Raw genomic sequence first — 115,078 nt, forward strand, 5'->3', positions numbered from 1 at the left:
TGGGTGTGACCATCGGCGGCCTTGAGTTGCCAGGGCCCGCTCTTCAGGCCCCGGTCGTAGCTGCCGCTGCCGGCGGTGGTCAGCCAGGGCCCCTGGCGCAGGTCATCGCGGTAGTCGCCCCGCTCCAGCACCGCGCCACCTTCGCGGCTTTCACTGGGGCCGTTGCGCAGGTCATGGAGGTAGGTGACGAAGCCGCCGTCTTCCAGGGCTTCGGAGTCGCTCAGCTTGATGTCCCAGCGTCCTTCCCGCAGGTCGTCGCGATACAGACCGGTCATGCCGTAGCCTTCGCTTTCATTGGACAGGCTCCATTGGCCCTGGCGCTTGCCGTCGACATAGGGCCCGTGGGACCAACTGTTGGACGGTCCGGCAAAGCCCCACTCGCCGTTGCGTTGGCCATGGGTGTAAGGCCCGCGAGAGGCGATGGCCCCGTTTTCGCTGTAGGCCACGGAGGGCCCGTCTTCGCTGCCGGTCAGGCGCGCGGGTTCGGTGTCCCAGGTCACGCGGCTGGCCTGGTAGTTGTAGAGCTGGCGCGGGCCGTCGACCAGGGCCGGGCTCTGGTCGCGCTGATAGGTGACGCTGAGAAAGCGCCCCTGTTTTTCGCCAAAGGTCTTTTTGTAGCTGTAGGCCTCGGCACCTGGCGAGGTATTGCCCAGGGGCTGGCCGTCCTGGCCGAAGTAACCCACCAGGGTCCCGGCGCTGTGGTCGAGCTGGTCGAACTCGGCAATGCCCGAATCTTCGTAGGAAACCCGGTAATTGAGCGGCGTGAGCTGGCTCAGGGCCTGGTTCACCGTGCGTGCGTCGAGTTTGCGCTGGCCCTGGGTAATGCGGTCCAGGGCTTTTTGCAGATTGCCCAGGCGGCTGTAGAGGTGGTCGTTGTCGTCATAACGGTAGGCGCGCAGGTGATAGTTGCCCTGCAGCTTGAACAGCACCAGGCGTGTCAGGTGCTGGTTATCCAGGGCGATGTTGAACACCGACTCGATCGAGGCCTTGCCGAAATCGTCCAGCAATTGCGCCTGGCTTTGCGCCTCATCGACCGCGTAATAGCCCCGCACTCCGGCAGGCGTCTTGATAAAGGCCAGGGTCGCCGAGCTTTCCGCCAGGCCGGTGATCAGCGGATGGGCCAGGGTCTTGCCTTCGTAGAAGGGCGCAGCCTGGGCCTGGCTCAAAGCCAGGCAAGCGATCAGGCCGAGCGCGCGTGTCCATTGCATACCATTCCTTCGTCAATGCGCCGCACCGAGGGTGCGCGAGGCGCGGATTATCCACCGAAGGGGCGAGCGAAGGAACAATCGCGGCCAATGGCCGGGCAATAAAAAAGGCCTCCCGAAGGAGGCCTCTTGGTTACGCCGCTTGCGCGGGCGTCACGGGATCAGCAGCTGTAGTACAGCTCGTATTCCAGTGGGTGCACGAAGGTACGAACCTTGATTTCTTCTTCGCTTTTCAGGGCGATGTAAGCGTCGATGAAGTCGTCGCTGAAAACGCCGCCTTTGGTCAGGAACGCACGACCTTTGTCCAGCTCTTCCAGGGCTTCTTTCAGGCTGCCGCAAACTTGTGGGATCTCTTTGGCCTCTTCAGGCGGCAGGTCATACAGGTTTTTGTCAGCAGCGTCGCCAGGGTGGATCTTGTTCTGGATGCCGTCCAGGCCAGCCATCAGCAGTGCAGCGAAGCCCAGGTACGGGTTGGCTGCTGGATCCGGGAAGCGGGCTTCGATACGGCGAGCGCGAGGGCTGGACACGTAAGGAATACGGATCGAAGCGGAACGGTTGCGAGCCGAGTAGGCCAGCATCACGGGTGCTTCGAAACCTGGGACCAGACGCTTGTAGGAGTTGGTCGACGGGTTGGTGAAGCCGTTCAGGGCCTTACCGTGCTTGATGATGCCGCCGATGAAGTACAGGGCGGTGTCGGACAGGCCGGCATAACCTTCGCCAGCGAAGGTGTTCTTGCCATCTTTGGCGATGGACAGGTGAACGTGCATACCCGAGCCGTTGTCGCCGTACAGAGGCTTAGGCATGAAGGTAGCGGTACGGCCGTAGGCATCAGCCACGTTGTGTACGCAGTACTTCAGGGTCTGAACTTCGTCAGCCTTGGCTACCAGGGTGTTGAACTTGACGCCGATTTCGTTCTGGCCGGCAGTCGCCACTTCGTGGTGGTGAACTTCGATGACCAGGCCCATTTCTTCCATGGCGTTGCACATGGAGGTACGGATTTCGTGGTCGTGGTCGAACGGAGGAACCGGGAAGTAGCCGCCCTTGATACCTGGACGGTGGCCACGGTTGCCGCCTTCCACGTCCTGGTCGGACATCCACGAACCTTGTTCGGAGAAGATTTTGAACATGGAACCGGAGATGTCGGACTTGAACTTCACTTCGTCGAAGATGAAGAACTCAGGCTCCGGGCCTACGAATACGGTGTCGCCGATACCGGTCGACTTCAGGTATTCCTCGGCACGCTTGGCGATGGCCCGTGGGTCACGGTCGTAGCCTTGCATGGTCGAAGGCTCGATCACGTCGCAGACCAGGATCAGGGTCGGCTCTTCGGTGAACGGGTCGAGTACGGCAGTGGTGTCGTCCGGCATCAGGATCATGTCGGAGGCTTCGATGCCTTTCCAGCCAGCAATGGAGGAGCCGTCGAACATTTTGCCTTCTTCGAAGAAGGCGTCATCCAGCGCGTCACGGGCCGGCATGGTCACGTGGTGCTGAGTGCCTTTGGTATCAGTGAAGCGCAGATCAATCCACTTGACGTCATGATCTTTGATGAGTTGAACCGACTTCGACATAGTGTCCTCCGGGTGGCTTCGGGCTAAGTAGTGGAATGCCCTTAGAATGTGGGTGATGCCGGCGCGAATACTCGACCAAGGCAACCTGCCTCACAAGGGAGCAAATTGCATGCCAGTGCCCCGACTTGGGTTTTCTGCCCCAAACTCACGCATATAAAGGTGCAATCCGCCGTTTTCGGGAAAATCGCGCACCGCAATGTGGCGCTGATAAATCAAAATGACCTGTTTTGGTGCATCGAAAACCATCTGTACATAAACTGGTTAAACCTTGAGCAATTTCCGCTATAATCCGCGCCCCCCTTTTTCGGCTGGCCCTGCGCGCGCTGTTTTCATGAAACTAATCGTTAAAGTTTTCCCGGAAATCACCATCAAGAGCCGCCCGGTACGGATGCGTTTCATCCGTCAGTTGGCGAAAAACATCCGTGCCGTGCTCCGCGATCTGGACCCGGCTGTGGTGGTCAATGGTGTCTGGGACAACCTCGAGCTTGAAACCGCGCTCACTGACCCCAAATCCTTGAAGGACATGACCGAGCGCCTGAGTTGCATGCCGGGCATCGCGCATTTCCTGCAGGTCGACGAGTACCCGCTGGGTGACTTCGACGACATCGTCGCCAAGTGCAAGCAGCACTTCGGCGAAGCCCTGGCGGGGAAGATTTTTTCCGTGCGCTGCAAGCGTGCCGGCAAGCATGAATTCACCTCCATGGAGGTCGAAAAATACGTCGGCAGCCAGCTGCGTCGTCAGTGCGGCGCCGCCGGAATCTCCCTGAAAGAGCCGGAAATCGAAGTTCGCATCGAAATTCGCGACCAACGGTTGTTTGTGATCCACAACCAGCACAACAGCATCGGCGGCTACCCCCTGGGCGCCCTGGAACAGACCCTGGTCCTGATGTCCGGCGGTTTCGATTCCACGGTGGCGGCGTACCAGATCATGCGCCGCGGGCTGATGAGTCATTTCTGCTTCTTCAACCTGGGCGGGCGTGCCCACGAATTGGGCGTGATGGAAGTCGCGCACTTTATCTGGAAGAAGTACGGCAGCTCCCAGCGCGTGCTGTTCGTCAGCGTGCCGTTCGAGGAAGTGCTGGGAGAAATTCTCGGCAAAGTCGATAACAGTCATATGGGCGTAGTATTGAAGCGTATGATGTTGCGCGCTGCGTCGAGAATCGCCGACCGCCTGGAGATCGATGCCCTGGTCACCGGTGAAGCGATTTCCCAGGTGTCGAGCCAGACGCTGCCGAACCTGTCCGTGATCGACTGCGTGACCGACAAGCTGGTGCTGCGCCCGCTGATCGCCAGCCACAAGCAGGACATCATCGACCTGGCGAATGAAATCGGCACCGCCGACTTCGCCAAGCACATGCCGGAATATTGCGGGGTCATCTCGGTGAACCCCAAGACCCACGCCAAGCGCCCGCGCGTGGAGCATGAAGAGAAAGAATTCGATATGGCGGTTCTGGAGCGTGCGCTCGAGAACGCCAAGCTGGTGCCGATCGATCGAGTGATCGACGAGTTGGGCCAGGATTTGCAGATCGAAGAAGTCAGCGAAGCGCTGGCCGGTCAGATCGTGATCGACATCCGTCACCCGGATGCTCAGGAAGATCAGCCGCTGGAGCTTGCTGGCATTGAGGTACAAGCGATGCCGTTTTATGCACTGAACGCTCGTTTCAAGGAACTGGACCCTACTCGCCAGTACCTGCTCTATTGCGACAAAGGCGTGATGAGTCGCCTGCATGCCCACCATTTGCTCAGTGAGGGACATGCCAATGTGCGCGTTTATCGACCGAGCTAAGTGCCCGGGGATGTTTGCCTGTGGCCTGCGTCACCGGCCCCCCGACGCCGCCGTCGAGCTGTAACGGCTTTACGGACGCAACGTTAATCGCTGCCACGACCTGTCAGCACACCGAATCCTCTGATCGAGATACACAAGTGATCGAAAATCTACGCAACATCGCCATCATTGCTCACGTTGACCACGGTAAAACCACCCTGGTAGACAAACTCTTGCGTCAATCCGGCACTCTGGAGCGCAACGAGCTCAACGACGAGCGCGTGATGGACTCCAACGACCAGGAGAAAGAGCGCGGTATTACCATTCTGGCGAAAAACACCGCCATCAACTGGAACGGCTACCACATCAACATCGTGGACACCCCGGGCCACGCCGACTTCGGCGGCGAAGTTGAACGTGTAATGTCGATGGTTGACTCCGTTCTGCTGCTGGTTGATGCCCAGGACGGCCCTATGCCGCAAACCCGTTTTGTGACCAAGAAGGCTTTCGAAGCCGGCCTGCGTCCAATCGTGGTAATCAACAAGGTTGACCGTCCAGGCGCGCGTCCGGACTGGGTTCTGGACCAGATCTTCGACCTGTTCGACAACCTGGGTGCTACCGAAGAACAGCTGGACTTCAAAGTGGTTTACGCCTCCGCCCTGAACGGTATTGCTGGTCTTGACCACACCGACATGGCTGAAGACATGACCCCGCTGTACCAGTCGATCGTCGACAACGTACCAGCACCAGCTGTTGACCGTGACGGTCCGTTCCAGATGCAAATCTCGGCTCTGGACTACAACAGCTTCCTGGGTGTTATCGGCGTTGGCCGTATCGCTCGTGGTCGCGTCAAGCCGAACACTCCGGTCGTGGCTATCGACGCCGACGGCAAGAAGCGCAACGGTCGTATCCTCAAGCTGATGGGTCACCACGGCCTGCACCGCATCGACGTTGAAGAAGCAGCTGCCGGCGACATCGTCTGCATCAGCGGCTTCGACCAGCTGTTCATCTCCGACACCCTGTGCGACCCAACCGCTGTTGAAGCGATGAAGCCGCTGACCGTTGACGAGCCAACCGTTTCCATGACCTTCCAGGTAAACGACTCGCCATTCTGCGGTAAAGAAGGCAAGTTCGTGACCAGCCGTAACATCAAGGAACGTCTGGACAAAGAGCTGCTCTACAACGTTGCTCTGCGCGTTGAAGAAGGCGACTCGGCTGACAAGTTCAAGGTCTCCGGCCGTGGTGAGCTGCACCTCTCGGTACTGATCGAAACCATGCGTCGCGAAGGCTTCGAAATGGGTGTTGGTCGTCCGGAAGTGATCATCCGCATGGTTGACGGCGTGAAGCACGAACCGTACGAAAACGTGACCATCGACCTGCCGGAAGAATCGCAAGGTTCGATCATGGAGCAGATCGGTATCCGTAAAGGCGACCTGACCAACATGGTTCCGGATGGCAAGGGCCGTGTGCGCCTTGAGTACAACATCCCGGCTCGTGGCCTGATCGGTTTCCGTAACGAGTTCCTGACCCTGACCTCCGGTGCAGGCATCCTGACCTCGATCTTCGACCGTTACGACGTGATGAAGTCCGGCGACATGTCCGGCCGTCAGAACGGCGTGCTGGTATCGGTTGCTACCGGTAAGGCGCTGACCTACTCGCTGGAAACCCTGCAGTCCCGTGGCAAGCTGTTCATCGAACACGGCCAGGACATCTATGAAGGTCAAATCGTTGGTCTGAACAGCCGCGACAACGACCTGGGTGTGAACCCAACCAAAGGCAAGAAGCTCGACAACATGCGTGCTTCGGGTAAAGACGAAACCATCGCTCTGGTTCCGCCTGTACGTTTCACTCTGGAGCAAGCTCTGGAATTCGTACAAGAAGACGAGCTGTGTGAAGTCACTCCTAAGTCCATCCGTCTTCGCAAGAAGATCCTGGGCGAAAGCGAGCGTACCCGCGCTGCCAAGAAAAGCAGTAACTAAGTCATTTAGTTAGCTGCAAAAAAACGCCCCCGACCGCAAGGTCGGGGGCGTTTTTGTTTGTCTGGGCTTTATGGCCTGGCAACGACCTTGTGGCGAGGGAGCTTGCTCCCGTTGGGCTGCGCAGCAGCCCTAAAGCAAATCGACCGATCTACCTGAAAGACCGCGCCAGCCTTATTGGGGGCGCTTCGCAAGCCAGCGGGAGCAAGCTCCCTCGCCACAGATAGGCTGTTTAAAACTTCTCGAGGGTGCGCAGCTTGGTTTCGCGCACCACTTCCTTGGGCTTGTAGGCGCAGTAGCCTGGGCGCGGCCCGATTTTCGGGTGGTTGCGACAGGTGTCGGGGCGCTTGTCATAAATAGTGCAGAAGCGGCTTTTACGATCCAGGTACAGGCAGTCGTCGTTGCTCATGCGTTGCAGGGTGAAGATCTCGGACTTGGCGTTGAAGCGCTCGACGATGCCTTCTTTCTGCAAACGCTTGGCGATGTTCTTCGGCGGATCGCCACGCTCGAACTCATCGACGATACCGATGCGGATCAGGTCCTTGATCTTCACCTCGACCGGCAGGGTGCAGCAGCTCGACACACAGCCGCCGCACATATGGCTCGAGTATTTCTGCCAGGTCTCGAGACGGTCGAGTTCCGCGGCGGCGATCAGTTGAGGCTTCATCAGGTTTCCAAGAGGGGGCTTTATCCGGGCGCGCGATCATACCGGGATTGGTGGTTTTTTGAACAATATTTTGCAGCTTTCAGCTCGAAGGCTGCTTTGGCGAATAAACGGGCACGGCCCCTGCATCTAATTAGCGCAAAGGTGAATGAGTTTAAAAACTGCCGAACCAGAGCGTCTACCGTCTGTCAGACCGTCTAGGCTCTAGCAACTCCTTCTATCTCGCCCGAGGTCGCATCGATGTCTCAGGAACCGCTTGTACGAGAAGCAGAGGTAGCCGCATTCCGCGATGCCGTCTTGACCAAACTCACCTACGCGGTGGGCAAGGACCCGGATCACGCTTTTGACCATGACTGGTTCGAAGCCATTGCCCTGGCGGCGCGTGATCATATGGTCGAACACTGGATGGACCACACCCGGCAGATCTACCGCAAGGGTCAGAAGCGGGTGTACTACCTGTCCCTGGAATTCCTTATCGGCCGCCTGCTGTATGACAGCCTGAGCAATCTGGGGCTGCTGGACGTGGCGCGTGATGCCCTCACCGAACTGGGCGTCGACCTGGAACGCATTCGCCTGCTGGAGCCGGATGCGGCCCTGGGCAACGGTGGCCTGGGGCGCCTGGCGGCGTGCTTCATGGAAAGCATGTCGACCCTGGGCATCGCCGGCCATGGCTACGGCATTCGTTATGAGCACGGGCTGTTCCGCCAGGCCATCGTCGATGGCTGGCAGCAGGAACAGACCGAGCACTGGCTGGATTTCGGCAACCCCTGGGAGTTCGAGCGTGCCGAGGTGATCTACCCGATCGGCTTTGGCGGCGGAGTCGAAACCCTGCTCGATGCCAGCGGCAAATCGATCCAGGTCTGGACCCCCAGTGAAACCGTGCGCGCGGTGGCCTATGACACGCCGGTAGTGGGCTGGCGCGGTGCCAGCGTGAATACCCTGCGCCTGTGGCGTGCGCGGGCGGTGGAAGACTTGCACCTGGAACGCTTCAACGCCGGCGACCACTTGGGCGCGGTGGCGGAGGTCGCCCGGGCAGAAAGCATCTCCCGTGTGCTGTACCCGGCCGACAGCACCGAAGCGGGGCAGGAACTGCGCCTGCGCCAGGAATATTTCTTTGTCTCGGCCTCGCTGCAAGACCTGCTGCGTCGCCACAAAAACATGCACGGCTCGGTGCTCAGCCTGGGCGAGCATGCGGCAATCCAGCTCAACGACACCCACCCCTCGATCGCCGTGGCCGAGCTGATGCGACAGCTGGTCGACCTGCACGACATCGCCTGGGATGCGGCCTGGCAAGTCACCGTGGAAACCCTGGCCTACACCAACCACACCTTGCTCCCCGAAGCCCTGGAAACCTGGCCGGTCGGCCTGATGGAACGCATGTTGCCGCGGCATATGCAGATCATTTACCTGATCAACGCCCAGCACATCGATTCGCTGCGGGCCAAGGGCATCCATGACTTCGACGTGCTGCGCGCGGTGTCGCTGATCGAGGAAGACAATGGCCGTCGGGTACGCATGGGCAACCTGGCGTTTCTCGGCTCCCACAGCGTCAACGGCGTGTCCGGGCTGCACACCCAACTGATGCGCAGCACGGTGTTTTCGGAGCTGCACAAGCTGTATCCGGAACGTATCAACAACAAGACCAACGGCATCACCTTCCGCCGCTGGCTGTACCAGGCCAATGCCCAACTGACGGCGATGATGGTCGAGGCGGTCGGCCCCGAGTTGCTGGACAACCCCGAAGAGCTGCTGCTGAAGCTGGAGCCCTTTGCCGAAAAACCCGGGTTCCGCAAACAGTTCGCCGAGCAGCGCCTGCACAGCAAGCGCGCCCTGGCGGCGATCATTCATGAGCGCCTGGGGATTTCGGTCAACCCGGCGGCCATGTTCGATGTGCAGGTCAAGCGCATCCACGAGTACAAGCGCCAGTTGCTCAACCTGCTGCACACCGTGGCGCTGTACCAGGCGATCCGCGCCGAGCCGGAAACCGACTGGGTGCCGCGGGTGAAGATCTTCGCCGGCAAGGCCGCCGCCAGTTATCACCAGGCCAAGCTGATCATCAAGCTGACCAACGACATCGCGCGCACGGTCAACAACGACCCCACCGTGCGTGGCCTGCTCAAGGTGGTATTCCTGCCCAACTACAACGTCAGCCTGGCGGAAAGCATCATCCCGGCGGCCGACCTCTCGGAGCAGATCTCCACTGCGGGCTTCGAGGCTTCGGGCACCAGCAACATGAAGTTCGGCCTGAACGGCGCGCTGACCATCGGCACCCTGGACGGCGCCAACGTCGAGATGTGCGAGCGCGTGGGCGCCGATCACATGTTTATCTTCGGCCTCACTGCTCAGCAGGTGGAAGCCCGCAAGCGTAACGGCGAGTTCAGCGCGGCGCCGGATATCGCCGCCTCCCACCGGCTCAACGATGTGTTGCAGGCCATCCGTGGCGGGGTGTTTTCGCCGGACGATCCGTCGCGCTACACCGGGCTTATCGATTCACTGATTGACTACGACCGCTTCCTGGTCTGTGCCGACTTCGATTCTTACTGGGCCGCTCAGGCCCGGGTCGAAGAGCGCTGGCACGATTCCAAGGAATGGTGGCGTTCGGCAGTGCTCAACAGTGCGCGGATGGGCTGGTTCTCTTCGGACCGAACCATTCGCGAGTACGCCACGGAAATCTGGAAGGCTCTGGAGTAACCGCTTTCAGAGAATTCTAGAAATGCGCACAAGGCCCAACGTTTGTTGGGCCTTGTCGATATACTGGGCGCCAGTTTTTTCTGCGGCTGCTGGCGGCAGGATCTGATTCGGTGCTTAGGGATATCGACCATGCAATGGATTTTCATGCTGATAGGGCTGGTGCTGGGCTGGGTGCTCGATGAGTCCTTCAGCGACGCACTGATCGGCGCGCTGCTGGGCCTGGGCATTGGCCTGGCGGTCCGGGTGGGTGGCCTGAGTGCCCAGGCCCGCGAGCTGCACCGCGAGCTGCAGCAGGCCAAAACCGCGCTGGCAGCCCTCGGCCAGCGTCTGTCCTCCCTTGAGCGCAGTGGCGTCAGCACGCCTGAGCCGGCCCCGGCCAGCGAAGCGCCCAGCGTCCACCCGGCGCCCACGCCGGAACCTGCGCTGCCGATTCTGCTGGCCCAGGCTGCAAAACCTCAGCCGCCACCGGTTGTCGAGCCTGCGCCCGGGGAATTGGTCTGGGAACTGCCGCCCACACTGCAACCGAGCCCGGCAACCACTCGCGAATTCAGCCAGGCCCCGCCGGCCGACGTTCTGCGCCAGGCGCAGCCTGCGCGCCAGCCGATAGCGCCAGCGGCCCCCGCCGAACCCTTGGAACCCAACCTGATCGAACGCGCCATCAGCGGCGCGCGCGCTTGGCTGTTTGGCGGCAACACTGTGCTGCGGGTGGGTGTGCTGCTGTTGTTCCTCGGCCTGGCCTTCCTGTTGCGCTATGCCACCGAAGGCATGGTGGTGCCGATTGAATTGCGTTACGCCGGGGTTGCCGCCAGCGCCCTGGGGTTGCTGGGCCTGGGCTGGTGGCTGCGGCTGCGCAACAGCAACTACGGGCTGATGCTGCAAGGCACGGGGATCGGCGTGCTGTACCTGACGGTCTTTGCGGCCATGCGCCTGCACCCGCTGCTCGACCCATCGGCAGCCCTGGGACTGTTGGTGGCGGTCACACTGTTCTCGGCGATCCTGGCTGTGACCCAGGATGCCCTGGGCCTGGCCGCCGCCGCTGCCCTGGGCGGCTTTGCCGCGCCGATCCTGACCTCCACCGGAGCCGGCAGCCACGTCGCTTTATTCAGCTACTTCGCCCTGCTCAATGCCGGGATCCTCGCCATCGCCTGGTTCAAGGCCTGGCGCCTGCTGAACCTGATCGGTTTTGTCGGCACCTTCGGCATCGGTTTCGCCTGGGGCCTGCGCTCCTACGAGCCGCAGCTGTTGTGGAGCACCGAGCCGTTCCTGGTGGTGTTCTTCCTGATGTACCTGGCGATCGGCCTGCTGTTCGCCCGGCGCACACTCATGGACCTGCCCGATGCGCCGCAAGACGCCAGCCGCGAGGCACTGCTGCGCTGGTCGGCGCGCAAGGGCGACTACGTCGACGGCAGCATGCTGTTCGGCCCGCCGCTGGTAGGCTTCGGCCTGCAGTTCGCGCTGGTGCAGCACCTGGAGTTCGGCGCGGCGTTCAGTGCCCTGGCGCTGGGCATCATCTATATGGGCCTGGCGCGAGTGCTGAGCGGCGGCCGCGCCTTGCTGCTGGGCGAGACCTGCCTGGCCCTGGGTGTGATTTTCGCCAGCCTGGCGATTCCCCTGGGCCTGGACGCACGCTGGACCAGCGCCGCCTGGGCGGTCGAAGGCGCGGGGATCTTCTGGCTCGGCTTGCGCCAGCAACGGCCATTGGCCCGGGCATTTGCCTTGTTGCTGCAACTGGGCGCGGCGGTGGCCTTCCTCGGCGAATTGCGCCCTGGCAGCAACAGCCTGCTGGATGGCGCGCCCCTGGGAGCGCTGTTGTTGGGTGCTGCGCTGCTGTTCAGCTTTTATCAACTGCGCAAGGCCCAACCGCAGCAGGTGTCGAGTTGGGAGCAAGGGTTGTTGTCGATTCTGGCCTGCCTGGGCTTGAGTTTCCTGTACCTGTTGGCGCCGTTGTTCTTCTTCACCCACGGCACCGCCATCGGTTGGGCCCTGGCCGGTTTGGCGACGCTGTTTGTCGGCCTGCGCCTGCAATCGCGGACCTTCCTGTTCACGGCCTTTGCCGTGCAGCTGTTGGGCGGTGCGTTGTTTCTGTTGCGTCTCCAGGGCGCCGAAGGCGATTCCACGGCAGTGTTCAGCGCCGGCTGGAATGGCCTGCTCAGCGCCTCGCTGATTGGCCTGGCGCTGATCGGCGGCATGTTGCTGGCTGCCCGGGACGACATGGTGCGCAACGATGTGCGCTTGCTGCGCGGGTTGTCGGTGGTGCTGCTGGCCGGCTTGATGATGATCAACCTGGCGGTGCTGTTTGTCCTGCCGTGGTCCATCGCCAGCGGGGTGTGGGCGGCCAGTGGCCTGTTGATCATCTGGCTGAGCCTGTATTTGCAGCAGCGCGCCAGTTTCGTTTTCGGTTTGCTGTTGCAGGTGATCGGCGGCAGCGCCTTCCTGCTGGCCGGTGCCGACTGGTTCGGCCCGCTGCTCAGCGAAGGCCTGCGGCCGTTGGCCAACGCTGACTTCTGCACGCCGATGGTGCTGGCCCTGGCCGCGCTGGTCGGCGCCTGGCGCCTGCAACGCGGCAGTCATGGCCCGGTGTTCGACGCCTTGAAGCTGGGACACCTGTCGGATCTGTTGCTGGCCTGGGGCGCCTGCTGGTGGAGTTTTGCCCTGGTCCGGGAAGTGCTGCGCTTTGCCCCTGTGCACCTGCAAGGCAGCCTGTTGCTGGCGATTGCCGCGCTCAGTGTGCTGCTCTGGGCCTGGCTGGCACTGCGCCTGAAGTGGGCCTCGCTGGGCCTGCTGTGCAGCCTGTTGATGCCGGTGGCTGCGCTGGTGCTGATCGCCTCCTGGCATTCGCGTTACCACCCGGCCGCGAGTGTTGGCTGGCTGGCCTGGACGCTGGTGTTCGCGGTGCATTTCTTCAGCCTGCGGCGCCTGGCGTCGATGCTGCCGGCGCGGCTGCAAAGCGCTGCCCATGTGCTCGGCTGCTGGTTGCTGATCGGCGTGCTGGCCCTGGAGCTGCGCTACGGCCTGCTGCTGTTGTCCGAGCAGTACAACGCCTGGCGCTGGTTGGGCTGGGCGATTCTGCCGAGCCTGTACCTGGTGCTGATGGCCGCGCCACGGGCCTGGCCATGGCCGGTGGCGGCCCATGCCCGCGAGTATCGGCTGTACGCGGCATTGCCCCTGGCGGTGTTGATGCTGGGCTGGTTCTGGCTGGCGAACATCGCCAGCGACGGCAGCGCCGAGCCTCTGCCGTACCTGCCATTGCTCAACCCGCTGGAACTGGGGCTGCTGTTTGCCTTGTTCGGGGTTTATATGTGGTCGCGCAGCGCGGTGGAGCAATGGGCGATCCGTGTCGACTACGCCGAGCGCGGCACCCAGGCCGTGGCGGGGATTTCGCTGTTCGCGTTCTTCACCGCACTGGTGATGCGTACCGCGCACCATTGGAGCGGGGTGCCGTACGAGCTCGATGCGTTGCTCGGCTCGATGCGGGTGCAGGCCGGGTTGTCCATCGTCTGGACCCTGATTGCCCTGGGGCTGATGATCGGCGGCCACCTGCGCCATCGCCGCGAGGTCTGGCTGGTGGGGGCGGGGTTGATCGCCCTGGTGGTCGCCAAGCTGTTCTTCGTCGAATTGAGCAACCGTGGCGGGCTGGCGCGGATCGTGTCGTTTATCGGCGTTGGGGTGTTGCTGCTGGTGGTCGGCTATTTCGCCCCGCTGCCGCCCAAGCGCGTCGAGGCAGAGCCGGATCAACCCCGGCCAGAGCCTGAAACCGAAGGAGTGTCGTCTTGAAGCAGAACCTGAACCTGGGGTGGCTGGGGGCACTGGGCCTATGTGTGGCGCTGTCGGCCACGGCCCAGGAAAAACCTGCGGACTTCAAGTCCCAGTTGCCGCTGAGCCTGAGTGGCGAGGGCCCCTGGTACCGCCTGGAACTGCCGCTGGCGGCGCAGCTCAATGCCAGCCAGAGCGATCTGGGTGATATCCGCGTGTTCAACGCTGCCGGCGAACCCCAGGCCTATGCCCTGGCCCGCGAACAGGCCGAAACCCGAGAACAGCGCAGCCTGACCGAGGTCAAGTGGTTCCCGCTTTACAGCTCGGCGGATGCCAGCGAAGCGGCGCCGAGCGTGCGCGTGCAGTCGAGCGCCAGCGGGACCCTGGTCGAGGTGCAGCCGTCCAGCCAGCTCGAGGCCGGTGAAGAGGTGCTGCGGGGGTGGTTGCTGGACGCCAGCGCGATCAAGGCGCCCTTGCAGCAACTGGTGCTCGACTGGACCAGCGAGCGCGATGGTTTCCAGCGTTTCAGCATCGAGGCCAGCGACGACCTGCAACATTGGCAGGCCTGGGGAGAGGGGCAGGTGGCGCGGCTGTCGTTTGCCGATGAGCGTATCGAGCAGCATGAAGTCGGCTTGCCCGGGCAGTCGGCGCGTTACCTGCGCCTGCTGTGGAGCGCCCCGCAATCGGCGCCGATCCTGACCTCGGCGCAACTGCAAAGCACCAGCACCAGCAGCCTGCCGTTGCCCCTGCTGTGGTCGCAGCCGCTGGCCGGCAGCAGCCCCAAGGCCGGGGAATACATCTGGCAGTTGCCGACGGGGTTGAATGTCGAGCGCCTGCAGGTCGAGCTGAGCCAGCCCAACAGCCTGGCACCGGTGACCCTGTACGGCCGCCGCGACAACAACCAACCCTGGCAGCCGCTGACCAGTGGCTTGCTCTATCGCCTGACCCAGAATGGCCAGGACGTGGTGCAGAACGATCTGCAACTGACCGGGCGTAACGTGCAGCAACTGAGGTTGACGGTGGACGAGCGCGGCGGTGGCCTGGGTGCCGAGGCCCCGGCCTTGAAGGTTGCCGTGCGTGCCACGCAACTGGTGTTCCTGGCCCGTGGCGCCGGCCCCTACACCCTGGCGCTGGGCAACCCCACGGTCGCAGCGGCGAACCTGCCATTGGCCACCCTGATCCCTGACTACAGCCCGCAACGCCTCAAGGCCCTGGGCCAGGCCCGGGTCGATGGCGCGCTGCAGCTGGCTGCGTCCACCGCCACCCCCTCGGTCGCCCCGCAAGCGAGCGGGCCGGACTGGAAGAAAATCGCCCTGTGGGCAGTCTTGCTGCTCGGGGTACTGGCCCTGGGCGCCATGGCCTTCAGCCTGTTGCGCAAACCCGCAGCGAAAACCTGATCGTCGCTGACATCACCGGCGGTGGCCAGGGCGCCTGCTCTTGCGCCACCGCCGATTGGCGGGGCCGCCGGGGATGTCAGTCATAAAGGCTGTTTTGTAGCTACGCTGAAAGCGGTCCATGAACTCTATTGGGCAGTTCCCTGTCTGACAGGAGGAAATGCGCCTCGACTCGCGTTAAACTGCGCGGGTTTTTAGTCCCCCATCCTCCGGAGCCTTCCATGTCCCGCGTTACCCTGAGTCGCTATTTGATTGAGCAGACCCGCAGCAACAACACTCCTGCCGATCTGCGCTTCCTGATCGAAGTGGTGGCGCGTGCTTGCAAGGAAATCAGCCACGCTGTCTCCAAAGGCGCCCTGGGCGGTGTTCTGGGCAGCATGGGCACCGAAAACGTACAGGGCGAAGTGCAGAAGAAGCTCGACGTGATCTCCAACGAGATCCTGCTCGAAGCCAACGAATGGGGCGGTCACCTGGCCGGCATGGCGTCCGAGGAAATGGACAATGCCTACCAGATTCCCGGCAAATACCCGAAAGGTGCCTACCTGCTGGTATTCGACCCATTGGACGGTTCGTCGAACATCGACATCAACGTCTCGGTCGGCACCATCTTCTCGGTACTGCGTTGCCCTAACGAGCACCTGAGCCAGAACGAAGCCCTGAGCGAAAAAGCCTTCCTGCAACCGGGCACCCAACAAGTGGCTGCCGGTTACGCGATCTACGGCCCGCAGACCATGCTGGTGCTGACCCTGGGCGACGGCGTCAAAGGTTTCACCCTGGACCGTGAAATGGGCAGCTTCGTCCTGACCCACGAAAACATGACCATCCCGGCATCGACCCAGGAATTTGCCATCAACATGTCCAACCAGCGTCACTGGGAAGCCCCGGTACAGCGCTACGTGAGCGAGTTGCTGGAAGGCGAGACCGGCCCGCTGAAGAAAGACTTCAACATGCGCTGGATCGCCGCGATGGTGGCCGACGTGCACCGCATCCTGACCCGTGGCGGTCTGTTCATGTACCCGCGTGATGCTCGCGACCCGTCCAAGCCAGGCAAATTGCGCCTGATGTACGAAGCCAACCCGATGTCGTTCCTGGTGGAACAGGCGGGCGGCGTTTCCACTGACGGTCACCAGCGTATCCTCGACATCCAGCCTGAAGGCCTGCACCAGCGTGTGGCGGTGTTCCTGGGTTCGAAGGAAGAAGTTGACCGCGTGACCGCGTACCACAAGGAATAACCCCATGGCCCAGCCCTGGCAGCCCCTGCTCGATTGGTGGTTCGGCTCAGCCGAAAAGCCGGCCGAGATTGTGGCGGACAAGGGCGGGCTGTGGTTCGGCAAGCGTGATAGCCAGGACCTTGAAGCGCGCGAGCGCTTCGGGGCCCAGGTCGAACAGGCACTGGCCGGCGGATTGACCGAATGGGCGCAAGGCCCACACGGTTGGCTGGCCCTGGTGTTGTTGCTCGATCAACTGCCACGGATGATCTTTCGCGAAACCCCCAAGGCCTTCAGCGGTGACCTGCGTGCGCAAGCACTGGTGGCCCAGGGCATCGCCGCGGATTTTGACCGGCAACTGCCGCCCATGCAGCGCTCGTTCATCTACCTGGTGTTCGAGCATTGCGAAAACCTGGCGGTGCAGAACGAAGGCGTATCGCGCTTTGCTGCGTTGCATGACCAACAGCCTGCGGAGGATCGTCCGGTATTTGCCGACCACCTGGATTACGCCGAACGGCACCAGAAGGTCATCGCCCGCTTTGGCCGCTTCCCTCACCGCAATGCCATCCTCGGCCGTGAATCCACCGCTGAAGAACTTACCTTCCTGAGCCAGCCTGGCTCGCGTTTTTAAGCTGCGTTCGACCCTGTCGTCGAGGTACACCCGTGTCAGTTGCGTGGGTATAGACCCAGCGCCCGAATGGCGGCTACAGGCTTTGTAGCCGCTGCCGAAGGCTGCGCTGGCCCCCACGACCGCTGACGTATTCCCGGATGCCCCCCAGCGGCTACGGACTCAGATCCGGAAACTACCCACCAACTGCTTCAGGCGTGCCGCCTGCTGTTCCAGGTCGGCGCAGGCGCGCAGGGTGGATTGCAGGTTTTCCACGCCTTCCTGGTTCAGGGTGTTGATCTCGGTGATATCGACATTGATCGACTCGACCACCGCGGTCTGCTCCTCGGTGGCGGTGGCCACCGACTGGTTCATGCCGTCGATCTCGCCGATGCGCTGGGTCACGCTGCCCAGGCGCTCGCCGGCCTGGTTGGCGATGCCCACGCTGCTTTCGCTCTCGCGCTGGCTTTCGGTCATGGTGCTCACCGCCTGGCGCGCGCCCACTTGCAGCTCCTCGATCATCTTCTGCACTTGCTGCGCCGAATCCTGGGTCCGGTGGGCCAGGTTGCGCACCTCATCGGCCACCACCGCAAATCCACGCCCGGCTTCACCGGCGCGGGCCGCTTCAATGGCCGCGTTCAGGGCCAGCAGGTTGGTTTGCTGGGAGATGCTGGTGATCACTTCGAGGATCTGCCCGATGTTCACCGTGTTGCTGTTCAGGGTTTCGATATTGCCGCAGGAGTCGCTGATCTTGGCCGACAGCTGGTGCATCGCGGCGATGGTCTGATCCACCACCTGTTGGCCTTCGGCGGCCAGGTTGCGCGCGTCGCTGGAATGCTGCGAGGCGAGGGCGGCGTTCTGGGCGATTTCCTGGGCCGCGGCCCCCAATTCGTTGATCGCTGCGGCCACGCTGCTGGTGCGCGAGGCCTGCTGGTCGGAGTTGAACATCGACGAGTTGGAGGCCGCGACCACTCGCAGCGCCACTTCATTGACCTGGCCGGTGGCCGAGGACACCTCGGTGATCGAGGTGTGGATGCGCTCGACAAACCGGTTGAACGACAGGCCCAGGGTGCCGAACTCATCGTGGCCGTGGATGCTCAGGCGCTTGGTCAGGTCGCCTTCGCCTTCGGCGATGTCATGCATGGCGCGGCCCATCAGGTGCAGCGGTTGCATCAGTACCCGGATCAGCATGCCGAGCAGGGCGATAATGATCACCACCGCGATAAACATGGCAATGATCGCCGAGGTGCGAAACTCGCTGAGCATGGCGAACGCGGTGTCCTGATCCAGCACCAGCGCCACGTACCAGTCGGCCGAGGGCACGCCGTTGACGTGGGTGAAGGAGATGAATTGGCGTTTGCCGTTCACGTCCACTTCTTTCAGGCCCGGGCTGATGCCGGGTGCGCCGTTGGGGTAGGCCTCGCCCAGGCTTTTGAGCACCAATTTGCTGTCCGGGTGGATCAGGATCTTGCCGTCGGCACTGACGATAAACGCGTGGCCATGGCCGCCGAAGTTCAGCGAGTTGATGATAGCGCTGACACTGGAGAGGTCGATGTCGGCGCCGGCCACGCCGATAAACTGGTTCTGGTGCTGCACCGGTGTGGCGACGGTGATCACCAGCTTGCCGGAGGACGCGGCGATGTACGGCTCGGTGACGATGGTCCGGCCGGCGCTGTTGGCCGCCTTGAACCAGCCCCGGGCGCGCGGGTCGTAGTCGGCGGCCCGGTTGCCGGCTGGCACCGAGAACATCACCCCGTCCTGGCCGCCAAAATAGCTGAGTTGGAAGTTGCTGGCGTAAGCCGGCAGGCCGACGCTGCGTTGCAGGCTGTCGCCACCGTTGCCATCCACGGCGATCTGCTGGGCCAGGGATTGCAGGAGCTGGATGCGGCTTTCGAGCCAGGTCTGAATGTTGCTGGTGGTCAGGCTGCCGAGTTCCTGCATGGAAGATTCGGTGCTGCTGCGCAGGGCTGCGCGCTGACGGTAGTCGTTGAACAGGATGAAACAGGCGAACGCCACGGCGACCACAAGGGCGGCGGCGAGCAGGATCTTGTGGCTGAACTTCATGTTTCTGGTCATTAAATGAACTACCGCGAGAGGCTGGTCAACGAGGGTGCGCTAATTTGCCACAGTGGAGGGCTTTTCGCTGCCTATATGTCGACTTGCCAGCGTCAAAACTGAAGCGAGTTTCGGCAAAGCCGACGAAATGCTTTCGGCTTTGGGAAAGTGCCTGATTTGTGACGCAAATCGTGTTTTTTGCCGGTAATAAATACCCGCCGTCATGGGGAACCAGATCGGGGTTTTCTCTTCTAAGCTTCTGGTTGGCAGCCATGCCTTCCCCCTTCCGTCCAGGAGTTCACCATGTCGCTGCGTTCCCTCGCTCTGTTGTCGTTCTGCGTGCTGCTGGCAGCCTGCAGCAAGGTCAATCAGGAAAACTATTCCAAGCTGTCGGCGGGCATGCCCAAGGCCGAGGTTGAAAACCTGCTCGGCAAACCGACCGATTGCTCCGGCGCCCTGGGCATGTCCAGCTGCACCTGGGGTGACAAGAACAGCTTTATCAGCGTGCAGTACGCCGGTGACAAAGTGCTGATGTTTTCCGGGCAAGGCCTGAAGTAAACCGGGGCCACGTGCCCGCGGGAGAAAAATAATGATGCGTTTGGTATTCACTCTTCTGGCCGGCCTGCTCTTGGCCGGCTGCGCCACGTCCCGGGACGATTCGCTGGCGCCCAAGACCGTTAGTCACGTCGACCTCAAGCGTTACCAAGGGACCTGGTACGAGCTGGCGCGACTGCCGATGTACTTCCAGCGCAATTGTGCGCAATCCGAAGCCCGTTACACCCTGTTGCCCGAAGGCAATGTGGCGGTGCTCAACCGCTGCCTGACGCCCGAGTGGAAGTGGGAAGAAGCGCGGGGCACGGCGACGCCGCAGGTACCGGGTAAAACCGACAAGCTGTGGGTCGAGTTCGACAACTGGTTTTCCCGGTTGCTACCCGGGGTCGCGAAGGGCGATTACTGGGTGCTTTACGTCAGCGACGACTACAAGACAGCCATTGTCGGCGACCCGAGCCGGCGTTACCTGTGGCTGCTGTCGCGCAAGCCGGAGGTCAGCGAGACGGTTCGTGAGGACTTGCTGAGCCGGGCACGCCAGCAGGGCTACGACACCACACGACTGATCTGGCGGGTGTCGGATTCGGTGATGGCGAAGAATTCCAAGTAACGCTGGGGGCGAGGGCGATTGGCAGGTGACTGTTGAATTGCCCGTTTGGCCTGAGTGGCCGCTGTGCGGCCAGGCGCGAGCAAGCTCCCGCGCCACAATGATCCCCCGCGCCGCAAGAGCGCGGGGCCGACCTCAGTTGAGCAGTTCGCGCAGGACCTGGGTGAAGGCGCGGTTGCTTTCTTCTTCCCCGGCATGGCGTCCGTTGCGCACCACCCACTGGCCGTTGACCAGCACATCGCGTACCTGACGATCGCCGCCGGCGAACAGCCAACGATTGAGAATGGCGTCGCCGTCGGCAGTGGCCAGGTACGGGTCGTTGCCGTCCAGCACCAGCCAGTCGGCACGCTTGCCCACTTCCAATGCCCCGATGGCTTGCCCTAGCGCCTCGGCGCCGCCATCCAGCGCGGCGTCATACAGGGTGCGCCCGACCATCGGCTGATCGGCGCCATACAAGCGGTTGCGCCGCTGGTCGCGCAGACGCTGGCCGTATTCCAGCCAGCGCAATTCCTCGACCACGCTCAGTGACACATGGCTGTCGGAACCGATGCCCACGCGCCCGCCCTGGGCCAGGAAGTCCACGGCAGGGAAGATCCCGTCCCCGAGGTTGGCTTCGGTGGTCAGGCACAGCCCGGCAATCGCCCGGCTCCTGGCCATCAGCGTGACTTCTTCCGGGTTGGCATGGGTGGCGTGGACCAGGCACCAGCGCTGATCGACCTCAGTGTTTTCATACAGCCATTGCAACGGCCGGCGCCCGCTCCAGGCCAGGCAGTCATCGACTTCCTTCTGCTGCTCGGCGATGTGGATATGCACCGGGCACTCTCGGTCGCTGGCGGCCAGGACCTCGCTGATTTGCTGCGGCGTGACCGCGCGCAAGGAGTGAAAGCACAATCCCAGTCGTTGCGCCGGCTGTGCGGCCAGCAGCGGTTGCAGGCGCGATTGCAGCTTGAGGTAGTTCTCGGTGCTGTTGATAAAGCGTCGCTGGCCTTCATTGGGTGCCTGGCCGCCGAAGCCCGAGTGGCTGTACAGCACGGGTAGCAGAGTCAGGCCGATGCCGGCAGAGCTGGCCGCCTGGCTGATACGCAGCGCCAGTTCGGCCGGGTCTGCATAGGGCTGGCCGGTGGTGTCGTGGTGCACGTAATGGAATTCGGCGACCGAGGTGTAGCCGGCCTTGAGCATTTCGATGTACAGCTGGCGCGCGATGACGTGCAGTTGCTCGGGGCTGATCTTGCCGACCAGGCGATACATCAGGTCGCGCCAGGTCCAGAAGCTGTCATTGGGGTTGCCGGCGACTTCCGCCAGGCCGGCCATCGCCCGCTGGAAGGCGTGGGAGTGCAGGTTGGGCATGCCTGGCAGCAGCGGGCCCTGGACCCGTTCGGCTCCTTGCGCATCGGCGTTGGCCTGGATGTGGGTCAGCAGGCCGTCGGCGCTGACCTCAAGACGTACATTGTTGGCCCATCCATTAGGCAGCAGCGCGCGTTCGGCAAAGAAGGCGGACATGGTTCAGCACCCCATCGTGTGTTATTTGTATATACATATACAGACGTTTGCCTGCTCGGTAAACTCCGGCAAGCTAGCCCCCTTTATTCACGAACAAGGATTCCCTGTGCCGATTCCGACTGCCAACTCCCCGCTGGCCGCCCACTTGGGCGATAGTCCGGCGCCCTTGTACGCCCGCGTCAAACAGATGATTACCCAGCAGATCGAGAGCGGAAACTGGCCGCCGCACTACCGCGTTCCGTCGGAAAGTGAACTGGTCAATCAGCTGGGTTTCAGCCGCATGACCATCAACCGTGCCCTGCGCGAAATGACTGCAGAGGGCATGCTGGTTCGGATGCAGGGCGTCGGCACCTTCGTCGCTGAACCCAAGAGCCAGTCGGCGCTGTTCGAAGTGCATAACATTGCCGACGAGATTGCCTCCCGTGGCCATCGCCACACCTGCAAGGTCATCACCTTGGGTGAAGAGGCCGCCGGCTCCGAACGCGCCGTGGCCCTGGACATGCGCGAAGGGCAGAAGGTGTTCCACTCGCTGATCGTGCATTTCGAAAACGATATTCCGGTACAAATCGAAGACCGCTTCGTCAACGCCCTGGTGGCGCCGGAGTACCTCAAGCAAGACTTCACCCTGCAAACCCCCTACGCCTACCTGAACCAGGTGGCCCCGCTGACCGAGGGCGAGCATGTGGTCGAGGCGATTCTGGCCGAGGCCGAGGAGTGCAGGCTGTTGCAGATCGAGCGCGGCGAGCCGTGCCTGCTGATCCGGCGCCGCACCTGGTCCGGTCGCCAGCCAGTGACCGCGGCGCGGTTGATCCACCCCGGCTCCCGTCATCGTCTGGAAGGACGCTTTCATAAATGACCCAGTTGAAACTTTTGCGCGCGACCGACTACCCGCGCATGCCGTGGAAGAACGGCGGTGGCAGTACCGAAGAAATCACCCGTGATGCCGGCGTTGGCCTGGAAGGGTTTGGCTGGCGCCTGTCGATTGCCGATATCGGTGAGTCCGGTGGTTTTTCCAGCTTTGCCGGCTACCAGCGGATCATCACCGTGCTGCAAGGCAGCGGCATGGCGCTGACGGTGGATGGCCACGAGACACGCCCGCTGCTGCCCCTCGACCCCTTCGCTTTCAGTGGCGCGAGCCAGGTGACCTGCAACCTGCTGGACGGTCCGATCCGCGACTTCAACCTGATCTACGCCGCCGACCGCTATAAAGCGCGCCTGCAATGGCTCGAAGGCGAGCAGCGTTTCTTCAGCCAGGCCAGCACCCTGCTGGTGTTCAGCGTGGCTGAGCAGTTGCAGGTCACGATCAATGACGGCGCGTTGCAGGAGCTGGGTTGCCACGATTGCCTGCAACTGGACGGCAATGTCTCATTGCTGGAGGTCGCCATCGGCGGCCGCTGCTGCGTAATCGAACTCACCCACCTCTAAAAACCGTAGCCCTGCAGCGCTACAGATTTTGTGGGATTGGCGTTTCCCAATCGCGCACCAGTTTGTTACCGAACGCCCCAGCGTGGCGCAAAACCACGCTTTGGTAACAGCCGTTACCACCCTCGAATAATCCCGCGAAAAAAATCACCTCTGCGCAAAGCCTTTATTTTCAAGGCGTGCACGCCTGCATCGAATTTTCTTCGGTAGTCGTTTCCCGAGTTGGCCGCTTGATTGCATATGCTTGTATGTACAAGTAAAGATGTGTGCGTAAGAGTGAGGTGATTTCCTCTTCGCGCCATTGCTGATTCGCTTGTAGCGCAACCCCTGCGCGCAGGCTCGCTGGCCCACTGCCTGGGTTGGTTTGGATTGATTGCTGAGGATTTTTTCCGTGACTGACAACAAACCTACGAAATACCGGAACGTCGAAATTCGCGCTGCCCGCGGCAACAAGCTGACCGCCAAGAGCTGGCTGACGGAAGCGCCGCTGCGGATGCTGATGAACAACCTCGATCCGGAAGTCGCCGAGAACCCTAAAGAGCTGGTGGTCTACGGCGGCATTGGTCGCGCCGCGCGCAACTGGGAGTGCTACGACAAGATCGTCGAGAGCCTGACCAACCTCAATGACGATGAAACCCTGCTGGTGCAGTCGGGCAAGCCGGTCGGCGTGTTCAAGACCCACAGCAACGCACCGCGCGTACTGATCGCCAACTCCAACCTGGTACCGCACTGGGCCAGTTGGGAGCACTTCAACGAACTGGATGCCAAGGGCCTGGCCATGTACGGCCAGATGACCGCCGGCAGCTGGATCTACATCGGCAGCCAGGGCATCGTCCAGGGCACCTACGAAACCTTCGTCGAAGCCGGTCGCCAGCACTACAACAGCAATCTGAAAGGCCGCTGGGTCCTCACCGCCGGCCTCGGCGGCATGGGTGGCGCCCAGCCGCTGGCCGCGACCCTGGCCGGTGCCTGCTCGCTGAACATCGAATGCCAGCAGGTCAGCATCGATTTCCGCCTCAATAGCCGCTACGTCGATGAACAAGCCCGCGACCTCGACGACGCCCTGGCCCGCATCGAGAAATACACCAAGGAAGGCAAGGCCATCTCCATTGCCCTGCTGGGTAACGCCGCGGAAATCCTCCCGGAACTGGTCAAGCGTGGCGTGCGCCCGGACATGGTCACCGACCAGACCAGCGCCCACGATCCGCTCAACGGTTACCTGCCAGCCGGCTGGACCTGGGACGAGTACCGCGCTCGCGCCAAGACCGAGCCGGCCGCCGTGGTCAAGGCTGCCAAGCAATCCATGGCGGTGCACGTCAAGGCCATGCTCGACTTCCAGAAGCAGGGCATTCCGACCTTCGACTACGGCAACAACATCCGGCAGATGGCTCAGGAAGAGGGTGTGGAAAACGCCTTCGACTTCCCGGGTTTCGTACCGGCATATATCCGTCCGCTGTTCTGCCGTGGCATCGGTCCGTTCCGTTGGGCCGCGCTGTCCGGCGACCCGCAGGACATCTACAAGACCGACGCCAAGGTCAAGGAACTGATCCCCGACGACGCCCATCTGCACAACTGGCTGGACATGGCCCGCGAGCGCATCAGCTTCCAGGGCCTGCCGGCGCGTATCTGCTGGGTCGGCCTGGGCCAGCGCGCCAAGCTCGGCCTGGCATTCAACGAAATGGTGCGCCGCGGTGAGCTGTCGGCGCCGATCGTGATCGGTCGCGACCACCTGGACTCCGGTTCGGTCGCCAGCCCGAACCGCGAAACCGAGTCGATGCAGGATGGTTCCGACGCCGTGTCCGACTGGCCACTGCTCAACGCCCTGCTCAACACCGCCAGTGGCGCGACCTGGGTCTCGCTGCACCACGGTGGCGGCGTCGGCATGGGCTTCTCCCAGCACTCGGGGATGGTCATCGTCTGCGACGGTACCGATGAGGCTGCCGAGCGTATCGCGCGCGTGCTTCACAACGACCCGGCCACCGGTGTCATGCGTCACGCCGACGCCGGCTATCAGATCGCCATCGACTGCGCCAAGGAGCAAGGCCTGAATCTGCCGATGATCACCGGCCAGTAAGCCGTATCGCGGGGGCCGGTTCACCGGCTCCCGCCGCTACAAAAAACGCTCCTGTCGGAGCAGCAAATCGTCTGCAGTGCCCATAGAGGTTCGACGTAAATGGCTTTATCGAATGATCGTGCAAGCAGTAAACCGTTGATCGAAAGGCGTTCGATCGACTACATCCCGGAAGCGGAAAGACACGGTCGTCTATTGAGTCAGTTCACCCTATGGCTGGGTGCCAACCTGCAAATCACTGCAATTGTCACCGGGGCCCTGGCCGTGGTGCTGGGCGGTGATGTGTTCTGGTCGCTGATCGGCCTGTTGCTTGGGCAATTGATCGGCGGCGGGGTCATGGCGCTGCACGCGGCGCAAGGGCCGCAACTGGGCCTGCCGCAGATGATCTCCAGCCGTGTGCAGTTCGGTGTCTACGGTGCGGTGATTCCCCTGGTGCTGGTGTGCCTGATGTACATCGGTTTCTCGGCCAGCGGTTCGTTGCTGGCGGGGCAAGCGGTGGCGCAACTGCTGCAGGTCCAGGACTGGGTCGGCATCGTGCTGTTTGCCGGCTCGATCATGGTCTTCACCATCTTCGGCTACCGGGTGATTCACGGCATTGGCCGGGTCGCCAGCGTGCTGGGGGTCGTGGCCTTCATCTACCTGTTCTACAAACTGCTGTCCGGCAACGACATTGGCGCGTTGCTGGGGAACAAGCATTTTTCTCTTTCGAGCTTTCTGTTGGCGGTGTCGTTGTCGGCATCCTGGCAGATCGCGTTTGGCCCTTATGTGGCCGACTACTCGCGTTATCTGCCGCGCAGCACTTCGGCGGTCAAGACCTTCTGGGCCGTGGGCCTGGGTTCGGTGATCGGCGCGCAGGCGGCGATGGTGTTCGGGGTGTTCGCGGCGGCCCTGGCCGGTTCGCAGTTCGCCCACCACGAGGTGTCGTTTATCGTCGGCCTGGGTGGCACCGGGATCGTTGCCGGCCTGCTGTATTTCGCCGTGGCCTTCGGCAAGGTGACAGTGACCACCCTCAACGCCTACGGCAGCTTCATGTCGATCGCCACCATCATCAGCGGCTTTCGTGGCAGCCGGCACATCGGCAGCGGCGTGCGCCTGCTGTACATCTTCATCATGGTCTCGATCGCGGCGTCCCTGGCACTGCTGGGCAAGGACTCGTTCCTCAAGGATTTCTCGGCGTTCATCCTGTTCCTGCTGGCGTTCTTCACGCCCTGGAGCGCGATCAACCTGGTGGACTTCTACTGCATCACCAAAGAGCGCTATGACATTCCCGCGCTCTCGGACCCCAATGCCCGGTACGGGCGCTGGAACCTCATGGGCATCAGCATTTACGTGTTTGGTGTGTTGATTCAGATGCCGTTCATCTCCACCCATTTCTACACCGGTCCGCTGGTGGCGAGCCTGGGGGACACCGATATCTCCTGGATCATCGGCCTGGTGGTGCCGGCAGCGCTGTATTACTTCGCCGCCAGGAAATGGCATGGCGCGGTACCCGATCGTCTGATCCTGCCGGTAGAGCAGGACGCGGTCACCGAACAAAAGCTGAGTGGGGCGGCCCGCGCAAGTGCGGTGTGAGCCTGATTGGACGTGGATAGGGCTGGATGCCTCTTGACTGCCGTATGCCAATTCATGATTAGGAGCGTCACACAATGAGCGTCAATAAGACCCTGCTGACCACTCTGCTTTCCATGGGCCTGCTGGCCAGTGCCGGTGCTGCCCAGGCCGCCGACTGGTGCGAATCCGGCAAACCGGTGAAGTTCGCCGGGCTGAACTGGGAAAGCGGCATGTTGCTGACCGACGTGCTGCAACTGGTGCTGGAAAAAGGCTACGACTGCAAGACCGATACCTTGCCCGGCAACTCCATCACCATGGAGAACGCCCTGGGCAGCAACGACATTCAAGTGTTCGCCGAGGAGTGGGTAGGCCGCAGCGAAGTCTGGAACAAGGCCGAGAAGGCCGGCAAGGTGGTGGGTGTCGGCGCCCCGGTGGTGGGTGCCGTCGAAGGCTGGTACGTGCCGCGCTACGTGATCGAGGGCGATGCCAAGCGCAAGCTGGAAGCCAAGGCGCCGGACCTGAAGAACATCGCCGACCTGGCCAAGTATTCAGCAGTGTTCAAGGACCAGGAAGAGCCTGCCAAAGGCCGTTTCTACAACTGCCCGGCCGGCTGGACCTGTGAGCTGGACAATAGCGAAATGCTCAAGAGCTACGGCCTGGAAAACAGCTACACCAACTTCCGCCCGGGCACCGGCCCGGCCCTGGATGCCGCTGTGCTGTCGAGCTACAAGCGTGGCGAGCCGATCCTGTTTTACTACTGGTCGCCGACGCCGCTGATGGGCCAGGTCGACCTGGTGAAGCTCGAGGAGAAACCCGGCGTGGATAAAAGCGTGACCATCAAGGTCGGCCTGTCCAAGGTGTTCCACGAGCAGGCGCCGGAGCTGGTCTCGGTGCTGGAGAAGGTCAACCTGCCGATCGATCTGCTGAACCAGAACCTGGCGCGGATGACCAAGGAACGCATCGAATCGCCGAAACTGGCGAAAATTTTTCTCAAGGAACATCCTGAAGTCTGGCATGCATGGGTAAGCGACGATGCGGCCAGGAAAATCGACGCGGCCTTGTAGGTAGAGCCTTTGCGGCCGTCAGCACTGGCTGCCGCAAGCGACGCCACATCCCCCCTTGATCGAGAGTTGCTTATGTTTCCTGAGCGTTTCACATTTTCTATCGCCGACTGGGTCAACGGTTGGGTTGACTCGTTGGTGACCAATTACGGCGATGTCTTCCGCCACATCTCCGACACCCTGCTGTGGGCCATCGTCAACCTCGAAGGCCTGCTGCGCATGGCGCCCTGGTGGCTGATGCTGGCCATTGTCGGCGGCATTGCCTGGCATGCGACACGCAAGGTGGTGACCACTGCGGTGATTGTCGGCCTGCTGTTTCTGGTGGGCGCCGTCGGGCTGTGGGACAAGCTGATGCAGACCCTGGCACTGATGCTGGTGGCGACCGTGATTTCGGTGCTGATCGGCATTCCCCTGGGCATCCTTTCGGCGCGCAGCAATCGCCTGCGTTCGGTGCTGATGCCGCTGCTCGACATCATGCAGACCATGCCCAGCTTCGTGTACCTGATCCCGGTGCTGATGCTGTTCGGCCTGGGCAAGGTGCCGGCGATCTTCGCCACCGTCATCTACGCCGCGCCGCCGCTGATCCGCCTCACCGATCTGGGTATTCGTCAGGTCGACCGCGAGGTCATGGAAGCGATCAACGCCTTTGGTGCCAATCGCTGGCAGCAGCTGTTCGGCGTGCAATTGCCGCTGGCGCTGCCGAGCATCATGGCCGGGATCAACCAGACCACCATGATGGCCCTGTCGATGGTGGTGATCGCCTCGATGATCGGTGCCCGTGGCCTGGGCGAAGACGTGCTGGTGGGCATCCAGACCCTCAACGTCGGGCGCGGCCTGGAAGCGGGGCTGGCCATCGTGATTCTGGCGGTGGTGATCGATCGGATTACCCAGGCCTATGGTCGTCCACGCCATGAGGTGAACCCATGAGCAACACAGCCATCAGCAAAATCGAAGTCAAGAACGTGTTCAAGATCTTCGGCAATCGTTCCGCCGATGCCTTGAACATGATTCGCCAGAACAAGAGCAAGGACCAGGTGCTGGCCGAGACCGGTTGCGTGGTCGGGGTCAACGACCTGTCGCTGAGCATCGGCACCGGCGAAATCTTCGTGATCATGGGCCTCTCCGGCTCCGGCAAGTCGACCCTGGTGCGCCACTTCAATCGCCTGATCGACCCCACCAGCGGCGCGATCCTGGTGGACGGCGAGGACATCCTGCAATACGACATGGACGCCCTGCGCCAGTTTCGCCGGCACAAGATCAGCATGGTGTTCCAGAGCTTCGGCCTGTTGCCCCACAAGAGCGTGCTGGACAACGTCGCCTATGGCCTGAAAGTGCGCGGCGAGAGCAAGCAGGTCTGTGCCGAACGGGCGCTGCACTGGATCAATACCGTGGGCCTCAAGGGCTATGAAAACAAATACCCGCACCAGCTCTCCGGCGGCATGCGCCAACGGGTCGGCCTGGCCCGGGCGTTGGCGGCGGACACCGACATTATCCTGATGGACGAAGCCTTCAGCGCCCTCGACCCACTGATCCGCGCCGAAATGCAGGACCAGTTGCTGGAGCTGCAGAAGACCCTGCACAAGACCATCGTTTTTATCACTCACGATCTGGATGAGGCGGTACGCATCGGCAATCGCATCGCGATCCTCAAGGACGGCCGCCTGATCCAGGTCGGCACGCCGAAAGAGATCCTGCATTCGCCGGCCGACGAGTACGTCGACCGTTTCGTCCAGCGCCGCGCGGCGGTGGTCTGATGAGCACCGTGGCAGCTGCACCGTCATTCACTCGGTATGAGGCCGGACATGTCCCAGGCTGAAACAATCGTTATCGCCGACGCCCCGCTGCGTTGGCAGGATGTCGTCGCCGTCGCCCGCCAGGGCGCGCAACTGGTGCTGTCGGAGCAGGCCTGGGCGCGGGTCGAGAATGCCCAGGCCATCGTCCAGCGCATCGTCGCCAGCGGCGAGCGCGCCTACGGCGTCAGCACCGGCCTGGGGGCGCTGTGCAACGTTTCGCTCGAGGGCGAGCAACTCAGCCAGTTGTCGCGCAATACCTTGCTCAGCCACGCCTGCGGCGTCGGTCCGGTGCTGAGTGACGAGCAGACCCGGGCCATTCTCTGCGCCGCCATCATCAACTTCAGCCAGGGCAAATCCGGGGTGCAGCGGCCGGTGGTCGAGGCACTGCTGAACGTGCTCAATCGCGGGATTACGCCGCAGGTGCCGTCCCAGGGTTCGGTGGGTTACCTGACCCACATGGCGCATATCAGCATCGCCCTGCTCGGGGTGGGCCAGGTCAGTTATCGCGGCCAGGTGGTCGCGGCCGCGCAAGCCCTGGCAGCCGAAGGTTTGCAGCCGGTGCAACTGGGGGCCAAGGACGGCCTGTGCCTGGTCAACGGCACGCCGTGCATGACCGGCCTCAGTTGCCTGGCATTGGCCGATGCCACACGCCTGCTGCAATGGGCCGATGTGATCGGCGCCATGAGTTTTGAAGCCTTGCGCGGGCAGATTGCCGCGTTCGACGCCGAGATCATCGCCCTCAAGCCGCACCCGGGCATGCAACAGGTCGCCACTAACCTGCGGGGCCTGCTCGAAGGCAGCGAAGTGATCGCCAACAGCCTGGGTATCCGCACCCAGGACGCCTTGAGCATCCGTTCGATTCCCCAGGTGCACGGCGCCGCCCGCGACCAGTTGGCCCACGCCACGCGCCAGATCGAAACCGAACTCAACGCCGCCACCGACAACCCGCTGCTGCTGGGCACGCCGGATAACTACCGGGTGGTGTCCCAGGCCAATCCCCACGGCCAATCGGTGGCCCTGGCCGCGGACCTGCTGGCGATCGCCATGGCGGAAATCGGCTCGATCGCCGAGCGTCGCCTGGACCGCCTGATCAACCCTCATGTCAGCGGCCTGCCGGCCTTCCTGGTGAGCAACCCGGGGGTCAATTCCGGAATGATGATCGTGCAATACGTGGCCGCGTCGCTGTGCGCGGAAAACCGCCAATTGGCGCAACCCGCGGTGCTCGACAACTACGTGACCTCGGGCCTGCAGGAGGATCACCTGAGCCTGGGCACCAACGCCGCGCTGAAGCTGCACCGGGCCCTGGAGAACTGCCGTCAGATCCTCGCCATCGAGTACCTGCTGGCGGCCCAGGCCTTTGAATTTCTCAAGCCCCAGGGCTTTGGCCAGGGCACCGGCCGCGCCTGGAAGCTGCTGCGCCAACGGGTCCCGGCCTATGACCAGGACCGCTGGCTGGCGCCGGACATCGCCAGCGCCGCCTCGATTTTGCAAGACCCGACACTGCTCGAAGACGTTTTACCGAAGCTGTACTGATTTCTACACAAGCCAGCGTGCCAAGGCGCCACTCCGCTCAACCAGCGGGTAGCGACGGACAACGGAATTATCCGGAGCGACTGGCAAGTTAATAAAACTCTCAAAAGGAGAATGAATGTGACTGCGCTTAACCTAATCCCCGGCCAACTGAGCCTGGCTCAACTGCGTGCCATCTATCAGCAACCGGTGACCCTGAGCCTGGATGACAGTGCCTCGGCCCAGATCGACGCCAGCGTTGCCTGCGTCGAGCAGATCCTCGCGGAAAACCGCACCGCCTATGGCATCAACACCGGTTTCGGCCTGCTGGCCTCGACCCGCATTGCCAGCGCCGACCTGGAAAACCTCCAGCGCTCGCTGGTGCTGTCCCACGCCGCCGGTGTCGGCGAGCCGATCAGCGATGACCTGGTGCGCCTGATCATGGTGCTCAAGGTCAACAGCCTGAGCCGTGGTTTCTCGGGTATCCGTCGCCAGGTGATCGATGGCCTGATCGCGCTGATCAATGCCGAGGTTTATCCCCACATCCCGCTCAAGGGTTCGGTAGGCGCCTCCGGCGACCTGGCACCATTGGCCCATATGTCGCTGGTGCTGCTGGGCGAGGGCAAGGCGCGCTACAAGGGTGAATGGCTGGAAGCGACCGCAGCGTTGAAAGTTGCCGGTCTCAAGCCCCTGACCCTGGCCGCCAAGGAAGGGCTGGCCCTGCTCAATGGCACCCAGGTGTCCACTGCCTACGCCTTGCGCGGCCTGTTTGAAGGTGAAGACCTGTTCGCTGGCGCCCTGGCCTGTGGCGGCCTGACGGTCGAGGCGGTACTGGGTTCGCGCTCGCCGTTCGACGCGCGGATTCACGCAGCCCGTGGCCAGCGTGGCCAGATCGATGCCGCCGCGGCCTACCGCGACCTGCTGGGCGAGGGCAGTGAAGTGTCGGCCTCCCACGAGAACTGCGACAAGGTCCAGGATCCGTACTCCCTGCGCTGCCAGCCGCAAGTCATGGGCGCCTGCCTGACTCAGTTGCGCCAGGCGGCCGAAGTGCTGGTGGTCGAAGCCAACGCCGTTTCCGACAACCCGCTGGTATTCGCCGCCGAAGGCGACGTGATTTCCGGTGGCAACTTCCACGCCGAGCCGGTGGCCATGGCCGCCGACAACATGGCCCTGGCCATTGCCGAAATCGGCTCCCTGAGCGAGCGTCGCATTTCGCTGATGATGGACAAGCACATGTCGCAACTGCCGCCGTTCCTGGTGGCCAATGGCGGCGTCAACTCCGGCTTCATGATCGCCCAGGTCACCGCGGCGGCCCTGGCCAGCGAAAACAAGGCCCTGGCTCACCCGCATTCGGTGGACAGCATCCCGACCTCCGCCAACCAGGAAGACCACGTGTCGATGGCTCCGGCCGCCGGCAAGCGCCTGTGGGAAATGGCTGAAAACACCCGTGGCGTGCTCGCCGTGGAATGGCTGGCGGCCTGCCAGGGCCTGGACCTGCGCGATGGCCTGAAGACCTCGGTCAAGCTGGAAAAAGCCCGCAGCGCCCTGCGCGCCAAGGTGCCGTTCTACGAGAAGGACCGCTTCTTCGCGCCGGACATCAATGCCGCAAGCGAACTGCTGGCCTCGCGCTGCCTGAACGAGCTGGTGCCGGCCAAGTTGCTGCCAAGCCTGTAATCACCAAAAAGCCTTGCGCGGCCCGGCCTTCACGCCGGGCTTGTGCAGGCTGCTGCCGAGCCTCGAGTAGGGGAGGCTGCTGATTGTCTCCATGCCTGGCATGGAAGTGCGGCCTGTGACGCCTGGCGTCACAAAATGGACGCGGAGCGTCTGTTGATGATTCTTCCCGGGCATGTGCCCGGGAAGAAATGGTCGTCTGATAAGAATAAATAGGGGACGAAGAAATGGAACAGAAAACAGCTGGATTGAAGCGCGGCCTATCGGCTCGCCACATTCGGTTCATGGCCTTGGGGTCTGCCATCGGCACCGGGCTTTTTTACGGTTCTGCCTCGGCCATTCAAATGGCCGGCCCTGCAGTTTTGCTCGCCTACCTGATTGGTGGCGCAGCCGTTTTCATGGTGATGCGCGCCCTCGGCGAGATGGCCGTGCATAACCCGGTGTCCGGTTCGTTCGGGCACTACGCCAGCCAATACCTGGGGCCGTTGTCGGGATTCATCCTGGGCTGGACCTACGCTTTTGAAATGATCATCGTCTGCCTCGCGGACGTCACTGCGTTCGGTATCTACATGGGCTTCTGGTTCCCGGAGGTGGCCCGCTGGATCTGGGTGCTGGGCATCGTGCTGCTGATCGGCGGCCTGAACCTGTGCAACGTCAAGGTCTTCGGCGAGATGGAGTTCTGGCTGTCGCTGCTCAAGGTCGGGGCCATTGTCGCGATGATTCTCGGCGGCTTCGGCATCATGCTGTTCGGCATCGGTTCGGCCGGCAGCGACCAGGCAGTGGGGGTCTCCAACTTGTGGGCCCATGGCGGTTTCATGCCTAACGGCATCGGTGGCCTGATCGCCTCGTTCGCGGTGGTGATGTTTGCCTTTGGCGGGATTGAAATCATCGGCATCACCGCCGGTGAAGCCAAGGACCCGCGTCGGGTTATTCCCAAGGCGATCAACGCCGTACCGCTGCGGATTCTGCTGTTCTACGTGCTGACCCTGTTTGTGCTGATGGCCATCTACCCATGGCAGCAGATCGGCACCCAGGGCAGCCCGTTCGTGCAGATCTTCGATAACCTGGGCATCGCCTCGGCGGCGACCATCCTCAACATCGTGGTGATCTCGGCGGCGGTTTCGGCGATCAACAGCGATATCTTCGGCGCCGGGCGCATGATGTATGGCCTGGCCCAGCAAGGTCAGGCGCCCAAGGGCTTTGCCCAACTGTCGAAGCAGGGCGTGCCATGGATGACCGTGGTGGTGATGGCGGCGGCCCTGTTGGGCGGCGTGCTGCTGAACTACCTGATCCCGGAAAACGTGTTCCTGCTGATCGCGTCCATCGCGACCTTCGCCACGGTCTGGGTCTGGCTGATGATCCTCGTGACCCAGGTGGCAATGCGTCGCTCCATGAACGCCGAGCAGGTTGCCCAGTTGCAGTTCAAGGTGCCGTTCTGGCCTTGGGCACCGGCGGCGGCCATCGTCTTCATGCTGTTCATCTTTGGCGTGCTGGGCTATTTCCCGCAGACTCAGGCAGCGCTGATGGTGGGCGCGGTGTGGATCGTGCTGCTGGTGATTGCCTATATGTTGTGGGTCAAGCCAGCGGCGGCTCAGGCGCTGGAGGTTGATCGCACTTTTTCACCGACTGACCATTAACGGAGACCCTGGATGAAAACTCTTTGGCAACACTGCAACGTCGCCAGCATGGCCTCGGGCACTTACTCGATCATCGAGGACGCGGCCATGGTGACGTCAGGGGCGCACATCGAGTGGATCGGCCGGCGCTCGGAGGCGCCGGCCGGCGACTACGCCCAGGTCAAGGACCTGGCTGGAGCCTGGGTAACCCCGGGCTTTATCGATTGCCATACCCATACGGTTTTCGGCGGCAACCGCAGCGGTGAATTCGAGCAGCGCCTGCAAGGCGTGAGTTATGCCGAGATCGCCGCCGCCGGTGGCGGTATCGCCAGCACCGTGCGCGCGACCCGCGCCGCCAGTGAGGACGAGCTGTTCGCCAGTGCCAAAAAGCGTCTGCAAAACCTGCTGCGCGAAGGCGTCACCAGTGTCGAGATCAAGTCCGGCTACGGCCTGGACCTGGCCAGCGAGCGCAAGATCCTGCGGGTTATCCGCCGCCTGGGCGCCGAGTTGCCGGTCAGTGTGCGCAGCACCTGCCTGGCGGCCCACGCCTTGCCACCGGAATACGCCGAACGCGCTGACGACTATATCGACCATATCTGCCACGAGATGCTTCCGGCGCTGGCCGCCGAAGGGCTGGTGGATGCAGTGGATGCGTTCTGCGAATACCTGGCGTTTTCGCCGGCCCAGGTGGAACGGGTGTTTGTTGCCGCGCAGGCACTTGGCTTGCCGGTGAAGCTGCACGCCGAGCAATTGTCGTCGCTGCACGGTTCGAGCCTGGCCGCGCGCTACCACGCGCTGTCGGCCGACCACCTGGAATTCATGACCGAAGACGATGCTATCGCCATGGCCCAGTCCGGCACGGTGGCGGTGTTGTTGCCGGGGGCGTTCTACTTTTTGCGCGAAACCCAACTGCCGCCGATGGAGGCCCTGCGCAAGCATGGGGTCAAGATCGCCGTGGCCAGCGACCTCAACCCTGGCACCTCGCCGGCGTTGTCGGTGCGCCTGATGCTGAACATGGCCTGCACCTGTTTCCGCATGACTCCGGAAGAAGCCCTGGCCGGCGTCACGCTGCACGCGGCCAAGGCGCTGGGCATGGAACAGACCCATGGTTCGCTGGAGGTCGGCAAGGTCGCGGACTTTGTCGCCTGGCAGATTGATCGTCCGGCCGACCTGGCCTACTGGCTGGGCGGCGACCTGGAAAAACGCGTCGTGCGTCACGGCGTGGAAGTGACTGTTTAGGAGAATGCTTGTGGATAAGGTGCTGAACTTCAAACAAGGCCGGGTACCGCTGCTGATCAGCATGCCCCATGCCGGCGTGCGCCTGACGCCCGCCGTGGAGGCCGGGCTGATCGCCGAGGCGCAAAGCTTGCCGGACACCGACTGGCACATCCCGCAGCTCTACGAGTTTGCCCAGGAACTGGGGGCCAGCACCCTGGCTGCCGAGTACTCGCGGTTTGTCATCGACCTCAACCGCCCGTCCGACGACACACCTTTATATGTCGGGGCCACTACCGGCCTGTACCCGGCCACCCTGTTCGACGGCGTGCCGTTGTTCAAGGAGGGCCATGAGCCGTCGGCCGAGGAACGGGTGAGTTACCTGCAAAAGGTCTGGGGGCCGTATCACCGCACCCTGCAGGAAGAACTGGCGCGGCTGCGGGACGAGTTTGGCTACGCCTTGCTGTTCGATGCCCACTCGATCCGTTCGCTGATCCCCCATCTGTTCGAGGGCAAGCTGCCGGACTTCAACCTCGGCACCTTCAACGGCGCCAGCTGCGACCCGCAACTGGCCAACCAGCTGGAGGCTATCTGCGCCGGCCATGGCGACTACAGCCATGTGTTGAACGGGCGCTTCAAGGGCGGTCATATCACCCGCCATTACGGCAACCCGGCCGAGCATATCCACGCGGTGCAACTGGAGCTGGCGCAGAGCACCTACATGGAAGAGTTCGAACCGTTCCGCTATCGCCCGGATCTGGCGGCGCCGACCCAGGTGGTGCTCAAGGAGTTGCTGCAAGGGTTGCTCGCCTGGGGCCGGCAGCGTTACGGCAAGTGAGGGTGCGCGCCCTGGCGGCAAACCCCTGAGGGGGCAGGGTTCATGTGCATGAATGGGGCTGACAACCCCATTTTTCTCAAGGGCATGCCGATTGCGTAATTCGGGTTTATGATGCCGGACGGCAGAATAATTGAAGTCCCCCCAGGGATGAACCCGACCCTTACGGAGCGCGCAATGCAGACTTTGTACCCGCAGATCAAACCCTACGCCCGGCACGATCTGGCTGTCGACGAACCGCATGTGCTGTACGTCGATGAAAGCGGTTCTCCGGAAGGCCTGCCGGTGGTGTTTATCCACGGTGGCCCGGGAGCCGGGTGCGATGCCCAGAGCCGCTGCTACTTCGACCCGAACCTGTACCGCATCATCACCTTCGATCAGCGCGGTTGCGGTCGCTCCACCCCCCACGCCAGCCTTGAAAACAACACCACCTGGGACCTGGTCGCCGACCTGGAGCGGATTCGCCTGCACCTGGGGATCGAAAAGTGGGTGGTGTTTGGCGGTTCATGGGGGTCGACCCTGGCGCTGGCTTACGCGCAAAGCCATCCAGAGCGTGTGCACGGTCTGATTCTGCGCGGGATCTTTCTGGCGCGTCCGCAGGAAATCGAGTGGTTCTACCAGAACGGCGCCAGCCGTCTGTTCCCGGATTACTGGCAGGACTACGTGGCGCCCATCCCACAGGATGAACGCCACGACCTGCTCAACGCCTTCCACAAACGCCTGACTGGCACCGACCAGATTGCCCAGATGCATGCGGCCAAGGCCTGGTCGACCTGGGAGGGGCGCACCGCGACCCTGCGCCCGAACCCGTTGGTGGTGGACCGCTTCTCCGAGCCGCAGCGCGCGCTGTCGATTGCCCGGATCGAATGCCACTACTTCACCAACAATGCCTTCCTTGAGCCCGACCAGCTGATTCGCGACATGGGCAAGATCGCCCACCTGCCGGGGGTTATCGTCCACGGTCGCTACGACGTGATCTGCCCCCTGGACAACGCCTGGGAGCTGCACCAGGCCTGGCCCAACAGCGAGCTGCAAGTCATCCGCGACGCCGGCCACGCGGCCTCCGAGCCAGGGATCACCGACGCCCTGGTGCGCGCCGCCGACCAGATGGCCCGGCGCCTGCTCGACCTGCCGCTTGAAGAAGCATGAAGGGCCTGCTGCAACGGGTGCGTGGCGCACGAGTGGAAGTGGCGGGGGAGGTGGTAGGCGCCGTCGACCAGGGGTTGCTGGTGCTGGTGGCGGTGGAACCCGACGACACCCGGGCCAGCGCCGACAAACTTCTGCACAAGCTGCTTAACTATCGGGTGTTCAGTGATCCCGAGGGCAAGATGAATCTGTCCCTGGCCGAGGTCGATGGCGGTCTGCTGCTGGTGTCGCAGTTCACCCTGGCCGCCGACACCAGAAGCGGCTTGCGTCCGAGCTTTTCCACGGCCGCGCCGCCAGCCCTGGGCCAGGAGCTTTTCGACTATCTATTAGCAAAGGCGCAACAGTTACATGGCAAAGTGGCATCGGGACGTTTCGGTGCGGACATGCAGGTGCATCTGGTCAATGATGGCCCGGTAACCTTCCTGTTACAGACCTGAAAGTGCTTGAAACATCTTTTTCCGCCGATTTAGGTCGAAAACAGCTGTTTTACCCAATAAATACTTTGTTCCCCCTGATGCGTTGTAACGCGGCCTACTAGATAATCGCGCGCTACGGGGATCAGCGTTCGTTGGTCCATTTTGACTTAGGTAGAGACTTGTCCGTGACCGCTTGGGGAATCATTTCGCCCCATCGGAGTCGGAACAATGCTCGCCAACCTGGCATATAGATAGCTGGCCGTTGGTTTTTTGATCTGTTTTCGGCGAGGGTTGCTCGTGATTGTTAGTCCCTGTAATGCACCAAAATTGTCTGCCAAACGGTTACGAAACGCGCTGCTGACAGGCTCTGCCCTGCTTTGCCTGCTTGGCGCCGGTCCGCTCATGGCTTTCAATCTGGATGATGTATCGGCCAAAGCCAAAGAGCTGGCCGGGCAGAAGTACGAGGCCCCGCGCAGTAACCTGCCGAACGAATTTCGTGACATGAAGTTCGCGGATTATCAAAAAATCCGCTTCCTCACTGAAAAAGCTGAGTGGGCCAATCAGAAAACCCCCTTCAAGCTGTCGTTCTATCACCAGGGCATGCACTTCGATACGCCGGTGAAAATCAACGAAATCACGGCCAACACCGTCGAAGAGATCAAATACGACCCAAGTCGCTTCGACTTCGGCGACGTCAAGTTCGATCCCAAGGCCACCGAGAAGCTGGGTTATGCCGGTTTCCGTGTGCTGTACCCGATCAACAAGGCCGACAAGCAAGACGAGATCATGACCATGCTCGGCGCGAGCTACTTCCGCGTTGTGGGCAAGGGCCATACCTACGGCTTGTCCGCCCGCGGCCTGGCGATCGATACCGCCTTGCCTTCCGGCGAAGAGTTCCCGCGTTTCAGCGAGTTCTGGATCCAGCAACCCAAGCCGACCGACAAGCACCTGGTGATCTACGCCCTGCTGGACTCGCCGCGTGCAGCCGGTGCCTACCGCCTGACCCTGCGTCCGGGCAGCGACACCATCGTCGACGTCAAGGCCAAAGTGTTCCTGCGGGACAAGGTCGGCAAGCTGGGCATCGCCCCGCTGACCAGCATGTTCCTGTTCGGCGCCAACCAGCCGTCCAAGGTCCTCAACTACCGTCGCGAGTTGCATGACTCCAGCGGCCTGTCGATCCATGCCGGCAATGGCGAGTGGATCTGGCGCCCGCTGAACAACCCGAAACACCTGGCCGTGAGCAACTTCTCGGTCGAAAACCCGCGTGGTTTCGGCTTGCTGCAACGTGGCCGTGACTTCAGCCACTACGAAGACCTCGATGACCGCTACGACAAGCGCCCAAGCGCCTGGATCGAGCCGAAGGGCGATTGGGGCAAGGGCACCGTCGATCTGGTGGAGATCCCGACTGCCGATGAAACCAACGACAACATCGTTGCCTTCTGGAGCCCGGAGAAACAGCCGGAGCCGGGCCAGGCCTTTGATTTCGCCTACCGCCTGCACTGGACCATCGACGAAGCCGCCCTGCATTCGCCGGACAGCGCCTGGGTCGAGCAGACCCTGCGTTCCACGGGTGACGTCAAGCAGTCGAACCTGATCCGTCAGCCGGACGGCAGCGTGGCGTACCTGGTGGACTTCCAGGGCCCATCCCTGGCGGCCCTGCCGGAAGATGCCGAAGTGCGCAGCCAGGTCAGCGTTGGCGATAACGCCGAGCTGGTCGAAAACAGCGTGCGCTACAACCCTGAAACCAAAGGCTGGCGCCTGACCCTGCGGATGAAAATCAAGGACGCAGGCAAGTCCACCGAGATGCGTGCGGCGCTGGTGAGAAACGTGGCTCCGGCCGAGCCTGCCAAGTCGACCCTGCCGGCATCCAATTCTTCCGTGGCCAAGGCTGACAAGATTGCCGCCAAGCAACAGGAGAAGAAGGACAAGGAAGCCAAGCTGGCCGAGGCCAAGCAAGCTGACGCCAAGCCGGCCAAAGACGCCAAGGACAACAAAGACGCGAAGCAGCCTGTGGCTGCCGATGCCGCCCCAGCCACACCGGAATCTGTCCCGACTGAGCAAGTCCTGACCGAGACCTGGAGCTATCAGTTGCCTGCCGATGAGTAACTCTCAAGTACAGCCAGAGACTCTCGCCGAGTACCTGGCGCACCTGCCAATGACGGACGAGCAGCGCGCTGAACTGGCGGGTTGCCAGTCTTTCAGCGAGCTGCACCAGCGGCTGTCGTCTGCAACCTTCGATGCCCCTGCCGATGCCGCCCAGGCGTCGGTCGGCCGGCGTCTGACCCTGAGCACCGCCGAAGAGCTGGAGGACGCCGAAATGCTGGCGCTCGACGCCAGTGGCCGGGTGTGCCTCAAGGCCACGCCACCGATCCGTCGCACCAAGGTGGTTCCGGAGCCGTGGCGCACCAATATCCTGGTCCGTGGCTGGCGGCGCCTGACCGGGCGCACCAACCCGCCGGCGCCACCCAAGGATGAGCGGGTGCTCCCGGCGGCGCGCTGGCGCACCGTGGGCTCGATCCGCCGTTACATCCTGCTGGTGCTGATGCTCGGCCAGACCATCGTCGCCGGCTGGTACATGAAAGGCATCATGCCGTACCAGGGCTGGGCCTTCGTCGACCTGGAAGAAGTCCTGCACCAACCCTTGATGCAGACCGCTACCCAGGTGCTGCCGTATGCGCTGCAGACCAGCATCCTGATCCTGTTCGGGATTCTGTTCTGCTGGGTTTCGGCGGGCTTCTGGACCGCGCTGATGGGCTTCCTCGAGTTGCTCACCGGGCATGACAAATACCGTATCTCCGGCGCCAGTGCCGGTGACGAACCGATCCCTCGGGACGCGCGCACCGCTCTGGTCATGCCGATCTGCAACGAAGACGTGCCGCGGGTATTCGCCGGTTTGCGAGCGACTTTCGAGTCGGTTGCCGCCACGGGTGACCTCGACCGCTTCGACTTCTTCGTGCTCAGCGACAGTAACGATGCCGATATCTGCATCGCCGAGCAGCAGGCGTGGCTGGATGTGTGCCGTGAAGCCAAGGGCTTCGGCAAGATCTTCTATCGTCGCCGTCGTCGCCGGGTCAAACGCAAGAGCGGCAACCTCGACGACTTCTGCCGTCGCTGGGGCGGCGACTACAAGTACATGGTGGTGCTCGACGCCGACAGCGTGATGAGCGGTGAATGCCTGACCAGCCTGGTGCGCTTGATGGAAGCCACGCCGGACGCCGGGATCATTCAGACCGCGCCACGGGCTTCGGGCATGGACACGCTGTATGCGCGCATGCAGCAGTTCGCGACCCGGGTCTACGGCCCGCTGTTCACCGCCGGCCTGCACTTCTGGCAGTTGGGTGAATCCCACTACTGGGGCCACAACGCGATCATCCGCATGCAGCCGTTCATCGAGCATTGCGCCCTGGCGCCTTTGCCGGGCAAAGGTGCGTTCGCCGGTGCGATTCTTTCCCACGACTTCGTCGAAGCTGCGCTGATGCGCCGTGCCGGCTGGGGTGTGTGGATTGCCTACGACCTGCCGGGCAGCTATGAAGAACTGCCGCCGAACCTGCTGGACGAACTCAAGCGTGACCGTCGCTGGTGCCACGGCAACCTGATGAACTTTCGCCTGTTCCTGGTAAAAGGCATGCACCCGGTGCACCGCGCGGTGTTCCTCACTGGCGTGATGTCCTACCTGTCGGCGCCCTTGTGGTTCTTCTTCCTGGTGTTGTCCACCGCCCTGCTGGCAGTGAACACGCTGATGGAGCCGCAGTACTTCATGGAGCCGCGCCAACTGTACCCGCTGTGGCCGCAATGGCACCCGGACAAGGCCGTGGCCCTGTTCTCGACCACCATCGTGCTGCTGTTCCTGCCCAAGTTGCTGAGCATCATCCTGATCTGGGCCAAGGGCGCGAAAGAGTTCGGCGGCAAGTTCAAGGTGACCCTGTCGATGCTGCTGGAGATGCTGTTCTCCATGCTGCTGGCGCCGGTGCGGATGATTTTCCACACCCGCTTCGTTCTGGCCGCGTTCCTCGGCTGGGCTGCGACCTGGAACTCGCCACAGCGTGACGACGACTCCACGCCGTGGAGCGAGGCGGTCAAGCGCCACGGTCCGCAGACCTTGCTGGGTTTCTTCTGGGCATTGCTGGTGGTGTGGCTGAACCCGAGCTTCCTGTGGTGGCTGGTGCCGATTGTCGGTTCGCTGATGCTGTCGATCCCGGTGTCGGTGATCTCCAGCCGTGTCGGCCTGGGCCTGAAGTCCCGTGACGAGAGCCTGTTCCTGATCCCCGAGGAATACAATCCGCCGCAGGCCTTGCTGGCAACTGACCAGTACACCCACGAAAACCGCTGGCACGCCCTCAACGACGGCTTTATCCGTGCCGTGGTCGACCCGCAGCAGAACGCCCTGGCGTGTGCGCTGGCGACCTCCCGTCACGGTCAGGCCGAGCCGATCGAGTGGCTGCGTATCGAGCGCGTGCGGCATGCGCTGAAAGTCGGGCCGGCGGCCCTCAACAACAGCGAGCGCCTGGCGCTGTTGAGCGACCCGGTGGCCCTGGCCCGCCTGCATGAGCAGGTCTGGAGCGAAGGCCACGGTGAATGGCTCGGTGCCTGGCGCCAGTCGGTAGACGCCGACCCCCATGCCCCGCTGTTACCGTTGCAACCGCTGATCGCGGCCCCGCAACCGGCCTGACGCCAACGCCCTTGAGCTCCCACTCAAGGGCGTTTTACATTGCACCACCCCCCTTCAACCCCGTAGCCGCTGCCGCAGGTTGCGCCCGCCGGTACTGGCGCCACCTCTTTTCCTGACACGCTCCGGCGCCCCATAGGGCCAGCGCAGCCTCGCGGGCTCGGCAGCGGCTACAGGTCATACTTTTTCTGGTGCTTCTGCGGTGCTCTCTGGGGCCAGCGCACGGGGTTGTCGTGCTGACAAAAAACCTTGTGCAAATGGCCGAGTGCGTTAGCATCGCTCCCGCAAATTCTTGCGCGTGAACGACAACGGCTTGATATCCGGAGATTTTCCGTCCGGCGCCAGTACGCGCAGGCATCACAATAAAATCGGTTCAGGGGACTTGAAGATGAAGAAGTATCTCTCGATGCTGCTGCTCGGCGTCAGCGCCTTGGTGGCAGTCAACGCAGCCCAGGCGGGCGCCATCGACGACGCGGTCAAGCGCGGCACATTGAAAGTCGGCATGGACCCGACCTACATGCCGTTTGAAATGACCAACAAGCGTGGCGAGATCATCGGTTTTGAAGTCGACCTGCTCAAAGCCATGGCCAAGTCCATGGGCGTCAAGCTGGAGATGGTTTCCACCGGTTACGACGGCATCATCCCGGCCCTGCTGACCGACAAGTTCGACATGATCGGCAGCGGCATGACCCTGACCCAGGAACGCAACCTGCGCCTGAACTTCAGCGACCCCTTCATCGTGGTCGGCCAGACCCTGCTGATCCGCAAAGAACTCGAAGGCACTATCAAGTCCTATAAAGACCTGAACAGCGCCGACTACCGCATCACCTCCAAACTCGGCACCACCGGTGAGATGGTCGCCAAGAAGCTGATCGCCAAAGCCAAGTACCACGGTTACGACAATGAGCAGGAAGCGGTGCTCGACGTGGTCAACGGCAAGGCCGACGCCTTTATCTACGACGCCCCGTACAACGTGGTGGCGCTGGGCAAGGTCGGCAACGGCAAGCTTACGTTCCTCGATAAGCCGTTCACCTACGAGCCTCTGGCCTTCGGTCTGAAGAAGGGTGACTACGACAGCATCAACTTCATCAACAACTTCCTGCACCAGATCCACGAAGACGGCACCTACGATCGCATCCATGACAAGTGGTTCAAGAGCACCGAGTGGCTCAAGGACATGGAATAAGCACCCTGTAGCCAAGGCGCTGGTTTTCTTCGGGCCGCTTTGCGGTTCCGCCAGCGCCGTCGCCGCGCCCCGCTCTTTGACCAAGGCAGCATCCCCCTACCGTTGGGGGCTGTCCTTTGATCGCTATGGATTCACCGACCCATGAAGCAGAAAAAAGCCCAGTGGCCCTGGCACATCCTGACCGTACTGGTCCTGATCGGCCTGGCCGGCGCCTTGTATTACGCCACCTCGCTGATGTCTTACGAATGGCGCTGGAACCGCGTACCGCAGTATTTCGTCTACCAGGCTGAAGAGCCCCAGCGCGCCGCGGAGGTTTCCACCGTCAGCCAGCTGGTGCGCAAGGGCGATACGTTCGAGGTCTCCCTGCGCAACGACGGCGGCAACGAGCAGGTGCTGACGGTCGATGCGACCAGCCTGCAAGTGGCCAATGGCGACGATGTGGGCGAAGGCGATGTGATTGGCATGACTTACCACTGGGCGGCCGGGCCGCTGTTGTGGGGGCTGTGGACCACCTTGTGGCTGTCGGTGGTGTCCGGCGTGCTCGGGCTGCTGATCGGCCTGGCAACGGGCCTGTGCCGGCTGTCGAGCAACCCGACCCTGCGTGATCTGTCGACGATTTATGTCGAGTTGGTACGGGGCACGCCGCTGCTGGTGCAGATTTTCATTTTCTACTTCTTTATCGGCACCGTGCTCAATCTGTCCCGGGAGTTCGCCGGGATTGCCGCGCTGTCGCTGTTCACCGGCGCCTATGTGGCGGAAATCATTCGCGCCGGGGTGCAGTCCATTGCCCGCGGGCAGAACGAAGCCGCGCGCTCCCTGGGCTTGAGCGGTGGCCAGTCGATGCGCCATGTGGTGCTGCCGCAGGCGCTCAAGCGCGTGCTGCCGCCGTTGGCCGGACAGTTCATCAGCCTGGTCAAGGACACCTCGCTGGTCTCGGTGATCGCCATTACCGAACTGCTCAAGAGCGGCCGCGAGGTGATCACCACCTCGTTCTCGCCGTTCGAGATCCTGTTCTGCGTGGCCGGTCTTTATCTGTTGATCAACCTGCCGCTGTCGAAAATCGCCAGCCGGCTTGAGCGGAGGCTCGCGCAAAGTGATTGAAGTCCGCGATCTGGTAAAAGTCTTCGACACCCGCGGCCAAGTGGTGCGCGCGGTGGATAACGTCACCACCCAGGTGGCCCGTGGCGAAGTGCTGGTGGTGATCGGCCCGTCCGGCTCCGGCAAATCGACCTTCCTGCGTTGCCTCAATGGCCTGGAGGAATTCGACTCCGGCTCGGTGAGCATCGACGGCCTGCAACTGGCCGACCCCAAGACCGATGTGAACGCCTACCGCCGGGAAGTGGGCATGGTGTTCCAGCACTTCAACCTGTTTCCGCACATGACGGTGCTGGAAAACCTGTGCCTGGCGCAGAAAGTGGTGCGCAAGCGCGGCAAGAAAGAGCGCGAGGCCAAGGCCCTGGCACTGCTGGAAAAAGTCGGTATTGCGCAGAAGGCCAATGAGTTTCCGTCACGTCTGTCCGGCGGCCAGCAGCAGCGCGTGGCGATTGCCCGGGCGCTGGCGATGGAGCCCAAGGTCATGCTGTTCGATGAGCCGACCTCGGCCCTGGACCCGGAAATGGTCGGCGAAGTGCTGGACGTGATGAAAACCCTGGCCCTGGAAGGCATGACCATGGTCTGCGTGACCCACGAAATGGGCTTCGCCCGGGAAGTGGCGGACCGGGTGCTGTTTTTCGACCACGGCAAACTGCTGGAAGACGCCGCGCCGGCCGCGTTCTTCGACGCCCCCCAGGACCCCCGGGCCCAGGCCTTCTTGCGCCAGGTGCTGTAGCCGCTCCTGATTCACTCGGCCCCGAGTGCAACCTGCTGGCAGCGGCTACAAATGTAGCCGCTACCGAGGAACGAGGCTGCGCTGTCCATCCCTGACACACCCGCTCACCTGCTAGGCCATTGCGGCTACCGGTCAGACCCGAAAGCGCCCCACCAGGCTTTGCAGGTGGATGCCCAGGCGCGCCAGTTCGGCGCTGGAGGCGGCGGTTTCTTCGCTGGCGGCGGAGGTCTGCTCGGAAACGTCACGCACGTTCAGCACGCTGCGGTTGATCTCTTCGGCCACGGCGCTTTGCTGCTCGGCGGCGGTGGCGATCTGTTGGTTCATGGCCTGGATCGCCGACACCGTACGGGTGATGTTCTCCAGGGCTCCGCCGGCACGCCGGGTCAGCTCGACGCTGCTTTCGGTCAGGCCACGGCTGTTGTCCATGATGGTTGCCACCTGCTGAGTGCCGCTTTGCAGGCCGACGATAAGCTCCTCGATCTCCTCGGTGGACTTCTGTGTGCGCTGGGCCAGGCTGCGCACCTCGTCGGCCACCACCGCAAAACCACGGCCGGCTTCCCCGGCACGAGCGGCTTCGATGGCGGCATTGAGCGCCAGCAGATTGGTCTGCTGGGCCACGGACTTGATCACATCCAGCACGCTGCCGATCTTGTCGCTCTCGTGCTTGAGGTGGCTCATGGCGTCAGTGGAGTTGCCGACCTCGGTCGCCAGGCGCTCGATCTGGGCGATGGCTTCGCTGACCACCCGATCACCCTCGCGGGCCTGCTGATCGGCAGCCACAGCGGCCTCGGAGGCCTCCTCGGCGTTACGCGCGACCTCTTGCACGGTAGCCGCCATCTCATTCATGGCGGTGGCGACCTGGTCGGTCTCGACTTTCTGGTTATTGACCCCGGCGCTGGTCTGCTCGGTGACGGCCGACAGCTGCTCGGCGGCGCTGGCGATCTGGGTCACGCCATCGCCGATGCCGCCGATCAGCTCGCGCAGGCTCAGAGTCATGCGCTGCATAGCGCCTTGTAGCTGGCCCAGCTCATCACGGCGCTCGACGTTGAGGTTCTGGCTCAGATCCCCCGAGGCGACCCGCTCGGCAGCTTTCAGCGCCTGTTGCAGGGGAATGACGATCTGCCGGGTGATGCTCCACGCGGCGATCAGGCCAAAGAGCAGGGCCAGTGCGGTGACGATGATCAGCGTGTTCCGGGCCTGGGCCGCGTCGCTGTCGCGCTTGAGGGTCTGGGCGCTGGTGAGCTGCTTGCTCAGGTCCATCAGGCGCGTGCCTTGATCGGCCATGCGTTTGAGCGCTGCGGCACTGGCCACTTGCGAGTCACGGAACTCGCTGACGGCGGCGCGATAGCCTTTGAGGGAGTCGGTGGCCTGTTGCAGGTTGGCGATATGTTGCTCCGGCAATCGGCTCGGCAGGCTGGCCAGGTTGCTCAGGGCGTTGTCGATGGCGTCCAGGGCCGGCTGCTCGGCATCGGCCTTGCCGCTGTAGGTGTAGCCACGCACCTGGAAGCGCGCCTGCTGGATCAGCTTGGAAAGATCGATGACGCTGTTGAACTGGGCGACGCTGTCGCCCTGCAGCAGGGATTTCTCGACCTCGGCAACCCGGGCCACGGCGTTGTCCGCGGTGGCCCCGAGTTTGCCGCGGGCGGCCTCACGGCTGTCGGTGGCACGGGTCATGTCGCTGAAAGCGGCCTTGTACTCGCCGACCGCTGCCAGCTGTTGGTCAATCAGGGTCAGGCTGTCGGATTGCTCCAGCATGCCGCGTGCGGTCTGCAAGCCGCTGTCGAGCTGCTTGAGCAGGTCGCTGACCGCCCCCGGGCCTTGTTCGCCGCGGCGCATTTCGTAATCCAGGCGCGCGGCACGCAGGTCCTTGGTCAATTCGTTGAGGCTGGAGATGTAGCCGAGCTTGTCGCCACGCTCGATCACGCTGCCCAGGCCCATCCAGCCGGTGGCGGTGATCAGCAGGGTCAGGAGCAGCACCAGGCCGAAGCCAAAGCCCAGTTTTTTATTGACGCTTACATTCCCCAGGGTTTGGGCGAGCCAGCGGTACATGGTGTGAACTCCCTTTTTTGCCGATTGGGTTTATCCATACGCTATCGGCGGGCACGGGCGTTCCTGTAGGCAACGGCCTGCCGACAATGGCGCAATAGAGGGGGTAGCGCTGGATGCAAGGCGCCGGCGAGCACCTGCTCGAGCCTCAGAACAAGCGGGCGAGCAGGGCGGTGACGGCGGTTTCGACGCGCAGGATGCGTTCGCCGAGCTGTACCGGCTGCAGGCCGGCCTTGCCCAGCAAGTCGATTTCGTAGGGGATCCAGCCGCCTTCGGGGCCGATGGCCAGGGTCACCGGCTCGTCCAGCCCGCGTGGGCAGGCCGGGTAGGGGCCCGGGTGGCCGACCAGGCCTCGCGTGCCTTCAACCAGGCCAGGCAGGCGGTCTTCGACAAAGGGCTTGAAGCGTTTTTCGATCAGCACCTGCGGCAGCACAGTGTCCCGGGCCTGTTCAAGGCCGAGAATCAGCTGTTCGCGAATGGCCGCAGGTTCGAGGAAGGGGGTTTGCCAGAAGCTCTTTTCGACCCGGTAGCTGTTGACCAGGATCAGCCGTGGCACGCCCATGGCGGAAACGGTCTGCAGCACCCGACGCAGCATCTTCGGCCGGGGCAGGGCCAGCACCAGGGTCAGCGGCAGCTTGGCGGGTGGCGACAGGTCGAGGTTGACCCGCAGTTCGGCCTCATGGGCCTCCAGGCGCAGCAGTTCGGCCGAACCCATCGCGCCGTCGATGCGCCCGACCCGCAGGCTGTCACCGACCGCGGCGCGATGCACTTCCTGCATGTGGGTCAGGCGCCGGTCACGCAGGATCACGCGGTCCGGCGCGATGAAATCGGCCTCTTCGAGGAGCAGCAGGTTCACGCCTGGGTCGCTGGCGGCTGGTCGTTGTGATCGTCGGCCGGTTGATCGTCCACGTGGTCGCCACGCTTGCTGATCAGGCTGCCGAACAGGATGCCGATTTCAAACAGCAGCCACATGGGAACGGCCAGCAGCGTCTGCGAGAAAATGTCCGGCGGCGTGAGGATCATGCCGACTACGAAGCAGCCGATGATCACGTACGGGCGGATCTTCTTCAGGTATTTGACGTCGACCACGCCGATCCAGACCAGCAGCACCACGGCCACCGGGATCTCGAAGGCCACGCCAAAGGCGAAGAACAGGGTCATCACGAAATCGAGGTAGCTGGTGATGTCGGTCATCATTTCGACGCCGGCCGGAGTGGCGGCGGCAAAGAACTTGAAGATCAGCGGGAACACCAGGAAGTAGGCGAAGGCCATGCCGGTGTAGAACAGCATGATGCTCGACACCAGCAGCGGCACGGCGATGCGTTTTTCATGCTTGTACAGGCCCGGTGCGATAAAGCCCCAGATCTGATGCAGGATCACCGGGATCGCCAGAAACAGCGAGACCATCATGGTCAGCTTCAGCGGCGTCAGGAACGGCGAGGACACATCGGTGGCGATCATCGTCGCGCCCACCGGCAGGTACTGGCGCAGCGGCGTGGAGACGAAGGTGTAGATCTGCTGGGTGAAGGCGAACAGCCCGGCAAAGATCAGGAAGATCGCCGCGACGCAGCGCAACAGGCGGGTGCGCAACTCGGTGAGGTGCGACACCAGCGGCATGTGTTGGTCGTTTTCCGGAATATCGCTCATGGGGCTCGCGGCGGCAAAGTAGGGTCATGGGGCGCGGGCGTGGCTGGAGCCGCCGCGGCAGGTGCAGGTTCAGTCAGCGTCTGGGGCGTGGCCGGCTCGACGGGGCCGGTCGGTGCTGGCGCCGGGGCGCTGGCCACTGGCGGAGCGGGTTGTTCAGCCACCGCTGGCGGCGGGGTGGCTTCCAGCTGGGTCGGTGCCAGGATCTTCCGCGCTTCCTGCTCCAACGACAGAATGTGTTCGTTGTGCAGTTGCCGGCGAATCTCGTCGGCACCGATTTCCCGTTCAACTTCCTGTTTAATCGCGTTGAAGCTGCGCTTCAGGCGCCCGACCCAGAGACCGGCGGTCCGCGCAGCACCCGGCAGGCGCTCCGGGCCCAGGACCAGCAGGGCCACGAGGCCGACGAGCAGCAGTTCAGAGAAGCTGATACCAAACATTAGTCAGTGCTCACGAGTCTTTGCGGGTCGGCTCTTCGACTTTTTGGGCCTGCACGTCAATGGTGTGCGGTTGGCTCAGCGGCGCGGTGGTGTGTGGTTGCACCGGTGGCACGGGCTGCGCGGTCGGCGGTACCACAGGCTCGGCAGGCTTTTCATCGTCGTTCATGGCCTTGCGAAAGCCCTTGATCGATTCGCCGACGTCAGTACCCAGGTTCTTCAGTTTCTTGGTGCCGAATACCAGTACCACGACAACCAGGATGACGATCCAGTGTTTCCAGTCAAAAATGCCCATGCTGCGTTTTCCTCTCTAAAGTGTGGTTCAGGCGGATGGGCGCGAGGCCTTCTCGGCGTGCCCGGACAAACCGAAGCGACGATCCAGCTCATCGAGAACGGCCTGCGGATGCTGCCCCAGTTGGGCGAGCATGACCATACTGTGAAACCACAAATCGGCGGTTTCGTAGATCACATCGCTGCAGTCGCCACTGATGGCGGCGTCCTTGGCGGCGAGGATGGTTTCGACCGACTCTTCGCCCACTTTCTCCAGAATCTTGTTCAGACCCTTGTGGTACAGGCTGGCGACATAGGAACTGTCGGCCGCGGCCCCTTTGCGCTCTTCCAGCACCTGTGCCAGACGGTTCAGGGTGTCATTCATGTTCAGTGTCCTGCCGAATAAATCGCATGCGGGTCTTTGAGGACCGGTTCGACGGTCTTCCACTCGCCGTTCTCGTGAACGCGGTAGAAGCAGCTATGGCGGCCGGTGTGACAGGCGATGTCGCCGACTTGCTCGACCATCAGGATGATCACGTCGGCGTCGCAGTCCAGGCGCATTTCGTGGAGCTTCTGCACGTGCCCGGACTCTTCGCCCTTGCGCCACAGTTTGCCGCGCGAACGTGACCAGTAAATGGCACGGTTCTCGGCGGCGGTCAGGCCCAGGGCCTCGCGGTTCATCCAGGCCATCATCAGCACGCGCCCGGTCTTGTGATCCTGGGCGATGGCCGGCACCAGGCCGTCAGCGTCCCATTTGATCTCGTCCAGCCAATCTTTCATCTTCGACTCCGACTACCAGGTTCAACCCGATGGTTGCGCCTCGGCGATTTGAACAGTTTGCCAGCCGACTGCGTCACTGGCTATCGGCGAACGACCAGATACAGGCCGACCGCAATCATGATTCCCGCCGGCCAGTGCCCCAGTTCGTGCAACGGGCCACCGACTGCCAGGATCGCGCCGCCGGCCAGATGGGCGCAGCCCAGCAGGCGCAGGAACCAGTCGTCCTTGCGCTGATGCCAGGGCGGCGGCGGGTCCTTGGCGTGGGGTTGGGACATGCGTTCGAGCAGGTCGCGGGTCATGTTGGCCAGGTGCGGCAGTTGTTCGACCTGGCTGTGGAGGTTGCCCAGCAGGGTTTTCGGGCTGACCCGCTCGCGCATCCAGCGTTCGAGGAAAGGCTGCGCGGTGTTCCACAGGTCCAGGTCCGGGTACAGCTGGCGGCCCAGGCCCTCGATGTTGAGCAGGGTCTTTTGCAGCAGCACCAGTTGCGGCTGGACTTCCATATTGAAGCGCCGCGCCGTCTGGAACAGGCGCATCAGCACCTGGCCGAAGGAAATATCCTTTAACGGTTTTTCGAAGATCGGCTCGCACACGGTGCGGATCGCCGCTTCGAATTCGTTGAGTTTGGTTTCCGCCGGCACCCAGCCGGAGTCAATGTGCAACTGGGCCACGCGGCGGTAGTCGCGCTTGAAAAAGGCGAACAGGTTGCGCGCCAGGTAGTCCTGGTCCTCGGGCGTCAGGCTGCCGACGATGCCGCAGTCGATCGCTATGTATTGCGGGCTCCACGGGTTGACGGTGCTGACGAAAATGTTGCCCGGGTGCATGTCGGCGTGGAAGAAGCTGTCGCGGAACACCTGGGTGAAGAAAATCTCCACACCGCGCTCGGCAAGCATCTTCATGTCGGTGCGCTGGTCGGCCAGGGTCGCGAGGTCGGTGACCTGGATCCCGTAGATACGCTCCATCACCAGCACTTTGGGGCGGCACCAGTCCCAGTAGACCTGGGGTACATACAGCAGCGACGAGCCCTCGAAGTTGCGCTTGAGCTGGCTGGCGTTGGCCGCCTCGCGCAGCAGGTCGAGTTCGTCGTAGATGGTTTTTTCGTAGTCGCTGACCACGTCCACCGGGTGCAGCAGGCGTGCGTCGGCCGAGAGTTTTTCCGCAGTGCGGGCCAGGATGAACAGCCACGCCAGGTCCTGGGCGATGATCGGCTTGAGGCCCGGGCGGATGACCTTGACCACCACCTCTTCACCACTTTTGAGCTGCGCGGCGTGCACCTGCGCCACCGAAGCCGAGGCCAGGGGCTCGATATCAAAGCGACTGAAGACGTCGCTGATCTTCTTGCCCAACTGCTGCTCGATCAGCGCCACGGCCTTTTGCGAGTCGAACGGCGGCACGCGGTCCTGCAGGCGCATCAGTTCATCGGCGATGTCTTCGGGGAGCAGGTCGCGGCGGGTGGAGAGAATCTGCCCGAACTTGATAAAGATCGGCCCCAGGTCCTGCAGTGCCAGGCGCAAGCGCGCACCCCGGCTCAGCTCCAGCGGTTTGCGCGGCAGCCAGCGCCAGGGCAGGGCGTAGCGCAGGGCCAGGAGAAACCAGGGCAGGGGCAGGGCAAACAGCAAGTCATCGAGGCGGTAACGAATCACGACGCGCTGGATGCGCAACAAACGGCGGACGGCGAGCAGCTTCATGCGTTATCGCTTGGATCAAGGGATCGGGAAAGGCGCTCGAAGCGCGCCTCAAGACGTTCCAGGTCGAGTTTGATCTGGTCCAGCTCGCTAAACCGGGCTTCGGCTTCGCGCTGGCCTACCAGGGTGCGTGATTCTTCGGCCAGGTATTCACCCAGGTTCTGATTGAGGCTGGCGAACCCTTGCTGATACCAGCGGGCCCGGCTGCGCACATGGCCGCTGAACAGCGAGGTGGTGACCGGGCCAAGCCAGCGCGACAGCTCGTATTCCCAGTCCAGGTCGAGGTCCTGGAGGATCGCCGCCAGTTCCAGGAGCACGCCGCTGTCGCCTTCCAGCTCGACCTCGGGACCATGCAGGATTGTGGTCTTGTCTTTGCTCAGGGCCAGCTTTAGCAGGCTTGAGGCCGGGGCCCGCAAGGTGCAGTCGGCATCGGTGGCCCAGTGCGCGGCCAGCATCAGGCCTTCATCGCTGGGCAGGATAAACAGCTGCAACGCCGGGTTGCGGCAGTCGACCGCGATCACCTTGCCGCTCAGTTGTTGCAGACGCGGCAGGGCCGTGCTGTCGAGGCGCAGCACGCGATTGACGCCGAGTTCGACGCTGGCGAGCAGGCCGCTGAGCAACATCAGGGCTTGATGCCGCGATGCAGGGCGACGATGCCCGCGGTCATGTTGTGGTAGGTCACGCGGTCGAAACCGGCCTCGACCATCATCGATTTCAGGGTTTCCTGATTCGGGTGCATGCGGATCGATTCGGCCAGGTAACGGTAGCTTTCCGAGTCATTGGTGATCAGCTTGCCCATCAACGGCATGAAGGCGAACGAATACGCGTCATAGGCCTTGGACATCAGCGCGTTGGTCGGCTTGGAGAACTCCAGCACCAGCAGGCGGCCACCGGGCTTGAGTACGCGCAGCATCGAGCGCAGGGCGTCTTCCTTGTGGGTGACGTTGCGCAGGCCGAAGGCGATGGTCACGCAGTCGAAATGGTTGTCCGGGAACGGCAGTTTTTCTGCATCGGCCTGGACAAATTCGACATTGCCGGCCACACCGAGGTCCAGCAGACGGTCGCGACCGACCTTGAGCATGGATGCGTTGATATCAGCCAGTACTACCTGGCCGGTCGGGCCAACCAGGTGCGAGAACTTCTTGGTCAGGTCGCCAGTGCCACCGGCGATGTCCAATACGCGGTTGCCGCTGCGTACGCCCGACAGCTCGATGGCAAAGCGCTTCCACAAACGGTGCATCCCGCCCGACAGCAGGTCGTTCATCAGGTCGTACTTGGCGGCTACCGAGTGGAACACCTCAGCGACTTTTTCCGCCTTTTGGCTTTCTGGAACGTTCTTGAAGCCGAAGTGTGTGGTGGGTTCGGCATCGCTGCCTTTGCGCTGATCAGTCATATCGCTGTCACCAAAAGAGAATGCGGGACATTCTAATCCCGGTGGCGGCCTTTGTCTTGGCAAGGCTGAATGTAAGATAGTGCGCCGCCGAGACGTTTTGACGCAGCCACGGTCAAGATGCTTCAGGCAAGTCCCGATAAATCAGGAGTTATTTAATGGCCCGTATTACTGTTGAACGTGCCCATGGCCTGGGCAAGGAAGCAGCCCGTGAAAAGGCTGAGCAACTGGCGCAGAAACTGGCCGACCAATATGGCCTGGAACCCAAGTGGTCGGGCGACACCCTGAACCTCAAGCGTTCCGGAGTCAAAGGCACGGTGCACGTGGGCGAGGAGTTGATCCGGATTGATGTTGAACTGGGCCTGTTGATGTCCGCCATGAGCGGCACCATCAAGTCGGAAATCGAAAAGGCTATGGATAAAGCTCTGGCCTGATTGTCTGTTACAGCAACTGGCTTGCCGGCCATCGCAGGCGTTGCAATGGCGCTGATTGAACACCACCGGTAAGCCAGCACCCCTATCAAGTTGCTTCACTGTTTTGTTGCAGTGGTTAGGGTGCCGATTCTAATTTTTCTCACTACTTTGTGCTTCAGCCCCATTTTCTGTGGGCAGTTCCTCCAACCTTCTGCGCGTGAGGTGCACCATGGCCAAAGTAATTCTGAAGAAAAAAGTTGATGTTTCGTCGACTGCTCTGAGTGAAGTCAAATCCTATGCCCGCAAGATCTGGCTGGCAGGCCTGGGTGCCTACGCCAAGGTCGGGCAGGAAGGCAGCGAGTACTTCCAGGAACTCATCAAGGAAGGTCAAGTTGTTGAAAAGAAGGGCAAAAAAGTTGTGACTGAACAACTTGATGCTGCCAACAGTCAAATCGACAACGTCAAGGGTGATGTCACCAGTCTCAAAGGCAAAGTTGAAGTGCAACTGGATAAAGTCGAAAAGGCTTTTGACACGCGCGTCGCAAGTGCCTTGAATCGCATCGGCATTCCGTCTAAACATGACGTTGAGACACTCTCTGCTAAGCTCGATGAGCTGACGGCATTGCTCGAACGTGTCGCGCGTAAACATTAAGGAGAACGGGATGGCTGGTAAAAAGAATACTGAAAAAGAAGGCAGCTCGTGGATCGGGAAAGTCGAAGACTACTCCCGCAAAATCTGGCTTGCTGGTTTAGGCGTGTACTCGAAGATTGACACTGACGGCAGCAAACTCTTCGAGACCCTGGTCAAAGATGGCGAGAAAGCCGAGAAACTGACTAAAAGTGCGGTCGGCAAGAAAGTTGAATCCGCCAAGGATTCCGCCAGCTCTGCCAAGTCGCGTATCAGTGATGTCAAAGACCGTGCACTGGGCAAGTGGGACGAACTCGAAGGTGCGTTCGACAAGCGTCTGAACAGTGCCATCTCGCGCCTCGGCGTGCCAAGCCGCAATGAGGTCAAGGCCCTGCACAGCAAGGTCGATACCCTGACCAAGCAAATCGAAAAACTCACAGGTGCCAAGGTGGCTCCCGTTGCGGCTAAAACTGCAGCGGCCAAGCCGGCTGCCAAACCCGCCGCCAAGCCACTGGTCAAGGCTGCTGCTAAACCAGCTGCCAAGCCAGCTGCAAAACCTGCCGCCAAGACCGCAGCGGCTAAACCGGCAGCCAAACCTGCCGCCAAGACCGCCGCCGCGAAACCTGCCGCCAAACCCGCGGCCAAACCAGTAGCCGCCAAGCCGGCAGCCAAGCCAGCAGCTAAACCTGCTGCGAAGCCCGCCGCTAAAACAGCCGCCGCCAAACCGGCAGCTGCTGCCAAGCCTGCGGTCAAACCGGCAGCCAAGCCGGCCGCGGCGAAAAAGCCGGTAGCCAAGAAACCTGCTGCGGCCAAACCCGCCGCTCCAAAAGCAGCGGCGCCAAAGCCTGCTGTTGCAGCAAAACCTGCCGCCCCGGTCAGCCCAGCGAACTCCTCGTCGGCTCCGACCCCGGTTGCAACCCCGACTGCCGCGCCAACTCCAGTGACGCCAACCAGTCAAACCTGATCTTTTCAGGTTTTGCAAAAACGCCCGGCCTGCAAAGGTCGGGCGTTTTTGTTGCTGCCCGCCAGGGCTTGAATCCTTGAATGCACTGCTTGCCGGTCAGCACTGCCGACAGTGGCTTATTCATGCTGGTCCAGATACTGGCGTGCCATCTGTTCGGTTGCCATCTTGGCCGGCGGCAGCAAGTGCGGCGCCACCAGCATCATGATCTGGTACACCACCAGCCGCACCTCGCCTTCGCGGTCGAGGATTCGCTGGTAGTCCAGGGAAAACAGCAAGGTCATGGTGATCTGTTCCACCAGTTGGCCCAGGGCCTGGGTGTCGCTGACCAATTGACCGGCCGCCTTGAGTCGGGCCAGCAAGGACGCCAGGGTGCGTTTGAGGGCATTGAGCAGGTTGCGAATGCCCCTGGCCAGTTTCGGCAGGCGCCCGGCCAGGTTCGACAGGTCCTGGAACAGGAAGCGGTAGTGCGCCAGGCGCTCGACGATCAGGTGCAAAAACAGCCAATAGTCTTCTGGAGCCAGCAACGCATCGGCGGGCGGGTCCAGCAAGGGGGTCAGCTCGTTCTGGAAGCGCTCGAACAGGCCCAGGATCAACGGCTCCTTGCCGTGGAAATGGTAGTAGAGGTTGCCGGGGCTGATCCCCATTTCATTGGCAACTTCCATGGTCGAGACATTGGGTTCGCCCTTTTGGTTGAACAATTGCAGGGCACATTCGAGGATCCGGTCGCGGGTTTTCATCCAGTCTTCTTGATTGTTCCGTCAGGCCACGGCCCGCTGGCGGGCGTGGCGCCAGGGTTGTTCAGCGTACGTGCACGTAAGTGCCGGGTGCCGCTTCCATGGGTGGATAGTTCTGGTTGCCGAGGGTCATCTGGGTTTCGCGCTGAACGCCGGAACGTTCCTGAATCCAGCCCAGCCACTGAGTCCACCAACTGCCATCGACGTGCTTGGCGTCGTAGTACCAGGCGCGCGGGTCGCTGCTGAGCTTGGGGTTTTCAACGTAGTTGGCCTTGGGGTTGCTCGGCGGGTTGAGGATGCTCTGCACGTGGCCGCTGTTGGACAGCACGAAGCGCCGCTCGCCGCCCAGCAGCAGGGTCGAGCGATACACCGCGTCCCAGGGCGTGATGTGATCGTTGATCCCGGCCACGCTGAAGCTGTCGACATTGACCTTCTGCAGGTCGATCGGTGTGCCGCAGACCTCCAGGCCCCCGGCATGGCTCAACGGGTTGTGCTTGAAGAAGTCCAGCAGGTCGCCGTGCAGCGCGGCCGGCAGGCGGGTGTTGTCGTTGTTCCAGTAGAGGATGTCAAAAGCCGGTGGCTCTTTGCCCAGCAGGTAGTTGTTGACCCAGTAATTCCAGATCAGGTCGTTGGGGCGCATCCAGGCGAAGACTTTGGCCATGTCCCGGCCGTCCAGCACCCCTTGCTGATAGGAGCGGCGCTTGGCGGCTTCCAGGGTCTGTTCGTCGGCGAACAGGGTTGCCGGGCTGTCCATCTGGCTGTCGAGCAGGCTGACCAGGTAGCTGGCGCTGGACACCCGGCGCAATTGGCGCTTGGCCTGCAAGTGGCCTTGCAGGGCAGCGATGGTCAGGCCACCGGCGCAGGCGCCCATCAGGTTCACTTCGCGGCTGCCGGTGATCGCCCGGCACACATTCATCGCCTCTTCGGCGGCTTCGATGTAGCTGGAAAGCCCCCATTCTCGGTGGCGGATATCCGGGTTGCGCCAACTGATCATGAAGGTCTGCAAGCCGTTTTTCAGGGCGAACTGGACGAAGCTGTTGGCCGGGCTGAGGTCGAAAATGTAGTACTTGTTGATTTGCGGCGGCACGATCAGCAAGGGCTTGGAGTATTGTTTCTCGCTCATCGGCTTGTACTGGATCAGCTCCAGCAGCTCGTTGCGAAACACCACCGAGCCTGGAGTGGTGGCCAGGGTCTTGCCGATCTCGAAAGCCTGTTTGGTGACCTGGCTGGGCAGGCCGTTGTTGTGCAACAGGTCGTCCACCAGATGGCCAAGACCGCGAACCACGCTGTTGCCGCCGGAGTTGAACAGCTCCTTGATCGCCAGCGGGTTGAGCAAGGTGTTGGAGGGGGCGATGGCGTCATTGAGCAAGGTGAAGGCGAAATGCGCGCGGGCGCGGTCGTCGTCGTTCATGCCACTGTCGTCGATCCAGTTCCTGGTCTGCTTTTGCCAACTCAGGTAAGCCTGCAGGCTGCGCCGATAGAAGGGGTTCAGGCTCCAGGTCGGGTCGGCGAACCGACTGTCCTGGGGGTTGGGTTTGTGCAGGGTCTCGCCCAGCAGTACCCGACCCCATTGGCCGCCCAGGGCCAGGGCGTGCCGGGCGCTGTGCAGGGGGTTGCGCAGGCCGTGAGCGGCCACGTTGCGCAGCGTCGACAACAGATCTCGACCGCGCAGGCCGGTGATCGCGCTTTGAGCATTGATAAACGCGGCGGGCGTCGTCAACGAGCCTGTCGCTGGTTTTTCTCGCATGAGTCAACACTCCTTCGTCACCATCAACAAGCACACCAATCCAAGACAGACAACATAGTCGGTCCCGGGCCAACTTGCGCGCGAAGTCCTGTTCGACGTGCGCCTTCTCACGTACCGCTGAAAGGCGTCGGGTGCGGATGCATCACGGCCCGCTGCCGCTCCTCCTGGAGAAATTTCATGATGATCGGTGCAACCGCTTCGGCCCGGGTGATCAGAAACAGATGGCCGTCGTCGATGATGTGCAACTGAGCATTGGGGATGCGCCAGGCGAGCAGGCGCATATTGATCAGCGGGATCAGCGGGTCGTCGTCACCGGCCAGCACCAGGGTCGGCTGATGGATCTTGTGCAGCCAGTGGATGCTGGTCCAGCCCATCCCGGCGAACAATTGCCAGTAGTAGCCCAGTTTGCCCGCCGAACGCACCTTGGCCGCGTGTTCTGCGGCCAGGGACGGATCGCGACGAAAGGCGCCGCCATAGATCATCGGTGCGATGCGAATCACGTGGGAGGGCTGAATGTAGCGCCGTGGACTGGCCATCATCCACAGCACCTTGGGCTTTCCCGGGACCATGAAGGCGCCGGCGGCGGTAGCGGCCAGCACCAGCTTCTTGCAGCGCTCGGGATAGTCGTAGGCGAACTGCTGGGCCAGGGCGCCGCCCCACGACACGCCCACCGCATTGACCTGGCCATAGTCGAGGTAATCGAGCATGCGCGCGGTGAGCTTGGCCAGGCCGGGAAAGCGGTAAGGGTGGCTGGGCGTCGAGGAACCGCCGACGCCTGGCACATCGAACGCGATGACTTCCAGGTCCGGGTCCAGGGCCTGGACGAACGGAAACACCAGCTCCAGGTTGGCGCCGATGCCGTTGAAAATCAGCAGCGGGGTCAAGTGAGGCTTGCCTGGGCGTACGGCGGTGCGGATGGTCTGTCCATCCAGATCGACGGTACGAAATATGAACGGTTGAGGCATGCCTGGACCCTGTGAATTAAACCGCCGGAGCCGCCATCGTGGCTGAATCCGGATGACCCGAGGTGGGTATCCGCCTCGTCGAAAAGTAAGGCTGACGGCACCTCCAGGTGCCGGGTTGGTCATTGCCGGCGGACGGTTTACCGCTCGTGGACATAGGTGCCGGGTGCGGCTTCGGCGGCGGCGAACTTCTTGTTGCCCAGGGCGGTCGGCGACGCTTTCAGCTTGCCCGAGCGCTCGGCCTGCCAGGCCTGCCAGTGCAGCCACCAGGAGTCAGTGTGCTTGGTAGAGTTTTCCTGCCAGTCGTCGGCTTTGTCGGTCATTCCGGTGCCGGTCATGTAACGCGACTTGGGGTTGCCCGGCGGGTTGAGAATGCTCTGGATATGGCCGCTGCTGGACAGCACGAACTCGACATTGCCGCCAAACAGCTGGGCTGACTTGTAGCAGGACTTCCACGGCGTGATGTGATCGTTGGTGCCGGCCAGGGAGAAGATGTCGGCGGTGACTTGTTTCAGATCGATCGGCGTGCCGCACACTTCCAGTGCATTGGGCCGGATCAGTGGGTTGTTTTTGAACATCTCGATCAGGTCGCCGTGGAATGCTGCCGGCAGCCGGGTCGTGTCGTTGTTCCAGAACAGGATGTCGAACACCGGCGGCTCGTTGCCCAGCAGGTAGTTATTGACCCAGTAATTCCAGATCAGGTCGTTGGGGCGCATCCAGGCGAAGACTTTTGCCATGTCGCGCCCTTCCAGGACACCGGCCTGGTAGGAGTGGCGCTTGGCCGCCTCCAGCGTCTGCTCGTCGACAAACAACGCCACATCGCTGTCCAGGGTGGTGTCGAGCACGCTCACCAGCAAGGTCAGGGCGTTGACCTTCTTCTCACCGATCGCGGCGTAGTGCCCGAGCAGGGCGGTGCAGGTAATGCCGCCGGAGCAGGCGCCGAGCATGTTCACGTCTTTGCTGCCGGTGATCGCGGTGACCACATCGACCGCTTCCTTGAGCGCCTCGATATAGGTCGACAGGCCCCACTCGCGCTGGGCCTTGGTCGGGTTGCGCCAACTGATGATAAAGGTCTGCACATTATTGCGCAGGCAGAAGCGCGCCAGGCTTTTGTCCGGGCTGAGGTCGAAGACATAGAACTTGTTGATCTGCGGCGGCACCACCAGCAGCGGACGCTCGTGCACCTGTTCGGTGATCGGGCGGTATTGGATCAATTCCAGCACGTCGTTGCGAAACACCACCGCACCTTCGCTGGTGCCCAGGTTCTTGCCGACCTCGAAGGCGTCCATGTTGACCTGGCTGGGCATGCCGCCGTTGTGCACCAGGTCCTTGGCCAGATGGGACAGGCCGTCGAGCAGACTCTTGCCGCCGGTTTCAAAGAAGCGCTTGACCGCCGCCGGGTTGGCCGCACTGTTGGTCGGGGCCATGGCTTCGGTCATCAGGTTGATCACGAAATGCCCGCGGCTGATGTCTTTGGGTGAGAGGTTACTGTCGTCGATCCAGTCGTGGAGCTCCTTGCGCCACGCCAGGTAGGTTTGCAGGTAACGCTTGTAGAGCGGATTCTGGCTCCAGGCCGGATCATTGAAGCGGCGGTCATCGCCAGCCGGTTGCAATTGCGATTTGCCGAACAGTACGTTTTTCAGTTCAAGACCGAAATGGGTGACGTGCTTGACACTGTGCAGCGGTTGTTTGATGGCCTGGGTGAGCACCATGCGAGCAGAGCCAAGAAGATCCTTTCGACGCAAGCCAATGACCGGATTTAGCCCCAGGGTGTTTTCCGAGGCTTGGGCTTTCAGGTCATCGTTATTCTTGTTACTCATCTACGACGCTCCATTGTCCTGAGACGAGTACCAGACCTGCTGTGTAGTCACACAGCAAAGATGCCAGGTACTACTGCTCGGGTGACCGTTGATTCCACATCGCTGCTTTGTTGCTGCACAAAGCATTGCAGGGAACTTGCCAGCTCCATTGGTTACCCGAGTTTAATTTTTTTCGCAAGCAGGCCAATGCATGGCACTGCGGCCAAGCATTCAAACAGATGAAATTAGAAAATGCGTTCTAATCAGTTGGAGGCTTGAGCTAGAGCATCAGCTTGACGATCGACTCGCTCGGATCGCGGGATTTTCCAGCCGCTTTGAGCTCGGCCAAATAATCGTTCCACAGCGTGTCCTGGCGCACAGCCAGCTGGTACAGGTAGTCCCAGGTGAACAGGCCGCTGTCATGACCGTCGTCGAAGGTCAATTTCAGTGCGTACTGGCCGGCCGGTTCGACCTTGGTCAGGCCGACGTTGATCTTGCCCCATTGCAGGATGGGTTTGCCGTGGCCCTGGACCTCGGCGGAAGGAGAGTGCACGCGCAACAGCTCGGCGGGCAGGTGATAGACCTCGTCCGGCCCATAGGTCAGGGTCAGGGTTTTCGAGGCTTTGTGCAGGTTGATGGCAGTCGGGAGTTTGGTCATGGGGGGCAGCTTAAAGCTGCGAGCTGCAAGCCACAAGATGACCGCGGTCAACTTGCAGCTTGGCGCTCGTCACGGGTCGCTTAAAGAATGTAGCGCGACAGGTCTTCGTTCTGCGCCAATTCGCCGAGGTGGCTGTTGACGTAGGCGGCGTCGATGCGGATCGGCTCTTCGCCATGGGCGCTGGCCAGGTCACCGGCGCTGAACGACACCTCTTCGAGCAGACGCTCGAGCAGGGTGTGCAGGCGGCGCGCACCGATGTTCTCGGTCTTCTCGTTGACCTGCCAGGCGATTTCCGCCAGGCGCTTGATGCCGTCGGGCAGGAACTCGATGGCCAGGCCTTCGGTTTTCAGCAACTCGCGATACTGCTCGGTCAACGAAGCATGGGGCTCGCTGAGGATGCGCTCGAAGTCGCCGGGGGTCAGGGCCTTGAGTTCGACGCGGATCGGCAGCCGGCCTTGCAACTCGGGGACCAGGTCGCTCGGTTTGCTCAAGTGGAAAGCGCCGGAGGCGATGAACAGGATGTGGTCGGTCTTGACCATGCCCAGTTTGGTGTTGACCGTGCAGCCTTCGATCAACGGCAGCAGGTCGCGCTGTACGCCTTCCCGGGAGACGTCGACGCCGCCCGAGTTGCCGCGCTTGGCGACCTTGTCGATTTCGTCGATGAACACGATGCCGTGCTGCTCGACTGCTTCCAGGGCCTTGGCTTTCAATTCTTCATCATTGACCAGGCGCCCGGCTTCTTCGTCGCGCACCAGCTTCAGCGCTTCCTTGACCTTGAGCTTGCGGTTCTTGCGCTTGCCCTTGCCCATGTTGGCGAACAGGCTTTGCAGCTGGTTGGTCATTTCTTCCATGCCCGGTGGCGCGGAGATATCGACGCCGGCGCTTTCCGCCACTTCGATCTCGATCTCCTTGTCATCCAGTTGCCCTTCGCGCAGGCGCTTGCGGAACAGCTGGCGGGTGTTGGAGTCCTGGGCGGGAGCGTCGTCGCTGCTGAAACCCATGCGTGCCGGGGGCAGCAGGGCGTCGAGAATGCGCTCTTCGGCAGCATCTTCGGCGCGATGGCGAACCTTGATGATTTCCTGCTCGCGAAACAGCTTGATCGCGGCATCGGCCAGGTCACGGATGATCGACTCGACATCGCGGCCGACGTAGCCGACTTCGGTGAACTTGGTCGCTTCGACCTTGATGAACGGTGCATTGGCCAACTTGGCCAGGCGGCGGGCGATTTCGGTCTTGCCGACGCCGGTCGGGCCGATCATCAGGATGTTCTTGGGGGTTACTTCAACGCGCAGCTCTTCCGGCAGCTGCATCCGGCGCCAGCGGTTACGCAGGGCGATGGCGACGGCGCGCTTGGCATCGTCCTGGCCGATGATATGGCGGTTGAGTTCGTGGACGATTTCGCGGGGAGTCATGGACATAGTAGTTGGCGGTCCTCAAGCAAGAATAAATACCGTGGCCCTGGGCCTGTACCGGATTTATTCCGCGAGATCCTGCTCCTCAATGGTGATGTTGTGGTTGGTGAATACGCAGATATCGCCGGCGATGCCGAGGGCGGTTTCAACGATTTCCCGGGCCGACAGGTCGGTTTTCTTCAGCAGGGCGCTGGCTGCGGCCTGGGCGAAGGCGCCGCCGGAACCCATGGCGATCAGGCCGTCTTCGGGTTCGACCACGTCACCGTTGCCGGTGATGATCAGGGAAGCGTCCTTGTTGGCCACGGCGAGCATGGCTTCCAGGCGGCTCAGGGAACGGTCGGTACGCCACTCCTTGGCCAGCTCGACAGCGGCGCGGACCAGATGGCCCTGGTGTTTTTCCAACTGGCCTTCGAAGCGCTCGAACAGGGTGAAGGCGTCAGCGGTGGCACCGGCGAAGCCGGCAATGACTTCACCGTGGTACAGGCGGCGCACTTTTTTGGCGTTGCCTTTCATCACGGTATTGCCCAGAGAAACCTGGCCGTCGCCGCCCATGACGACTTTGCCGTGGCGGCGAACTGAAACGATGGTGGTCAAGGGAGAGTCTCCACGCTGCGGGGCGAAAATGCCCTGATGGAAACTCATATGGGGGTGGTGAGAGGTTTTTCAACCGTGGGGCGGGGATAGAGACGAGCGGTGAGACGGGTCTAATGTCACAGAGTGTGACTTGCCAGACAGCGCAGCCGCACGTTGTAGCCGCTGCCGCAGGCGGGAGGGACTGCGTGGCTTTCACTGATGCTCCAGCGGCGGTCCTGATGGCCAGCGCTGCTTCGTGTCTCGGCAGTGGCTACGGGCGAATACGGTGGTGAGGGTATTGAGCCATACCCCCGCCACGGATTGGCTTAGCGGCTTTGGCGCTGTTGCAGCAGCAGGTTGCTGAAGCCGGCGCCGGCCAGTTGTTTCTGTGCGGTGGTCAGTTGCTCGCGGTTGCTGAACGGACCGACCAGCACCCGATACCAGGTCTCGTCCTTGACCGTGCCCGACTCCACGGCCACCGACTGCCCGAGCAGGATGATCTGTGCGCGCACCTTGTCGGCGTCGGCTTCCTTGCGGAACGAGCCCGCCTGCAGGAAGAACTTGGTGACCGCTGCGGCCTTGGCCACGGGCGGTGGCGGCGGCGGGGTGATGCCGGCCAGCGCCGCCTGTGCGCGGGCGGTGTCGATCTTCGCCGCTTCGGCTGGGGTGACCGGAGTGGTGGGAGTGGTCTGCGGCGTCGGCAGGGTTTTCTCCGGCACGGCCTCAGGCGGCACTATCACTTCCGATTCCGGCAGCAGGGTGTAGAAGTCGTATTTCGGCTTCACCGGTTGCTGCGGGCTCGGCGGGGTCTTGTTGGCCTCGGCGATCTTGCTGGCCTTTTGCTGCTCCAGCTTTTCCCGTTTGACGTTGTCGCCCTTGCCTGGCTCCAGCTTCATCAGGAACACGATAAACGCGCCGACGGTCAGGCCGATGGCCAGCCACAGCCAGCCCGGGATCGGTTTCTTCGCAGGAGCTTGGTAACGGCTGGCGCCACGCTTGGGTGCAGGTTTTTTCTTGGCAGCCAACTTACATGCGCTCCAGAGTTTCCAGACCCAGCAGTTCCAGGCCTTGCTTGAGTGTGCGGCCGGTCAGTGCGGCGAGGCGCAAGCGGCTCTGCATCTGAGCCGGGGTTTCGGCGTTCAGGATCGGGCAGTTCTCGTAGAAGCTGGAGAACAGGCCGGCCACATCGTACAGGTAGGTGCAGAGAATGTGCGGCGTGCCTTTTTCGCCAACGCTGTTGAGCACTTCACCGAACTGCGCCAGCTTGGCCGCCAGTTCCTGCTCGTGAGCGGCTTCGAGCACGATCTGCCCTTCGACCTGGCTGAAGTCCTTGCCCAGCTTGCGGAATACGCCAGCGACACGGGTGTAGGCGTACAGCAGGTAAGGCGCGGTGTTGCCTTCGAAATTGAGCATCAGGTCGAAGTTGAAGCTGTAGTCGCTGGTGCGGTGCTTGGACAGGTCGGCGTATTTGACCGCGCCAATACCCACCACGCGGGCGATGTTGCGCAGTTCGTTCTCGGCCAGTTCCGGGTTCTTTTCCTTGACCAGGGTGTAGGCACGCTCCCGGGCTTCGGTCAGCAGGTCGATCAGCTTCACGGTGCCGCCGTCACGGGTCTTGAATGGACGGCCGTCGGCGCCGTTCATGGTGCCGAAGCCCATGTGCTCCATTTCCATCGGGTGGGTCACGAAGCCGGCCTTGCGTGCTACCGCGAACACCTGCTGGAAGTGCAGGGCCTGGCGCTGGTCGACGAAATACAGCGCGCGGTCGGCCTTGAGCACGCCGCTGCGGTAACGCACGGCGGCCAGGTCGGTGGTGGCGTAGAGGTAGCCGCCGTCGGCCTTGACGATGATCACCGGCAGCGGCTCGCCATCAGCGTCCTTGAACTCGTCGAGGAACACGCACTGGGCGCCTTTGCTCTCGACCAGCATGCCCTTGGCCTTGAGGTCATTGACCACGTTGATCAGGTCGTCGTTGTAGGCGCTTTCGCCCATCACGTCGGCCATGGTCAGTTTGACGTTGAGCAGTTCGTAGATCTTCTGGCAGTGGGACAGCGAGATGTCCTTGAACTTGGTCCACAGCGCCAGGCAGTCCGGGTCGCCGGCTTGCAGCTTGACCACCAGCCCACGGGCGCGGTCGGCGAACTCCGCAGACTCGTCGAAGCGCTGCTTGGCGGCGCGGTAGAAGTTCTCCAGGTCCGACAGCTCTTCGCTGGTGATCGGGTTTTCCTGCAGGTAGGCCATCAGCATGCCGAACTGGGTGCCCCAGTCGCCAACGTGGTTCTGGCGGATCACGGTATCGCCGAGGAACTCCAGGACCCGCGCCACGCCGTCGCCGATGATGGTCGAGCGCAGGTGGCCAACGTGCATTTCCTTGGCCAGGTTTGGCGCCGAGAGGTCGACCACCGTGCGTTGTACCGGGCCAGCCTTGCGTACGCCAACCTGCTCATCGGCCAGGGCCGCATCCAGCCGGCTGGCCAGGGCCTGGGTGTTCTGAAAGAAGTTGATGAAGCCTGGGCCGGCAATTTCGGCCTTGGTCACGCTGTCATCGGCCGGCAGCGCGGCGATGATTTTTTCCGCCAGGTCTCGCGGTTTCATGCCGGCCGGCTTGGCCAGCATCATGGCGATATTGCTGGCGAAATCGCCGTGGGTCTTGTCGCGCGTGTTTTCTACCTGGATCGCCGGCGTCAGGCCTTCTGGCAACACACCGTCGTTGACGAGTTGGGTGATGGCTTGCTGGATGAGCTGGCGAATGGTGTCTTTCATGGTCTTCTCTTTCGACCGCAGGCGCGGCGGCGCTTCGATGCGCAGGTGGAAAAACTGGGCATTATCCGTTGCCGGGGCAGGCTTGCCAACCTTCGCACGCCCCGGACGGACGATTAACCGGTGCTGGGGGAGCAAGCTCCCGCGCCACAGGCTTATCAATATAGATCGACGGGATCCACATCCAGCGACCAGCGCACCTGGCGCCCGCTGGGCATCTGTTCCAGCACCAGCAGCCAACTGCTCAGCAGGCGGTGCAGGGGTGCGCGGGCGTTGGCCTGCAGCAGCAGCTGCGCGCGATAACGCCCGGCGCGGCGCTCCATCGGCGCCGGCACCGGGCCCAACAGCTCGATGCCGCCCAGGTTGTGCTCGGCGAGCAGGCGTTCGGCTTCGCTGCAGGCTTCATCGAGAAACCCCTCGGCCTGCCCCGGTTTGTGGGCTTCGGCCCGCAGCAGCGCCAGGTGCGCAAAGGGCGGTAGCCCGGCGGCGCGGCGCTCGCTCAGGGCCTGTTCGGCAAAGGCGAAATAACCCTGTTCGGTCAGTTGCACCAGCAAGGGGTGGTCGGCGAGGTGGGTCTGGATGATCACCTTGCCCGGCTCCTCGGCGCGTCCGGCACGGCCGGCGACCTGGACGATCAACTGGGCCATGCGTTCGCTGGCGCGGAAGTCGCCGGAAAACAGCCCGCCGTCGGCATCCAGGATCGACACCAGGGTCACCCGGGGGAAGTGATGGCCCTTTGCGAGCATCTGCGTGCCCACCAGGATGCACGGGTGGCCCTTCTGGATGGTGGCGAACAACTGGTTCATCGCGTCCTTGCGCGAGGTGCTGTCGCGATCCACCCGCAGCACCGGGAAATCGGGAAACAGAATCCCCAGGCGCTCCTCGGCGCGCTCGGTGCCGGCGCCCACCGGACGCAAATCGACTTTGCCGCACTGCGGGCAGTGCCGCGGAACCCGCTCGACATGGCCGCAATGGTGACAGCGCAGTTCGCCGGAGCGCTGGTGCACGGTCATCCGCGCATCGCAGCGGTTGCATTCGGACATCCAGCCGCAGTCGTGGCACAGCAGGGTCGGCGCAAAGCCGCGGCGGTTGAGAAACACCAGCACCTGCTGGCCGGCGGCAAGCGTCTGGCCGATGGCCTGCTGCATCGGCCCGGAGATGCCGCTGTCCAGGGGGCGGCTTTTGACGTCGAGGCGCAAAAAGCGCGGTTGCTTGGCGCCGCCGGCGCGCTCGGTCAGGCGCAGCAGGCCATAACGGCCGGTGTAGGCGTTGTGCAGGCTTTCCAGGGACGGCGTGGCGGAGCCGAGGACGATCGGAATGTTTTCCTGGCGCGCGCGCACCAGGGCCAGATCGCGGGCGTGGTAGCGCAGGCCTTCCTGCTGTTTATAGGAGCCGTCGTGTTCTTCATCGATGATGATCAGCCCGGGGTTCTTCATCGGCGTGAACAGCGCCGAGCGGGTGCCGATAATAATGTCGGCATCGCCGTCCCGCGCTGCCAGCCAGGCGTCCAGGCGTTCGCGGTCATTGACGGCCGAGTGCAGCAGGGCGATGCGTGCATTGAAGCGCTGTTCGAAACGCGCCAGGGTCTGGGGCCCGAGGTTGATCTCCGGGATCAGCACCAGGGCTTGCTTGCCGGCTTCCAGGGTTTCGCGGATCAGTTGCAGGTAGACCTCGGTCTTGCCGCTGCCGGTAACGCCTGCGAGCAGGAACGCGTGGTAGCTGTCGAAACCCGCGCGGATGGCCTCGTAGGCGGCGCGCTGCTCATGGTTGAGGGGCAGTTCCGGCTGCGCCAGCCAGTGTTCATGGCGCGCTTCGGGGGCGTGCTTGCGGATCTCGACCTGGACCAGCTCCTTGGCCAGCAGCAGGTCGAGGCTGTCCTTGCTCAGCATCAACTTGCTCAGCAACTGATGGGCGACGCCGTGGGGGTGCTGGGCCAGGGTCGCCAGGGCTTCCCGCTGGCGTGGCGCGCGGGCGATACGCGGATCGTCCAGCTTGGCGCCGGGGCTGACCGACCAGAAGCGCTCCTGGCGCGCCTCGGCCAGCTCGCCCTGGCGCAGCAGCACCGGCAGTGCCCAGCTCAGAGTGTCGCCGAGGCTGTGCTGGTAATACTGCGAGGTCCACAGGCACAGTTTGAACAGCGCGGGCGGCAGAGGTGGGGTGGCGTCGAGCAGGGCGAGGGCCGGTTTGAGTTTCTCGGCGGGGACTTCGCTGCTGTCGGCGATCTCCACCAGGATGCCGATCATCTCCCGGCGACCAAAGGGCACTCGCAGGCGCATGCCCGGGTGCAACTGGGCTCGCAGGACGCCGGCCGGGGCACGGTAGTCGAACAGGCGGCGCAGGGGCGAAGGCAGGGCGAGGCGCAAGATGGCGTCGGGCACGCGGGGAAATCTCATGAACGGGCGGTAAAGAAGGCCCGGAGCCTAGCAGACGACCGGTGTAAGGGACAGCTTGCGTGATTGACGCGCTCTGGTAGAATCCGCGGCCTAATTACGTGCGGTATTCAACAATAGTGTTGGGTGGCGGCACGCTAGCCTGAGGAAGACACCATGAAAGCCGATATCCATCCAGTATACGAAGCCATTACCGCTACTTGCAGCTGCGGTAACGTCATCGAAACTCGCTCCACCCTGGCCAAGCCTCTGAGCCTGGACGTGTGCAACGAGTGCCACCCGTTCTACACCGGTAAGCAAAAAACTCTGGACGTTGGCGGCCGTGTCGACAAGTTCAAGTCGCGCTTCGGTGCTTTCGGCGCAACGAAAAAAGCCTAAGGCTGATCGTTCTGGAAAGCCAATACGGCCTTTCCTCGCTGATGAAAAAGGCGTCCCTGGTGGGCGCCTTTTTTGTGTCCGCGATTTGGCTGACAGCCGCCCAGGCATTTTGCCCAACCCCCAGCGGCCTGACGCCGGCCGTGGTGCAGCGCGTGGTCGATGGCGACACCCTGCGCCTGAAAGACGGTCGCAGCGTGCGCCTGATCGGCCTCAATGCGCCCGAGCTGGCGCGCCAAGGTCGTCCTGCCGAGCCTTTCGCGGCGGCGGCGCGTGCGCGTTTGCAGGCGTTGGTCAAGCAAGGCGCAGGGCGAGTGGGCTTGCGGCTCGGGGCCGAGACCAGGGACCGTTACGGCCGGACCCTGGCCTACGTCTACGGTGCCGATGGCAGTAACCTGGCCGCGCGTTTGCTGGCCGAGGGCCTGGCCTATCAGATTGCGATTGCGCCCAACGTCGCCCTGGCGTCCTGCCAGCGGGCTGCCGAAGACAGCGCGCGCCAGGCTCGGCTGGGCCTGTGGCGCCAGGCATCTGTACTGAAAGCGCAGCAGATCAGGGCCTCGGGCTTTGCCGTGCTCAGTGGGCGTGTGAGCAAGGTGCAACGCAATCGCGGTGGGGTTTGGATTGAGTTGCAGGGTTCGGTTGTATTGCACATTGCGCCCAAACTGCTGGCGAATTTCGATGCTTCGCTGCTGGATCGCCTCCAGGGTCGGGAAATCGAGGCGCGGGGCTGGGTCGTGGATCGCGCGCGAAAAGCCCCGGTCAGGTCTGGTCAGGCTCGCTGGATGTTGCCGCTGACCGATCCAACGATGCTCGGAATGTTCTGATAAATAAAAATTGTAGACATTTTTTATTTGGATTGTGAACAGTTGTAGGCCTTGTGTTCCGTGGCTCTTGGGCCAAAGTCGTATGCCAGGGCCCTTGACAGGGGTGACTGGTCAGTCTTGTAGGGACTTTGCGACACGCGTATCCTCGGCGGTCCGTCTGTCCAACAGTAAAAAGCGGAATGCCCACATGTCTGATTTGAAAACTGCCGCTCTCGAATATCATGCCCATCCTCGTCCAGGAAAGCTGAGTGTCGAGCTCACCAAGGCCACTGCTACCGCTCGCGACCTGTCGCTGGCCTACAGCCCCGGCGTAGCCGAACCAGTACGCGAAATCGCCCGCGATCCTGAGCTGGCCTACAAATACACCGGCAAGGGCAACCTGGTTGCAGTCATTTCCGATGGCACCGCGATTCTCGGCCTGGGTAACCTCGGTCCATTGGCTTCCAAGCCAGTCATGGAAGGCAAGGGCGTGCTGTTCAAGCGTTTCGCCGGCATTGATGTGTTCGACATCGAAGTCGACTCCGAAAGCCCGCAAGCCTTCATCGACACCGTCAAGCGTATCTCCATCACCTTCGGTGGCATCAACCTGGAAGACATCAAGGCACCTGAGTGCTTTGAGATCGAACGTGCTCTGATCGAGCAGTGCGACATTCCGGTATTCCACGATGACCAGCACGGCACCGCGATCGTTACTGCGGCCGGCATGATCAACGCCCTGGAAATCGCTGGCAAAACCCTGCCTGAAGCGAAAATCGTCTGCCTCGGTGCAGGCGCTGCGGCCATCTCCTGCATGAAGTTGCTGGTGAGCATGGGCGCCAATATCGAAAACATCTTCATGGTTGACCGTACCGGCGTGATCCACTCCGGCCGTGACGACCTGAACCAGTACAAGGCGGTGTTCGCCCACGCTACCGACAAGCGCAGCCTGGCTGATGCCCTGCAAGGCGCTGACGTGTTCGTTGGCCTGTCCGGCCCGAACCTGCTGAGCGCTGAAGGCCTGAAGTCGATGGCCGCCAACCCGATCGTGTTCGCGTGCTCGAACCCGGATCCGGAAATCGCTCCTGAGCTCGCCCACGCCACTCGTGACGACGTGATCATGGCCACCGGTCGTTCCGACTACCCGAACCAGGTCAACAACGTACTGGGCTTCCCGTTCATCTTCCGTGGTGCCCTGGACGTTCGCGCCAAGCGCATCAACGAAGAAATGAAAGTCGCCGCAGCCAACGCCCTGCGTGAACTGGCCAAACTGCCAGTGCCACAGGAAGTCTGCGACGCCTACGGCGGCATCAAGCTGGAATTCGGTCGTGAGTACATCATCCCGAAACCAATGGACGCCCGCCTGATCACCGTGATCTCCGATGCCGTGGCCAAGGCCGCGATCGAGACTGGCGTAGCGACCCTGCCGTATCCGAAGAACTACCCGCTGAAAAGCGTGGATGACGTGTTCAACGGTTAACAGCAGCGCATAAAAAACCCGGCCTTTGAGCCGGGTTTTTTTATGGGCGTTTTGAGCTGCAAGCTACAGGCGGCAAGAAGCAGTGCGTACTGCTTCTCTCTTGCCGCTTGAAACTAAAAGCTTGCCGCTGCCCCCTTAGAACAAGTCGGCTGGCGCTGATTCGTCGGCTGGCAGTGGGCTGCCCGGCACGCTGCCGTTGCCCAGTTCGTTGACCGACGGTGGGCTGTCTTCGCTTTTGAACAGCTCGAAGTAGGCGTTTGGCGTGCCTGGGGTGGCGGCGCGGCCACTGACCGGGTCGACCCGCAGGCTGAGGATGCCTTCCGGTTCGGGCTGGGTGTGTGGTGGCCGGCCCTTGAGCGCGGCGCCCATGTAGTTCATCCAGATCGGTAGGGCCACGGTGCCGCCGAATTCGCGGCGGCCGAGGCTTTCCGGCTGGTCGAAGCCGGTCCACACGGTGGTCACGTAATCGGCGTTGTAGCCGGAGAACCAGGCGTCCTTGGACTCGTTGGTGGTACCGGTCTTGCCTGCCAGGTCGGTGCGGCCCAGGGCCAGGGCGCGGCGCCCGGTGCCGAGCTTGATCACGTCCTGCAGCATGCTGTTGAGGATGTAGGTGGTGCGCCCGTCGACAATCCGCTCGGCAACGGCCGGGGTCTGGGCCACTGGCTGAGCCGGGTTTTCGCCGCCAACCTGGTTGACGGTGAAGGTCTGCTCACTTGGCGCCGCGATGCCGCTGCTGGCGCTGACGCTGTTGGGCACGCTGGGCGGGTTGGCGGTGAACAGGTTCTCGCCGTTGCGGCTTTCGATCTTGTCGATGATGTACGGCGAGATCTTGTAGCCACCATTGGCAAAGGTGCTCCAGCCGGTGGCGATTTCCATCGGGGTCAGCGTCGCGGTGCCCAGGGCCAGGGACAGGTTGCGTGGCAGGTCCTGCTTGTTGAAGCCGAACTTGCTGATGTAGTCGATGGTGCGGTCGACCCCCATGCTTTGCAGGAGGCGGATCGATACCAGGTTGCGCGACTTGTACAGCGCTTCGCGCATGCGAATCGGGCCGAGGAAGGTGTTGGTGTCGTTTTTCGGACGCCAGATCTTATCCAGGTATTCGTCGACGAACACGATCGGCGCATCGTTCACCAGGCTGGCGGCGGTGTAGCCGTTATCCAGGGCAGCGCTATAGACGAACGGCTTGAAGCTCGAGCCGGGTTGGCGCTTGGCCTGCATGGCGCGGTTGTAGTTGCTTTGCTCGAAGGCGAAGCCGCCAACCAGTGCCCGAATGGCCCCGTTCTGTGGGTCCAGGGACACCAGGGCGCCCTGGGCCACGGGAATCTGGCTGAATTTCAGCGAGTTGTCAGCCTGGCGTTGCACGCGGATCAGGTCGCCGACCTGGGCCACGTCCGATGGCTGCTTGGGCGCCGGGCCCATGCTGTTGGTGTTAAGGAAAGGGCGGGCCCATTTCATGCTGTCCCAGCTCACATGCTCTTCACCGGTGCGGGTCAGGACCTGAGCGCCGGTCTTGTCGACCTGGGTGACGATGGCGGGTTCAAGCCCGCTGATGGGGCGTTGCTTGGTCAGCTCCGAGGCCCAGGCTGCCTGGGTCTTGCCGGGCAGGCGCGATTCCGGGCCACGGTAACCGTGACGCTGGTCGTAGCTGATCAGGCCTTCATGAACGGCGGTGTTGGCCATTTCCTGCAAGTTGCTCGGCACCGTGGTGGTGACACGGAAACCTTCGGTGTAGGCGTCGCTGCCGTAGCGCCCGACCATCTCGGCACGGGCCATTTCGGCGATGTACGGTGCGTTAACTTCAGGGGTCGGTACGTGGTAGCTGGCGTTGAGCGGCTCGTTGATCGCGGTGGTGTACGCCGCTTCGTCGATTTTGCCGAGCTTGTACATGCGGCCCAGGATCCAGTCGCGTCGCTCCTTGCTGCGGGCCGGGTTGGCCAGCGGGTTGAAGCGTGACGGCGCCTTGGGCAGGCCGGCAATCATCGCCATCTGCGCCAGGCTCACGTCACGAATCGATTTGCCGTAATACACCTGCGCCGCCGCCTCGATGCCGTAGGCACGGTTACCCAGATAGATCTTGTTGACGTACAGCTCAAGGATTTCGTCCTTGGTCAGCTGGCGTTCGATCTGCAGGGCCAGGAGGATTTCCGTGGTCTTGCGCGAGAAGCTGCGTTCGCTGGTCAGGAAGAAGTTTTTTGCGACCTGCATGGTGATGGTGCTGCCGCCCGACTGGATGTGGCCACTCTTGACCAATTGGGTCGCGGCACGCATCAGGCTGCTGGGGTCAACACCGTAATGGTTAGCAAAGTTGTCGTCTTCAGCACTTAGTAACGCATTGATGAAGTTGGGGGGAATGTCGGCGAAACGTATCGGTGTACGGCGCATTTCGCCGAATTCTGCGATCAACTTGCCGTCGCTGCTGTAGACCCGGAGGGGAATCTGCAACTGGATACTTCTGAGCGCCTCTACGGACGGTAACCCAGGACTAAGATAGAGAAACGCGCCGGACAGAGCCAAAAGCAGCCCGCAGAACACAGCGACGATGGACCACCCGAAAAACTTCAGCAGACGAATCAAGGCTTTTGGATTTCCAGAGAAAGGAATGAATTAGGCGTCAGGGCATTCACGGCAAGTATTCACGGTAAATGGGATCGACCCACGCGGCAGGCAAAGCGGAAAAAAACGCTGGGCATTATAAGCATTTTCCGCCAAGGGCGTCATTTGCCGGCCTGTCAAGGCGCGGTGATTGAACGCAATGGGCATTAGGGAGTCCGTAACTCACGGAAAGTCATAGGGAATGGGTAGTGCTAGGACTCTTCAGTAAAAAGACGAGTTCCCTCCTGGGAATCGATATCAGCTCCACCTCGGTCAAGCTGGTCCAATTGAGCCGCGTCGGCGATCGCCACCGGGTCGAGGCCTACGCCGTGGAGGCGCTGCCTCACAGTGCGGTGGTCGAGAAGCGGATCGCCGAGCTTGAGGTGGTCGGGCAGGCCCTCTCGCGAGTAGTGCTCAAGGCCGATTCGCTCGGCAAGGGCGCAGCGGTAGCGATGGCCGGATCGGCAGTCATCAGCAAACTTATCCAGATGCCCGCCGGACTTTCCGACGAAGCGTTGGAAAACCAGCTCAAGGTCGAGGCCGGCCAATATATTCCCTACCCCCTGGACGAGGTCGCCATCGACTTTGAGGTCCAGGGCTGTTCTGCGCACCACCCGGACCAGGTGGACGTGCTGCTGGTGGCTTGTCGCAAGGAGCACGTCGAGGCGCGGGAAGCGGTCCTGGCGCTGGCGGGACTGACGGCGCGGGTGGTTGATATCGAGGTCGCCGCACTCGAGCGCGTCCTGGCGTTGCAGGTCGCGGTGCCGGGGCGGACTTCGGCGCTGGTCGATATCGGCGCCAGCATGACCACCCTCAGCGTGCTGCACGACGGTCGAGTCATTTATAGCCGCGAACAATTGTTTGGCGGGCGCCAGTTGAGTGAAGCCATCCAGCGGCGTTATGGCCTGTCGGCCGATGAGGCCGAGCGGGCGAAGCATGATGGGCGTTTGCCGGACGACTACCCCGATCAGGTCCTGCAGCCGTTTTGCCAGGAGCTGGTGCAACAGGTCGCACGTTCCCTGCAGTTCTTTGCCGAGTCGCCCCAGGCTCGGGCGCTGGATGACCTGCTGCTGGCGGGCGGTAGTGCCGGGTTGCCGAGTTTGGCGGAGGTCTTGGGCCGGGAGCTGGGTGTTGCGGTTCGGCTGGCCGATCCCTTCGCCGGCATGGCCATCGGTGACAAGGTCGATGCGTTGGCCCTGCAGCGTGAAGGGCCGATGTTGATGATTGCCTGCGGCCTGGCGTTGCGAGGGCTCGACTGATGGCGCGGATCAACCTGTTGCCCTGGCGCGAAGAGTTGCGCGAGAAGCGGCGCAAGCGTTTTTTCCTGACCCTGGGCGCAGTGCTGGTGGGCGGCTTGGCCGTGGTGCTGGTGGCTGAGCGCTACATTGATGCCGCGATCGAACGACAACTGGCCCGCAACAACCACCTTAGCCAGCAGGCTGCCCACCTCGATCAGCGGATCGTGCAGATCAACGAACTCAAGGCCCATCGCCAGCAACTGATGGAGCGGATGAAGATCATCGAGGACCTGCAAGGTAACCGCTCGATCAGCGCGCGGGTGTTCGACCAGTTGGTGCGGACCCTGCCTGACGGGGTGTATTTCACCGACGTCTCCCAGGTGGGTACTACTCTGGCGATCTCCGGGTCCGCCGAGTCCAATGACCGGATCTCCGAGCTGATGCGTCAGCTGGACCGCTCCGAGTGGTTTGACGCGCCGGTGCTTGGCGAGGTCAAGGGAACGGCGGCCGAAGGTGCGAACCAGGCCAGCCGCTTCCAACTGAGCGTGCGTCAGACCCGGGCTGCCGCACCGGAGGACCAGCAGTGAGCACCAGCCGTTGGTTTGCCGCGTTGCGCAAGACGGAATGGGGCGAGCTGGGTACCCACAACATTGGCTCCTGGCCGATCACGGTGAAGACGGCCGTGGCCGGCCTGGTGCTGCTGGTGGTGCTGGCGACGGGCTACAACCTTTATCTCAGCGGTTCGCTGGAACAACTGGAGCACAAGCGCGGGGAGGAGGTGCAGCTCAAGCAGCAGTTCGCCAGCAAGGCCCGCCAGGCTGCGAACCTTGAGCGCTACAGCGAGCAGCTGCATGTCATGCAGAACGCCTTCGGGCTCTTGCTGCGGCAACTGCCCAGCGATACCGAGGTGCCCGGCCTGTTGGAAGACATCAGCCGGACCGGACTGGGCAGTGGCCTGGAGTTCGAGGAGATCAAACTGCTGCCGGAGGTGACGCGGCCGTTCTATATCGAGCTGCCGATCCAGATCACCGTGATCGGTGCCTACCATGACCTGGCAACCTTCGTCAGCGGTGTCTCCGGACTGCCGCGCATCGTGACCCTGCATGATTTCGAGATCAAACCGCTGGCGGCGGGCGACGGCTCCCGGTTGCGCATGAGCATCCAGGCCCGGACCTATCGCTACAACGGCCAGGAGCCGCAGCGATGAACGTGCGGCAGTGGGGCCTGATGGTGATGCTGGGCGGCAGTTTGAGCGGCTGCGATGGCCGCGATGATTTCAGTGATCTGGACGCCTACATGAATCAGATGCGCCTGCAGCCGCCGGCGCAGATTGAACCAACGCCGGCAATCCGGTCTTACCCATCATTCACCTATGACGCAGCGTCGTTGCGCAGCCCGTTCCAGCCGCCACTCAGGGTCGATCCGGCGGGACGACTTCGGGGTTCGAGCAACGTGGCGCCGGACCCGGCCCGGGTGAAGCAGTTTCTCGAAGGGTTCGGCATTGAACAGTTCGAGATGGTCGGGACCCTTTCCAATGCTTCCGGATCCTTTGCCTTGCTGCGCGGTGCGGGTGGTGTGTACCGGCTGAAAGTCGGTGACTACCTGGGGCGCAACGATGGCCGAGTCATCGCTATCAGCGATTCACAGATCGAGGTGGTCGAGATTGTTCCCGATGGAGCGGGAGCCTGGCTGGAGCGACCACGAACGATCCCCTTGAAAGAGCACTCTTAGTGGAACTCGAATAATGAACAGGATTCTTTCAGCCTTCGGCACCGCGCTATGGATAGCGCTGCTGTCGCCCATGGCCTTCGCTGCCAGCCCCAAGACCCAGGATGCCTCCGCCCAGGGGCGCGCCATCAACAGCCTGGATTTCCAGCGTGGCGATCGTGGCGAAGGCAATGTGCAGATCCGCTTGTCCGACCCGGGCATCAGCGCGGACGTCCAGCGCCAGGACGGCAAGATCGTCCTCAGGTTCAGCCGGGTCCAATTGCCCGAGCGGCAGCGTGTGCGCCTCGACGTCAAGGATTTCGCCACCCCGGTGCAGTTCGTCAACGCCACGGCCAAAGCCGATCAGGTGACCATCAGCATCGACGCCGGCGGCGAATCTGATTTTTCGACCTATCAGACCGACCGCCTGCTGACGGTCAGCGTTCGTCCCCTGAATGATAAAGACCGGCAAAAACGTGCCGCGACGCCAGCCTACAGCGGTGAAAAGCTGTCGCTGAATTTCCAGAACATCGAAGTGCGTTCCGTGTTGCAACTGATCGCCGATTTCACCGGGCTCAACCTGGTGGCCAGCGATACGGTGCAGGGCGGCATTACCTTGCGCCTGCAAAATGTGCCCTGGGATCAGGCGCTGGACCTGGTGCTCAAGACCAAGGGGCTGGACCAGCGCAAGATCGGCAACGTGCTGCTGGTGGCGCCGGCGGATGAAATCGCCGCCCGCGAACGCCAGGAACTGGAGTCGCAGAAGCAGCTGGAAGACCTGGCGCCGCTGCGTCGGGAACTGTTGCAGGTCAACTACGCCAAGGCGGCGGATATTGCCAAGCTGTTCCAGTCGGTCACCAGCGTTGAAGAAAAGGCCGACGAACGAGGCTCGATCACGGTCGATGACCGGACCAACAACATCATTGCCTACCAGACCCAGGAGCGCCTCGACGAGCTGCGGCGGATCGTGGCGCAGCTGGATATCCCGGTGCGCCAGGTGATGATCGAGGCGCGCATCGTCGAAGCCAACGTCGACTACGACAAAAGCCTGGGCGTGCGCTGGGGTGGCTCGGTGCAGAACCAGGGCAACTGGAATGCCTCCGGGGTACAGAACGGTGCCAATGGTTCGTCGACCATCGGCACGCCGGGCAGCACCAGCAGCAACGCGCCCTTCGTCGACCTGGGGGCGGTGGCCAACACCTCGGGGATCGGCATCGCCTACATCACCGATAACGTGCTGCTCGACCTGGAGCTGACCGCCATGGAAAAGACCGGCAACGGGGAAATTGTCTCGCAACCAAAGGTGGTCACTTCCGACAAGGAAACCGCCAAGATCCTCAAGGGCACCGAGATTCCCTACCAGGAGGCCAGCTCCAGTGGCGCCACCTCGGTGGCATTCAAGGAGGCCTCGTTATCGCTGGAGGTGACGCCGCAGATCACCCCGGACAACCGCATCATCATGGAGGTCAAGGTCACCAAGGATGAGCCGGACTACCTCAACAGGGTTCAGGATGTGCCGCCCATCAGGAAAAACGAGGTCAACGCCAAGGTTCTGGTCAACGACGGGGTGACGATCGTCATCGGTGGGGTTTTCTCGAATACGCAAAGCAAGGTTGTAGATAAAGTGCCATTTCTTGGCGATGTGCCGTATCTTGGCCGCCTTTTCCGGCGTGACGTGGTGTCGGAGAAAAAATCCGAGCTGCTGGTATTTCTCACTCCGCGTATCATGAATAACCAGGCGATTGCTGTGAGTCGTTGATTCTGTGCGAAATTTGATTCTTGTTGGGCCGATGGGGGCTGGAAAAAGCACCATCGGTCGCTTGCTGGCCAAAGAGCTGCGCCTGCCATTCAAAGATTCCGATAAGGAAATTGAACTGCGCACGGGCGCCAATATCCCGTGGATCTTCGATAAGGAAGGCGAGCCCGGCTTTCGTGACCGCGAGCAGGCGATGATTGCCGAACTCTGTGGATCCGACGGCGTGGTGCTGGCCACCGGCGGCGGCGCGGTCATGCGTGAAGCCAATCGTCGAGCCCTGCATGAAGGCGGGCGCGTGGTCTATCTGCATGCTTCGGTGGAGCAGCAGGTGGGGCGTACCGCACGGGACCGCAACCGTCCGCTGCTACGCACTGCCGACCCGGCGAAAACCCTTCGCGACCTGCTGACCATCCGCGACCCGCTTTATCGGGAAATCGCCGATCTGGTGGTGGAAACCGATGAGCGGCCGCCGCGAATGGTGGTTCTGGACATACTGGAGCGCTTGCAGCAGCTTCCTCCCCGTTAATGCGCCGAGCGAAATGCGCTATCCTCGGCGTCGCGCTTTGACCGCCTGAGGTCGTGGCGTAGAGCCATCAGAGAGCGTCAGAACACCAGGCAATGCCAGCCGTTGATACAGGGCTCGGCGCCTGCTTCCATCTTCACTGTGGGGACACATGCAGACACTTAAGGTCGACCTGGGCGAGCGCAGCTACCCGATTCATATTGGCGAAGGTTTGTTGGATCAACCCGAGCTGCTGGTACCGCATATCGCCGGGCGGCAAGTGGCGATCATTTCCAATGAAACTGTCGCGCCGCTGTACCTTGAGCGTCTGACCCGCAGCCTCGGGCAGTTTTCCGTGATCTCGGTGATTCTTCCGGATGGCGAAGCCTTCAAGAACTGGGAAACCCTGCAGCTGATTTTCGACGGCCTGCTGACCGCGCGGCATGATCGGCGGACCACCGTCATCGCCCTGGGTGGCGGGGTTATCGGCGATATGGCCGGTTTTGCCGCAGCTTGCTATCAGCGCGGTGTCGACTTCATCCAGATTCCCACCACCCTGCTGTCGCAAGTGGATTCCTCGGTCGGCGGCAAGACCGGAATCAACCATCCGCTGGGCAAGAACATGGTTGGGGCGTTCTATCAGCCCAATGTAGTGCTGATCGATACCACCAGTCTCAACACCTTGCCGGCGCGCGAGCTATCGGCAGGCCTGGCGGAAGTGATCAAGTACGGGCTGATCTGCGATGAGCCTTTTCTCACCTGGCTTGAAGAAAACGTCGACCGGCTGCGAGCTCTGGACCAACAAGCGCTGACTTACGCCATCGAACGCTCCTGCGCGGCCAAGGCGGCCGTGGTCGGCGCCGACGAACGTGAGTCCGGTGTTCGCGCCACGCTCAACCTGGGCCACACCTTTGGCCACGCCATCGAAACCCACATGGGTTATGGCGTATGGCTGCATGGCGAGGCGGTGGCTGCGGGCACCGTAATGGCCCTCGAAATGTCCGCGCGCCTGGGCTGGATTTCCGCCCAGGAACGCGACCGCGGCATTCGCCTGTTCCAGCGCGCTGGCTTGCCGGTCATCCCCCCTGAAGAGATGACCGAAGCGGATTTTCTCGAACATATGGCAATTGACAAGAAAGTGATCGACGGTCGTTTGCGTCTGGTGCTATTGCGCCGCATGGGCGAAGCCGTAGTGACCGACGATTATCCGAAAGAGGTTTTACAGGCCACGCTGGGAGCGGATTACCGCGTTCTGGCTCAGCTTAAAGGTTAATAAGATCCCCATGACTAGTTTGCACGCCGACGAGGCTTTCCTCGGCCATTACCAGTTAAGCCACGACCCTTTTGCACCGCGGGTCCCTGGTTTCAAATTTTTCCCTGCCCAACGCAAACCGGTGTTGGGCCAGTTGCATCATCTGGCGCGTTATAGCCAGCTGTTGCTGGTGGTTACCGGCCCCCAAGGCAGTGGCAAGACCCTGTTGCGCCAGGCCCTGGTGGCCAGCACCAACAAGCAATCGGTGCAGAGCGTGGTGGTTTCCGCCCGTGGCGCCGGCGACGCGGCCGGCGTGTTGCGCCAGGTGGCGCAGGCGTTGAATGTGGCCCAGGCCGAGGTCGGGCCGATCCTGTCCCAGGTGGTGCAACTGGCACTGACTGGCCAGGAAGTCTATCTGCTGGTGGATGATGCCGAGCAACTCGACGAGTCAGCCCTGGAAGCCTTGCTGGCCCTGGCCGCTGGCGCGCCGGAAGGTCGGCCACATGTGTTCCTGTTTGGCGAGTCGTCGCTGATTGCCGCCCTGGAGCAATTGAGCACCGAGGAAGAGCGCTTCCACGTCATCGAATTGCAGCCCTACAGCGAAGAAGAAACCCGCGAATACCTGGCCCAGCGTCTTGAGGGGGCAGGCCAGGGGATCGAACTTTTCTCTGCGGATCAGATCACTGATATTCACGAAAGCTCCGATGGCTGGCCTGGCAACATCAACCAGGTCGCTCGCGATGCAATGATCGAAGCCATGATTGCCAGCCGCTCAGCGGTCAAGCGTCCAAGTATGGGGTTCAACATGCCGAAGAAACACGTATTGGCGATATCCGCAGTAGTGGTTGTCGCGGTGGCCGCTGCCTGGTTGATGCCGGGTCGCAGCAAAGCGCCGGCGACCGGCGCACCTGCTACTGAACAAGCGCAGCTGCCCCTGGGGCAGAAACCGACACCTAACAGTGGTGGAAGCCCGGCGGTCGAATTCGCCGGCTCTTCGCAGCCAATGCCGCTGCCGCTGGTAGGCCAGTCGCAACCGGTCATGCGCGGCCCTCTGGCCGAGGCGGCAGGTGGCATCAGCGAAGGCGACGATGGCGTGCCGGTCGAAGGCTCCAGCGCCACGCCACCGACCGTGACCACCACCGCGCCGCCTAGCGGCATGGCAGCGGGCCCGGCGCCGACTCCGGCCACGCGTCCGACCCCGGCACCGACCCAGGTCGCCACCGCCAAACCTGCTGCCAAGCCCGCAGAGAAACCGGTCGCCGCCGCCAAACCGGCTGCGCCTGCCAAACCTGTCGAGAAACCAGTGGTGGTGGCCAAGGCCGCCGGTGGCAGCTGGTACGCCGGCCAGGCGCCGGGCAACTACGTGGTGCAGATCCTCGGCACCAGCTCGGAAACCGCAGCCCAGAGCTTCGTCAAGGAGCAGGGTGGCGAGTACCGTTATTTCAAGAAAGTCCTCAACGGCAAGCCGCTTTACGTGATCACTTACGGCAACTTCTCCAGCCGTGATGCAGCTGTAAACGCCATCAAAGCCTTGCCAGCGAAGGTTCAGGCTGGTAAACCTTGGCCTCGCACTGTCGCCAGCGTCCAACAAGAACTGGCAACAACTCGCTGAAGATTCGGCGGCCTTACCCAGGCCGCCTCTCCCGGCACCTCAAAAAAAATCACACGGGCATGCTGCCTTCCAGGCCGCGTGCCTTGTGGTGTCTGCGTCACAGTGGCTTTTGAGTCGTAGCGGTCAACATTAAAAATATTTTGACTAGCACAGCGTATCGCTTTAAACCTTTCATAAATGCGACATAGATTTGCGACATTTCGTCGCCAAATTTGTGAGCGTCTGTGTCGGTGTGTACAATGACCTCCCTTTTGCCCCCGCAAAGCTGGCGTACGTTCGGCGCGGATGGTAACGGGTTGAATTGAAAAGAAATTTGCCTCGAGCAAGAGGCAGCCTGGTGAGAAAGTGTCTATGAAAGCAGGTCTGTACCAACCAGATGAATTCAAGGATAACTGTGGTTTCGGCCTGATAGCCCATATGCAGGGCGAACCCAGTCATACCCTGTTGCAAACGGCCATTGAGGCCCTGACCTGCATGACCCACCGCGGTGGGATCAACGCAGACGGCAAGACCGGCGACGGTTGCGGTCTGCTGATGCAAAAGCCCGATCTGTTCCTGCGCGCCATTGCCAAGGAACACTTCGGCAATGACCTGCCCAAGCAGTACGCCGTGGGCATGGTGTTCTTCAACCAGGATCCGGTAAAAGCCCAGGCTGCTCGCGAGAACATGAACCGCGAGATCCTGGCTGCCGGCCTGCAATTGATTGGCTGGCGCAAAGTGCCAATCGATACCAGCGTGCTCGGCCGCCTGGCCCTGGAGCGCCTGCCGCAGATCGAACAGGTGTTTATCGGTGGCGAGTCCTTGAGCGATCAGGATTTCGCGATCAAGCTGTTCAGCTCCCGTCGTCGCTCCTCGGTGGCCAACGCCGCCGACACCGACCACTACATCTGCAGCTTTTCCCACAAGACCATCATCTATAAAGGCCTGATGATGCCGGCCGACCTGGCCGCCTTCTATCCAGACCTGGGTGACCCGCGCCTGCAAACCGCGATCTGCGTGTTCCACCAGCGCTTCTCCACCAACACCCTGCCGAAATGGCCGCTGGCCCAGCCATTCCGCTTCCTCGCCCACAACGGCGAGATCAACACCATCACCGGCAACCGCAACTGGGCCCAGGCCCGTCGCACCAAGTTCGCCAACGACCTGATCCCGGACCTCGAAGAGCTCGGCCCGCTGGTCAACCGCGTGGGTTCCGACTCTTCCAGCATGGACAACATGCTGGAGCTGATGGTCACCGGCGGCATCGACCTGTTCCGTGGCGTGCGGATGATCATTCCGCCAGCGTGGCAGAACGTCGAGACCATGGACCCGGACCTGCGTGCGTTCTACGAGTACAACTCGATGCACATGGAACCGTGGGACGGTCCGGCCGGCGTGGTCATGACCGACGGCCGTTATGCCGTGTGCCTGCTCGACCGTAACGGTCTGCGCCCGGCGCGCTGGGTCACCACCAAGAACGGTTTCATCACCCTGGCTTCGGAAATCGGTGTCTGGAACTACCAGCCTGAAGACGTGATCGCCAAGGGCCGTGTCGGCCCGGGTCAGATCTTTGCCGTGGACACCGAAACCGGGCAGATCCTCGACACCGACGCCATCGATAACCGCTTGAAGTCCCGCCATCCGTACAAGCAATGGCTGCGCAAGAACGCCCTGCGTATCCAGGCGACCATGGAAGACAACGACCACGGTTCGGCTTTCTACGATGTCGACCAGCTCAAGCAGTACATGAAGATGTACCAGGTCACGTTCGAAGAGCGCGACCAGGTGCTGCGTCCACTGGGCGAGCAGGGCTACGAAGCGGTCGGCTCCATGGGCGACGATACGCCGATGGCCGTGCTGTCACAGCGTGTGCGCACGCCGTACGACTATTTCCGCCAGCAGTTCGCCCAGGTCACCAACCCGCCGATCGACCCGCTGCGTGAAGCCATCGTCATGTCGCTGGAGATCTGCCTCGGTGCCGAGCGCAATATCTTCCAGGAGTCGCCGGAACACGCCTCGCGCGTGATCCTCAGCTCGCCGGTCATTTCCCCGGCCAAGTGGCGTTCGCTGATGAACCTCGACCGCCCGGGCTTCGAGCGTCAGATCATCGATCTGAACTACGACGAAAGCCTTGGCCTGGAAGCGGCGATCCGCAACGTGGCCGATCAGGCTGAAGAAGCCGTGCGCTCCGGCCGCACCCAGATCGTCCTCAGCGACCGTCATATCGCACCGGGCAAGCTGCCGATCCACGCCTCCCTGGCCACTGGCGCGGTGCACCACCGCCTGACCGAAAAGGGCCTGCGTTGCGACTCCAACATCCTGGTCGAGACCGCCACTGCCCGCGATCCGCACCACTTCGCGGTATTGATCGGTTTTGGCGCTTCGGCGGTCTACCCGTTCCTGGCCTACGAAGTGCTGGGCGATCTGATCCGCACCGGTGAAGTGCTGGGCGACCTCTACGAGGTGTTCAAGAACTACCGCAAGGGCATCACCAAGGGCCTGCTCAAGATCCTGTCGAAAATGGGTATCTCGACCATCACTTCGTACCGCGGTGCGCAGTTGTTCGAGGCCATCGGCCTGTCTGAGGAAGTCTGTGAGCTGAGCTTCCGTGGCGTACCAAGCCGCATCAAGGGTGCGCGCTTTGTCGACATCGAAGCCGAGCAGAAAGCCCTGGCAGCCGAAGCCTGGAGCCCACGCAAGGCCATCCAGCAGGGCGGTTTGCTGAAGTTCGTCCACGGTGGCGAGTACCACGCTTACAACCCGGACGTGGTCAATACCCTGCAGGCCGCTGTGCAGCAGGGCGACTACGCCAAGTTCAAGGAATACACGGCGCTGGTGGACAACCGCCCGGTGTCGATGATCCGCGACCTGTTCAAGGTCAAGGTCCTGGATACCGCGCTCGACCTCAGCGAAGTCGAGCCCCTGGAGTCGGTGCTCAAGCGCTTCGATTCCGCCGGGATCTCCCTCGGCGCACTGTCGCCCGAGGCCCACGAAGCCCTGGCCGAAGCCATGAACCGCCTGGGTGCGCGTTCCAACTCCGGTGAAGGCGGCGAAGACCCGGCGCGTTACGGCACCATCAAGAGCTCGAAAATCAAGCAAGTGGCCACCGGTCGTTTTGGTGTCACCCCTGAGTACCTAGTCAACGCCGAAGTGCTGCAGATCAAGGTGGCCCAGGGTGCCAAGCCCGGTGAGGGCGGCCAGCTGCCAGGCGGCAAGGTCAACGGCCTGATCGCCAAGCTGCGCTATGCGGTTCCGGGTGTGACCCTGATCTCGCCACCGCCGCACCACGACATCTATTCCATCGAAGACTTGTCGCAGCTGATTTTCGACCTGAAACAGGTCAATCCCCAGGCGCTGGTCTCGGTCAAGCTGGTGGCGGAAGCCGGCGTTGGCACCATCGCCGCTGGCGTGGCCAAGGCCTATGCCGACCTGATCACCATCTCCGGCTACGACGGCGGCACCGGCGCTTCGCCGCTGACGTCGATCAAGTACGCGGGCGCTCCGTGGGAGCTGGGCCTGGCGGAAACCCACCAGACCCTGCGCGGCAACGACCTGCGCGGCAAGGTCCGGGTGCAGACCGACGGCGGCCTGAAAACTGGCCTCGACGTGATCAAGGCCGCGATCCTCGGCGCCGAAAGCTTCGGCTTCGGCACCGCGCCAATGATCGCCCTGGGCTGCAAATACCTGCGCATCTGCCACCTGAACAACTGCGCCACCGGCGTGGCGACGCAGAACGAGAAACTGCGCAAGGATCACTACATCGGCACCGTCGACATGGTGGTGAACTTCTTCACCTACGTCGCCGAAGAAACCCGCGAGTGGCTGGCCAAGCTCGGCGTGCGCTCCCTCGAAGAGCTGATCGGGCGTACCGATCTGCTGGAAATCCTCGAAGGCCAGACCGCCAAGCAGCAACACCTGGACCTGACGCCGTTGCTGGGCAGTGATCACATTCCGGCCGACAAACCGCAGTTCTGCCAGGTGGACCGCAACCCGCCGTTCGACAAAGGCCTGCTGGCCGAGAAGATGGTCGACATGGCGAGGTCGGCCATCAACGACCTCAGCGGCGCCGATTTTGCCCTGGATATCTGTAACTGCGACCGTTCGATCGGTGCGCGGATCTCCGGTGAAATCGCCAAGCTCCACGGCAACCAGGGCATGGCCAAGGCGCCGATCACGTTCCGCTTCAAGGGCACCGCAGGCCAGAGCTTCGGCGTATGGAACGCCGGTGGCTTGAACATGTACCTGGAAGGCGACGCCAACGATTACGTGGGCAAGGGCATGACCGGCGGCAAGCTGGTGATCGTTCCGCCCAAAGGCAGCGTGTACAAGACCCAGGACAGCGCGATTATCGGCAACACCTGCCTGTACGGCGCCACTGGCGGCAAGCTGTTTGCCGCAGGTACGGCCGGCGAGCGGTTCGCGGTGCGCAACTCCGGTGCCCACACCGTGGTTGAAGGCACGGGCGATCACTGCTGCGAATACATGACCGGTGGTTTCGTCTGCGTACTGGGCAAGACCGGTTACAACTTCGGCTCAGGCATGACCGGCGGGTTCGCCTACGTGCTCGACCAGGACAACACCTTCGTTGACCGGGTCAACCACGAACTGGTGGAAATCCAGCGGATCAGCGGCGAAGCGATGGAGGCCTATCGCAGCCACCTGCAACGTGTGCTGGACGAGTACGTCGCGGAAACCGACAGCGAGTGGGGACGTAATCTCGCCGAGAACCTCGACGACTACTTGCGTCGTTTCTGGCTGGTCAAACCCAAGGCGGCGAGCTTGAAATCTCTGCTCACCAGTACTCGTGCCAACCCGCAATAACGACGCAGCTGCAAGCGGCAAGCTTCAAGCCGCAAGTTAACAGCAGTGCGCGATATGCCTGCACACGTGATTGTCTTGCAGCTTGAAGCTTGTAGCTTCGAGCTGCTGCTAAGAGGTTTTGATAATGGCCGAACGTCTGAATAACGACTTCCAATTCATCGAAGTCGGGCGTAAAGACCCGAAGAAGAAACTGTTGCGTCAACGCAAGAAAGAGTTCGTGGAAATCTACGAACCGTTCAAACCCCAGCATTCGGCCGACCAGGCCCATCGCTGCCTGGGTTGCGGCAACCCGTATTGCGAATGGAAGTGCCCGGTGCACAACTTCATTCCCAACTGGCTGAAGTTGGTGGCCGAGGGCAACATCCTCCAGGCCGCCGAGCTGTCGCACCAGACCAATACCCTGCCGGAAGTCTGCGGCCGCGTTTGCCCCCAGGACCGGCTGTGCGAGGGTGCCTGCACCCTTAACGATGGTTTTGGCGCGGTGACCATCGGTTCGGTGGAGAAGTACATCACCGACACCGCCTTCGCCATGGGCTGGCGTCCGGACATGTCCAAGGTCAAGCCGACCGGCAAGCGCGTCGCGATCATCGGCGCCGGCCCGGCAGGCCTGGGCTGTGCCGACGTTCTGGTGCGCGGCGGCGTGACCCCGGTGGTGTTCGACAAGAACCCGGAAATCGGCGGCCTGCTGACCTTCGGCATCCCCGAGTTCAAACTGGAAAAGACCGTGCTGAGCAATCGCCGCGAAGTCTTCACCGGCATGGGTATCGAGTTCCGCCTCAACACCGAGGTGGGCAAGGACGTGACCATGGAGCAACTGCTCGCCGAATACGATGCCGTGTTCATGGGCATGGGCACCTACACCTACATGAAAGGCGGTTTTGCCGGTGAAGACCTGCCAGGCGTGCATGACGCGCTCGATTTCCTGATCGCCAACGTCAACCGCAACCTGGGCTTTGAAAAGTCGCCGGAAGATTTCGTCGACATGAAAGGCAAGAGGGTGGTGGTCCTGGGCGGCGGCGACACGGCGATGGACTGCAACCGCACGTCGATACGCCAGGGTGCCAAGTCGGTGACCTGCGCCTATCGTCGTGACGAAGCGAACATGCCGGGCTCGCGCAAGGAAGTGAAAAACGCCAAGGAAGAAGGGGTGAAGTTCCTCTACAACCGCCAGCCGATCGCCATTGTCGGCGAAGACAAGGTCGAAGGCGTGAAGGTGGTCGAGACCCGTCTCGGCGCGCCGGATGCCCGTGGCCGCCGCAGCCCCGAGCCGATCCCGGGTTCCGAAGAGATCATCCCGGCCGACGCCGTGGTCATCGCCTTCGGTTTCCGCCCGAGCCCGGCACCCTGGTTCGAGCAGTTCAGCATCCAGACCGACAGCCAGGGCCGCGTCGTGGCCCCGGAACAGGCCCAGTACAAACACCAGACCAGCAACCCGAAAATCTTCGCCGGTGGCGATATGGTGCGCGGTTCTGACCTGGTGGTGACGGCGATCTTCGAAGGGCGCAATGCGGCCGAAGGGATCCTCGATTACCTGGGCGTCTGACGACGCCAGCGGCAAGCTGCAAGCGGCAAGTCAGAGGCGATACAGCCTCTCTCTTGAAGCTTGCGCTTGCAGCTTTCAGCTGCTCCCCTCTGTGACAAATTGCCCCCATAGACATAAAGAAACGGCTCTTGCCGTGCCTTTTGCGTCGCGCTCTGAGAAAATGCCCCCACTTTTTTTCCGGATGCCGACATGACTGCCCTGAAGAACGACCGTTTCCTTCGTGCCCTGCTCAAGCAACCCGTAGACGTCACCCCGGTGTGGATGATGCGTCAGGCTGGGCGCTACCTGCCTGAATACCGCGCCAGCCGTGCCAAGGCCGGTGACTTCATGAGCCTGTGCATGAACCCGGAGTTCGCTTGCGAAGTCACGATGCAGCCTCTGGACCGCTATCCGCAGCTGGATGCGGCGATTCTGTTCTCCGACATCCTGACCATCCCCGACGCCATGGGCCAAGGCCTGTATTTTGAAACCGGCGAAGGTCCGCGCTTCAAGAAAGTCGTCAGCACCCTGGCCGATATCGAAGCCCTGCCGATTCCGGATCCGCACAAGGACCTGGGTTATGTGATGGATGCGGTCAGCACCATTCGTCGCGAGCTCAATGGCCGTGTACCGCTGATCGGTTTCTCCGGCAGCCCTTGGACCCTGGCGACTTACATGGTCGAAGGCGGCTCGTCGAAAGACTTCCGCAAATCCAAAGCCATGCTTTACGAAAACCCTCAAGCCATGCACTTGCTGCTGGACAAGCTCGCGCAGTCGGTGACGTCCTACCTCAATGGCCAGATCATGGCCGGCGCGCAAGCGGTGCAGATCTTCGACAGCTGGGGCGGCAGCCTCTCGGCGGCGGCCTACCAGGAGTTCTCCCTGGCCTATATGCGCAAGATCGTCAGCGGCCTGATCCGCGAGCACGAGGGGCGCAAGGTTCCGGTGATCCTGTTCACCAAAGGCGGCGGCCTGTGGCTGGAAAGCATCGCCGACGCTGGCGCTGATGCCCTGGGCCTGGACTGGACCTGCGATATCGGCAACGCCCGTGAGCGCGTCGGCAACAAAGTCGCCCTGCAAGGCAACATGGACCCGACCGTGCTCTACGCCAACCCGGAAGCGATCCGCACTGAAGTCGGGCGCATTCTCGCCAGCTACGGCAAAGGCAGCGGCCACGTGTTCAACCTCGGTCACGGCATCACCCCGGAAGTCGATCCGGAACACGCCGGCGCCTTCCTGCGTGCGGTGCATGAGCTGTCGGCGCAGTACCACGAGTAAGCGTCATCCGCTAAAAAACGCCCGGCCAGTGCCGGGCTTTTTTATGGGCGGGGTAAAGCGATCGGTGGATTAAGTTTCAATTCAGCATCACTGGTTAACCTGGCTCCATCGAAACCCACACTGGATCACTGCCATGAAAACCCGTTATCTCGTTCTGCTGCTTGCTCCGCTGTTCAGCACCGCTGCTCTGGCTGTCGGTTACACCGGCCCGGGCGCGCACGCGGTCACCACCGTTGCCGCGGCCAACGACGCCGCAGACGACACGCCGGTGGTGTTGCAGGGCCACGTGACCAAGAAGTTGAACAATGACGACAAGTACGAATTCAAGGATGCCAGCGGCACCATCACCGTCGAGATCGATGACGAGGACCTGCCGCCCGTGGCGTTCAACGAAAAGACCCGGGTCAAACTGACCGGTGAAGTCGAGAAGAGCCTGATGAAGCGCGAGATCGATGTCGACCTGGTGGAAATCGTCCAGTAATTCGCCCCGCCTTCTCAGATGCAGTCGCCCATGCCGGCGATCGGGTCCTGGTGCTCTACGCGCCGAACCCGATCGCCGGCATGGGCGTTTCAGATCACTGGGTGGCCAGTGGCGGCAGTTTCGACAGCTTCATGGCAATCAGCAGCGCGCCCACCAGCAACGCCCCGATAAACAGCCCGATCCCATTCCAGCCCCCCAGATGCCAGAACACCCCGCCGGCGGTGCCGGCGATGCTGGAGCCGGCGTAGTAGCTGAACAGGTACAGCGACGAGGCCTGGCCCTTGGCCTTGAGGGCGCGGCGGCCGATCCAGCTGCTGGCCACCGAGTGCGCGCCGAAGAAGCCGAAGGTGAACAGCAGCATGCCCGCCAATACCAGCGCCAGAGGTTGCAGCAAGGTCAGGGCGATGCCCGCCAGCATCAGCACGATGGTGCCCCAGAGCACGCGGCGACGGCCGAGCCGGTCGGCCAGGGCGCCGATTTTTGCCGAGCTGTAGATACCCGACAGATAAACCACCGACAGCAGGCCGACCAGCGCCTGGCTCATGTGATAGGGCTCGGCCAGCAGGCGGTAGCCGATGTAGTTGAACAGGGTCACAAAGGCCCCCATCAGCAGGAAGCCTTCAAGGAACAACCAGGGCAGGCCGGCGTCGCGAAAGTGCATGGTGAAGCCGTCCAGCAGGCTGCGCGGGTGCAGCGAGCGGGCGCGGAAGTTGCGTGATTCGGGGAGGATCTTCCAGAACACCGCCGCCGCGATCAGGGACAACCCGCCGATCACCAGCATCGCTGTGTGCCAGCTGACGAAGTCGATCAGGACCCCGACGATCAACCGCCCGCTCATGCCGCCGATGGCGTTGCCGCCGATGTACAGGCCCATGGCCAGACCGATGTGCTGCGGGTGGATCTCTTCGCTCAGGTAGGTCATGGCCACCGCCGCCAGGCCGCTCAGCGACAGCCCCACCAGCGCGCGCATCACCAGCACTCCCTGCCAGCTTGGCATCAGGGCGCTGGCCATGGTGCAGGCGGCCGCGGCCAGCAGCGCCGCGACCATCACCGGCTTGCGGCCGATACGGTCGGAGATCGGGCCGGTGATCAGCAAGCCGACCGCCAGCATGCCGGTGGCAACGGACAGGATCAGGCTGCTCTGGGCCGCATTGATGGAAAACTCTTTGGACAGCAGCGGCATCATCGGTTGCACGCAGTACAGCAGGGCAAAGGTGGCGAAGCCGCCGGCAAACAGGGCCAGCACGGTACGCATGAACATCGGCGTGCCGTGTTCGATGTAAATGTCACTGCGCAAAGGGAGAACGTCGTCGAGGGCGGGAGCGGGTGTTTCTTGGGCAAGTGGAGCAACGGCAGATTTCACGGGGACCTCAGGGGGGATGCGCAGCCGGTCAGGCAATGGAAAAAAGCATATAGCTGGCTAATGATTCTTTCCAATATATTGTTCGACCTGTTTGATAGGTTGTACGACCTAATGGAGTCTTTATGGAATTGCGTCATCTGCGCTACTTCATCGCGGTGGCCGAAGAGCTGCATTTCGGCCGCGCCGCGCAGGCCTTGGGGATCTCCCAACCCCCGTTGAGCCAGCAGATCCAGGCACTGGAACAGGAGATCGGGGCGCGGCTGTTCGAGCGTACCAACCGTCGGGTCGAACTCAGCGAGGCCGGGCGCCTGTTTCTCGAAGAAGCACGGCTGGTCCTGGCCCAGGTGGATAAGGCCGCCGATGTGGCCCGTCGCGCGCAACTGGGGGAGTTGGGGGAACTGAAGATCGGTTTCACCTCGTCGGCGCCCTTCAATTCCAATATCCCCCAGGCGATCTTCGCCTTTCGCCAGCGCTTCCCGGCGGTGCACCTCAACCTGCGGGAGATGAGCAGCACCCAGGTGGCGGATGCGTTGGTGGACCAGTCGATCCAAGTCGGCCTGATGCGACCCTTGCCGCTGCCTGACTCTTTGAGCGTGGTGGAGTTGCTGCGCGAGCCGCTGGTGGCGGTCCTCAGTGCCAAGCACCCGCTGGTGACGGGCAGTGAGGACGGCCTGCCATTCTCGGCGCTGGCCCATGAGCCGTTTGTGTTCTTCCCGCGCAGTTATGGCAGCGGCCTGTACGCGCAACTGCTGAGCCTGGCCCGTGATGCCGGGTTCACCCCGCATTTTGCCCAGGAGGCGGGCGAGGCCATGACCATCATCGGCCTGGTGGCGGCCGGGCTTGGGGTCTCGGTGTTGCCGGCGTCGTACCAGCGCATGCGCATCGACGGCGTGGTCTATCGCCGGCTGCTGGACCCGGAAGCGGTGTCGGCGGTATGGCTGGTACAGCGCACCGATCAGGCTTCGCCGATGGCCAAGGCCTTTGTCGAATTGCTCACGCGCAAGACCGAAAGCCTGGGAGGGCGGGCCTGATCGCCGGCCGGCAGGTTATTGCAGCCGCACCAGGTCGCCGCGCAACGCCACGCCGGCCATCAGCACTCCGGCATGGCACTCGTAGGTGTTGAGGTCCTTGCGCACGTGGTGCTTGTAGTAACTGACGATGTTGGTCACGGCATTGGCCCCGGCCTTCTTGGCAGCGGCCTGCAAGGTGATCAACGCCGATTGCAGCACCCATTCGCAGGCGTCGTTGTCGCTCTTGTTGAAGCCGTTGGTCTTTTTGTTGGTGGCGACGTCGCTTACCAGTAGGCGCATCGGTCCTGCCGGCTGGTTGCCGGCCAGGTAGAACTGCACGCTGCCGTCCAGGCGTCCGGCGCGGATCGCATCGGCCACGACTTTCTCGAAGGGCATGTACAGCAGGTTGGTGGCGTGCCCGGTGTCGGGCAGCAGGCTGAGCAGGGCAACGGCGAACAGGGCTTTGATAGGCATGGTCAGCTCCTTGACGTTGAAGGAGAACCGCGATCATCCGCCGGCCCGGAATGCGTTTGGACAACGCCGTGACGGTCACCTCGCAGTTCGCGCGGGCTGCAATGGGTCAGCTCGCTGTTGCGAGTGTAGACCGGGATTTGCCCCGCGCCGTAGCCGCTGCCGAGGCTCGAGGCTGCGCCGGCCCTCACAGCCGCCGTGGTTGCTTTGGCTGGCGGCAGCAACAGAAAGGGCGCCCTGAGGCGCCCTGGATGCAGCGGGGGCTTGGCTTACTGCACTTTGGCCAGGTCGCCGCGCAACGCTACGCCGGCCATGACGGCGCCGGCGTGGCACTCGTAGGTCTTGGCGTCTTTGCGTTCGTTGCTTTTGTAGAAGCTGGCGATGTCGGTCACGGCATTGGCGCCGACTTTTTTCGCCGCCTGGTGCAGGGTGATCAGCGCCGACTGCAGGGCCCATTCGCAGGCCACTTCGTCAGACTTGTTGAAAGCGTTGGTTTTCTTGTTGGTCACGGCGCCCGGGCTGATGACCGAGACCTTGCCCGCTGGCTTGTTGCCGGCCAGGTAGAACTTGACGCTGCCGTCGATCTTGCCGGTGGCGATGGCTTCGGCGACGACTTTGTCGAATGGGAGGTACAGCGCGGTGTCACGGGCCTGGCTGATGCCGGGCAGGGTAGCGAGCAGCAGGGTGGCGGCCGCGGCCAGGGTCTTGATTTGCATGGTGGTCTCCTTGACGTCTAAGGGGGGCAAAGCACAAAGGTGCAGCCGCCGCCCTGGGGCGACGGCTACAGATCAGTTCGGCGCAGGGATGGCCTGGGCCGCGTCGGACAGCTGTTGCGCGGTGCGTTCGTTCTGGTTGTCACGCAGCTCGCGCAGGATGCCCTTGTCCAGCAGGCGCACCCAGCGGATGTAGTTCTTGTGGATCTTGCCGTCCTTGTAGTCCAGGTCACGGCTGTCGCGGTAGACGATCTTGTAGAAGCTGGCCGAGTACTCGATGTCGATCTCGGCATGGAATTCCTGGCGCACGGTGATCTGCGCCTGGATCAGGCCAGGGCTGATGCGTTGCACCTCCCACTTGCGGGCCACCAGGTTTTTCAGGATGGCCTGTTTGACCTGGTCCTGGTCGGCGGTGATGGTCGCCGGGATGACGCGGTTCGGGGTGTACATGCGTTTGCTGGTGCAGGAGACCGTGGTCAGCAGCGCCAGGACGATCAAGGTTGCGCGAAGCAGGGAAGACATTCCGTTTTCTCCAGTGGGGTGGGGCGGTTACGACCAGCGGCGGAAAATCAACGATGTGTTGACCCCGCCAAAGGCAAAGTTGTTGTTCATCACGTACTGATGGCTCATCTGCCGGAACTCGCCGCGCAGGTAGTCCAGTTCGCCGCAACGGGGGTCGACCTCATCGAGGTTGAAGGTGTGCACGTACTGATCGCGGTTGAGCATCTCGATGCTGAACCACGACTCCAGCGCGCCGCAGGCACCCAGGGTGTGGCCGAGGAAGCTCTTCTGCGAACTGATGGGCATGCCGCTGCCGAACAGGCTGCTGGTGGCCAGGGTTTCGGCAATGTCGCCCTGTTCGGTGGCCGTGCCGTGGCCGTTGACGTAGCCGATGGCGGACGCCGGGATGCCGGCGTCTTCCAGAGCCAGCTCCATGGCCCGGCGCATGGTGGTCTGCTCCGGCCGGGTGGTGTGCTGGCCATCGGCGTTGCTGCCAAAACCGACGATTTCCGCGTGGATGTGCGCACCGCGCGCCAGGGCGTGCTCCAGTTCCTCGAGCACCAGCATGCCGCCGCCTTCACCGATCACCAGGCCGTCGCGGCCGCTGTCGTAGGGCCGAGGACTGGTTTGCGGGGCGTCGTTTTTCAGGCTGGTGGCGTACAGCGCGTCGAACACCATGGCTTCGGTGGGGCACAGCTCTTCGGCGCCGCCGGCGAGCATCAGCGGCAAGCGTCCGAACTTGATCGCCTCATAGGCGTAGCCGATGCCCTGGCTGCCGCTGGTGCAGGCGCTGGAGGTGGGAATCAGGCGCCCGGTGAGGCCGAAGAAGATGCTGATATTGGCCGCCGTGGTGTGGGGCATCATGCGCACGTAGGAGTTGGCGTTCAGGCCTTCTGCCACCGAGTTCAGCAGCATGTTGCCGAAGGCCTTGATCTCGTCGGTGCTGCCGGTGGACGAGCCACAGGCCACGCCCATGCGCCCGTCCTTGATCGACTCGTCGCCCAGCAGCCCGGCGTCGGCCAGCGCCTGCTCGGCGGCGCCCACGGCCAGGCGCGAAACCCGGCCCATGCTGCGCAATTGTTTGCGGGTCCAGTGGGCCGGAACCTTGAAGTCATCGATCGGCCCCGCTAGACGGGTGTTGAGTTCGGTAAAGCGATCCCACTCGTCCATGCGCCGGATGCCGCTGCGGTTGGCGCTGAAGTTGCCGGCGATGGTGGCCCAGTCGCTGCCCAGGGAGGTAATGCCGGCCATGCCGGTGACGACCACGCGTTTCATCAGCACAGGCCTCCGTTGACGGCCAGCACCTGGCGCGTGATGTAGGACGCTTCGGCTGACATCAGGAAGTTCACCGCACTGGCGACTTCTTCCGGGGTGCCCATGCGTTGTGCGGGGATCATTTTCATCAGTTCCTCCACCGGGACGTTCTCGTCGAGCATGGCGGTGTCGATCAGGCCCGGGGCCACGCAGTTGACGGTGATCTTGCGCTTGCCCAGCTCAATGGCCAGGGCCTTGGCGGCACCGATCACACCGGCCTTGGAGGCGCTGTAGTTGACCTGGCCACGGTTGCCGATCAGCCCGGAGACCGAGGTGATGCAGACAATGCGCCCGGCGGCGCGGCGCCGGATCATCGGCATCATCACCGGGTGCAGCACGTTGTAGAAACCGTCGAGGTTGGTGCGCAGCACGTCGTCCCAGTCGTCCTCGGTCAGGGCCGGGAAGGCGCCGTCCCGGGTCAGCCCGGCATTGAGTACCACGCCGTAATAGGCGCCGTGGGTGTCGACGTCGGCTTCAAGAATGGCCTTGCAGGTGGCGCGGTCGGCGACGTCGAATTGCAGGATGCGCGCATTGCGGCCCAGGGCCTGGACTTCGGCCTGTACCGCTTGAGCCTCGGCGAGGCCGGTGCGGCAGTGCAGCACCAGGTCATGCCCGGCCTGGGCCAGGCGCAGGGCGATGGCGCGGCCGATACCACGGCTGGAGCCTGTGACCAGTACGGATTCAGTCATGGCGGGGTTCCTGTGTTTCGTCGAGATAGTGGGCCGCGTGCGGCGGGCGGAACACGTTGAGGCGAGCGCTGGCCTGGATGCCCGGGCCGCTGAGGTGGCACTCGAATACGCCCATGCCGTTGTCGTCTTCCAGGGAGCGCAGGGCGTGGATGCGCAGCTCGCTGCCGGCCGGAAAGTGTTCCACATTGCATTCGAATTTGCGCGTGCCGAGCAAAAAACCCAGCTCCACGGCCTGCCCTTGCTGGCGTGCGCGGCAGCCGGCATAGGCGGCCACGCTCTGGGCCATCAGCTCGATGCCGAGCCAGGCCGGCAGGCTGCCGTCGGCGCGGTTGAACAGGCCACCGGGCTTGACGGTGAGGCGGGTGTGGATCTGTTCTTCATCGAACCCCAGGACCTGATCGATCAGGATCATGTCGCCCGCGTGGGGCAGCAGTTCGGCGAGTGGCCAAGGGATCATGGGGCGTCTCCGATAATCAGGCTGACGTTGTTGCCGCCGAAGGCAAAGGAGTTGCTCATCAGGCAGCGCGGTGCGCCCGTGGCCAGGCGATCGGCGCTGCCGACCCAGCGCAGGGCGGGCAATTGCGGGTCGGGCTGGGCGTCCCAGACATGGGGTGGCAGGGCCTGTTGCCGATTGTCGGCGGCCAGGCTCAGCCAGCAGAAGGCGGCTTCCAGGGCCCCGGCGGCGCCCAGGGTGTGGCCGCTCATGGGCTTGGTCGACGAGCAGGGCACGCCTTCGGGAAACAGCTCGGCCACGGCCAGGCTTTCCATGGCGTCGTTGTGCTGGGTGGCGGTGCCGTGCAGGTTCAGGTAACCGATCTGCTGCGCTGCCAGGCCGGCACTGCTCAAGGCCTTGCGCATCGCTTGCAGGGCGCCCCGGCCGCTGGGCTCGGGCGCGGAAATATGGTGCGCATCGGAACTCGCGCCGCCGCCCAGCAGGGCGATGGGCTGCTGCGTGTCGGATTCCCTGCTCATCAGGAACAGCACCGCAGCCTCGCCGATATTGATCCCGTCGCGGTTGACCGAAAATGGGTTGCAGCGCTGGCCACTGACGGCTTCCAGCGCCGAAAACCCATTCAGGGTCAGTTGGCACAGGCTGTCGACCCCGCCGCACAACACCGCGTCGCACAACCCCAGGTCCAGCAGGCGCCGGGCGCTCATCAGGGCCCGGGCGCTGGAGGTGCAGGCGGTAGAAATCACGTAGGCCGGACCGCTCAGTTGCAGCCAGTCGGCGAGAAAGTTCGCCGGTGCCCCGAGTTCCTGCTGCTGGTAGTCGTAGTGGGCCGGGAAGTGCTGGTCGCGCAGGTAATGGGCGATGCCACGGCTGGCTTCGTCGATGCCCGAAGTACTGGTGCCCAGCACCACGCCAATGCGCCCCGGGCCGTAGGCCTGGATCGCCTGATCGATGTCGTCGCGGATCTGCAGCGCCGCCTCCAGCAGCAGCTGGTTATTGCGACTGTGCTGCCGGCTCAGGTGCGCGGGCAGGGCCGCCAGCGGGCCCTTGACCGCCGCCACCGGCAGGCTGCGCTCGGGTACCCAGCCGGCTTCGTCGCGCATGCCTGAGCAGTCACCGGCAAACAGGCTGCGGGCCACCTGTTGTTTGTCCCGTCCGAGGGCGCAGATCAGCCCCAGGGCGTTGAGGTAGGCCGTCATGGCGCGCGCTCGGCGGTCAACGGGCTGACGTGGTATTGCAGGCCTTGAGGCAGGTTCAACTGGAAATCCAATGGTTGGCGATAACGGAGCTGCCAGCGCGGGGCGAGGCTGCGTTGCTCGCCCCGGGCCTGCGCAGCGGGGTAATTCTCGGACAGCTCGGCGGCTGGCGTCAGGGCAAACAGCAGCGCGGCGAACAGCTCCCGCGCTTCGGGGTTGGGTGGCAGCAGGCCATCGGCCTGCCACTGGCCATCGATCAGGCGCTGGCGGGCCAGGGGAATGCCCAAGGGGTCCATCAGCGACCAGCGCAGGCCGGCGCCTTCGGCCTGGATCACCAGCAGCCAGTCCTGGCGTTGCGCTGCCTGCTCACGCTCGATATGCAGCTGCAACGGCAGGGCCAGGCTCGGGGTTTTTGCGGGCAGCGGCGCCTGGCTGGCGCAACCGGCCAGCAGTAACAGGCAACCCACCAGCAGGGCGCGGATCATGCCGGCTGCCCTGGCGCGCAGTGCTCGTCCAAGGGCTTGCGCGCCACCACGTTGACCAGGGTCTCTTCACGCTGGCCAAAGGGTTTCGGGCGGCGCAGGCCGAAGCGTTCCAGCAGGCCGAAATCCGTCGAGCGGCTCCACCACAAGTAGGGGTAGGAGACGTTCTGCGGGGTGAACTCGAAGCCCTGGTTGCGGATCATGTCCAGGTACTGGGCGGCGCTTTTCTGCACGTGCATCGGGTGGCGGAACAGCCAGCGAATGACCCAGGTGTCGATGTAGGCCTCGGTGGACTCGGCAAACAGCAGATAGCCGCCGGGCTTGAGCACCCGGTAGAACTCGGCCAGGGCTTTGTCCTGCTCCACCAGGTGGTGGAAGGTCTGGTGGCAGAACAGCAGGTCGACGCTGGCGTCCGGCACGTCCAGGGTCGCGCAGTCGCTGCCGATCAGTTCCACCTGCATGCCCTGGCGCGCCGCTTCCTGGGCGCTCAGTTCCAGGCTGTGGGGGTCGGCATCCAGGCCGATCAGGCGCTGGGGCGCGAACACCTGGCGCAGGTGCTGGAACGACTTGCCCTGGCCGCAACCGGCGTCGAGCAGCACCGGGTTGTCGGGCAGGTCGCGGGTGAACAGCGAGCGCAGGTCGTTGATCGCCACCCGCAATACATGGTGCTGCCAGGTGTGGCTGCGCAGGAACCAGAAGCCGAAGCGGGTTTCCTCGACGTACTTATCGCTCAGGTACTGTGGCTGGGGACTGCTCATGCCACCTCCGTCGCGCAGATTTCCGAGAGCATGCGCAGGCGGCGCTTGGGTTCGCTGACAAACGGGTTGCGCTCGTCCCAGGCGTAGCCGGCGAGAATCGAACTGATCATGCGGCGGATTTCCGGCGAGCTGCCGGGGTGGAAGATCACGTCCTGGAAGGTCCCGGCGTACCAGCCTTCGACGTAGCAGCGGAAGGTGTCGACCCCGCGCTTGAGCGGCTCGGCAAACTCGAGCTGCCAGTCGACGCTTTCACCTTGCAGCTGACGATGCAGCACGGCGGCGGCCATGCTCGCCGAACGCATGGCGATGGTGACCCCGGAAGAGAACACCGGGTCGAGGAATTCCGCGGCATTGCCCAGCAGGGCGAAGCCCGGGCCGTGCAGGCTCTTGACGTTGGCCGAGTAGCCGCCGATGGTCCGCGCCGGGGTGTCCCATACCGCGTTGGCCAGGACCTTGGCCAGGCTCGGGGTCTCGGCGATAAAGCCGCGCAGGCACTGGTCCAGGTCCTGGTCGCGGCCGACAAAATGTTCCTTGGCCGCGACCACGCCCACCGAGCACCGGCCGTTGCTGAAGGGGATGCTCCAGAACCAGATGTCGCGCTGGGTCGGGTGGGTGGTGACGAGGATCTTTTCCCGTTCGAAACCGGGGTGATCGATGCGGTCTTCGACGTGGGTGAACACCGCCTGGCGCACCGGGAAGTTCGACGGCGCTTCCAGGTCGAGCAAGCGTGGCAGGACCCGGCCATAGCCGCTGGCGTCGAGTACGAAATGGGCCTCGACCTGATACTGGCTGCCGTCTTCGCGGCGCACTCCGAGCTGCGGCTGGGGCAGGCTGAAATCGGCGCTGACGATCTCTTCGCCATAGCGCACTTCAACCCCTTGCAGCGCCGCCTGGTCGGCCAGCAGCTTGTCGAAGTCGCCGCGCTGGACCTGGAAGGTGGTGGGCTTGCCGTTGCTGAAGGTGTCGCCGAAATCAAAGGCGCTGTAGCGCTCGCCCCAGGCGAAGGCCGCGCCGTTCTTCAATTGGAAGCCGGCGGCTTGCACGGCTTCGAGCATGCCCGCTTCCTCGACGAAATCCAGGCAGTGGGAGAGCAGGCTTTCGCCGATGGAGAACCGCGGGAAATGCTGGCGCTCGATGATCAGCACGTCGTGGCCCTTGCGCTTGAGCAGGGCGGCGGCAATGGCGCCCGATGGGCCGGCGCCGATGACCACAACCTGGCGGCGTTCCATTTCAACTGTTGGCACTGGGGCTCCTTGCCGGTTCGGCGATGTTCAGATTCAGAGGGACCAAGGGGGTTCGATGCATGCCGGCTACTGCCGGCAGCAGGGTCGCGATCAAGCCCATCAGCATCAGCGCAAAGTACAGCGCCGGGCTGATCAGCTGTTGTTGCAGCAGCAGGTTGAGAAACACGATCTCGCTCAGGCCGCGAATATTGAGCAGCAGGCTTTCCCGCCAGCGGCTGGCACCGGCGAAGGACGCACCGGCCCAGCCCAGGCCCAGCCAGTTGCCGGCCAGCTTGCTGGCAATCGGCACCAGCAGCAGGGCGCCCAGTTGCAGCCAGCTCAGGCTGTCCATGGCGCTGTGCACGTTGATCTGCACGATGCCGAACGTCAGGATCAGCGGGATGGCGATGTAGGTCTGCAAACGGCTCATCCAGGCTGCCTGTAACGGCAGCACCAGCGCCACCTTGAGGGCGGCCATGCACAGCAGGTAGCCGATGCCGAAAATCAGCGCATTGAGCTTGTAGTGCTCGGCCACCACCAGCAGCGCAAAGAAGCCCAGGCTGTACAGCAGCGGCTGGCGCAGGCCGAGCAGGCGCAGGAGCAACGGCAGGCAGGCACCGGCCAGGGGCAGCAGGAGGCTGGCCAGGTGCAGGCTGCCCTGAGCGATGGCGAACAGGCTCCAGCAGGTCAGGTCGATCAGGATCGCGGTCTGCACCAGGCGCCGAGTGGCGGCGGCCGGGTAGTTGATATGGCGCAGGTACAGGTAGAGCACCGGGATCGCGGTGATCGCAAACAGCAGGCCCACTGCCAGGGAGCTCAGCCACGGCTGCGGCGGCAGCAGCCAGAAGGCGATCGCCAGGCCGCAGGCGAAGGGGATGATGAAACTCGGCAGGGCGATCTTCAGGCTCTGGCGGTCCAGGCGCAGGTCGATCACGTCGCTCAGGATATGCCCCAGCAGCAGGGCGAAGCTCAGGCTGTAGAGGTTTTTCAGCCACACCGGGGACACCAGTTGGGCGCCGCTCAACTGCCAGTGCGGCTCGATCCACAGCAGCATCAGCAGGGGCAGGCCGAAGGTTGCCAGCAGCAACTGGCTGACGATCGGGATCAGGCCCAGGCGCCGACCGACGACGGTCGCCAGGGCAAACAGCGCCAGGGCCAGGCACCAGAACAGGGCGATCAGCATGGGCTTGGCTCCGTCACCTTGGCGTGGTGTTGCTGCTGCCCGGCCCAGGGCGCGAGCATAAAGCTGAAGGCCAGCCCAAGGCTGACCGACAGCCCGAAATTGCTCACCGCCGGGGTGCTGGAGATGGCCAGCAAACCGAACGACAGCCAGGTGGTCAGGGCCGCCAGCAGGGTGCCCAGCAGGCTGACGGCGGCGCCGCCGATCTGCTCGCGCATGAGGATGGCGTAGTCAACACTGATGGCGGTCACCAGCAGCAGGCCGAACAGGCTGAACAGGGTCAGCGGTTGCCCCAGCCAGCCGAGGCTGGCCAGGCTGCACAGGGCCGCCAACAGCGGCAGGGCGACGATGCGCAGGGCCCCGCCAAGGCCGAACGGCAGAATCAGCAGCAACACGATCAGCACGCAGGAGGCGAGTTTGAGTTCGGCGGCACTGATCTGGGTTGCGGCAAAGACTTTATTCAATTCGCCAAGCCGGTCCACCAGTTGCACCCCGGGCAGGTCCTGGGCCTGGGCCCGCAGCAGGCCGGCATCGTTCAGCCCTTGCAGGCTGACCATGGCCGCCACGCCCTCGGGGCCGGCGCCCAGCCACAGTGTGCGGTAGGGTTCGGCCAGCGGGCCGCCGAGGGCGGCATCGATGTCCTGCACCGGCAGCGCCTGCAACTGGGCCAGCTCGGCCTGCAGGGCACTGGCCGGCACGCCGAGGTCCAGCAGCGGCTGCCAGAACTGCGGCAGGCGCGTCAGGGCCTCACGCAGTTGCTGTTGGTCGCTGGGCAGGTTGACCAGTTGATTGAGCGCCAGGTAACCCTGCAACTTGCCCTGCTTGACCAATTGCCCCAGGCGCTCGCCCAGGGCTTGCTGGCGTTCGAGCAATTGCTGCTGGTCGGCGGCGCGCACCAGGAAGAACTGGCTGGTGGGCTGATAGCCGGTGATGCGGGCAATGGCCTGGGCTTCGTTGAGCAACTGCGGCGGTGCACCGACCCACTGGCGAATATCGTTTTTGCTGGTCAGCTGCCACAGCCCGGCGGCGCAGAACACCGCCAACAGTGCCAACAGCACCGGGCTCGGCACTCGCCGCAGCAGGGCTTCGCGCAGTTGCAGCAGGCACTGCGCAACCCGCAGCGGCCATTGCGCCGGGCGCAGGTCAGCGCCCTTGAGCAGGGCCGGCAGCAGGCACACCGCCGACAGGTAGGCGCCGAGCAGGCCAGCCGCGGAGAACACGGCGATCTGGGTCAGGGCCGGGAACGGGGTCCAGGCCAGCGCCAGGTACCCGATGCAACTGGTGGCCAGGCTCAGGCTCAGGCCCGGCAGGGTCAGGCGCAACGCCGGCCAGCTGTGCCAGGGTTTCAGGCTCCAGCTCTTGGACAGGTAATGCAGCGGGTAGTCGACCGCGACGCCGATCAGGCTCGAGCCCAGGACCAGGGTCATCACATGCATATGGCCGAACAGCGCCACGCAGGCCACCGCGCCAAACAACATGCCCACCAGCACCGGCACAAACGCCAGCAGCACCCGCAGCCGGCGGAACGCCAGGAGCAACAGCAGCAGAATGCCCACGGTCGCACCGCCGCCGACCCAGGTGATTTCCCGGGTGGCTTGCTGCTGGCCATTGGCGGCGTACAGCTGGCCGCTGGCGGCCAGCAATTGCACATCGGCCTGGCTCGCCTGTTCGCGGCTTTGCCGGAGCAGCTCGGCCACCTGCAACGGCAGGCTCATATCAAAGGCGTTGCCGGTGGTGCGCGCCCGCAGCAGGACCCAGCTTTTGCCGTCGGCGTCGGCCACCAGGGCGCCGCTGCCGATGTCCAGTTGCACTGCGCCGCGTTGCGGTTGGCTGTTCTGGATGCGCCCGGTAAGGCCCAGCCAGTCATCCTGGCTCGGCACCAGGCTGAACCCGGTAAAGGGGTCGAACAAGGCTTGGACCCGCTGCTGGATAAAGGCCGCGGGGTGTTCAATCAGTTGTTGCCGGTCGGCCGCCGAGAGCATCGCCAGCCGGCCTTGCAGCAGTTGGCTGCGCAGTGCCGGAAGGTCGGCTTGCAGGTTCCACTGGACCTTTTCGAACAGCCCGCTGGCCTGCCAGCGCTCACCCAGTTGCTGGGCCATGGCCACCGCCTGCTGACGCTCGGCATGGCCCACCAGCACCAGCATTTCGCGGTTCAGCGGCTCTTGCATGCGCTGCTCGGCCTTGAGCTCCAGGGCGTCCGGGGCAGTGCCCGGCACCAGCTCCATCAGGTTGGCCGACAACGGCGCACCCTGGCGCCATTGCCAGCCGGCCAGGGCCAGCACCGCCACCAGCAGGATCAGGAACAGCCTGGGCAACCAGCGCTCACTGGGCAAAGTCATGTTGCTCCGCTGCGCTCAAAGGTTGGCTGCTGGTGCTGTCGCGCATCTGCAGCAGGGTGCTGTCGCCCTGGGTTTCCAGGAGTTCGATGCGCTGCACCAGGGCACCGCCGTCGATATTGATCTGGGTGAACACTTGCTTGAGCAGCAGCGAGCGCGGGGTCAGGGTCAGTTTCCAGTCCTGGGCGTCGCCCGCCAGCTTGAGTTCGAAGTCGCGCTGCAGGCCGCTGCTGTCGCCTTGCAACACCGCGAGGAACAGGCGGTTCTGCTCGGCGCCGGCACTTTTGCCCGGGAGCATCTGCCAGCCATTGGCGTCACGCCGGGCGATGCCCTGGCCGGTGATGCGGTAGTCCTGCTGCAACGGCGTTTTCAGCAGCCAGAGCAGGCCGTGGTCCTTGGCCAGGACGAACGTGCCCTTGCTGGTCAGGGGCTGGGGCAGGGCCCGCAGGTGCTTTTCCTGGATGAAGTTGCCGTGGATGACCTCGGGCTTGGCCAACTGCTCGCTGAGTTGTTGCAGGTCGAAGGCCTGGGCCAGGGAACTGAACCCCAGCAGCACCAGGCCCGACAGGGCCACCCTGGCCAGAGGCAGGAAATTCAACCGGCTCATAGCAGCACCTTGGCCACGGCGTCGGTAAAGACCCGGGGCGAGGCCAGTTGCATCTCGCGGCTGGCCATGTCCACCGCGACCTGCACCGAGCTGGCGCGGGTCAGGCGTTCGCCGCTGGCGAGGTCGGTGATCAGGTAATTGATCTTCAGCCGGTTTTCCCACTCCACCAGGCTGGCGCGTACGTTCAGGGTCTGGCCGAACACCGCGCCGCGCACGTAGCGCAGTTGCAGGTCGATCACCGGCCAGGCGTAGCCCGACTCGACCATGGCCGTGTAGTTGTGGCCGATCCGATCGAGCAAGGCGCAGCGGGCGACCTCCAGGTATTTGACGTAATGCCCGTGCCAGACGACGTGCATCGTGTCGACGTCGAAAAACGGCACCAGGATCTGGGTGTCGGCGTGCAGCACTCCCTTACTGCGCATGCAGCCTCCAGTGTTGCTCGGCGATGCGTTGCAGGCACAGGCGCAGTTCCCCTTCCAGGGCGCGGTCTTCGATCACCGGCGGGAAGTCCTTGGCCAGCTCTGCGTGCATCGCAGCCAGGGCCGGAGGCAGGGGGCGGGCATCGGCGGACTGGGCGCGCAGCCACACACCCTGGTTGGCCGCCAGCAGGGTGGCGGCGGCGACCTGTTCGGTCAGCTCCAGCACGCGAATCGCGTCCCGGGCGGCGATGGTGCCCATGCTCACCTTGTCCTGGTTGTGGCACTCGGTGGAGCGCGAGAACACGCTGGCCGGCATGGTGTTTTTCAGGGCTTCGGCGGTCCAGGCACTGGTGCCGATCTGCACTGCCTTGAAGCCGTGGTTGAGCATCGCGCGCTCGGCGCTGGCGCCGGACAGGTTGCTCGGCAGGCCGTGGTTGTAACGCACGTCCACCAGCAGCGCGAGCTGCCGGTCGAGCAGGTCGGCGACGTTGGCCACCAGGGTCTTGAGGCTGTCCATGGCGAACGCAATGTGCCCGCCGTAGAAATGCCCGCCGTGCAGCACGCGCTCGGCTTCGGCGTCGATGATCGGGTTGTCGTTGGCGCTGTTGAGCTCGGTCTCGATAAACGCGCGCAGCCAGTTCAGGCTGTCGGCCAGCACCCCCAGGACGTGGGGCGCGCAGCGCAGGGAGTAGCGGTCTTGCAGGCGATGCAGCGGCGCGGTCGGTGCGTCGATGGCCAAATCCTGGCGCAGCCAGGCCGCCACTTGCATCTGCCCCGGGTGCGGCTTGGCGGCGAACAGGCGCTCGTCGAAATGCTCGGGGTTGCCTTGCAGGGCTACTACGTTCAGCGCGGTGATGCGGGTTGCCAGTTGCAGCAGGTAATCAGCGCGGGCGAAGGCCAGGCAGGCCAGGCCGGTCATCACCGCGGTGCCGTTCATCAACGCCAGGGCTTCTTTGGGGCGCAGCACCAGCGGGTCCCAGCCCAGTTCCCGGTGCACGTCGGCGGCCTGACGGCGTTCGCCACGGAACAGGACTTCACGCTCGCCGGACAGGGTCGCAGCCACGTAGGACAGCGGCGTCAGGTCGCCGCTGGCGCCGACCGAGCCTTCTTCCGGGATCAGCGGCAGGATATCGTGTTCGAGAAAAGCCTGCAGGCGCTCCAGCAGCTCGACCCGCACCCCGGACACGCCGTGGCACAGCGACTGCAAGCGCGCCGCCAGTACCGCGCGGGTGGCCTGGGCATCCAGCAGCTTGCCCAGCCCGCACCCGTGGAAGGTGTACAGGTGGCGCGGCAGGGCTTCGACGTGTTGCAGCGGCACCGCGACCACGCAGGAGTCGCCGTAGCCGGTGGTGACGCCATAGATCACGCCTTCCTTGTCGAGCAAGGAGTCGAGAAACTGCGCGCCCTTGGCGATGCGCTGGCGAAACCCGGCATCACCTTGCAGTTGCACGGGCACCTGACGGTTGGCCAGGGCCAGCACGTCTTCGATGCGCAAGGGGAGTTCGCCGAAGGTTACCGGCTCAAGCGGATGCGTCGTCATCGGTCTTCCAGAATGGGTAAAAGTTGAACCACTGTTGCGGCGCTTCGAGGCAGTACTGGCCCAGGCGTTCGGCGTAGCGGGCGGTCCACTGGGCGATCACTTGCTCGCGGTCGCTGCGTTTCCAGGCCACGGCGTCGGTGAAGGGCTCGAGGATCACCCGGTAGCGACCCTGATGCTTGAGGCACAGCAGCAGGTTGACCGGGCATTTGAGCAGCCCGGCCAGCAGCCACGGGCCTTGGGGGAATGCCGCCGGATGGCCGAGGAAATCCACCCGTACATTGCGTCCGCCGTGCAGCGGCACGCGGTCGCCGGCAATCGCCAGCCACTCGCCGCGGTCAAGGCGCTGGCTCAGTTGCAGCATGATCGCCGGGTCCAGCTCGCTGACCTGGATCAGCCGCAGGTTGGTGGCCCCGGCCTCGCCCAGCAGGCGGTTGAAACGTTCGGCGTGCTTGGTGTGCACCAGCACGTTCATGGTCACCTGCTCACCGAGTTCCGCCAGGGCGCGGCAGACTTCGAGGTTGCCCAGGTGCGCGCCCACCAGCATCTGCCCGCGTTCGCCGCGCAATTCGTTGCGCAGCAGCGCCGGGTCGACAATCTCGATCTGCTCGATGCGCAGCTTGCCGTTCCACACGTCGAGCTTGTCCAGCAGGGCGTCGGCAAAGGCCATGAACTGGCCGAACACCCGACGCTGGGTCGGGCGCAGTTCGTTGCGTCCGCTCCAGTCGGCGAGCCGTTGCTGATACTGCCAGGCGCTGTGTCGGGCGTTGCGGCCGAACAGGAAAAAGTACAGAACGATGGCGTACAGCACCGGGCTCAGCACCCGCCGCCCGAGGATCCTGACCCCGAATGCGGTGAGCTTCATCAGCCAGAAGCTGCCGCGCTCTTCATGCTCGGCCCAATGCTGTTGCTGACTCATGCTCGCCACCGTCGCCAGAGGATCTGCGGCGCCCGCAGCAACATGCCGAAAAACAGCCGGGTGTGCATGCTGGAAATCAATGCGTTGTCGTGCAGCAGGCGAAAGTGCGAGAGGCCATCGGTGGGGTAGTGGACCTTGGTCGGCAGCCAGCGCATCGGCTGATTGCGCCAGGCCAGGCGCACCAGGACCTCGGGATCGAAATCCATGCGCTTGCCGAGTTTGACCGAATCGATCAGCGCCAGCACTGGCGGCAGCGGGTAGACCCGGAAGCCGCACATGGAGTCGGGAATCTGCAACGACAGGCTGTTGATCCAGACCCAGACATGGGTCAGGTAACGGGCATACAGGCGGCCCTTGGGCACGCTGCTGTCGTACTGTGGATAACCGCAGATCAGTGCCTCGGGGTGGGCGCGGGAGCTGGCGATAAAGTTATCCACATCGCGCAGGTCGTGCTGGCCGTCGGCATCCACCTGCAGAGCGTGGCTGAAGCCCAGGCGCGAGGCCTCGCGCAGCCCGGCCATGACCGCGCCGCCCTTGCCCTGGTTCAGTGCCAGGCGGATCAGGAACACCTGCTCGCGCTTGGCCAGTTGTTCCAGGACCGCCGCGCAGGCCGGGCTGCTGGCGTCGTCCACCAGCACGCAGGGCAAGCCACCGGCGAGCAGGGCTTCGACCACCGCCGGCACCGCGCCTTCGTGGTTATAAACCGGAATCACCGCACAGGGCTTATGCATCGACCGCCCCCTGCCGCAGGCTGCGGCCAATGGCCCGGAACACGCGGGTTCCCCGATAAAACTTATCCACAGGCTGCCTCCAGCAAAATGCGCCCACTGGAACAGGCCGCCGTGTCGTTGCGGTAGGCGAAATACAATTTGCCGCGTTCATCGTCGAACCGCAGGTGCAATTGCACCTGGTCGCCGGGGCGCACCAGTTGCTGGAATTTCAGCACTTCCATGCCGGCAAAGCGGCCCGGCCGGTCCAGCAGTTGCTGGCCCAGGGCCAGGGCCCAATCGACCTGGACCACCCCAGGCAATACCGGGGTCTGCGGGAAGTGCCCGCTGAAATAGGCCAGGTCCGGGGGAATGCTCAGTTGCAGGTTCCACTCGCCGTCCTGTTCGTGCTGTTCCAGCACTTCAGGCGCTTGTGGGCGCGGTGCCAGCAGCAGAGCCTCGACCTCGGCCTGGGGCAACTTGCCCTGGGCGTTCAGCGGCAACTGGCGCAGCAACCGCCAGCGGCGCGGCAGGGCCAGGGCTTCGCAGTGCTGGCTCAGGTGCTGGCGCAGGGACTGGGTCAGGTGGCGGCGGCCGCCGTTGCGCAGGGCCTGCAAGCCCGCTTCGCTCAAGACCAGCACGGCGCCGAGGGAGGCTCGGTTTTCCTGGACCACGCCCAGGCGCGCTTCGCTGACCCAGGCATGGCTGGCCAGGGCCTGTTCGAGCATGGGCAGGGAGATGCGTTTTTCTTCCAGCTTGACGATCCGGTCCAGGCGCCCGAGCAGCTCGAAACGGCCATCGGCCTCGATTCGTGCGGCATCGGCGCTGTGTTCGACATGCCCTTCTGGCAGGTAGGTCGAGGCAATCAGCAGCGCGCCGTCCGCGTCCTGGCTCAACTGCACGCCGGCGAAGGGTTGCCACAGGCTCGCGCCCTGGCGCCAGGCGATGCCGCCGGTTTCCGAACTGCCGAAAATCTCGGTCGGCCATTGGCCCAAGCGCTGTTGCAGGCTGTGCGCGGCCTCGGCGGGCAAGGCGCCGCCCGAGGAAAACACCCGGCTGACCTGGCTCAAGGCCGGCCAGTCGAGGTTGTCGCCCATGCGCTTGAGCAGCGCCGGGCTGGCGACCCAGGCAAAGGCCGGGTACTCGCGGCTGGCGCGTTGCAGGTCTTCGGGGAACGGCAACTGGCGGCGCACGAACGGGCGCCCGGCGCACAGCGGCCACAGCACCCGAAACAGCAGGCCGTAGATGTCTTGCGCGGCGACGCTGCCAATCATGCAGGCGCTGCCCAGTTCCGCGCCCCACAGCTGTTCCAGGGCCTGGACCTCGTTGGCCAGTTGCACCAGGGTCTTGTCGATGCGCTTGGGTTCGCCACTGGAGCCGGACGTGCACAGGCTCAAGCGGCACTGCGCCAGGTCCAGCTCGGCAGCCGGCAGCGGCGCCTGCAACAGGGCAGCGAGGCGCGTGTCGTGCTCCAGGTCGGTGAGCCACAGGTCGACCTCACCGGACCAGCGCTGGCGGGTCTGGGCCTGCAGGTCGGCCGGCAGCAGTACGCTGACCCCGGCCCGCCAGGCGCCGAGCAGGGCGATGGCCAGTTGCGCGGCATCTTCCAGGTGCAGGGCCATGCGTTGCACGCCCCGGGCCTGGAGCCCGGCGGCCAGGCGCAGCGCCTGGTCGTGCAGGGCGCTGTGGTCGAGTACCGGGTCGAAGGTCACCGTCCGCCCCGGGTGAGCCTTGAGCAGCAGGTGCTCAAGCTTGATCCAATTCATGCGCGGCCTCGTACGCGTTGTCGTAATAGCCATTCAATGGCAAACAGCAAGCCCATCAGCCCGTAGGCGATCAGGCCGTTGTACAACGTCCACCAGCTCAGCGGCGCCCAGAGGGTCAGGGCGGCGGCGAGCAATCCGTTACAGAGGAAAAACACACTCCAGGCCACGGTGACCTGGCGTGTGTAGCGAATCGCCTTGGGCGGCAGCGCAGGCTCACGCAGGCGCGCCAGGCGCTCGGCCACCGGCGGGCCGTATTTCAGGCTCAGGCCGAACAGGCCGAGCATGAAACTGCTGATCAGCACCGGGTACCAGCGCAGCAATTGCGGGCTGTCGAACAGCGCCAGCAGCAGGCAGAACAGCATGGCCGCCGCCGCCATCCACAGGCTGCTGGCCCGCCGTTCGCCGGTCAGTGCGCGGGCCAGCCACAGGCCGCCCAGCAACAGGCCGAACTGCCACGGGGCGAAGTGCTCCATGCCGAAATACACCGCAAAGGGGTACAGCAAGCCCGCCAGCAGCAGGCCCAGGCCGATCAGACGGCTCATGCGGCCGGCTGGACCAGACGGTAGACCGCCTCGACCACGTCATTGACGGTGCGCACCGACTTGAATTCCTCGGCGGCGATTTTCTTGCCGGTCTGACGCTTGATGTGGTCGATCAGGTCGACCGCGTCGATGCTGTCGATTTCCAGGTCCTGGTACAGGTTGGACTCAAGGCTCACGCGCTCGGGTTCCAGCTCGAAGAGTTCGACCAGGGCATCGCGCAGGGTGTTGAAGATATCGTCACGAGTTTGCATGGTCCGGTCTCAAGCTGCCTGTTTTGCAGTGACGAAGGCCGCAAGGCTCGCCACGTTACTGAAGTGATTGCGCGTGTCCTTGGCGTCGGCGTCGATCTTGATGCCGTACTTCTTCTGGATCGCCAGGCCCAGTTCCAGGGCGTCTACCGAGTCCAGGCCCAGGCCGTCGCCGAAAAGGGTCTGCTCGTTGCCGATATCCTGTGCGCTGATGTCTTCGAGGCCCAGGGCGTCGATGATCAACAGCTTGATCTCAAGGGTTAAGTCCGGGTGCAGATTGCTCATCTGAGGCGAGCTCCTTAATGAAATAGTGATGCAAGTGGTCGTTGAGTTTACGCGAGGCCTGGGGTGCGGGGCCTTGAGCGGCGAAGGTCTGTGGGTCTATATCGGCACCCACGCGGAAACTGAAGTGCACGCGACGTTGCGGGATGCGGTACCAGGGTTCGGCCTTGGTCAGGGTGGTCGGGCTGACCTTTATCACCACCGGGGTGAGGATTCTCGCACCCCGCAGGGCAATCGCTGCCCCGCCCCGATGAAAGGCCGGTGCCTGGCCCGGTACGGTGCGCGTGCCTTCGGGGAAAATGATCAGGGTCTGGCCGTCCTGCAGTGCCTGGCCGGCGGCATCGAGCATGTCCATGCTGCCGTCATTGCTGATATAGCCGGCTTCGCGCACCGGGCCGCGGGTGAAGGGGTTCTGCCACAGGCTCTGTTTGACCACGCAGTTGGCGTTGCGCACCAGGCCGATCAGAAACACCACGTCGATCAGCGACGGGTGGTTGGCGATGATCATCTGCCCCGGGCGGCCGAGTTTCTCCGCGCCCTGGACGTCATAGGTCAGCACGCCGCAGCGGGCCATGAACCGGATAAACAGCCAGAACAGCCGGCTGATGGTCGCGCGGGCACGACGCTGGTGCGCCTCGGGTGTGCCCGGCAGGCAGCTCAATAGCGGAAAAATCACCAGGCGCAGGCACAAACTACCTAGACCGAACAGCGTAAAGCTCGCTGCCGTGGCCATCAGGCGCCAGTAGTAGGCATCGCGCGGTTTCGCGCTTACCGGTTGCGTTGCCAGGTCCATACACGATTCTTCCAGGCATGTTGGCAGGTGGCCTGCGGGGTGAGCAGGGTACGCAACAGATTCAGGGCATGGGGCCACTGGGCTCGCGGGCTGTCTTCAGACGCGCTGCCATCGCCGGCGCTGCCGAGGGACAGCTGCCAGTCGTCGCCCGGGGTCAGCAGCAGGCCGACCGCATAAGGAAAGGGCACGTCGTCGATCCATTCGGCATAGGCCTGTGGCGGCTGCTCTTCGGTGATCAGCAGCAGCACCGCCGGGGCGCCTTCGGCGAGCAGCGCGGCGGCTTCGAGCATGCCGTGTTCCAGGCCGTCGCCGGCGGCGGCGAGGGCGGTCATTTCGCTGGTTTCGCCGCGCATGATCGACCACAGGCCGATCACCGCGTTATGCACCGACAGGCTGAACTGGGTCGGCGACAGGGGCTGGCCGGCGGCCAGGTCGCTGAGAATGTCGAAGGTGCGTGGGGTTTCGCCGTGGCGTGAAACAAACACCAGGGGCAAGTGTTCCAGGCCTTCGGCCAAGGGCCAGCCAACGCTGAAGGCCATTCGTGCCAGGCGGCTCAGGCGTCGGCGTTGCATGGCGGGCAGGAAGGACACGTCGGGGGCGGCATCGCTGCTGGCAAGCACGGTCGGTTGGCGGCTCCAGGCCTGCCAATCGTCCACGCTTTCGAGCCCAGGGGCCCATGCGCGCCATTGAGCGATGTTGAACTTGATCACTGGTTTTCATCCCGCCCCTGCGGGCTTCCTTGACGCGGTGAGTCGCGTTGATAGCGAACCGACTCTACGTGGCCCTATGGCCGAGTGGCGCGCATTATCCCGGTGCGGCTGGCTTGTAGCAAATATTGGTTACATTTGCTTGAAGAAATAAGACGCTTCTCATGCGGAGATGTCATTTTGACATCTTTTACCCCGAAAAATAATGCAGCCCATCGGTAATACGGGGGCTTAGGATGATATTTTCCACTGCCGGCTGGGCTCGTGTGCGAGTGGGGCGCCAACGAGGTAGCTAAGCGGCAACCAGGGCTACTACACTCGCTGATCTTTGATACACGGAGGTTTTGACATGCGGCGTGTGGTGTTCAATCAGAAAGGTGGCGTGGGCAAGTCGAGTATTGCCTGCAATCTGGCGGCGGTCAGCGCCAGCGAGGGTTATCGCACCTTGTTGGTGGATCTGGATGCCCAGGCCAACTCCACCCAGTACCTCACCGGCCTGACCGGCGACGACATTCCCATGGGCATTGCCGATTTCTTCAAGCAGACCCTGTCGTCCGGGCCGTTTTCGAAGAAAAACCAGGTGGATATCTACGAGACTCCGTTCGACAACCTGCACGTGGTCACCGCCACCGCCGAGCTGGCCGACCTGCAACCCAAGCTCGAGGCCAAGCACAAGATCAACAAACTGCGCAAATTGCTCGACGAGTTGTCCGAAGATTACGACCGGATCTACCTCGACACCCCGCCGGCCCTGAATTTTTATGCGGTATCCGCATTGATTGCCGCTGATCGGGTGTTGATCCCCTTCGATTGCGACAGCTTCTCACGCCAGGCGCTATACGGCCTGCTGGCAGAAATCGAAGAATTGAAGGAAGACCACAACGAAGACCTGCAAGTGGAAGGGATCGTGGTCAATCAGTTCCAGGCCCGGGCCAGCCTGCCGCAGCAGATCCTCGACGAGTTGATAGCCGAAGGCCTGCCGGTGCTGCCGGTGTACCTGGCCAGCTCGGTGCGCATGCGTGAATCGCACCAGGCCAACATGCCGCTGATCCACCTCGACCCACGGCACAAGCTGACTCAGCAATTTGTCGAGCTGCACAATCTGCTGGAAAACGCCTGACTCCACCATGAGGGGGCAAGCCCCTCATTGGCCGGCGCAGGGCCTCAGATGCCCTGGCTGCGCAACCAGCCCAGCAGTTGCGGCAACGGCAGGGCGCCGCTCTGGCGGGCGACTTCCCGGCCGTTCTTGAACAGGATCAGGCTGGGAATCGATCGAATCCCCAATTGCCCCGACAACTGCTGATTGCTTTCGCTGTCGAGTTTGGCCAGCCGGCATTTGCCCTTGAGCTGGGCCGCCGCCTGTTCGAACACCGGGGCGAAGGATGTGCACGGCCCGCACCACTGCGCCCAGACATCCACCAGCAACGGCAGGTCGCCCTTGATCTGGCTGGCGTAATCGCCCTGGGTCAGTTCAAAGGGTTTACCCAGCAACACCTCGGCCTTGCAGCGCCCGCACTTGGGCAGGTCGCCCAGGCGCTCGCCGGGGATGCGGTTGAGACCGTTGCAATGAGGGCAGGGGATCAGCAGTGGCTCGGACATGGTTGGGCTCCGCAAGCAGGGTAGAGCGCCTTAAATGGCGGCGCCCGAGGTGAATATCAAGTCGGCGCCGGCAGGCAGGTGCCGACGTGGCGCCCCGGATTCACGGGGCGGACGGGGCCTGCTCGACGCTGACCAGGCGGTCCATGGAACGGCCGATGTAAAAGGTGAAGGGCCGACCCAGGGCCATGGCCATACGCTCGCAGCGGCCCATGAACCCTATGTTTTGCAGGGGCGAAATCTCTCCGTCCTCGTGGTGCTGCAGGCCCAGGGAGCCGACATTGAACCCGACCCGGTCGGCCCGGCGATTGGGGCGCGTACCCCAGGAGGTTTTGATTGCACCCAATGTGATGCGGTTGTCGAACAGCTGCTGGTTGAGCGTGGGGTTGACGAAGGTGATGTTGCCGAACAGGTACTGCGCGGGCGCGTGCTTGTCCTCTTTCCACTGCAGGTACAGGTTGTAATCGCCTTTTCCGGTCCCGGCCTTGCTGCCCATCTGGCTGAACGGCATGCCCGGTGGCCGGACAGTGGCCTGGTATTGGCAAAACGCCTCGTTGGGGGTGCCGGCGGCTGCGAGCTTGCCGGTGGCCAATTCCTCTGCCGAGAACTGAAACATGACGTCGGCGAACTTCACCGGTTCCAGGGGCAGCGGCAAGCGGCGCGGCAGGTCCATGGCCTTTTTGCGGTAGTCGGCGCTGGTGTATTTCCCGGTTTCCGGGGCGATCTCCAGCACCGCTTCGAAGGTGCCGGCTGCACGGGCCTGGACGATCTCGTCGAACAGTTCTCGCAGGCGCAGGCGCTGGGCCTCGGGCACGCTGCTGTCCAGTTTGATATGCAGGGTCTTGTCGTCCTGGCGGTCCATCTCCAGGCCGATGTCGCCGGCCTCGATGCCGATCCCGGCGGCCATCTGGGTGATGGTCTCCTCAAAGTACGGCACGATTCTGGCCTGCTTGGGGTTACCCACCTCTTCCTGGAAATGCAGGGTGAGGTAGGTCTGCTTGCAGCCGGTCAGCAGCATCAGCAGCAGGGCGGTCATGCAGAGGCGTCGGTTCAATGGGG

Annotated in this window: 100 protein-coding genes and 3 pseudogenes (1 of these 103 cut by a window edge); 48 read left to right on the forward strand and 55 right to left on the reverse strand. The window is 63.0% G+C overall.

Translation table 11 applies throughout. The features are described 5' to 3' along the window. Together MF4836_RS04930 and glnA are read right to left on the reverse strand one after the other, a co-directional pair. A protein-coding gene (locus tag MF4836_RS04930; RefSeq protein ID WP_078469405.1) for a hypothetical protein crosses the window boundary here: on the reverse strand, positions 1 to 1,208 show its 5' portion. The gene continues 835 nt to the left of window position 1, outside the view; only the first 1,208 of its 2,043 coding nucleotides appear in the window; it begins with the start codon at positions 1,206 to 1,208; the stop codon falls past the left edge of the window. Between the two features lie 158 nt (positions 1,209 to 1,366). After that, positions 1,367 to 2,773, reverse strand: a complete 1,407-nt coding sequence (glnA, locus tag MF4836_RS04935) for a glutamate--ammonia ligase (RefSeq protein WP_020299521.1) — start codon at positions 2,771 to 2,773, stop codon at positions 1,367 to 1,369. A 331-nt stretch (positions 2,774 to 3,104) separates the two neighbouring features. Between glnA and thiI the strand changes: the two genes are divergently transcribed. Then, a complete protein-coding gene (gene thiI / locus MF4836_RS04945) occupies positions 3,105 to 4,559 on the forward strand; it encodes a tRNA uracil 4-sulfurtransferase ThiI (protein WP_078469407.1) in 1,455 nt (484 codons plus the stop codon). Between the two features lie 137 nt (positions 4,560 to 4,696). After that, on the forward strand, positions 4,697 to 6,517 hold the full coding sequence (gene typA / locus MF4836_RS04950) for a translational GTPase TypA (protein WP_020299519.1): 1,821 nt from the start codon (positions 4,697 to 4,699) through the stop codon (positions 6,515 to 6,517). A 229-nt stretch (positions 6,518 to 6,746) separates the two neighbouring features. On the opposite strand, the gene MF4836_RS04955 is transcribed toward typA, so the two are convergent. Next, entirely contained in the window at positions 6,747 to 7,181 is a 435-nt protein-coding gene (locus MF4836_RS04955) for a YkgJ family cysteine cluster protein (protein WP_020299518.1), read from the reverse strand. Positions 7,182 to 7,418: 237 nt separating this feature from the next. Here MF4836_RS04955 and MF4836_RS04960 point away from each other — a divergent pair, with 237 nt between their 5' ends. The 5 genes from MF4836_RS04960 (at position 7,419) to MF4836_RS04980 (ending at position 16,855) form a co-directional block, all read left to right on the forward strand. Continuing rightward, complete coding sequence (locus MF4836_RS04960) at positions 7,419 to 9,869, forward strand: glycogen/starch/alpha-glucan phosphorylase (RefSeq protein WP_078469408.1); 2,451 nt, start codon at positions 7,419 to 7,421, stop codon at positions 9,867 to 9,869. A 129-nt stretch (positions 9,870 to 9,998) separates the two neighbouring features. After that, positions 9,999 to 13,643, forward strand: coding sequence for a DUF2339 domain-containing protein (locus MF4836_RS04965; RefSeq protein WP_078469409.1), 3,645 nt, complete (start codon positions 9,999 to 10,001; stop codon positions 13,641 to 13,643). Beyond that, a complete protein-coding gene (locus MF4836_RS04970) occupies positions 13,640 to 15,019 on the forward strand; it encodes a DUF3999 domain-containing protein (RefSeq protein ID WP_078469410.1) in 1,380 nt (459 codons plus the stop codon). Before MF4836_RS04965 ends, MF4836_RS04970 begins: the two co-directional genes overlap by 4 nt. Before the next feature lie 218 nt (positions 15,020 to 15,237). Further along, entirely contained in the window at positions 15,238 to 16,248 is a 1,011-nt protein-coding gene (locus tag MF4836_RS04975; protein WP_020299514.1) for a class 1 fructose-bisphosphatase, read from the forward strand. A gap of 4 nt (positions 16,249 to 16,252) precedes the next feature. Then, entirely contained in the window at positions 16,253 to 16,855 is a 603-nt protein-coding gene (locus MF4836_RS04980; protein ID WP_078469411.1) for a DUF924 family protein, read from the forward strand. Between the two features lie 159 nt (positions 16,856 to 17,014). Here the strand turns inward: MF4836_RS04980 and MF4836_RS36060 are convergent, their stop codons facing one another. The 3 genes and pseudogenes from MF4836_RS36060 to MF4836_RS34880 form a co-directional block, all read right to left on the reverse strand. Beyond that, complete coding sequence (locus MF4836_RS36060; RefSeq protein ID WP_421548313.1) at positions 17,015 to 17,779, reverse strand: methyl-accepting chemotaxis protein; 765 nt, start codon at positions 17,777 to 17,779, stop codon at positions 17,015 to 17,017. Between the two features lie 93 nt (positions 17,780 to 17,872). After that, positions 17,873 to 18,907 (reverse strand): annotated as a pseudogene (locus MF4836_RS36065) (HAMP domain-containing protein); the annotation flags it as partial. Positions 18,908 to 18,932: 25 nt separating this feature from the next. Then, on the reverse strand, positions 18,933 to 19,160 hold the full coding sequence (locus tag MF4836_RS34880) for a hypothetical protein (protein ID WP_153050192.1): 228 nt from the start codon (positions 19,158 to 19,160) through the stop codon (positions 18,933 to 18,935). Positions 19,161 to 19,189: 29 nt separating this feature from the next. Between MF4836_RS34880 and MF4836_RS04990 the strand changes: the two genes are divergently transcribed. Further along, a complete protein-coding gene (locus MF4836_RS04990; protein WP_020299511.1) occupies positions 19,190 to 19,444 on the forward strand; it encodes a lipoprotein in 255 nt (84 codons plus the stop codon). A gap of 31 nt (positions 19,445 to 19,475) precedes the next feature. Then, on the forward strand, positions 19,476 to 20,045 hold the full coding sequence (locus MF4836_RS04995; RefSeq protein WP_078469413.1) for a lipocalin family protein: 570 nt from the start codon (positions 19,476 to 19,478) through the stop codon (positions 20,043 to 20,045). Positions 20,046 to 20,177: 132 nt separating this feature from the next. On the opposite strand, the gene MF4836_RS05000 is transcribed toward MF4836_RS04995, so the two are convergent. Next, positions 20,178 to 21,542, reverse strand: a complete 1,365-nt coding sequence (locus MF4836_RS05000; RefSeq protein WP_078469414.1) for a formimidoylglutamate deiminase — start codon at positions 21,540 to 21,542, stop codon at positions 20,178 to 20,180. A gap of 187 nt (positions 21,543 to 21,729) precedes the next feature. On the opposite strand from MF4836_RS05000, the gene hutC reads away from it, so the two are divergent. The 19 genes from hutC to MF4836_RS05095 all read left to right on the forward strand — a co-directional run bounded on the left by hutC (position 21,730) and on the right by MF4836_RS05095 (position 45,528). Next, the gene (gene hutC, locus MF4836_RS05005; RefSeq protein ID WP_238596131.1) at positions 21,730 to 22,398 is read left to right on the forward strand and encodes a histidine utilization repressor; all 669 of its coding nucleotides are present in this window, start codon (positions 21,730 to 21,732) and stop codon (positions 22,396 to 22,398) included. Then, complete coding sequence (locus MF4836_RS05010; protein WP_078469415.1) at positions 22,395 to 22,967, forward strand: HutD/Ves family protein; 573 nt, start codon at positions 22,395 to 22,397, stop codon at positions 22,965 to 22,967. The genes hutC and MF4836_RS05010 overlap by 4 nt, the downstream gene beginning before the upstream one ends. A gap of 388 nt (positions 22,968 to 23,355) precedes the next feature. Further along, entirely contained in the window at positions 23,356 to 25,038 is a 1,683-nt protein-coding gene (hutU, locus tag MF4836_RS05015; protein WP_078469416.1) for a urocanate hydratase, read from the forward strand. Between the two features lie 99 nt (positions 25,039 to 25,137). Next, a complete protein-coding gene (locus tag MF4836_RS05020; RefSeq protein ID WP_078469417.1) occupies positions 25,138 to 26,607 on the forward strand; it encodes a purine-cytosine permease family protein in 1,470 nt (489 codons plus the stop codon). Between the two features lie 74 nt (positions 26,608 to 26,681). Further along, positions 26,682 to 27,650 (forward strand): ABC transporter substrate-binding protein, encoded by a 969-nt coding sequence (locus tag MF4836_RS05025; RefSeq protein WP_078469418.1) that lies wholly within the window; start codon positions 26,682 to 26,684, stop codon positions 27,648 to 27,650. A 72-nt stretch (positions 27,651 to 27,722) separates the two neighbouring features. Next, entirely contained in the window at positions 27,723 to 28,574 is an 852-nt protein-coding gene (locus MF4836_RS05030; protein WP_078469419.1) for an ABC transporter permease, read from the forward strand. After that, complete coding sequence (locus MF4836_RS05035; protein WP_020299502.1) at positions 28,571 to 29,401, forward strand: quaternary amine ABC transporter ATP-binding protein; 831 nt, start codon at positions 28,571 to 28,573, stop codon at positions 29,399 to 29,401. The genes MF4836_RS05030 and MF4836_RS05035 overlap by 4 nt, the downstream gene beginning before the upstream one ends. A 48-nt stretch (positions 29,402 to 29,449) precedes the next feature. Then, positions 29,450 to 30,973, forward strand: coding sequence for a histidine ammonia-lyase (gene hutH / locus MF4836_RS05040; RefSeq protein ID WP_078469420.1), 1,524 nt, complete (start codon positions 29,450 to 29,452; stop codon positions 30,971 to 30,973). Positions 30,974 to 31,084: 111 nt separating this feature from the next. Beyond that, positions 31,085 to 32,623 carry a histidine ammonia-lyase gene (gene hutH, locus MF4836_RS05045; RefSeq protein WP_102047881.1) on the forward strand — a complete coding sequence of 513 codons (1,539 nt, stop codon included), beginning with the start codon at positions 31,085 to 31,087 and terminating at the stop codon, positions 32,621 to 32,623. A 224-nt stretch (positions 32,624 to 32,847) separates the two neighbouring features. Next, on the forward strand, positions 32,848 to 34,257 hold the full coding sequence (locus MF4836_RS05050; protein WP_078469421.1) for an amino acid permease: 1,410 nt from the start codon (positions 32,848 to 32,850) through the stop codon (positions 34,255 to 34,257). Between the two features lie 12 nt (positions 34,258 to 34,269). Then, positions 34,270 to 35,475: an imidazolonepropionase gene (hutI, locus tag MF4836_RS05055; protein WP_078469422.1), complete on the forward strand. Its 1,206-nt coding sequence runs from the start codon at positions 34,270 to 34,272 to the stop codon at positions 35,473 to 35,475. A 10-nt stretch (positions 35,476 to 35,485) separates the two neighbouring features. Further along, positions 35,486 to 36,289 carry an N-formylglutamate deformylase gene (gene hutG, locus MF4836_RS05060; RefSeq protein WP_078469423.1) on the forward strand — a complete coding sequence of 268 codons (804 nt, stop codon included), beginning with the start codon at positions 35,486 to 35,488 and terminating at the stop codon, positions 36,287 to 36,289. A gap of 174 nt (positions 36,290 to 36,463) precedes the next feature. Beyond that, a complete protein-coding gene (gene pip, locus MF4836_RS05065; protein WP_078469424.1) occupies positions 36,464 to 37,435 on the forward strand; it encodes a prolyl aminopeptidase in 972 nt (323 codons plus the stop codon). Then, positions 37,432 to 37,869 (forward strand): D-aminoacyl-tRNA deacylase, encoded by a 438-nt coding sequence (gene dtd / locus MF4836_RS05070; protein ID WP_078469425.1) that lies wholly within the window; start codon positions 37,432 to 37,434, stop codon positions 37,867 to 37,869. Before pip ends, dtd begins: the two co-directional genes overlap by 4 nt. 276 nt (positions 37,870 to 38,145) lie before the next feature. Further along, positions 38,146 to 39,954 carry a glucan biosynthesis protein gene (locus MF4836_RS05075; protein WP_043230385.1) on the forward strand — a complete coding sequence of 603 codons (1,809 nt, stop codon included), beginning with the start codon at positions 38,146 to 38,148 and terminating at the stop codon, positions 39,952 to 39,954. After that, entirely contained in the window at positions 39,947 to 42,517 is a 2,571-nt protein-coding gene (gene mdoH, locus MF4836_RS05080) for a glucans biosynthesis glucosyltransferase MdoH (protein WP_078469426.1), read from the forward strand. Before MF4836_RS05075 ends, mdoH begins: the two co-directional genes overlap by 8 nt. Positions 42,518 to 42,902: 385 nt before the next feature. Then, positions 42,903 to 43,700 (forward strand): transporter substrate-binding domain-containing protein, encoded by a 798-nt coding sequence (locus MF4836_RS05085; protein ID WP_078469427.1) that lies wholly within the window; start codon positions 42,903 to 42,905, stop codon positions 43,698 to 43,700. A 141-nt stretch (positions 43,701 to 43,841) separates the two neighbouring features. Beyond that, positions 43,842 to 44,801: an amino acid ABC transporter permease gene (locus MF4836_RS05090; protein WP_078469428.1), complete on the forward strand. Its 960-nt coding sequence runs from the start codon at positions 43,842 to 43,844 to the stop codon at positions 44,799 to 44,801. Beyond that, positions 44,794 to 45,528: an amino acid ABC transporter ATP-binding protein gene (locus MF4836_RS05095; RefSeq protein ID WP_078469429.1), complete on the forward strand. Its 735-nt coding sequence runs from the start codon at positions 44,794 to 44,796 to the stop codon at positions 45,526 to 45,528. Before MF4836_RS05090 ends, MF4836_RS05095 begins: the two co-directional genes overlap by 8 nt. A 132-nt stretch (positions 45,529 to 45,660) precedes the next feature. On the opposite strand, the gene MF4836_RS36070 is transcribed toward MF4836_RS05095, so the two are convergent. From MF4836_RS36070 to ubiE, 11 genes and pseudogenes are all read right to left on the reverse strand, one after another. Then, a complete protein-coding gene (locus MF4836_RS36070; protein WP_443217280.1) occupies positions 45,661 to 46,533 on the reverse strand; it encodes a methyl-accepting chemotaxis protein in 873 nt (290 codons plus the stop codon). Then, positions 46,516 to 47,577: pseudogene (locus MF4836_RS36075) on the reverse strand (methyl-accepting chemotaxis protein); the annotation flags it as partial. The pseudogene MF4836_RS36075 and the gene MF4836_RS36070, both read right to left, overlap by 18 nt. A 145-nt stretch (positions 47,578 to 47,722) precedes the next feature. Then, positions 47,723 to 48,430: a 16S rRNA (uracil(1498)-N(3))-methyltransferase gene (locus tag MF4836_RS05105; protein ID WP_078469431.1), complete on the reverse strand. Its 708-nt coding sequence runs from the start codon at positions 48,428 to 48,430 to the stop codon at positions 47,723 to 47,725. Beyond that, complete coding sequence (tatC, locus tag MF4836_RS05110; protein WP_078469432.1) at positions 48,427 to 49,221, reverse strand: twin-arginine translocase subunit TatC; 795 nt, start codon at positions 49,219 to 49,221, stop codon at positions 48,427 to 48,429. Before tatC ends, MF4836_RS05105 begins: the two co-directional genes overlap by 4 nt. Next, positions 49,218 to 49,655 (reverse strand): Sec-independent protein translocase protein TatB, encoded by a 438-nt coding sequence (tatB, locus tag MF4836_RS05115; RefSeq protein WP_078469433.1) that lies wholly within the window; start codon positions 49,653 to 49,655, stop codon positions 49,218 to 49,220. The genes tatC and tatB overlap by 4 nt, the downstream gene beginning before the upstream one ends. A gap of 10 nt (positions 49,656 to 49,665) precedes the next feature. Beyond that, positions 49,666 to 49,947 (reverse strand): twin-arginine translocase TatA/TatE family subunit, encoded by a 282-nt coding sequence (locus tag MF4836_RS05120; protein ID WP_078469434.1) that lies wholly within the window; start codon positions 49,945 to 49,947, stop codon positions 49,666 to 49,668. A 27-nt stretch (positions 49,948 to 49,974) separates the two neighbouring features. Beyond that, the gene (locus tag MF4836_RS05125) at positions 49,975 to 50,307 is read right to left on the reverse strand and encodes a phosphoribosyl-ATP diphosphatase (protein WP_020299481.1); all 333 of its coding nucleotides are present in this window, start codon (positions 50,305 to 50,307) and stop codon (positions 49,975 to 49,977) included. Between the two features lie 2 nt (positions 50,308 to 50,309). After that, a complete protein-coding gene (hisI, locus tag MF4836_RS05130) occupies positions 50,310 to 50,702 on the reverse strand; it encodes a phosphoribosyl-AMP cyclohydrolase (RefSeq protein ID WP_078469435.1) in 393 nt (130 codons plus the stop codon). Positions 50,703 to 50,782: 80 nt separating this feature from the next. Further along, the gene (ubiB, locus tag MF4836_RS05135; protein WP_078469436.1) at positions 50,783 to 52,387 is read right to left on the reverse strand and encodes a ubiquinone biosynthesis regulatory protein kinase UbiB; all 1,605 of its coding nucleotides are present in this window, start codon (positions 52,385 to 52,387) and stop codon (positions 50,783 to 50,785) included. Then, a complete protein-coding gene (locus MF4836_RS05140; protein WP_078469437.1) occupies positions 52,384 to 53,007 on the reverse strand; it encodes a ubiquinone biosynthesis accessory factor UbiJ in 624 nt (207 codons plus the stop codon). Before MF4836_RS05140 ends, ubiB begins: the two co-directional genes overlap by 4 nt. Then, the gene (gene ubiE / locus MF4836_RS05145) at positions 53,007 to 53,777 is read right to left on the reverse strand and encodes a bifunctional demethylmenaquinone methyltransferase/2-methoxy-6-polyprenyl-1,4-benzoquinol methylase UbiE (protein ID WP_020299477.1); all 771 of its coding nucleotides are present in this window, start codon (positions 53,775 to 53,777) and stop codon (positions 53,007 to 53,009) included. The genes MF4836_RS05140 and ubiE overlap by 1 nt, the downstream gene beginning before the upstream one ends. 155 nt (positions 53,778 to 53,932) lie before the next feature. Here ubiE and MF4836_RS05150 point away from each other — a divergent pair, with 155 nt between their 5' ends. The 3 genes from MF4836_RS05150 to MF4836_RS05160 all read left to right on the forward strand — a co-directional run bounded on the left by MF4836_RS05150 (position 53,933) and on the right by MF4836_RS05160 (position 55,779). Further along, entirely contained in the window at positions 53,933 to 54,208 is a 276-nt protein-coding gene (locus tag MF4836_RS05150) for a polyhydroxyalkanoic acid system family protein (protein WP_078469438.1), read from the forward strand. Positions 54,209 to 54,416: 208 nt separating this feature from the next. Next, on the forward strand, positions 54,417 to 54,839 hold the full coding sequence (locus MF4836_RS05155) for a phasin family protein (protein WP_020299475.1): 423 nt from the start codon (positions 54,417 to 54,419) through the stop codon (positions 54,837 to 54,839). A 10-nt stretch (positions 54,840 to 54,849) separates the two neighbouring features. Next, complete coding sequence (locus MF4836_RS05160) at positions 54,850 to 55,779, forward strand: phasin family protein (protein WP_078469439.1); 930 nt, start codon at positions 54,850 to 54,852, stop codon at positions 55,777 to 55,779. Positions 55,780 to 55,895: 116 nt separating this feature from the next. On the opposite strand, the gene MF4836_RS05165 is transcribed toward MF4836_RS05160, so the two are convergent. The 10 genes from MF4836_RS05165 to MF4836_RS05210 form a co-directional block, all read right to left on the reverse strand. Next, positions 55,896 to 56,516, reverse strand: a complete 621-nt coding sequence (locus tag MF4836_RS05165) for a TetR/AcrR family transcriptional regulator (RefSeq protein WP_078469440.1) — start codon at positions 56,514 to 56,516, stop codon at positions 55,896 to 55,898. A 61-nt stretch (positions 56,517 to 56,577) separates the two neighbouring features. After that, on the reverse strand, positions 56,578 to 58,260 hold the full coding sequence (gene phaC, locus MF4836_RS05170; protein ID WP_078469441.1) for a class II poly(R)-hydroxyalkanoic acid synthase: 1,683 nt from the start codon (positions 58,258 to 58,260) through the stop codon (positions 56,578 to 56,580). Positions 58,261 to 58,367: 107 nt separating this feature from the next. Then, positions 58,368 to 59,225, reverse strand: coding sequence for a poly(3-hydroxyalkanoate) depolymerase (gene phaZ / locus MF4836_RS05175; RefSeq protein WP_078469442.1), 858 nt, complete (start codon positions 59,223 to 59,225; stop codon positions 58,368 to 58,370). A gap of 137 nt (positions 59,226 to 59,362) precedes the next feature. Next, on the reverse strand, positions 59,363 to 61,042 hold the full coding sequence (gene phaC / locus MF4836_RS05180) for a class II poly(R)-hydroxyalkanoic acid synthase (protein WP_078469443.1): 1,680 nt from the start codon (positions 61,040 to 61,042) through the stop codon (positions 59,363 to 59,365). A gap of 259 nt (positions 61,043 to 61,301) precedes the next feature. Beyond that, positions 61,302 to 61,679 carry a gamma-butyrobetaine hydroxylase-like domain-containing protein gene (locus tag MF4836_RS05185; protein ID WP_078469444.1) on the reverse strand — a complete coding sequence of 126 codons (378 nt, stop codon included), beginning with the start codon at positions 61,677 to 61,679 and terminating at the stop codon, positions 61,302 to 61,304. Between the two features lie 80 nt (positions 61,680 to 61,759). Next, on the reverse strand, positions 61,760 to 63,097 hold the full coding sequence (gene hslU / locus MF4836_RS05190) for an ATP-dependent protease ATPase subunit HslU (RefSeq protein WP_020299468.1): 1,338 nt from the start codon (positions 63,095 to 63,097) through the stop codon (positions 61,760 to 61,762). A 57-nt stretch (positions 63,098 to 63,154) separates the two neighbouring features. Then, positions 63,155 to 63,685, reverse strand: a complete 531-nt coding sequence (hslV, locus tag MF4836_RS05195) for an ATP-dependent protease subunit HslV (RefSeq protein ID WP_020299467.1) — start codon at positions 63,683 to 63,685, stop codon at positions 63,155 to 63,157. A 305-nt stretch (positions 63,686 to 63,990) separates the two neighbouring features. After that, positions 63,991 to 64,689, reverse strand: a complete 699-nt coding sequence (locus MF4836_RS05200; RefSeq protein WP_078469445.1) for an SPOR domain-containing protein — start codon at positions 64,687 to 64,689, stop codon at positions 63,991 to 63,993. A gap of 1 nt (position 64,690) precedes the next feature. After that, the gene (gene argS, locus MF4836_RS05205) at positions 64,691 to 66,427 is read right to left on the reverse strand and encodes an arginine--tRNA ligase (RefSeq protein WP_078469446.1); all 1,737 of its coding nucleotides are present in this window, start codon (positions 66,425 to 66,427) and stop codon (positions 64,691 to 64,693) included. A 155-nt stretch (positions 66,428 to 66,582) separates the two neighbouring features. After that, on the reverse strand, positions 66,583 to 68,802 hold the full coding sequence (locus MF4836_RS05210; RefSeq protein WP_078469447.1) for a primosomal protein N': 2,220 nt from the start codon (positions 68,800 to 68,802) through the stop codon (positions 66,583 to 66,585). A 168-nt stretch (positions 68,803 to 68,970) separates the two neighbouring features. Here MF4836_RS05210 and rpmE point away from each other — a divergent pair, with 168 nt between their 5' ends. The 3 genes from rpmE (at position 68,971) to MF4836_RS05225 (ending at position 71,469) form a co-directional block, all read left to right on the forward strand. Then, entirely contained in the window at positions 68,971 to 69,192 is a 222-nt protein-coding gene (gene rpmE / locus MF4836_RS05215) for a 50S ribosomal protein L31 (protein WP_011058815.1), read from the forward strand. Between the two features lie 41 nt (positions 69,193 to 69,233). Beyond that, on the forward strand, positions 69,234 to 70,013 hold the full coding sequence (locus MF4836_RS05220) for a thermonuclease family protein (protein ID WP_078469448.1): 780 nt from the start codon (positions 69,234 to 69,236) through the stop codon (positions 70,011 to 70,013). A 187-nt stretch (positions 70,014 to 70,200) separates the two neighbouring features. After that, a complete protein-coding gene (locus tag MF4836_RS05225; protein ID WP_078469449.1) occupies positions 70,201 to 71,469 on the forward strand; it encodes a malic enzyme-like NAD(P)-binding protein in 1,269 nt (422 codons plus the stop codon). 135 nt (positions 71,470 to 71,604) lie between these two features. Here MF4836_RS05225 and MF4836_RS05230 read toward each other — a convergent pair whose 3' ends face one another. After that, positions 71,605 to 74,040 (reverse strand): penicillin-binding protein 1A, encoded by a 2,436-nt coding sequence (locus MF4836_RS05230; RefSeq protein ID WP_443217281.1) that lies wholly within the window; start codon positions 74,038 to 74,040, stop codon positions 71,605 to 71,607. 230 nt (positions 74,041 to 74,270) lie between these two features. Here MF4836_RS05230 and MF4836_RS05235 point away from each other — a divergent pair, with 230 nt between their 5' ends. The 12 genes and pseudogenes from MF4836_RS05235 (at position 74,271) to MF4836_RS05295 (ending at position 90,209) form a co-directional block, all read left to right on the forward strand. Further along, positions 74,271 to 75,320, forward strand: a complete 1,050-nt coding sequence (locus tag MF4836_RS05235; protein WP_078469451.1) for a pilus assembly protein PilM — start codon at positions 74,271 to 74,273, stop codon at positions 75,318 to 75,320. Then, entirely contained in the window at positions 75,320 to 75,886 is a 567-nt protein-coding gene (locus MF4836_RS05240) for a PilN domain-containing protein (protein ID WP_078469452.1), read from the forward strand. Before MF4836_RS05235 ends, MF4836_RS05240 begins: the two co-directional genes overlap by 1 nt. Then, positions 75,883 to 76,506 carry a type 4a pilus biogenesis protein PilO gene (locus MF4836_RS05245; RefSeq protein ID WP_078469453.1) on the forward strand — a complete coding sequence of 208 codons (624 nt, stop codon included), beginning with the start codon at positions 75,883 to 75,885 and terminating at the stop codon, positions 76,504 to 76,506. Before MF4836_RS05240 ends, MF4836_RS05245 begins: the two co-directional genes overlap by 4 nt. After that, entirely contained in the window at positions 76,503 to 77,030 is a 528-nt protein-coding gene (locus MF4836_RS05250; RefSeq protein WP_078469454.1) for a pilus assembly protein PilP, read from the forward strand. Before MF4836_RS05245 ends, MF4836_RS05250 begins: the two co-directional genes overlap by 4 nt. Positions 77,031 to 77,142: 112 nt before the next feature. Further along, a pseudogene (locus MF4836_RS05255) lies at positions 77,143 to 78,765 on the forward strand (type IV pilus secretin PilQ); the annotation flags it as partial. A gap of 4 nt (positions 78,766 to 78,769) precedes the next feature. Continuing rightward, the gene (gene aroK / locus MF4836_RS05260) at positions 78,770 to 79,288 is read left to right on the forward strand and encodes a shikimate kinase AroK (RefSeq protein WP_078469456.1); all 519 of its coding nucleotides are present in this window, start codon (positions 78,770 to 78,772) and stop codon (positions 79,286 to 79,288) included. Between the two features lie 148 nt (positions 79,289 to 79,436). Then, entirely contained in the window at positions 79,437 to 80,537 is a 1,101-nt protein-coding gene (aroB, locus tag MF4836_RS05265) for a 3-dehydroquinate synthase (RefSeq protein WP_078469457.1), read from the forward strand. Positions 80,538 to 80,547: 10 nt separating this feature from the next. Continuing rightward, the gene (locus MF4836_RS05270; protein ID WP_078469458.1) at positions 80,548 to 82,128 is read left to right on the forward strand and encodes an AAA family ATPase; all 1,581 of its coding nucleotides are present in this window, start codon (positions 80,548 to 80,550) and stop codon (positions 82,126 to 82,128) included. A 351-nt stretch (positions 82,129 to 82,479) separates the two neighbouring features. Further along, complete coding sequence (gltB, locus tag MF4836_RS05280; RefSeq protein ID WP_078469459.1) at positions 82,480 to 86,928, forward strand: glutamate synthase large subunit; 4,449 nt, start codon at positions 82,480 to 82,482, stop codon at positions 86,926 to 86,928. A gap of 124 nt (positions 86,929 to 87,052) precedes the next feature. Then, the gene (locus MF4836_RS05285; protein ID WP_078469460.1) at positions 87,053 to 88,471 is read left to right on the forward strand and encodes an FAD-dependent oxidoreductase; all 1,419 of its coding nucleotides are present in this window, start codon (positions 87,053 to 87,055) and stop codon (positions 88,469 to 88,471) included. A gap of 189 nt (positions 88,472 to 88,660) precedes the next feature. Then, a complete protein-coding gene (hemE, locus tag MF4836_RS05290) occupies positions 88,661 to 89,728 on the forward strand; it encodes a uroporphyrinogen decarboxylase (RefSeq protein WP_078469461.1) in 1,068 nt (355 codons plus the stop codon). Between the two features lie 133 nt (positions 89,729 to 89,861). After that, positions 89,862 to 90,209 (forward strand): YgiW/YdeI family stress tolerance OB fold protein, encoded by a 348-nt coding sequence (locus MF4836_RS05295; protein ID WP_078469462.1) that lies wholly within the window; start codon positions 89,862 to 89,864, stop codon positions 90,207 to 90,209. A gap of 94 nt (positions 90,210 to 90,303) precedes the next feature. On the opposite strand, the gene MF4836_RS05300 is transcribed toward MF4836_RS05295, so the two are convergent. Continuing rightward, complete coding sequence (locus tag MF4836_RS05300; RefSeq protein ID WP_078469463.1) at positions 90,304 to 91,572, reverse strand: MFS transporter; 1,269 nt, start codon at positions 91,570 to 91,572, stop codon at positions 90,304 to 90,306. Between the two features lie 122 nt (positions 91,573 to 91,694). Between MF4836_RS05300 and MF4836_RS05305 the strand changes: the two genes are divergently transcribed. Then, positions 91,695 to 92,603 carry a LysR family transcriptional regulator gene (locus MF4836_RS05305; protein WP_078469464.1) on the forward strand — a complete coding sequence of 303 codons (909 nt, stop codon included), beginning with the start codon at positions 91,695 to 91,697 and terminating at the stop codon, positions 92,601 to 92,603. A 15-nt stretch (positions 92,604 to 92,618) separates the two neighbouring features. On the opposite strand, the gene MF4836_RS05310 is transcribed toward MF4836_RS05305, so the two are convergent. The 23 genes from MF4836_RS05310 to MF4836_RS05420 all read right to left on the reverse strand — a co-directional run bounded on the left by MF4836_RS05310 (position 92,619) and on the right by MF4836_RS05420 (position 112,426). Beyond that, a complete protein-coding gene (locus MF4836_RS05310) occupies positions 92,619 to 93,056 on the reverse strand; it encodes a hypothetical protein (RefSeq protein WP_020297415.1) in 438 nt (145 codons plus the stop codon). A 266-nt stretch (positions 93,057 to 93,322) separates the two neighbouring features. After that, positions 93,323 to 93,769, reverse strand: a complete 447-nt coding sequence (locus MF4836_RS05315; RefSeq protein WP_078469465.1) for an excinuclease — start codon at positions 93,767 to 93,769, stop codon at positions 93,323 to 93,325. A 72-nt stretch (positions 93,770 to 93,841) separates the two neighbouring features. After that, positions 93,842 to 94,288 (reverse strand): hypothetical protein, encoded by a 447-nt coding sequence (locus tag MF4836_RS05320; RefSeq protein WP_078469466.1) that lies wholly within the window; start codon positions 94,286 to 94,288, stop codon positions 93,842 to 93,844. A gap of 27 nt (positions 94,289 to 94,315) precedes the next feature. Next, on the reverse strand, positions 94,316 to 95,542 hold the full coding sequence (locus MF4836_RS05325; protein WP_078469467.1) for a beta-ketoacyl-ACP synthase: 1,227 nt from the start codon (positions 95,540 to 95,542) through the stop codon (positions 94,316 to 94,318). Continuing rightward, the gene (gene fabG, locus MF4836_RS05330; protein WP_078469468.1) at positions 95,542 to 96,270 is read right to left on the reverse strand and encodes a 3-oxoacyl-ACP reductase FabG; all 729 of its coding nucleotides are present in this window, start codon (positions 96,268 to 96,270) and stop codon (positions 95,542 to 95,544) included. The genes MF4836_RS05325 and fabG overlap by 1 nt, the downstream gene beginning before the upstream one ends. Then, a complete protein-coding gene (locus MF4836_RS05335) occupies positions 96,263 to 96,727 on the reverse strand; it encodes an ApeP family dehydratase (protein ID WP_078469469.1) in 465 nt (154 codons plus the stop codon). The genes fabG and MF4836_RS05335 overlap by 8 nt, the downstream gene beginning before the upstream one ends. Continuing rightward, entirely contained in the window at positions 96,724 to 97,920 is a 1,197-nt protein-coding gene (locus tag MF4836_RS05340) for a beta-ketoacyl-[acyl-carrier-protein] synthase family protein (protein WP_078469470.1), read from the reverse strand. The genes MF4836_RS05335 and MF4836_RS05340 overlap by 4 nt, the downstream gene beginning before the upstream one ends. Beyond that, a complete protein-coding gene (locus MF4836_RS05345; RefSeq protein WP_078469471.1) occupies positions 97,917 to 98,402 on the reverse strand; it encodes a DUF3261 domain-containing protein in 486 nt (161 codons plus the stop codon). Before MF4836_RS05345 ends, MF4836_RS05340 begins: the two co-directional genes overlap by 4 nt. Further along, positions 98,399 to 99,157, reverse strand: a complete 759-nt coding sequence (locus tag MF4836_RS05350; RefSeq protein WP_078469472.1) for a class I SAM-dependent methyltransferase — start codon at positions 99,155 to 99,157, stop codon at positions 98,399 to 98,401. The genes MF4836_RS05345 and MF4836_RS05350 overlap by 4 nt, the downstream gene beginning before the upstream one ends. Continuing rightward, a complete protein-coding gene (locus tag MF4836_RS05355) occupies positions 99,154 to 100,401 on the reverse strand; it encodes an NAD(P)/FAD-dependent oxidoreductase (protein WP_078469473.1) in 1,248 nt (415 codons plus the stop codon). The genes MF4836_RS05350 and MF4836_RS05355 overlap by 4 nt, the downstream gene beginning before the upstream one ends. Beyond that, entirely contained in the window at positions 100,388 to 101,563 is a 1,176-nt protein-coding gene (locus tag MF4836_RS05360; RefSeq protein WP_078469474.1) for a sodium:proton antiporter, read from the reverse strand. Before MF4836_RS05360 ends, MF4836_RS05355 begins: the two co-directional genes overlap by 14 nt. Then, on the reverse strand, positions 101,557 to 103,899 hold the full coding sequence (locus MF4836_RS05365; protein WP_078469475.1) for an MMPL family transporter: 2,343 nt from the start codon (positions 103,897 to 103,899) through the stop codon (positions 101,557 to 101,559). Before MF4836_RS05365 ends, MF4836_RS05360 begins: the two co-directional genes overlap by 7 nt. Next, complete coding sequence (locus MF4836_RS05370) at positions 103,883 to 104,503, reverse strand: outer membrane lipoprotein carrier protein LolA (protein WP_078469476.1); 621 nt, start codon at positions 104,501 to 104,503, stop codon at positions 103,883 to 103,885. Before MF4836_RS05370 ends, MF4836_RS05365 begins: the two co-directional genes overlap by 17 nt. Next, positions 104,500 to 104,925, reverse strand: coding sequence for an acyl-CoA thioesterase (locus tag MF4836_RS05375; protein ID WP_078469477.1), 426 nt, complete (start codon positions 104,923 to 104,925; stop codon positions 104,500 to 104,502). Before MF4836_RS05375 ends, MF4836_RS05370 begins: the two co-directional genes overlap by 4 nt. Continuing rightward, entirely contained in the window at positions 104,915 to 106,462 is a 1,548-nt protein-coding gene (locus tag MF4836_RS05380; protein WP_078469478.1) for an HAL/PAL/TAL family ammonia-lyase, read from the reverse strand. The genes MF4836_RS05375 and MF4836_RS05380 overlap by 11 nt, the downstream gene beginning before the upstream one ends. Then, on the reverse strand, positions 106,443 to 107,378 hold the full coding sequence (locus MF4836_RS05385) for an LpxL/LpxP family acyltransferase (protein ID WP_078469479.1): 936 nt from the start codon (positions 107,376 to 107,378) through the stop codon (positions 106,443 to 106,445). The genes MF4836_RS05380 and MF4836_RS05385 overlap by 20 nt, the downstream gene beginning before the upstream one ends. Further along, positions 107,375 to 108,109, reverse strand: a complete 735-nt coding sequence (locus tag MF4836_RS05390) for a glycosyltransferase family 2 protein (protein ID WP_078469480.1) — start codon at positions 108,107 to 108,109, stop codon at positions 107,375 to 107,377. The genes MF4836_RS05385 and MF4836_RS05390 overlap by 4 nt, the downstream gene beginning before the upstream one ends. Positions 108,110 to 108,171: 62 nt before the next feature. Further along, the gene (locus MF4836_RS05395; RefSeq protein WP_078469481.1) at positions 108,172 to 109,851 is read right to left on the reverse strand and encodes an acyl-CoA synthetase family protein; all 1,680 of its coding nucleotides are present in this window, start codon (positions 109,849 to 109,851) and stop codon (positions 108,172 to 108,174) included. Continuing rightward, a complete protein-coding gene (locus MF4836_RS05400) occupies positions 109,848 to 110,393 on the reverse strand; it encodes a hypothetical protein (RefSeq protein ID WP_078469482.1) in 546 nt (181 codons plus the stop codon). The genes MF4836_RS05395 and MF4836_RS05400 overlap by 4 nt, the downstream gene beginning before the upstream one ends. Beyond that, positions 110,390 to 110,644, reverse strand: a complete 255-nt coding sequence (locus MF4836_RS05405) for an acyl carrier protein (RefSeq protein ID WP_078469483.1) — start codon at positions 110,642 to 110,644, stop codon at positions 110,390 to 110,392. The genes MF4836_RS05400 and MF4836_RS05405 overlap by 4 nt, the downstream gene beginning before the upstream one ends. 9 nt (positions 110,645 to 110,653) lie before the next feature. Beyond that, positions 110,654 to 110,926, reverse strand: coding sequence for a phosphopantetheine-binding protein (locus MF4836_RS05410; RefSeq protein WP_020297332.1), 273 nt, complete (start codon positions 110,924 to 110,926; stop codon positions 110,654 to 110,656). Continuing rightward, positions 110,895 to 111,716, reverse strand: a complete 822-nt coding sequence (locus MF4836_RS05415; protein WP_020297331.1) for a lysophospholipid acyltransferase family protein — start codon at positions 111,714 to 111,716, stop codon at positions 110,895 to 110,897. Before MF4836_RS05415 ends, MF4836_RS05410 begins: the two co-directional genes overlap by 32 nt. After that, positions 111,692 to 112,426, reverse strand: a complete 735-nt coding sequence (locus tag MF4836_RS05420) for a beta-ketoacyl synthase chain length factor (RefSeq protein WP_078469484.1) — start codon at positions 112,424 to 112,426, stop codon at positions 111,692 to 111,694. The genes MF4836_RS05415 and MF4836_RS05420 overlap by 25 nt, the downstream gene beginning before the upstream one ends. A 346-nt stretch (positions 112,427 to 112,772) precedes the next feature. On the opposite strand from MF4836_RS05420, the gene MF4836_RS05425 reads away from it, so the two are divergent. Beyond that, positions 112,773 to 113,543: a ParA family protein gene (locus tag MF4836_RS05425; RefSeq protein WP_078469485.1), complete on the forward strand. Its 771-nt coding sequence runs from the start codon at positions 112,773 to 112,775 to the stop codon at positions 113,541 to 113,543. Positions 113,544 to 113,587: 44 nt separating this feature from the next. On the opposite strand, the gene trxC is transcribed toward MF4836_RS05425, so the two are convergent. Beyond that, entirely contained in the window at positions 113,588 to 114,022 is a 435-nt protein-coding gene (gene trxC, locus MF4836_RS05430) for a thioredoxin TrxC (RefSeq protein ID WP_020297328.1), read from the reverse strand. 100 nt (positions 114,023 to 114,122) lie between these two features. Beyond that, positions 114,123 to 115,073: a hypothetical protein gene (locus tag MF4836_RS05435; protein WP_078469486.1), complete on the reverse strand. Its 951-nt coding sequence runs from the start codon at positions 115,071 to 115,073 to the stop codon at positions 114,123 to 114,125. Positions 115,074 to 115,078 lie beyond the last annotated feature (5 nt).

Source organism: Pseudomonas sp. MF4836, assembly GCF_002018875.1.
Taxonomy (GTDB): domain Bacteria; phylum Pseudomonadota; class Gammaproteobacteria; order Pseudomonadales; family Pseudomonadaceae; genus Aquipseudomonas.

Bases quoted from the DNA above. Each gene is read 5' to 3' on its own strand.
- MF4836_RS05010 (WP_078469415.1), top strand. From the start codon at position 22,395: ATGACCCAGTTGAAACTTTTGCGCGCGACCGACTACCCGCGCATGCCG.
- MF4836_RS34880 (WP_153050192.1), bottom strand. From the start codon at position 19,160: ATGGCTGCCAACCAGAAGCTTAGAAGAGAAAACCCCGATCTGGTTCCC.
- MF4836_RS05220 (WP_078469448.1), top strand. From the start codon at position 69,234: ATGAAAAAGGCGTCCCTGGTGGGCGCCTTTTTTGTGTCCGCGATTTGG.
- MF4836_RS05390 (WP_078469480.1), bottom strand. From the start codon at position 108,109: ATGCATAAGCCCTGTGCGGTGATTCCGGTTTATAACCACGAAGGCGCG.
- MF4836_RS04965 (WP_078469409.1), top strand. From the start codon at position 9,999: ATGCAATGGATTTTCATGCTGATAGGGCTGGTGCTGGGCTGGGTGCTC.
- MF4836_RS05030 (WP_078469419.1), top strand. From the start codon at position 27,723: ATGTTTCCTGAGCGTTTCACATTTTCTATCGCCGACTGGGTCAACGGT.
- hutH (WP_078469420.1), top strand. From the start codon at position 29,450: ATGTCCCAGGCTGAAACAATCGTTATCGCCGACGCCCCGCTGCGTTGG.
- MF4836_RS05335 (WP_078469469.1), bottom strand. From the start codon at position 96,727: ATGATCCCTTGGCCACTCGCCGAACTGCTGCCCCACGCGGGCGACATG.
- thiI (WP_078469407.1), top strand. From the start codon at position 3,105: ATGAAACTAATCGTTAAAGTTTTCCCGGAAATCACCATCAAGAGCCGC.
- MF4836_RS04960 (WP_078469408.1), top strand. From the start codon at position 7,419: ATGTCTCAGGAACCGCTTGTACGAGAAGCAGAGGTAGCCGCATTCCGC.
- MF4836_RS05285 (WP_078469460.1), top strand. From the start codon at position 87,053: ATGGCCGAACGTCTGAATAACGACTTCCAATTCATCGAAGTCGGGCGT.
- glnA (WP_020299521.1), bottom strand. From the start codon at position 2,773: ATGTCGAAGTCGGTTCAACTCATCAAAGATCATGACGTCAAGTGGATT.
- MF4836_RS05150 (WP_078469438.1), top strand. From the start codon at position 53,933: ATGGCCCGTATTACTGTTGAACGTGCCCATGGCCTGGGCAAGGAAGCA.
- phaZ (WP_078469442.1), bottom strand. From the start codon at position 59,225: ATGCCTCAACCGTTCATATTTCGTACCGTCGATCTGGATGGACAGACC.
- MF4836_RS05090 (WP_078469428.1), top strand. From the start codon at position 43,842: ATGAAGCAGAAAAAAGCCCAGTGGCCCTGGCACATCCTGACCGTACTG.
- MF4836_RS05380 (WP_078469478.1), bottom strand. From the start codon at position 106,462: ATGACGACGCATCCGCTTGAGCCGGTAACCTTCGGCGAACTCCCCTTG.
- MF4836_RS05020 (WP_078469417.1), top strand. From the start codon at position 25,138: ATGGCTTTATCGAATGATCGTGCAAGCAGTAAACCGTTGATCGAAAGG.
- MF4836_RS05085 (WP_078469427.1), top strand. From the start codon at position 42,903: ATGAAGAAGTATCTCTCGATGCTGCTGCTCGGCGTCAGCGCCTTGGTG.
- hemE (WP_078469461.1), top strand. From the start codon at position 88,661: ATGACTGCCCTGAAGAACGACCGTTTCCTTCGTGCCCTGCTCAAGCAA.
- MF4836_RS05025 (WP_078469418.1), top strand. From the start codon at position 26,682: ATGAGCGTCAATAAGACCCTGCTGACCACTCTGCTTTCCATGGGCCTG.
- ubiE (WP_020299477.1), bottom strand. From the start codon at position 53,777: ATGACTGATCAGCGCAAAGGCAGCGATGCCGAACCCACCACACACTTC.
- MF4836_RS05340 (WP_078469470.1), bottom strand. From the start codon at position 97,920: ATGACGGCCTACCTCAACGCCCTGGGGCTGATCTGCGCCCTCGGACGG.
- dtd (WP_078469425.1), top strand. From the start codon at position 37,432: ATGAAGGGCCTGCTGCAACGGGTGCGTGGCGCACGAGTGGAAGTGGCG.
- MF4836_RS04955 (WP_020299518.1), bottom strand. From the start codon at position 7,181: ATGAAGCCTCAACTGATCGCCGCCGCGGAACTCGACCGTCTCGAGACC.
- rpmE (WP_011058815.1), top strand. From the start codon at position 68,971: ATGAAAGCCGATATCCATCCAGTATACGAAGCCATTACCGCTACTTGC.
- MF4836_RS05410 (WP_020297332.1), bottom strand. From the start codon at position 110,926: ATGAGCAATCTGCACCCGGACTTAACCCTTGAGATCAAGCTGTTGATC.
- MF4836_RS05295 (WP_078469462.1), top strand. From the start codon at position 89,862: ATGAAAACCCGTTATCTCGTTCTGCTGCTTGCTCCGCTGTTCAGCACC.
- MF4836_RS05320 (WP_078469466.1), bottom strand. From the start codon at position 94,288: ATGTCTTCCCTGCTTCGCGCAACCTTGATCGTCCTGGCGCTGCTGACC.
- hisI (WP_078469435.1), bottom strand. From the start codon at position 50,702: ATGAAAGATTGGCTGGACGAGATCAAATGGGACGCTGACGGCCTGGTG.
- MF4836_RS05405 (WP_078469483.1), bottom strand. From the start codon at position 110,644: ATGCAAACTCGTGACGATATCTTCAACACCCTGCGCGATGCCCTGGTC.
- MF4836_RS04980 (WP_078469411.1), top strand. From the start codon at position 16,253: ATGGCCCAGCCCTGGCAGCCCCTGCTCGATTGGTGGTTCGGCTCAGCC.
- gltB (WP_078469459.1), top strand. From the start codon at position 82,480: ATGAAAGCAGGTCTGTACCAACCAGATGAATTCAAGGATAACTGTGGT.
- aroB (WP_078469457.1), top strand. From the start codon at position 79,437: ATGCAGACACTTAAGGTCGACCTGGGCGAGCGCAGCTACCCGATTCAT.
- MF4836_RS05035 (WP_020299502.1), top strand. From the start codon at position 28,571: ATGAGCAACACAGCCATCAGCAAAATCGAAGTCAAGAACGTGTTCAAG.
- tatC (WP_078469432.1), bottom strand. From the start codon at position 49,221: ATGAGCGATATTCCGGAAAACGACCAACACATGCCGCTGGTGTCGCAC.
- MF4836_RS05225 (WP_078469449.1), top strand. From the start codon at position 70,201: ATGTCTGATTTGAAAACTGCCGCTCTCGAATATCATGCCCATCCTCGT.
- MF4836_RS05185 (WP_078469444.1), bottom strand. From the start codon at position 61,679: ATGACCAAACTCCCGACTGCCATCAACCTGCACAAAGCCTCGAAAACC.
- MF4836_RS05155 (WP_020299475.1), top strand. From the start codon at position 54,417: ATGGCCAAAGTAATTCTGAAGAAAAAAGTTGATGTTTCGTCGACTGCT.
- hutC (WP_238596131.1), top strand. From the start codon at position 21,730: ATGATTACCCAGCAGATCGAGAGCGGAAACTGGCCGCCGCACTACCGC.
- MF4836_RS05000 (WP_078469414.1), bottom strand. From the start codon at position 21,542: ATGTCCGCCTTCTTTGCCGAACGCGCGCTGCTGCCTAATGGATGGGCC.
- MF4836_RS05120 (WP_078469434.1), bottom strand. From the start codon at position 49,947: ATGGGCATTTTTGACTGGAAACACTGGATCGTCATCCTGGTTGTCGTG.
- fabG (WP_078469468.1), bottom strand. From the start codon at position 96,270: ATGACTGAATCCGTACTGGTCACAGGCTCCAGCCGTGGTATCGGCCGC.
- tatB (WP_078469433.1), bottom strand. From the start codon at position 49,655: ATGTTTGGTATCAGCTTCTCTGAACTGCTGCTCGTCGGCCTCGTGGCC.
- MF4836_RS05310 (WP_020297415.1), bottom strand. From the start codon at position 93,056: ATGCCTATCAAAGCCCTGTTCGCCGTTGCCCTGCTCAGCCTGCTGCCC.
- MF4836_RS05345 (WP_078469471.1), bottom strand. From the start codon at position 98,402: ATGATCCGCGCCCTGCTGGTGGGTTGCCTGTTACTGCTGGCCGGTTGC.
- MF4836_RS05325 (WP_078469467.1), bottom strand. From the start codon at position 95,542: ATGAAACGCGTGGTCGTCACCGGCATGGCCGGCATTACCTCCCTGGGC.
- MF4836_RS05375 (WP_078469477.1), bottom strand. From the start codon at position 104,925: ATGCGCAGTAAGGGAGTGCTGCACGCCGACACCCAGATCCTGGTGCCG.
- phaC (WP_078469441.1), bottom strand. From the start codon at position 58,260: ATGCGAGAAAAACCAGCGACAGGCTCGTTGACGACGCCCGCCGCGTTT.
- MF4836_RS04990 (WP_020299511.1), top strand. From the start codon at position 19,190: ATGTCGCTGCGTTCCCTCGCTCTGTTGTCGTTCTGCGTGCTGCTGGCA.
- MF4836_RS05395 (WP_078469481.1), bottom strand. From the start codon at position 109,851: ATGAATTGGATCAAGCTTGAGCACCTGCTGCTCAAGGCTCACCCGGGG.
- MF4836_RS05050 (WP_078469421.1), top strand. From the start codon at position 32,848: ATGGAACAGAAAACAGCTGGATTGAAGCGCGGCCTATCGGCTCGCCAC.
- MF4836_RS05165 (WP_078469440.1), bottom strand. From the start codon at position 56,516: ATGAAAACCCGCGACCGGATCCTCGAATGTGCCCTGCAATTGTTCAAC.
- hslU (WP_020299468.1), bottom strand. From the start codon at position 63,097: ATGTCCATGACTCCCCGCGAAATCGTCCACGAACTCAACCGCCATATC.
- MF4836_RS36060 (WP_421548313.1), bottom strand. From the start codon at position 17,779: ATGTTCAACTCCGACCAGCAGGCCTCGCGCACCAGCAGCGTGGCCGCA.
- MF4836_RS05270 (WP_078469458.1), top strand. From the start codon at position 80,548: ATGACTAGTTTGCACGCCGACGAGGCTTTCCTCGGCCATTACCAGTTA.
- MF4836_RS05365 (WP_078469475.1), bottom strand. From the start codon at position 103,899: ATGACTTTGCCCAGTGAGCGCTGGTTGCCCAGGCTGTTCCTGATCCTG.
- MF4836_RS05360 (WP_078469474.1), bottom strand. From the start codon at position 101,563: ATGCTGATCGCCCTGTTCTGGTGCCTGGCCCTGGCGCTGTTTGCCCTG.
- MF4836_RS05370 (WP_078469476.1), bottom strand. From the start codon at position 104,503: ATGAGCCGGTTGAATTTCCTGCCTCTGGCCAGGGTGGCCCTGTCGGGC.
- MF4836_RS36070 (WP_443217280.1), bottom strand. From the start codon at position 46,533: ATGCAGCGCATGACTCTGAGCCTGCGCGAGCTGATCGGCGGCATCGGC.
- trxC (WP_020297328.1), bottom strand. From the start codon at position 114,022: ATGTCCGAGCCACTGCTGATCCCCTGCCCTCATTGCAACGGTCTCAAC.
- mdoH (WP_078469426.1), top strand. From the start codon at position 39,947: ATGAGTAACTCTCAAGTACAGCCAGAGACTCTCGCCGAGTACCTGGCG.
- phaC (WP_078469443.1), bottom strand. From the start codon at position 61,042: ATGAGTAACAAGAATAACGATGACCTGAAAGCCCAAGCCTCGGAAAAC.
- MF4836_RS05250 (WP_078469454.1), top strand. From the start codon at position 76,503: ATGAACGTGCGGCAGTGGGGCCTGATGGTGATGCTGGGCGGCAGTTTG.
- hutI (WP_078469422.1), top strand. From the start codon at position 34,270: ATGAAAACTCTTTGGCAACACTGCAACGTCGCCAGCATGGCCTCGGGC.
- MF4836_RS05315 (WP_078469465.1), bottom strand. From the start codon at position 93,769: ATGCAAATCAAGACCCTGGCCGCGGCCGCCACCCTGCTGCTCGCTACC.
- MF4836_RS05425 (WP_078469485.1), top strand. From the start codon at position 112,773: ATGCGGCGTGTGGTGTTCAATCAGAAAGGTGGCGTGGGCAAGTCGAGT.
- MF4836_RS05415 (WP_020297331.1), bottom strand. From the start codon at position 111,716: ATGGACCTGGCAACGCAACCGGTAAGCGCGAAACCGCGCGATGCCTAC.
- MF4836_RS05305 (WP_078469464.1), top strand. From the start codon at position 91,695: ATGGAATTGCGTCATCTGCGCTACTTCATCGCGGTGGCCGAAGAGCTG.
- argS (WP_078469446.1), bottom strand. From the start codon at position 66,427: ATGAAAGACACCATTCGCCAGCTCATCCAGCAAGCCATCACCCAACTC.
- MF4836_RS04995 (WP_078469413.1), top strand. From the start codon at position 19,476: ATGATGCGTTTGGTATTCACTCTTCTGGCCGGCCTGCTCTTGGCCGGC.
- MF4836_RS05125 (WP_020299481.1), bottom strand. From the start codon at position 50,307: ATGAATGACACCCTGAACCGTCTGGCACAGGTGCTGGAAGAGCGCAAA.
- MF4836_RS05385 (WP_078469479.1), bottom strand. From the start codon at position 107,378: ATGAGTCAGCAACAGCATTGGGCCGAGCATGAAGAGCGCGGCAGCTTC.
- MF4836_RS04975 (WP_020299514.1), top strand. From the start codon at position 15,238: ATGTCCCGCGTTACCCTGAGTCGCTATTTGATTGAGCAGACCCGCAGC.
- pip (WP_078469424.1), top strand. From the start codon at position 36,464: ATGCAGACTTTGTACCCGCAGATCAAACCCTACGCCCGGCACGATCTG.
- MF4836_RS05240 (WP_078469452.1), top strand. From the start codon at position 75,320: ATGGCGCGGATCAACCTGTTGCCCTGGCGCGAAGAGTTGCGCGAGAAG.
- MF4836_RS05350 (WP_078469472.1), bottom strand. From the start codon at position 99,157: ATGAGCAGTCCCCAGCCACAGTACCTGAGCGATAAGTACGTCGAGGAA.
- hutH (WP_102047881.1), top strand. From the start codon at position 31,085: ATGAATGTGACTGCGCTTAACCTAATCCCCGGCCAACTGAGCCTGGCT.
- MF4836_RS05160 (WP_078469439.1), top strand. From the start codon at position 54,850: ATGGCTGGTAAAAAGAATACTGAAAAAGAAGGCAGCTCGTGGATCGGG.
- MF4836_RS05400 (WP_078469482.1), bottom strand. From the start codon at position 110,393: ATGAGCCGTCTGATCGGCCTGGGCCTGCTGCTGGCGGGCTTGCTGTAC.
- MF4836_RS05140 (WP_078469437.1), bottom strand. From the start codon at position 53,007: ATGTTGCTCAGCGGCCTGCTCGCCAGCGTCGAACTCGGCGTCAATCGC.
- ubiB (WP_078469436.1), bottom strand. From the start codon at position 52,387: ATGAAGCTGCTCGCCGTCCGCCGTTTGTTGCGCATCCAGCGCGTCGTG.